We start from the raw sequence: 108,977 nt of genomic DNA, 5'->3' as shown, positions 1-108,977 counted from the left end.
CAGCTTCTGGATGAAGAATCGGGGCTGCACTACAACCGCTTCCGCTACTACGACCCGCAGGCCTGCTGTTACTTAAGTCCGGACCCGATAGGGCTGGCGGGGGGCGAGAATACTTACGGGTATGTGCATAACCCGCTGGGATGGATAGATCCCTTAGGGTTGGCAGCTTGTCCACTGGCAAACGCTGGTAAACTTAAACCACCGTTAGCGAAACCAGGCGAGGACTTATTTGTTGGCACATATAGCCAAGTCCGTGGAGCAAATATAAAGAGTGGTCTTAATCCAACCCATACACCGCATCATGCTATTCAGAATGCTGTTAGTCCGACGACACATGCTCGAGGAATAACGATAAACATGCGTAAAGATCTGCACGAATTAACATGGACATATAAAAAACCGTTTGTCCGAGGTTTAACAAATAGGCAATACCTAGCAAGAGACATTGTTGACCTGAGAACTATATTCCGTAATGCTGGATATAGTAAGGACGTTGTTAATAGGCAGTTGTCTGAGCTAATCAAACAAAACAAAGCATTATGGAAAGCTATGGAGCTATGAATATGAACAGAAATGAAGCGCTGTCTTTCTTACGTCATAATCAACCGATGCCGGATGATGACGTTTTAACACAAGAACTAATTAATAAATATGATGAGGCAAGAAAGTTTTTCATTGCTTATCCTGACAAAGAGGCAATCTCATTATTCCTTAACTCTTATGGTAATGGAGATGGGTGGGGAGTATATCAATTAGTAGAAGATTTTTTTTATAAATGCCATCGCGATGATGTAGTGTTGGAAATACAAAAAACATTAGAAAACCCATCTGTAACCGACAATGTAAGATACTGGGTTACCCAAGTATCAGCAGCATTCGCTGATGCCAAACTAAAAAAAGGCTTGGAAATATCGCTAAAATCGAAGAATGAAGATATCCGAGAGGCAGCACAGTTATCTCTTGATATGATTGATGACTAATATTAGAACGGGGAGATAATATTTGGATCTTTCCGGTTTTTTTATCTGTTGTTACGCTAATACATTATCCTGTTGCACCTGAATCACCACCTTGCCGGGCATCACGTTGATCGCCAGCGGTTGCTCGGTCAGGCCGCATTGCGTCAGCCAGTCCTCTGGCAGAGACAGATTGCCGTTATCCCGTATCTAGTTCACGCAGCCACAGCCAGCCAGAACCCGGTTTAAAATTCGCCGGCCAGCTTCTGGATGAAGAATCGGGGCTGCACTACAACCGCTTCCGCTACTACGACCCGCAGGCCTGCTGTTACTTAAGCCCGGACCCGATAGGGCTGGCGGGTGGGCATAACCCGTATGCGTATGTGCCAAACCCTCTATCTGCAATAGATCCTCTGGGTCTTGCTACATGTAAAGTATACAGACAAATAACGCCTGATGATTTGGCTAGACTGGAACAAGGATTGGGGATAAAACCAAAAGGAATTAGTGGGTCAATTGCAGATCATGTCAAAGGCCTTGATACTGAACATATCTCAGCATCTCTTACAAAAGAAGCAACAAACCGGTTTAGAAGTGGTAATGGATTAATAGAAATTGACGTAAAAAAAGCCATACAAGGTGGGGCGAAATTTATTGATCATAATAACGTTCTCCAAGCGGCTGAAAAATTTGGTTCACTTATTACTAGAAGAGATGCAAAAAGGGCTTTAGAAGTCTTGTTTAAAGGCGAAATTCCTTTTGATGCGATAAAAATCATTGGAAAATAAAGGAGTAAGAATATGCCTGCTTTGTCTGAGTATACAAATGTATATAATACTGCGTTGAATATTCTTGATAAGAAAGGGTTTAGCACTTGGTATGATGATGAGATAGATATGTTTTGCGCTGAGAAAGATGGATGGGATTTTATGGCGGAATCCCCCTGTGCTCTCCTCGGTGTTGTATCTATCTATGAATATAAAAAACCTAGTTCATATAGCGAGTATTGGTGGCGGTTAGAGGAGAAAGATCTTTTCCCTGATACACAAACGAAGAAACCATCTTATGTATCTGTTATAGAAAAGAAATAATAAAATAAACCGAGGAGATCCTATCTGGTTCTTCTCGGCTTTTTTATCTGTTGTTACGCTAATATATTACCCTGCTGAGTCCTAATCACCACCTTGCCAGGCATCACGCTGATCGCCAGCGGTTCCCGGTCAGGCCACACTACGTCAGCCAGTCCTCTGGCAGAGACAGATTGCCGTTATCCCGTATCTAGTTCACGTAACCACAGCCAGCCAGAACCCGGTTTAAAATTCGCCGGCCAGCTTCTGGATGAAGAATCGGGCCTGCACTACAACCGCTTCCGCTACTACGACCCGCAGGCCTGCTGTTACTTAAGCCCGGACCCGATAGGGCTGGCGGGGGGGCTGAACTTATATAGTTATGTTCCGAACCCACTGACATATATTGATCCGCTAGGTCTTTCATCTTGTAGTGCTGGTTCAGGGAAATATCAGGCCGAAAATGTTCTAGGGAGAAAAGTCTATAAGAATACTGTAGATATTAATCCCGGAGCTCCAAGTTCAGTTCATCCGAGTGTACATAAATCAGTTCGCCAAAAAGTTGCTGATGGATGGACTAACTTAGATTTAATGAATAATGGGTATGCTCCAATTGGACCTGATGGCAAACAAATTAACCTCCACCACATACTTGGTAAGGAGCCTGGACCTATGGTTGAGTTGGTATCATCGACACATAAACAATATCATAAGCAATTACACGGATTAATTGAAAATGGTAATAGCTTTAGACATAACGGAAGTCTTGCTTATCAATATGATACATTCAGAGCGGATTATTGGAAACTTCGTGCTTTAGACTTTATGTGAGGAATTAAGATGAAAGATATTGAAAGCTTAATTAGTAAACTATCTTCTACAACTAAGCATGAAGTTTTTTGGTTAGGTGCTGTAGATCAAGAGCAAATTACTAAATTAGAGAGTGCATTATCTTTTAGATTACCGGAAGACTTTAAATTTTTCTTGGAAAAAACCGGTGGTGGTGGAGTTGTTGAGCAAGAAATATCAGGGATTGAAGATAATGATGCGTTGGCTGAGTTCGGTGGTACAGTTTATTATGATACAATGTATTGCCGTAATGAATACTTTCTTCCTGATAATTTGGCAGTGATTTATTTTAAAGATGATGAAATTTGCTGGTGTTTAAATACATCACCAGATAATTTTGGGGAAGTGGTTAGTTATGATGTTTTCCTAAAGAGATATACACAGATAATGCATCGCTCATTTAAAGATTTTTTTGAAGAGTATGTTAATTTAAGATGTTAATAATTAAACAGGAAAGCCCCTCTTCGGAGCTTTCCTGTTTTTTGCCGCTATATCAGCATATTCCCCTGCTGCACCTGAATCACCACCTGACCGGGCATTACGCTGACTGATCGCTAGCGGTTGCTCGGTCAGGCCGCACTGCGTCAGCCAGTCCTCTGGCAGAGACAGATTGCCGTTATCCCGTATCTAGTTCACGTAACCACAGCCAGCCAGAACCCGGTTTAAAATTCGCCGGCCAGCTTCTGGATGAAGAATCGGGGCTGCACTACAACCGCTTCCGCTACTACGACCCGCAGGCCTGCTGTTACTAAGCCCGGACCTGATAGGGCTGGCGGGGGGCGAGAATACTTACGGGTATGTACATAATCCTCTGTCATGGGTCGACCCATTAGGCTTAGCAGGATGTTCTACCACACTTGGTAGGAACATGATGGAGGCGATGGGACTGCCGCGTTCTACGAAATGGACTGGGCATCAAGCCCACCATATAATCCCGAAAGAATTAGCTAACCATCCAGCATTAAAGAAGATCAAATATTATATTGACGATGCCGGAAACGGTATCTTCCTCAGAAGAGTCGATGATGGCACTAGTGCGATGGCAAGGCATCAGGGAAGTCATGATGGATATACACAAGCAGTTAAAAATGCTTTGGATAAAATAGATCTTAATCAATCTAAAGGCGCTATTTTGAATCAAGTGAAAGAAATCCAAGGAATTTCTCGGAAAGGGTTAGAGAATGGCTACCCAATCAGACCACTTGATATGGATAAAGCAGGTGGTGCATTAGGAAATGGAAAGGTTAATGCTGTCTGGACTAATATTTTCACTAAAGGTGGCTGGTAATGGATCAAAGATACATAATCGAACCTATTGAATTTGCATTTACAAATGCTCTCTTTAAAGGGTTGTCTGAAGCTATAAGCCAGAAGGTTATTGTTATTAATAATGTTGATGATGCTTATAAGTATGCGTTTGAGCAGAACCTCCCATCGGGTTATAAAGTTTGGAATGATACGATTGAACAATGTCGTAAATCTTTAAGGAAAAATAAGAAGTTCCAAGAGGCTTATGATTTTGTTAATGGTAATCTTGAAAGTTTACAGGTTAAAAATGCATCATCACTTATTGAGTTTAGAAAGAAGAGAATAAAGAAAACGAATACCGCTCATGATGACTTTATTTTCTCTGAAGCTAAAGAAGATGCGTTTTTTGTATTGTCTACAGTAGCGGTCAATAGATACTTAGATAACTTTATAAAAGACTCCTTTCTTGAAGATATATATGCACTTTACAAAGCAGGTGCGTGGCCGTGTGGTATGAAAGGAAGTGTCATCTTGGTTTTTGACCCAGCATCGCTTAGTTAATATTATTAACTCTTTAGATTAAATGTGTAAATAAAAGCCGGGAAGGGCCTCTTTGGGTCTTCCCGGCTATTTTTTTATCTGTTGTTACGTCACAGATTACCCTGCCGAACCCAAATCACCACCTGACCGGGCATTACGCTGATCGCCAGCGGTTGCCCGGTCAGGCCGCACTGTGTCAGCCAGTCCTCTGGCAGAGACAGATTGCCGTTATCCCGTATCTAGTTCACGTAACCACAGCCAGCCAGAACCCGGTTTAAAATTCGCCGGCCAGCTTCTGGATGAAGAATCGGGGCTGCACTACAACCGCTTCCGCTACTACGACCCGCAGGCCTGCTGTTACTTAAGCCCGGACCCGATAGGGCTGGCGGGGGGCGAGAGGCCCTATGGGTATGTTCATAATCCGACGGGATGGATAGATCCTTTAGGGTTATCTACCTGTCCCAATACCGTTAAAGAAATCCCACGAGGGGATAACCCTTATCAAACTCGAATAGATCCAGCGATACCAGGGAGGCCAGATCCTGCATTCTCAATTGACACTCGTACATTTAATAGTGGGGTTGCTACATCAAAAGGTGGTATTAGAAATAGTCAAGAATTTTGGCAACAATGGACGAAATTACAGCCTGACTCACTAAGCAAGAGTAATTTATATAGAATACAAGAGTTGGGACTTTCACCGAAGATCGATAACACATGGATAAAAGCCTTCCCTGAGCATGTAAACTATAAAGGGGATACTATAATTCATCACCATGTTGACTTTGGCCCTTATGCAATTCCAGTTCCAGGGAGCACTCACGTTGGTAGTGGTGGTGTCTGGCATACAAAATAGTAGAGGTTATTATGCTATTAACTATTGAAGAGATAGAGTCCCAATTAGATAAAAAATTCTCACCGTTCGATGGTGAGATGGATGATTTAATTTTGACAAAAAGAAAATTTCCTATTAGCAACTTAGAATCCTCTGAAAAAACTTTGGATATTACTTTTCCAAGTGATTTTGTATCTTTTTTAAAGAAGTATGATATTGATAATTTCTCTCTTGGTAATGTAGCTTTTGGTTCTGGTGGTGACTATCTTGAAAAAATTATAGCTCTTAATGATAAGGATAACTTTAGTCATTGGTGGGTTGGTAATACTAGACCTAGGGGAGTTATTGTTATAGCATTGTCAGATCCATATGCGATCTTATTAAATACAAATGACTGTAAAATTTATGCTATAACGAGTGAGGAGAGAGCAAGTGATCGGGAGCCTATAGCGATAGATTTTAACAAATTTATCCGTGGGGTAGGTTCAGTCTTCTTGAAAGCATGTTCACGTAATGAGATAGAAATTTTGGTCGGTTCAAAAAATAGTGAGTTTTGGACGGTGATTTAAATATTAGTTTTCAGCCGTAAAGTTCCTCTCTGGATCTTTACGGCTATTTTTATGTGTTGTTACGCCAACATATTACCCTGTTGCACCCGAATCACCACCTTACCGGGCATCACGCTGATAGCCAGCGGTTGCCCGGTCAGGCCGCACTGCGTCAGCCAGTTCTCTGGCAGAGACAGCTTGCCGTTATCCCGTATCTAGTTCACAGCAATATTATGATCTTCAATATGGTCAAGGTCGTAAAACTAGGCCAACTGATATCCAGTATGTATCAAAATGGAAATAAAACTCTTGATGATTTCTTTAGGAATATCTAATAGATAATTCAAATGTTGCAGTGGAAAAATTGATTCGTTTCTTTGATGAAATGAATAAATAGCAAATGAGATATCTCGTATCTTTACGAGAAGGTGATGAGAATGATGCTGTAAAAGCGAAAGAAGAGTGGGGGGTGTATGTTTTTTGTGCGATCTTGTTTTTTTGTTTACACTCTTAAATTCTATGTAATTACATCCATGAATTTAAATCCTAAAAGTGACATTTTCCAAGCTTTTAAAATTATTGTAATTAAATAACGTTGTTGTATTTTAAAAGTGAGTCTTTGATTTTTTAAATGTCTAAATTGGCAATGATGGTGTTGAATTTTTTATATTTTAAATCTAACTATTTCATAATTATATGCTGTTATTTTTTATTAAATAGCAAGTCATTTTTATCGCTAATGGTTTGATAGTGACGCGCTATTCATCTATATCATTAGAAAGAAATAAACCTTGAGGTCAGTTTGTTTAATAATAGAACCCGAGAAAGCAATACCGATGCAATAAAGACGGAGAATAGCAGTGTGAATCTTAGGGTGATGTCTGATAAATTATAGGCACTAGAGATAAAATAGAATATGCCATCGTGGAGAATATAAACTCCTATCATCGATGGGCTGATATAAGCTAGTGTCTTTCTTATCCATTCATATTTAGTATCAAAATTATCAAAGATAACAAACAGACATAGACTCAAAATGAGTACATGAAAGTTATCAAGAAAATAGCCAGCATTAACCGTTTTATACACGTGCAGAGACATAAAGCTCTCATAGAAATACATCGATATAGCTGTAGGGACGATCAATAGTTTAGCCGCTATTCTGACTTTTATGTTTTTAGTGATTTCTCTACCTTTGGTTGAACAGAGAAAACGTCCGACCATATAGTAAAATACCCATGTCCAAAGCCTGAAGTACTGGGGGAAATCGATTAAATAAGGTCTTTCGGTAAAAGTACTGATAATATCAATGGAAACTGAAAAGATTAATAATCCACCTAAGGTAAAGAAGGTTTGCCTGTTATTTTTAAGTATTTTAGATATTATCGGATTTATTACATAAATAAGCGCGATGCTAAATAACAGCCAGCTTTGCAGGAAATAACCTTTTTTAAATCCATCTTCATTGATGAAGTAAAATAAAACGTTCCAGAATATTATGATTGTTAAAATGGATTTGATCTTTCTTAATATATCCTGCCTTGTGATTTCTTCAATCGAGTCAATATAACCTATTATCATGAAAAACAGCGGTGTTGCTATAATAGATAAGAAATAGAGGATACTCATAACCTCACCGCTTAAAAAACAGCTGTCGGAACAGGTTTTACTAGCAGAGTAGAATGTGACCGCAGAAAAGCAGCTAAGGCTCTTTAGCGCATGGAGGCCGACATTTCTCATAATTGAATCGTCACAAAAGAGGGGAGTCCAGAGGGCAAAGCGATGCCCTTTATCATCTGACTTGGTGCAATTTTTTTTGGCTGACTGTGTCTGATCACATACCGCAGTTTGTTCATTGTCACACCTTGGGTTTGCAACAGAAAACTCGCTATCTCATCTATTCATTTTAAGATATCTTTGCACAAAACGAAATTTCTGTCACCGTTCATAGTGACTAACTGAAATTCATAACATCAGGTAGGAATTTTGCCATCACTCCCTCGTTTATTCCCCCTTTGTTCTTACCTTTTAACTCTATTTTGCCAATCCGTTAATTTTTATTGGTGTCAGAGTATTCCTACACAAAAGCGTCTCACTGTCCTATATAACCTAAAAATGCCCTGTGTTTTACTGATTGAACATAAAATCCGTCGGTAAGATAGCGGCCATAAATTAAAGAATCGCTTCTACAACCATAAGGAAGTTGATTGCTTAGGTTCTCAGCAAAAAAGATCGCGTATTGGCGTAAGTTTGCCTTGAACCCGGATTGGTGCTTTGCACGTTGATGTGGGGATAGGCAGTCCGTGGCCTGCATGGAGCCTGATATTACGGGTAAAGGCATGGATTATCTTTTTTGTTCGACGTCTTATTTTAGGATGTGAGTAAAATGATAAGTTGCATGGTGGTAGATAATGATAGATATCTGACCCTTGGGATCATATCTATGGTTAAAAAAATATTTACCGGAATGGGAAGCAAGGAAGATATTAAGTTTTATAAGCGTCCATTCCATCCAGTTGATGTTGTATTTATCGGCGTTGATGAATCCAACTTTTTTGAGGCGTTAGCCCGCCTAGAGAAAATAGCGCTGGATACTAAGGTTTTCCTGATTGCGGATTTAAGGTTAAGTAGTTTCTTTCAGGGAATCCCCGGATTCCATAATGTCACCATGATTTATCGTGAAGAAACTATAGACAGCCTAGAGTCCAAAATTACCGGCGTTATTAAACGAACATTCCGTATCCTCACTGAAGCTGCATCCGATCGTAAAGTAGATCAGCATGAAGTCGTTCAGAATGATGAGCAAAACTTTCTTACGCCAAGTGAAAATGCCGTTCTGGCGTTGTTCAATGAAGGCTTTTCCGGCGGTGATATCGCCAAAATCCTTAAGAAGAGTCAAAAGACTGTGAGCGGGCAAAAGCGCTCTGCGATGAGAAAGTTGGGTGTAAGAACTGATGTTGAATTGATTAAGATGTTTATGTTCAAGTAAAGAAGTTTAGATATACATGCGTCAACGTCTATTGTTGACTTAAACATCGGGCACTGAATTTGCCTTTTTGACACCGATGACACCACGGTGATTGCTAATTTTACCGTCAGGAGTTTAAGGGGTACTCAGTCCCCATCGATAGGGGACTGGTAGATAAGAGGGTTAAATATTTTTCAGCTTGGCTACAGTGCTATCAATATCGATTTCGTGATCGGAGAAGGTATAAGTCACGTTTTGATGAGTGGTTACCGATAGCATTTTCAGGGGAACCGTTTTTTCCGCAATGTTTTCTTCCTGCGGGCGAATTTTATTCATCAACAGTCCAACAGAAAGCACGGTATTAGCTTTATCCACCTCTGCCTGAGCCGGTACTTCTTTAGTAAATGTTTTGAAAGACTTAATGCTGGTAAGTTTGATTCTCTCATTGGCAATAAAAATGTATTTGCTCTCAATGGCAACTTTAACTGCAAAAGCTGATAAACCTTTGCTGTTGGTCGTTGGTTCAAAAGTCACTTCCGCATTTTTCTTAATCATCTCGGGATTAGCAACTTTAATAACGTGAAAATAACGGTTATCTCCGTTTTCATCGGTGATAAAACCAAAACCTTTATCTTCAAAAAAAGTTGTTATTCTACCGTTCATCATGTATCTCGTTTAAGCCAGTCTATTAGTTGCCTATGATACAGGGGAATGCTTTACAGATACAGCCTGAGACCTTTGCCACGTTTATTAGCATTGGGAATCACCATAGATTTGGTTGCAACTTAGGCAGAAATGCAAAGTATTCACACTGACAGTGTGGCAGAGATTGGTGATTCTATCTGTTTTTCTCTTTTTTGTGATCTACATTCTGGACAAAACATCGTTCAATTGCTGTACTGTAATTGACACGGTTGTTGTGTCCAACTATTCACGTAAAGGTATGTTTGATGTCTAAGATTAAAGGTAGCGTTAAGTGGTTCAATGAATCCAAAGGTTTCGGCTTCATTACCCCAGAAGATGGCAGTAAGGACGTTTTCGTTCATTTCTCTGCCATCGCTAGCAATGGTTTCAAAACTCTTGCTGAAGGCCAGCGTGTAGAATTTGAAATCACGAACGGTGCCAAAGGGCCATCTGCTGCTAATGTTATCGCTATCTAAGTAGCCAATATTCTTAAAAACCCGCCCTATGGGCGGGTTTTTTTATGGCTGAAAATAGAGCCAGAGCCCGTTTTCGATGATTACAGTATGAGATGACCGTCCGATAAAACCTGGGTCTGGTTGTTGAGATTCAGGCAGTGAGGCTACAGCTCATCTTAAACGTTATCTTGAAATACTAGAATAAATAAACCTTCAGGAATGCCAGCGAGATCAATACGCAAAGGCCAACCATCAGTAATTCTGTTAGTGTTTTAGGTGATCCAAACATGTTATTTATCCCGCGTTTCAGTGCATTAAGGTGAAACTGTTCTCAGGATACGGATTATCTAATTTGAAACTTAAGAAAACATTAAGGGGATAAATAGCGCACTTAAAAGTGAGAGGAGTCCCCGATTTTTGCTTTTTTACTGTGCGCTCCACATGTTCACTAACATAAAGGCCAGCATTGTCATAGCTAACGAACCCGCCAGATTGAATAATATAGTCAGCCCGGCCCAAATGAATTTACTGTCTTGTAGCAAGTACACCACTTCCAGCGAAAAAGTTGAGAATGTTGTCAGCCCGCCGCAAAAGCCAGTTGTTATTAGCATTTTCCAAACTGGATCAAGGTGCGTCATTCGATTGAATAAGGCTAATGTCAGGCCAATAATAAAAGCGCCAACCAGGTTAACAGTGAGAGTGCCAATAGGTACGTTGGGAGATAACCCGTTTAATTTCATGCTGATAAGCCAACGTAGCGTACTGCCAACGCCACCGCCGATAAAGACTGCCAGTAATGTGGGGAACATAAACACCTTTCTTGTTATCAGGGAGTTTGCAGAAAGGCTTAGGCGTAATTCTACGCACCTTTCTGAGAAGGTAACGTAGACATCATCAGCCTTGAGGGGCGGTTATGGAGGAATGTCATCTCCAGAGCTTTAATTGGATATTACACTGACTTTTTCTTATTTTAAACCCTGAAAGTTTGGTAGCCTATTCGCGATTACATCGTGATACTTAAATGACCAAGGAACAAGCGTGAAAATCCGAAAGGTGAAACCCGGTGACGAAGCTGCCATCTCTGAATTATTGATAGCATTAGATTATGCAGGAACAGATGGTTTTTTAAACCAGCGTTTGCTACAGCTTATTGGGCATCCCGATAGCGGTTTGCTGGCTGCGACTATCAATGATGTTGTTTGCGGTTTTATTTCATTGCATTTTATCCCGCAGATCGCGCTGGCCGGTGATTTCTGTCGGATCAGTTATTTATGTGTGAGTGAGAAGGTCAGGGGAGCAGGAATCGGTAAGCAACTTCTGGATGAAGCTGAAAAGATGGCGCGCGAACGTGGCTGTGATCGTATGGAATTACACAGTCATTCCCGTCGAGTGAAAGCTCATGCTTTTTATCTGCGGGAAGGCTATGCAGAATCACCGAAATATTTTACCAAGTGCTTAACTGAATAGGTATTTAGCTCGCTAGCTCAATACGGTCTCTGCCATTATCTTTAGCGTGATATAAAGCGGAGTCAGCGGCTTTTAACCACTGTTGATAATTGGTCATTTCTGGTTTGAATTCTGATACACCAGCGCTGACTTTGAGCTGCAGCCCCGGCGATTGATTAAAGACAATTCCAGCCAGTTTTTCCTGAATACGCCCTAATACCTCGCAGGCCTGTTCCGCCGAAGTATTAGGGAGGATAGCGCCAAATTCATCCCCGCCGTAGCGGCCGACGATATCTACGGCTCTTAGCCCCAATAATAGCTCCTCGGCAAGCGCCGTAATGGCATCATCACCAACCGCGTGACCAAAAGTATCATTGATGGTTTTAAATTTATCGATATCCAGCAGCACCAAGGACGCGCTGTGTTTATAGCGACGGCAGCTATCAAACTGATTATGAAGCTGATGTTCCCAGTGGCGTCGGTTATACAGCCCGGTTAATCCATCTCTCACGCTAATACGCAAAAGCTCCTCTTTGTTATCTGCCAGGCGTTTGGCTGTGCGATACGTCACCCAACCAAGTAACGATGGATAAATAAAAATCATCGGTAAACAGCTATATACCTGAATTGGTGTGGTTTGCGGCTGGAAAGGTAGTTGAAATATCCAGGCGACCAGTAAGCAACCTATTATCTGTAGGCCAAGGCCTTTAAGAAAAAAAGATTTTCCGCCTGATGCGATATTGTTCATGCTCATCATCGATAAGATGACCACGGAGGGCAGGGCATTAAACGACATTACCGCCACCCATACGCCGCCTGAAATAGAATCCAGGCTTAAATTCAGCATTTCCTGGCGATGCGGGGAATTGGCTCGAAGGGATAATTGATAGGCTAGGTGTGGCCAAATTAACCCGTTTATGACTAGCAGTGCCCACATCCACAACGGAGTTTGTCGGGTGATTAGCACTGATAAGACGCATAACATACCGATACCCAAGCCAAATATCCGGGGTAGGTAGATGCGGCGGGCAAAACTCAATCCGGCCTCGCGCGAATTTGCTCTGCTATATAAGGACAATTGACGCGCTCCGAATAAATCTGATTTTGGGGAATGTTAAAGAATCGACATTCAGCATGAGTCAGAATTTAATTAAGCAGACTCCTGCATAAATCATAGTTCAGGAACGAAATCTGTTACATATTACTGTTGTTTTATCCGGTATTTTATTCGTAAATAATCCACAATTAAGTTAATCCTATTTTGAGTCCTGAACGAATAAGAAGGTATGTATGGAAGGTATCAGTATTACCAAGCTCTTAGTGGTAGGTATATTGATTGTGCTGCTGTTCGGCACCAGTAAACTGCGCACTTTGGGGGCTGATTTAGGTGCGGCGCTGAAAGGCTTTAAAAAAGCAATGGGCGATGATAAAGCTCCGCCAGCCGATATCGCAGAAACTAAAGTTGTGCCGCCGGTAGAGCATAAAGACTAGTTCTAGTTTTATTTACTGCATGGAAATTGCAGATGGTCTGAATGAAAACGGATATCCAGGTGGAGATCCGTTTCAGGCTATTTGCGATTTGAGTTGTAATAAATTATGTCTATTTAACGCGGTTTTTCGCAACTAAAAACCAGCCCAGATATGAATTCAGGCTTATATGATTATTTGACTTCCTCGCCTTTGGCTTGCAAGTCCGCATGATAAGAAGAGCGGACGAAAGGACCACAGGCTGCGTGGGTAAAGCCCATAGCCATGGCTTCGGCTTTCATCTCATCAAACTCATCCGGGCTGACGTAGCGCTGAACCGGTAAATGATGGCGGCTAGGCTGCAAATACTGGCCCAAAGTCAGCATGGTCACGCCATGACGACGTAAATCGCGCATGACTTCAACGATTTCTGCGTTGGTTTCACCCAGACCCACCATCAGACCAGATTTGGTCGGAATATTTGGGTGCGCTTCTTTGAAACGTTCCAGCAGCTTCAATGACCATTCATAGTTAGCGCCTGGACGAACCTGACGATAGACCCGCGGCACGTTTTCCAGGTTATGGTTAAACACGTCAGGCGGCGTTGCAGTCAGAATATCTAATGCGCGATCCATACGGCCACGGAAATCTGGCACTAATGTTTCGATCTTGATCGTTGGGTTTTTGGCACGAATTGCCGCGATACAGTCAGCAAAGTGCTGAGCACCACCGTCGCGTAAATCATCGCGGTCAACGGATGTGATTACCACGTAACGCAACCCCATATCTTTAATGGTTTGCGCCAGCTTTTCTGGCTCGTTGGCGTCTGGCAGAGTTGGACGACCATGCGCTACGTCACAGAACGGGCAGCGACGAGTACAGATTGCGCCGAGGATCATAAAAGTCGCAGTGCCGTGATTGAAACACTCTGACAGGTTAGGGCAAGAGGCTTCTTCGCAAACCGAATGCAGGCCGTTTTTGCGCATCGCCGCTTTGATGCCTTGAATACGGCTGGAATCAGCAGGAAGCTTGATTTTCATCCACTCGGGTTTACGTAACAGCTCCTGGCGTTCAGTCACCACGGTTTTCACCGGGATTAACGCCATTTTATCTGCATCACGGTATTTTACGCCGCGTTCCATCTGAATCGGTTTACTCATAATCGTGCAGGTTCCAGTTCTGAATCTCTAATATGAGATTTTTCATTAAAATCAACGAAATGAGACATTCGTTAAAAATTATTTGAAAATTGTTTAAAAATTATATCATCTTTCCCCCGATTCGTTCAGCCCCCAATTTTGTATGAGTTTGTGCTTTCAGGTAGCAGAATCCTACGGGAGAAACCTTATAAAGGATGATAATCCTCTGCCTGCCAAGGCTGAAGAACGGCATCCACGTAGCCCAATTGGCGAATAAACTCTTGCACCAGAATGGGTTGCACATCGCTGAGCGTTGTTCCTGGCCGGTATGCACTCACTTGTGTCATCTCCATACCGGCGTAACCGCAAGGGTTTATGCGCTGAAACGGTGACAAATCCATATCGATATTCAGCGCTAGCCCGTGGAACGAGCAGCCTTGACGAATACGCAAACCCAAAGAGCAGACTTTCTTTTGCCCGATATAGACGCCGGGCGCATCTGGTCGGGCGTGGGCCTCAATACCAAAGTGAGCCAAAGTTTCTACCACGGTATTCTCAATCGCGGTAACCAACTGGCGAACGCCGATTTTTGCACGTTTCAAATTGATCAGAACATACATTACCTGCTGGCCGGGGCCATGGTAGGTAACCTGTCCGCCACGATCGCTTTGAATGACAGGGATATCTCCCGGCATCAGCAGGTGTTCGGCTTTCCCAGCTTGGCCTTGCGTAAATACCTGATGGTGTTCTACTAGCCAGATTTCATCTGGGGTAGTTTCATCGCGACATTCAGTGAAGGCGTGCATGGCTTGAGATACAGGTGCATAGGGTTGTAGCCCTAGCTGGCGCAAAATGATCTTGTGTTGTTGCAAGCGAGACATCATCTGGTTACAGAAAGGGTGGCGTCAGTATACCAGCACCACCGCAGGGAACCAGTGTTGACCGGTGAAAAAACGGAAGTGTGATAATAATTACGCATGAATCACGGATATATAGATAAAATAAGGCCCGAGTTAATTCGGGCCTCTATTCGTTTTTTACGCGGTGTTACAGCGCAAAAATCTATGGGTATTTATATTGAATCAAATAGATATGGTTTAAATTACAGAACCATACGAACCAGTTCAATTTTACCCAGTTCTTCATACAGGGTTTCTACCTGCTCAATGTGTTCTGCATTGATGGTGATAGAGACGGAGTGATAGTTGCCTTTGCTGCTCGGTTTTACCTCAGGGGTATAATCGCCCGGAGCATGGCGCTGTACCACTTCAACCACCTGGTCAACCAGCTGTGGTTCAGCAATGCCCATCACCTTGTAGGTAAAGGAACAAGGGAACTCTAGCAGTTCGTTCAGTTTAGTTTTCATGTGCGCTCCTGGGTTGCGACCGGACAGTTGATAAGGCGAAATGCAAATCACTTCCGGCATTAAAAATTATAACTCCCGCCGGAGCGGGAGCTTCATAATATTTATAATATGGGGGCAGTCTTCAGACTTTCAAGCCTGTGACCTTAGCCGAACCAATGGTGGAACATCAGTTTGATGTAATCCACCATGCGGCTGAAGAAACCACCTTCTTTCACTTCGTTCATCACCACCAGCGGGCGTTGTTCGATAGTTTTGCCGTCCAACTGGAAGTTGATGCTGCCAACTACCTGATTTTTTGCCAAAGGTGCGTGGATTTCTGGCGTGTTCAGCACGTAGCTGGCTTTAAGATCTTTCATACGACCGCGCGGAATAGTCAGATAAACGTCTTTATCAACGCCCAGCTGTACGCGATCGGTGTCCCCGAACCAGACTGGCTCAGAAGCGAACTCTTTACCGACTTTCAATGGCGCTACGGTTTCAAAGAAGCGGAAGCCCCATGTCAGCAGTTTTTTGCTTTCGGTTTCACGGCCTTTGTAGGTGTGACCACCCAGAACCGCGGAAATCAAACGCATCTGGCCTTCGGTAGCGGAGGCAACCAGATTGTAGCCAGCGGCTTCGGTATGGCCGGTTTTGATACCGTCAACGTTCAGACTGGTATCCCACAGTAAACCGTTACGGTTCATCTGACGGATATTGTTGAAGGTGAATTCTTTTTCTTTATAAATGGCGTATTCGTCTGGAACGTCGCGAATCAATGCCTGACCAATCAACGCCATATCACGAGCGGAGCTGTATTGACCTTCGGCATCCAGACCGTGAACAGTTTTGAAATGGGTATTTTTCAAGCCCAGCGCATTCACATAGTTGTTCATCAGATTCACGAAGGAATCCTGACTGCCAGCAACGTAATCAGCCATGGCCACGCAGGCATCGTTACCGGATTGCAGATTAATACCGCGAGTTAGTTTGGAGACCGGAACCTGATCCCCCGGTTTCAGGAACATCAATGACGAACCCTGGAATACCGGATTGCCGGTTGCCCAGGCGTCTTTGCCTACGGTAACCATGTCTTCGGGGCCGATTTTCCCAGATTTGATCGCCTGGCCGATAACATAGCTGGTCATCATTTTGGTCAGACTGGCAGGGTTACGGCGCGCATCGGCATTCATTTCTGCCAATACTTTTCCGGAGTTGTAGTCAATCAGTACATAAGCTTCCGCGTCGATTTGTGGCACGCCGGGAATCATGGTTTTCATATTGACGTCGTCGGCGTTAGCAACAGAAGCTGCGCTCATGACGATAACGGTGCCGAGCGTTATGCTCTTGATAAAACGAGAAGTAGTTACATATTTCATGATCAGGACAACAACATCCGTGGGGTAAGTTAAGAACGTGCCACACTATAGCAGATGAGGTCTTGGCAGACATCAGGCAATCCCCATCTCTTGCGGCGTTTACACATTTTTACGTGTGGGTGGCAACCCGACATTTTAAAGCCTAACCTTCTGTTTATACACAGATTAGGCTCTAATTTTTCTTGAAACAGCAAAATTGCTACAAGGCGTTTCCAAAAGAATCAGATAGCCAGTTATTATGGCTAACTACGGCCCAGTGATGATAAATGACTGCTGCTGCGCTTCTGAAGATAAACGCTGTTGCAGTTCTGCGGCCTGTTGGCGGCTGCTGAACGGGCCTAACTGTACCCGATGAACGTTTCCAGCGCTGGACACTTTACCCGGTACGCCAAAACGTTGGCTCAGAGCCTGCTGCCAGGTAGAGGCGCGCTGGGCATCGCTTAATGCCCCAACCTGCACGATGTAAGCACCGGAAGCTGAAGCGGATGATGCCGCAGGAGCTACCGAGGTTATCGGACCGGGAGGACTGACCACCGGCGGCGTTACCGGCTCGGCGCTTTCCAGCACGCCGGAAGGCAACGAGGACGGCGCACGTAGGAAACCGCTGCTTTGCGCGGCTACGGGCTGCGCGGCATCGGCACCGGATAAGTTGCTGTTTTCAATTGGACGAACTGGCGCGTCGTTGACGGGGGCGTCCTGCTGAATGGGGTTGCCCATCGCTCCAGACGTTAAATCCGGGCGGCTTGGCAGAGCGTAGCTTTGCTTGGCAATAGTGGTCCCAACCATACCTGGGCCGGAGAGGGAACCGTCAGGTGCAACATTGATAAAATCAATTTTCACCTTGGTATTGTTAGAGATATTCAAGCGATCTGCTGCAGCTTTGGATAAATCAATCACACGTCCCGGAGTATAAGGGCCACGGTCATTGACCCGCACCACGATTTGGCGGCCATTGCTCACGTTGGTGACCCGCACGTAGCTAGGAATAGGCAGGGTAGGGTGAGCGGCGGTTAGCGCATTAGGATCGAAAGTTTCGCCGGTGGCAGTCGTGTTGCCATTGGCTTCTTCACCATACCAGGCAGCCAGACCGGTCTGGCTGAAGTTTTGCGGATCTTTGATGACGCTATAGGATTTCCCGTTCACTTTGTAATCCTGATTAAAATTAGGATTAAAAGGTTCATAACGAGGTTCCGCTCCGCCGATCTCTTCAATCGGCCCATTATAAGTCTGCTGAGTTTGTTCTATAGGTGCTTGATTTTCCGTAGTACAAGCTGATAACAGCACGCTGACGACGCCGATCCAAAGCCATTCCTTACGCATTGCTCACCTCTATAAATTTTTAGATAACATTTTTCGATGAGTATGTATCGACATCACGATACCAAACCCGGCCATCAGGACTATCAGCGCCGAGCCACCGTAGCTGACCAAAGGCAAAGGTACGCCAACTACGGGTAGAATTCCACTGACCATACCAATGTTAACAAACACATACACAAACAGTATCAGCATCAGCCCACCGACCATCACTCGGCCAAAGGTGGTTTGCGCATGAGCGGCGATTACCAACCCACGCATAATAGTACAAAGATACAGACCCAGCAGAACCAATACGCCCACCAGACCTAATTCTTCTGCTAATACCGCAAAAATAAAGTCGGTATGGCGTTCTGGAAGGAATTCTAGCTGGGACTGAGTGCCCTGTAGCCAGCCTTTACCCACTAAACCGCCGGAGCCGATAGCGATTTTGGATTGAATAATATGGTAGCCCGCGCCCAATGGATCACTTTCCGGATCCAGCAGCATCATGACGCGGTCTTGTTGGTAACCGTGCATCAGGAAGAACCAAAGTATCGGGATAAAGCAGGCGACCAGTACGGCGGCGATGGCAATCAAACGCCAACTCATTCCGGCCAGGAACAGTACAAATAATCCGGACGCTGCGACCAGAATTGACGTCCCGAGGTCGGGCTGAGCAGCCACCAGCAGGGTTGGCATAAAGATCAGAATGAGTGCAATACCAGTATTTTTTAATGTTGGCGGACAAACGTCCCGGTTCATAAAGCGCGCCACCATCAGCGGGACGGCGATTTTGGCTATTTCCGACGGCTGGAAGCGCACAAAGCCGAGATCCAACCAGCGCTGTGCGCCTTTACTGATTTGGCCGAAGGCATCGACCAAAACCAATAAAATCACGCAAACAATATACAGATAAGGTGCCCAGCTTTCGTAGACGCGCGGAGGAATCTGCGCCATTACGATCATCACGCACAGGCCAATGGCGATTTGGCCGAGCTTGCGCTCCATCATGCCGACATCCTGTCCGCTGGCGCTCCACATCACGAAGGCACTGTAGGCCAGTAGCGAAAGAATGCAGATCAGAAACGGTAGATCGATATGCATTTTGGACCACAGAGATCCTTTTTGTTGGCGTTCAGTCATGATGTACCTTAATCACCTTCAGTGCCGGGAGGCGTCGGTGCCGCATCCGGTAATTCAGTATTATTATCACCTAACAGTATGTGATCGAGGATCTGGCGGGTAATAGTCCCCACAGCAGGACCCGCGCCGCCGTTTTCCAGAATAATCGCTACGGCTACCGTCGGGTTATCATAAGGGGCAAAGGCCGTCATCAGCTTATGGTCACGTAAATGCTCGGCCACTTTGTGCGCGTTATAGGTCTCATAGCTGTAAACCTGCGCAGTACCTGACTTGGCTGCCGCTTTATACGGTGTACCTTCGAAAAATTTACGGCCTGTGCCGTTCGGGCGGTTGGCTACGCCATACATACCGTCTTTCGCCAGTTCCCAAAAGCCTGAGTGAATATCGCCAATCTGGATCTGTTTTTCCTGACGATAAGGCACCAGCACGCCGTCTACTTTGGTATTTAGCAGCAAATGCGGATTTTTCACATCACCGTCATTGATTAATGTCATCAACGCTTTTGCCATTTGAATGGGTGTTGCCGTCCAGTAGCCTTGACCGATACCTACGGGAATAGTATCCCCTTGATACCAAGGTTTTTTATGGCGCTTTTGTTTCCATTCACGCGTTGGCATGATGCCCGCACGTTCTTCTGATAAATCAATGCCGGTATATTCGCCATAGCCGAATTTGCTCATCCATTCGGAAAGGCGATCAATCCCCATGTCATAAGCAACCTGATAGAAGAAGGTATCCGCTGATTCTTCAATGGCTTTGGTGACATTCAGGCGCCCGTGGCCCCATTTTTTCCAGTCGCGATAGCGTTTTTCTGAGCCAGGTAACTGCCACCAACCGGGATCGAATAGGCTGGTATTTTTATTGATCACGCCTGCGCTTAAAGCCGAAACGGCAATATAAGGTTTTACCGTAGAAGCCGGCGGGTAAACGCCTTGAGTCGCGCGGTTGATCAACGGGCGGTTCGGGTCATTGAGCAGACCCTGATAATCTTTGTTGGAAATACCGTCGACGAACAGGTTCGGATCATAGCTGGGGTTGGATACCAGCGCCAGAATTCCGCCGGTGCGCGGATCGGTGACCACAACCGCTGCGCGGCTACCGCTTAGCAGTTGTTCAATATAGGTTTGCAGATGCAGATCCAGCGTCAGGTAAATATCTTTACCTGCCTGCGGCGGTTGCTCATGCAGTTGACGAATAACCCTGCCACGGTTATTTACTTCTACCTCTTCATAACCGGTTTTACCGTGTAATACCGGTTCGTAATAGCGTTCTATACCCAGTTTGCCAATATCGTGGGTCGCGGCGTAATTGGCCAGAATGCCTTCTTTATCCAATCGCTCGACGTCTTTGTCGTTTATTTTGGATACGTAGCCAATAACGTGAGTGAGTGCGGAACCGTAAGGATAAAAGCGGCGTTGGTAGCCTTTGACTTCAATTCCGGGAAAGCGGAATTGGTTAACCGCAAAGCGGGCGACCTGAACTTCGGTCAACGGCGTTTTGACAGCAATAGAGGTAAAGCGTCGGGAACGTTTGCGTTCTTTTTCAAAGTTCGCAATATCTTCATCAGTCAGATCGACAATAGGACGTAATGCATCGAGAGTCGCTTTTAGATTCTCGATTTTCTCTGGCATTAATTCGAGCTGATAAATCGTGCGATTCATCGCCAAAGGAATGCCATTGCGGTCATATATCATGCCGCGACTAGGAGCAATAGGAACCAGTTTTATGCGGTTTTCATTAGAACGGGTGCGGTAATCTTCAAAGCGAACAATTTGTAAATTGTACAAATTGGCGATCAACACCCCGATAAGTAAAACAATACCTAGAAACGCCACGAGAGCGCGGCGCACAAACAGGGCTGATTCAGCCGTATAGTCGCGAAAAGGGTTACGTTCTTTTTTCATCCCGCTAAACACTTACTCTGGTCAAAGTCACCACGTTGCTCAGGCTGATCACCCGATTATTCCCGGTGGTAAGGATGATTGGTCGTAATACTCCAGGCACGATACAGGCTCTCTGCCACCAGTACGCGCACTAAAGGATGAGGTAGCGTCAGCGGAGAGAGCGACCAGCTCTGCTCTGCTGCGGCTTTACAGGCCGGAGCCAGTCCTTCCGGCCCGCCAATAAGTAGGCTGACGTTGCGGCCATCCTGCTTCCAGCGTTCCAGCTGATGGGCTAACTGAGGAGTTTCCCAGGGCGTGCCTGGGATATCCAAAGTGACAATGCGGTTGTTTTTACCGACCGCCGCCAGCATCAGTTCGCCTTCTTTTTCCAGAATACGTTTGATATCCGCATTCTTGCCCCGTTTTCCGGCCGGTATTTCTATCAGCTCAAAAGGCATGTCTTTAGGAAAACGGTGCAGATAATCCATAAAGCCGGTCTGCACCCAGTCCGGCATCTTAGTGCCGACGGCTACCAGTTGCAGTTTCACTCTTTAGCCCCAGAGTTTTTCAAGTTCATACAGGCGACGACTTTCTTCTTGCATCACATGTACGATAACGTCGCCCAGATCGACAACGATCCAGTCAGATACGCCTTGGCCTTCGATTCCTAATGGAATCATGCCTGCTTTACGGGATTCTTGTACCAAATTATCGGCCAAAGCCATAACGTGGCGGGTAGAAGTACCGGTACAGATAATCATGCAATCGGTAATGCTGGATTTACCTTTCACGTCGATAGAAAGAATGTCTTGGCCTTTCAAGTCATCGAGCTTGTCGATAACAAATTCTTGGAGCGCTTTACCTTGCAAAGGTTCCCCCTCAGGTGATTTATGTCCATAACCTTCGCTGATAATACGTTTCGCCGGAATTTCTTCTCAGCACGCAATCTGTTACGAGTGGTTATGATGTATTTATCGGCAGGATGCCGCTGAAAGCCAGCTGTTTACTGCAATTGCTACAGGGGTTTTCAGCGAATACCTAAAATTAAGCGGCGAAGTATATCATGGGACTAAGGCTCGCGATATAAACCCTGTAACTCGATGTATCGCTGAATTGCGCGCGGTAACAGGTCATCACAGCTTAGTCCTTCACGTCGCCGCCGGCGAATCTCCGTAGCGGATATATCCAAAAGTGGAGTATCTGCCAGATAGATAAAGCCATTGGGTTGCTGGCTGAGTTTTTCTGGTTGCGTAACCTGATGTTGTTCCAGCCAGTTTTGAAGCTCAGGTGTATCCAGCTTCTTGGCATAACCGGGACGAGCGCAGACCAGCAAATGGCAAACATCCAACAGCGATTGCCAGCGGTGCCATTTATGCAGAGATAATAATGAATCCTGACCAATGATAAAAGCCAGTGCTAGTTCGGGACCGCGTTCCGCACGTAGCGATTCCAGCGTATCTATGGTGTAAGACGGCGTGGTGCGCTGTAGCTCGCGATCGTCAACCTGAAATAGCGGGTTTCCCTCAATGGCGAGCTTTACCATTTCCAGCCGTTGTTGCGCAGAGGCTTCCGGCTGTGGCCGATGAGGCGGAACGTGATTAGGCAGCAAAATAACCTGCTGTAATCGGACTTGCTGCGCCAAAGCTTCCACCGGACGTAAATGGCCGTAATGGATGGGATCAAAGGTGCCACCAAACAGAGCGTGTAAGCTACGCTCTGGTTTAGCGCTATCAGCCTGCTTATCCAGCATCAAAGAAACTCTCAGGTAAGGTTTTGCCACAGATCAGCATGGAAAGTGACTCTAACTCAGGCCAGACAGACTGACCGTAGTCCTGCTTGAGGCGAATCTCCATTTGCGTTAGCAAATGCACACTGCGCTGTAATTGTTGCAACGTGAGACGCTGAAGCGCCTGTGTCATCAGATGACGGCGGTTTTGCCAGACTTTATGCTGATCGAATAGGGTTCTTAGCGGCGTCGTCGCCATTTGCCGTTTTAAGTTCAGCAGTAGCAACAGTTCACGCTGGATGGTGCGTAGCAAAATAATAGGTTCGCTATCTTCCAACCGCAGTTGCTGCAAAATATGCCAGGCCCGCTTACTTTTCCCCGCCAGCAATGCATCCAGCCAATGATAAGGTGTGAAATGCGCCGCATCATTGACAGCTTGTTCTACGCGCGGCAGGGTTAACTTGCCGTCGGGATAGAGCAGGGAGAGGCGTTCCAATGCCTGGGATAACGCCAGTAAATTACCTTCATAGCAATAACAAAGCAGTTGAATAGCTGCATCATCGACTTCGAGGTTGAGACTTTTGGCTCGGGTTTGAACCCAGCGAGGAAGCTGAGCCTGTTCCGGTGTCTGGCAGCTGATTAATGCGCCTTTTGGACTCAGAGCTTTAAACCAGGCGCTGTTTTCCTGCGCTTTGGTGAGTTTGTTGGCACGCAATATCAGAAGAATATCGGGGTGTAGCAGGCTTGTCAGTTTAGCTAACTGTTCGTTCATAGCGGCGGTTAAACCACTATCAGGGAATACCAGCAGCAGAGTTTGGCGGCTGGAGAACAGGCTTAGAGCCTGACAAATGCTGAAGATATTCTCCCATTCGGTATGGGTATCTAACGCTACGGTGTAATGTTCGGTAAAACCTTGCTGCGATGCAGCCTGACGGATGCGATCCTGACTTTCCTGTAACAGCAGCGGTTCGTTCCCACACAGCAGATAACAAGCGCGCAGCCCCTCTTGGAGCTGCGCGGCGAGTTGTTCAGGATAAATACGAATCATTGGGCAGAGGCAACTGGAGTCACTGTTTTGGCCGTAGCCGGCTTAGCGTCTTCTTCCTGTGCCTTTTTCACTTCTTCAGCGTGTACGGTCAGTAATTTCCGCACTAACTGTTGAGCGGCCTGCTCACGCATTTCCTGCGCAATGATGTCACTTTCTGCCGTTTTTGCTAACGCGGTTAACGGGTTATCAAAGAAGGAGCGGAAAACGGTCACATTCAACGGGTAAATATCGTGCCCAGGAATCAGCACCTGCGCCTGAACATTCAGTACCATTTGGTATTCTGCGGTCACGCCGTTCTGGAACACCGAAACGGTGTCCTGACTTTGCGACGATCCCAAAATACGCAGCGTCGGCAGATCCTTGCGCATCGCATCGTCAACAATGGAGACGTTGCTTAGACGCAGCTGTTGACGAATAGAACGCGTCAATGGCCCATAAGGATCGCTGCTTTGCAGCAACATTTTTTGCAGTTCCTGAGGCACTTGTGTAGTGCCCCGCAGATGAAAACCGCAGCCAGCGGTGACCAGCACCGCTAACCCCAGCAACAGCGTCAGAATACGATGTCGCACAACTCCTCCTTGTCTTAACCTACAACCAGGTTAAGCAGTTTGCCAGGGACATAGATCACTTTACGAATCGTAACCCCATCCAGATATTTTGCCACCAGACGCTCCTGACTTGCGCACTCGCGTACGTATTCTTCAGTTGCATCGGCTGGCACGGTGATCTTGCCGCGAACCTTGCCGTTTACCTGTACCACGACTAACTTGGAATCTTCAACCATGGCCTGCTCATCAGCCATTGGCCAAGGAGCGGTATCGATATCGCCTTCGCCGCCCAGTTCCTGCCACAGAGTGAAGCAGACGTGAGGGGTGAACGGATACAGCATACGTACCACGGCCAGCAGTGCTTCTTGCATGAAGGCTCGATCCTGCTCGGTTTCCTGCGGCGCGCGACCCAGTTTGTTCATCAGCTCCATCACGGCGGCAATCGCGGTGTTGAAGGTCTGACGGCGGCCTACGTCATCGGTCACTTTAGCAATGGTTTTGTGCAAATCGCGACGCAGTGATTTCAGATCTTCAGTCAGGCTGGCGATATCCAGCGGCTGTGTAGCCCCTTTGCTGGTGTGTTCAAACACCAAACGCCATACGCGCTTCAGGAAGCGGTTCGCCCCTTCAACGCCAGATTCCTGCCATTCCAGCGTCATTTCTGCCGGAGAAGCGAACATCATGAACAGACGAACGGTATCCGCGCCGTATTTTTCTACCATGACTTGCGGGTCGATACCGTTGTTCTTCGATTTCGACATTTTGCTCATACCGGCATAAACCAGTTCATGGCCTTCGCCATCAACGGCTTTAGTAATACGGCCTTTGTCATCACGTTCAACAATGGCGTCAACCGGAGATACCCAGATACGCTCGCCGTTGCTACCGGTGTAGTAGAAGGCATCGGCCAGAACCATGCCTTGACACAGCAGACGCTTGGCTGGTTCATCCGAATCCACCAAACCTGCATCGCGCATCAGCTTATGGAAGAAGCGGAAGTACATCAAATGCATGATGGCGTGTTCGATGCCGCCCACATACTGATCGACCGGCAGCCAGTAGTTAGCCGCAGCCGGGTCCAGCATGCCGTCGTCATATTGCGGGCAAGTGTAACGCGCGTAGTACCAGGATGATTCCATAAAGGTATCAAAAGTATCGGTTTCACGCAGACCCGGCAATCCGTTAACGGTGGTTTTTGCCCACTCGGCGTCGGCTTTGATTGGGCTGGTAATGCCGTCCATAACCACGTCTTCAGGCAGGATCACCGGCAGTTGATCTTCTGGTGTTGGAACCACGGTACCATCTTCCAGCGTGATCATCGGGATTGGCGCGCCCCAATAGCGTTGACGGGAGACACCCCAGTCACGCAGGCGGTAGTTCACTTTGCGTTGACCCACGCCAAGCGCGACCAGCTTATCGGCGATAGCATCGAAAGCAGCTTGATAATCCAGACCGTCGAATTCCCCTGAATTGAACAAAGTGCCTTTTTCGGTCAGTGGCGCAGCGCTCAAATCAGGCGCGGTGCCTTCGGCGGTCAGAATTACCGGCTGAATTGGCAGGTTGTATTTGGTCGCAAACTCCCAGTCGCGCTGATCGTGACCCGGAACGGCCATCACTGCGCCAGTGCCGTAATCCATCAATACAAAGTTAGCGACCCAGATCGCCACTTCTTCGCCAGTCAACGGATGGATAGCAGACAGGCCGGTGGCCATGCCTTTTTTCTCCATGGTTGCCATTTCGGCTTCGGCCACTTTGGTGTTACGGCATTCGTCAACGAACTCGGCCAGCGCCGGGTTGGTTTTGGCTGCTTCTAGCGCCAGCGGGTGACCGGCAGCAACGGCAACGTAGGTGACGCCAAAGAAGGTATCCGGGCGGGTGGTGTAAACAGTCAGTTTTTCCGCACTGTTAGCCACGTCAAAGGTGATTTCCACCCCTTCAGAACGGCCAATCCAGTTGCGCTGCATGGTTTTCACCTGCTCTGGCCAGCTTTCCAGCTTGTCCAGATCGTTCAGCAACTGATCGGCATAATCGGTGATTTTGATAAACCACTGCGGAATTTCTTTACGTTCGACTTTGGTATCGCAACGCCAGCAGCAGCCGTCGATAACCTGTTCGTTAGCCAGAACCGTCAGATCGTGAGGACACCAGTTCACCGCGGAGGTCTTTTTGTAGACCATGCCTTTTTCATACAGCTTGGTGAAGAACCACTGTTCCCAACGGTAATAGTCAGGTTTACAGGTGGCGATTTCGCGATCCCAGTCATAGCCGAAGCCCAGCAGTTTCAACTGGTTCTTCATATATTCGATATTGTCGTAAGTCCACGGAGCTGGCGCGGTGTTGTTTTTAACCGCTGCGCCTTCAGCTGGCAGACCAAATGCATCCCAGCCGATAGGCTGCAGGACGTTTTTACCCAGCATACGCTGGTAGCGCGAAATCACGTCACCAATGGTGTAGTTACGAACGTGACCCATATGTAGGCGGCCAGACGGATATGGCAGCATAGAGAGACAATAGTATTTCTCTTTGCTCGCGTCTTCAGTCACTTTGAAAGTTTGCTTCTTTTGCCAATGAAGCTGAACGTGCGATTCGATATCTTCCGGGCGGTATTGCTCTTGCATGGCAGCCAATGGTCCTATAGTGAAAACAGCTACACCTGTAGCATCATCTGTTTAATATCATAAAGTGAGATCCGCATAGCATAGCTGATAAGCGGCAGCCGCAACAACACTCTACGGGTCACTGTCGCGTTTTTCTGCGCGACCTATAGCATTTACGGGCAGAGTGAGGACGGTCACACCCTAATGATCGCGTGACATCAGGTATTTACGGCTAAAATAAATAGAGATACCTTTAATTATCAGGCGAAAGATAAGCTTTATCACAGGTTACTCGAGGAGACTGTATGAACAAGGTGGCTCAATATTACCGTGAATTAGTGGCATCGCTGACCGAGCGCTTGAAAAATGGAGAACGGGATATCGATCAACTGGTCGCCAGTGCGGAACAGCGGCTGAACACGGTAGAAGATTTAACGCGCAGCGAAGTCGATCAGATTACTCAGGCCGTTCGTCGGGATCTGGAGGAGTTTGCTCGTAGTTACGAAGAAAGTAAGGAAGAGTTTACCGATAGCGTTTTCATGCGGGTTATCAAAGAGAGTCTGTGGCAAGAATTAGCCGATATTACCGATAAAACCCAGCTTGAATGGCGCGAAGTGTTTAAGGATGTCAGCCACCACGGGGTTTATCACAGTGGGGAAGTGGTCGGGTTAGGTAATCTGGTTTGCGAAAAATGCCACCACCACTTAGCGTTCTATACTCCGGAAGTATTACCTCTTTGCCCAAAATGCGGTCACGATCAGTTCCACCGTCGCCCATTCCAGCCATAACCTTCACTTCTAGACACTCCGCCTGCGCGGAGTGTCATAAAACCATTATTTCCCGTAGCGAGACACGCGCTCAACCAGTAAATCAATAAAACCCTGCCGATCAATATCCATCAATATTTGCGTATTGGCCGGTTTTCCCGTCAATTGATAGAAATCCGTTACCGTCATGCCTTGCGTGTATTTGCCCTGAGTCTCTATTCCAACCCAACGGTCAACGCTTTGGAACAGCTCGGGAGCCAAGAGCCAGGCAATGGTGCAAGGATCGTGCAGTGGCGCACCTTTAAAGCCCCAGCGTTCCTGGCGATGATAAAGCATAAAGAAATCCAATAGACCGGCAACCACGTCGGCCACCGGATTGCCAAGCTGACGGAAACGCTCAATATCCTCGCTCATTACCTGCGCTTTATGGGTGACATCCAACCCGGCCATGGTCAGAGGAATGCCAGATTGGAATACCCGTTCGGCGGCCTCCGGGTCGACATAAATATTAAACTCTGCCGCTGGCGTCCAATTGCCCAACATCACCGAGCCGCCCATGATCACGATGCGTTCGATTTTGGGCGTCAGTTCGGTGTGACTGGCGAGGAATAAAGCGATATTGGTCAAAGGACCCGTGGCTACCAGCGTGACGGGACGCGGGCTGGCGCGCAGAACTCTGGCTATCAGTTCCACCGCATTTTCCGCTTGCGGCGCAAAATCTGGCTCAGGCAAAACCGGGCCATCCAGCCCACTTTCTCCGTGTACGTTATCGGCGATGATAAGTTCGCGAAGCAAAGGTTTTTGCGCCCCACCGGCCACGGGAATATCTCGACGTTTCAGCAAAGTCAAAATGCGCAGTGCATTACGCAGCGTTTTTTCCGGTGTTTGATTACCGGCGCTGGTGGTCACAGCTGCGATTTTCAGTTCGGGGGAGGCGAGAGCCAGAATCAGTGCCATGGCATCGTCATGGCCGGGATCACAATCGATAATAATAGAGCGGGACATAGGGTTTCCTCTTGTTGTTTCTATTTGTTGTCGACAATGGACAAAATAGTCAAAAGAGGCAATAAACGGCACTGAAAAACAAGAGGGGATATCCGAATCCTCCCCCGAAAGGGAGGATAATTATTGGCTAGGCCTTAGTGCAGAATCTTGGCGAGGAAGTCTTTCGCTCGCTCAGATTTAGGATTGTTGAAGAAATCGTCCTTATTACTGTCTTCGACAATTTTCCCTTCATCCATAAAGATCACCCGATGCGCCACTTTACGGGCAAAGCCCATTTCGTGAGTGACTACCATCATCGTCATGCCTTCGTGAGCCAGTTTGACCATGACGTCCAACACTTCATTGATCATTTCCGGATCGAGCGCCGAGGTCGGTTCGTCAAACAGCATGGCGATAGGGTCCATGCACAGCGCACGGGCGATGGCGACGCGTTGTTGCTGACCGCCGGAAAGTTGAGATGGGAATTTGTCGGCGTGAGTCGTTAACCCGACTCGTTCCAGCAGTTTTAGCCCTTTTTCCCGCGAGGCGGCTTTATCGCGTTTCAATACTTTTACCTGCGCCAGCGTCAGGTTTTCGATGATCGATAAATGAGGAAACAGTTCGAAATGTTGGAAAACCATGCCGACTTTGGAACGCAGCTGAGCCAGATTGGTGCCTTTATCATTCACGGCGATACCGTTAACTAAAATATTGCCTTGCTGAATAGGTTCCAGCCCGTTGACGGTTTTAATCAGGGTGGATTTGCCTGAGCCTGAAGGACCGCAGACTACCACGACCTCACCTTTTTTAACTTCGGTGGAGCAGTCGCTCAAAACCTGAAAGTGACCATACCACTTAGAAACATTTTTCAGGGAAATCATCAAACAGTCCTTTTCTTCAAATAGTTAACCAGCATCGACGCCGCAATACTGATAACAAAATAAACCAAACCGGCGAACAGAACCATTTCGACCTGAGTACCGTCACGCTCACCGATGGTGGTCGCGGTGCGGAAGAAATCGGCCAGACTAAGCACATACACCAGCGATGTATCCTGGAATAGCACGATGCCCTGAGTGAGCAAGAGCGGAACCATCGCCCTAAATGCCTGAGGTAAAATAACCAGACGCATCGATTGGCCTTGGGTCATCCCTAAAGCCAGGGCGGCGGATGATTGTCCGCGGGAAATGCTTTGAATTCCCGCTCGGATAATTTCCGAGTAATACGCCGCTTCAAACAGGGAAAAGGCTACCATGGCTGAGATCAGCCGAATATCGGTTTTTGGCGATAGCCCAAGCACATTTTGTAATAAGCTTGGAACCACTAGATAGAACCACAGCAATACCATGACTAAAGGCACTGAACGGAATAGATTGACGTAAAGGGTAGCAAACCAGCTGATCGCTTTGATCGACGACAAACGCATCACCGCCAGTATGGTGCCCCACAGAATGCCGAAAACGATAGCAATAACGGTAATTTTGGCCGTAACGGCCAGCCCTTGTAGCAAATAAGGCATGCTGGGCGCGATGGAACTCCAGTCAAATTCGTACATTATTTACTCCCCAAATTGCCGGGTAACTGCAATTTCTTTTCCACCAATCGCATAATCAGCATGATAACGGCGTTAATTAAGACATAAGCCAACGTGATAGCCGTGAAGGATTCATAGGCATGCGCGGAATAATCCAGCAGTTTACCGGCCTGCGCCGCCATATCCACCAAACCTATAGTTGATGCAATCGCCGAGTTTTTTACCAGATTCAGCATTTCGGAAGTCATCGGCGGAATGATGACGCGATAGGCATTGGGCAATAATACATAGCGATAGGTTTGCGGCAGAGTCAGGCCCATCGCCAGCCCGGCGGCCTTTTGGCCTCGCGGCAGGGATTGAATACCGGCTCTAACCTGCTCACAGACGCGAGCCGCGGTGAACAGCCCAAGGCATAGCATGGAAGAAAGGAAAAACTGTATATTCGGGTCTAGCTCAGTTTTAAACCACATGCCGATATGGGTCGGCAGCAGTTCGGGAACCACCAGATACCAGGTAAAGAATTGCACAATGAGCGGGACGTTACGGAATAACTCCACGTAACAGGTACCGATTGATGACAGAAGCCGATTGGGGACGGTTCGTAAAATACCGAACAGGGAACCGACGAAAAAGGCAATAACCCATGCGCTCAACGACAGCGCAACCGTGACCTGAAAACCAGACCAGATCCAGCCTAGGTAGGTGGTGTTACCGAATGGGGCGGGTTGAAGGAAAATCCCCCAGTTCCAGTCTATAGACATAGCTAACTCCCTTAAAAGGGTGGAGAAACCACCCTGAAGACTGATGATGAATAGCCGCACCGCGCTGACCAAAAGGAAACAAAAAAATGCGGAGTGGGGAACGGCCACCCCGCATCCTGTCTACCAAGCGGTCATCATCAATCACCAGGACAGCGTACTGCCCCGGATATTATTTTTAGTTCAATGCCTTGTCGTTAGGTTCTTTGAACAGCTTTTTCATGTCATCAGACAGAGAGAAATTCAGGTTCAGATTTTTCGGCGGGATAGGCTGCGTGAACCAGCGCTCAAAGGATTTGGTTGCTACGCCAGAAGTTTGCGCGTTGGCAATGGTTTCATCCATTAACGCTTTAAACTGCGGGTCATCTTTACGCAACATACACCCGTAGGCTTCCTGAGATTGCGGTGTACCTACAATCTCCCAATCCCCTGATTTCTTGGCTTTGGCGCGTTCACCGGCCAGCAGAGCGTCATCCATCATAAAGGCGACGGCGCGGCCGCTTTCCAGCGTACGGAAGGAATCACCGTGATCTTTGGCGCTGATAATGCGCATGTTCATTTTGTTTTCTTCGTTTAATTTGTTCAGCAGCACTTCAGAAGTGGTACCGGAAGTCACTACCACGGCTTTACCAGCCAAGTCTTTGAAATCTTTAACACCAGAGTCTTTTTTGGTCAGCAAACGGGTGCCAACCACGAAGATGGTATTGGAGAATGCGGCCTGTTTCTGGCGCTCGACATTATTGGTGGTGGAACCACACTCAAAATCAAAGGTGCCATTTTGCAGCAATGGAATACGATTTTGTGACGTCACGGGAATCAGCTTGACCTGTAAATCCGGCAGATTCAGTTTTTTCTTCACCGCATCGACGATCAGGTTGGAGTAGTCCTGTGAATAACCGACCACTTTCTGCTGATTATCGTAATAAGAGAAGGGAACGGAAGACTCACGATGGCCAACGACGATCACGCCGTTATCTTTGATTTTCTTCAGCGTGCCAGCCAGTTCTTCCGCATGGGCTACGCTACTTGCCATTCCAACTAACAGTAGCGATAACGCCAGTTTACGCATTTGCATGGTCCAACTCCTGTGATGTTATGGTGCTGCTTGATGTTGTGATGCTGAAATCGTCTTATCTGAATTGGGTATATGACGAAAAAATCATTACCGCTTTATTAACGAGCGATCTCTTCACTTACTTGTAACAGATTATCGCGATAAAAACGTATCTTGTTATATAAATGATATTAAAATGTTTGCTTTTTGAGACGGAAATCGCACCAAATAAAGGCAATTAAACAAAGATGCACCAAGTTCGTGCTGTAAATGCGCTAAATTTGTGCAATAAAACGGCCAGCCTTGGCTGAGAATAAGAAAACCGAGGAATAACGACCAGAATCATAAGGAATATTGCAAGGCGTGTGCCAATTGTGGCTCTCCCGCGGGAAACGGGAGAGAAAATGCGGGAAAAGGCGACTATTCGGTTGGAGTGATCCGTTGGGTAATAGCTAAATGGGCTTTAAACACCTCCAGCGCCGATGGGAGCTGTTCTTTTTTGAGCTGTTTTTCCGGGTTCCACAGCTCGGCAAAAGTAATGGCTCGGCCACAGTGAATAAAGACTTCGGTAACCTCGATCACCAGAACGCTGCGCGCGGGCTGCCCATTTTGTGCAAAGCGGTTGCACAGTTCTGGATCAACGCTGATCTTAGCGCGGCCATTTACTCGAAAACCTTCATTCCAGCCGGGAATCAGGAACAAAATACCGAGGAATGGGTTTTGCAGCAGATTACGGATGCCGTCCAGACGGTTATTTCCTGGGCGGTCCGGAAATAATAAGGTTTTATCGTCTTCAACATGCATAAAACCGGGTTCTCCTCCCTTAGGTGAACAGTCAACGCCGTTGGCACCAAAGGTACCTAAAATGGCGAAGGGAGAAGCAGCGATCAGCTTTCGGGCATAGCTATCGAGATGATCAATCTGCTTTTGCACCACGTTTTTATTAGGCGACGCATAATGCTGACTCAACTGATCTTCAGTTGTCAGGATAAATTCTGGATTCAGTTGCATACAGTCTCAGTTAATGATTATGCTAATTATTCGTATTGATGAGAACGATAACAGCCGCCATGCCAATGCGCAATATTAACGCAATACGGGTAATAAGGCCGCAATCCGCTTAAACAGCGCTATTTTGATACAAATTTAGCAAACATCTCGTGCCGTAATGGCGTTAGCTTGATGAAATTTTTGATGTTTGACGGGGAAATGAATCGCCGCAACGCAGAGATGCTGCGGCGATTTTTTACGTTGAATGAACCAAGGATGCGTTCGGATCGATTAATTCTTACCTGAACGCGCGACGAAACCCAGTGTGATCACACCGAAAATCAGCGTAATCACCCAGAGTGGCCAGCCGCCAAAACGGGCATAAGGCGTCAGACCGGTGGTTGGTGTCACTTTCACTTCCAGCACCTCGCGCGTGAACTGCGGGATCTGAGCCAATACGTTACCGTCAGCTCCCACCGCAGCGGTGACGCCGTTGTTGGTGCTACGCAGCAGAGGACGACCCAGCTCCAGCGCTCTCATGCGCGCCATCTGGAAATGCTGCCATGGGCCGATGGAATGGCCAAACCAGGCGTCATTGGAAATGGTTAGCAGGAAATCCGAATTCGCTTTGAAATTATCTCTCACCTGTTGGCCCAGAATAATTTCGTAACAAATCGCCGCCGTCATATCAAAACCGGCTACGGTGACCTGTGGTTGCACATAGCTACCGCGGCTAAATGAAGACATTGGCAGGTTGAATAAGGGTGCCAGTGGCCGCAGCAGGGCTTCCAGCGGGACATATTCACCGAAAGGCACCAGATGATGTTTGCTGTAGCGATTTAGCGTCGGATATTGGTAGGGCTCTTTATCGCCGAGCACAATCAGGCTGTTAAAGAAACGGTAGCCATCCGGCGTATTGCGAGCGTCAACAATACCGGTAATCAGGCTACTGTGATTGGCGCGCATCAAGCTGTCCATCATGGTCAGGAAGGCAGTTTGATCGGTTTCAATATCGGGAATAGCGGATTCAGGCCAGATAATAATCGGCGCTTTGCCCATATAAGGTTGGCTGGCATTCAAATACACTTGCAGGGTATCGATCAGTGCCTTCGGGTCCCACTTTAACGATTGAGCAATATTACCTTGCACCATCGCCACATTCACAGCGCGTTCCGGCTGAGGGGTAAACCAGTGCCATTGGCGCAGCGGCCAGGGCAGCAGCAGTAATGCCGTAGCAATAACCGCTGGCAGCCAGCGTCGCTGGTGGATCGCATAAGCCAGTAATCCACTGATGGCGACCAGAATAAAGGTAACGCCATCGACGCCTAAAATCGGCGCAATGCCCTTCAGCGGCCCGTTAATCTGGGTATAACCGAACTGTAGCCAAGGGAAACCGGTCAGCACCCAGCCGCGTAAAAACTCGCTCAGTTGCCATAAGACAGGCGCGGCAATGGCTAAGCGCCACCAGGTAGGTTTCGGGCACAGGCGGGTTAGCGCACCGGCAAACAGCATGGTGTAGAGCGACAAATAGGCCGCCAGTAACACTACCAGGAATAGGTTGACCATCGTCGGCATACCGCCAAATTCGGCGATAGTGACATAAACCCAGTTTACGCCAGTGCCAAATAGCCCCATTCCCCAGATAAAACCGATAAAGGCAGACTGTCGAGTACTGCGATTTAAAGTCAGACTGAGTAAACCAAACAGGGATACCAGCGAGGCTGGCCAGAAATCGAAGGGGGAAAATGCCAGCGTACCGCTGGCACCAAAAAACAGCGCCAGTAGGGCGCGAACCCACTGGCGATTGAATAACGAAGCGTTAGCCATCGAGAATTTATTCTTCCAATTTCGGTTGTGGTGCATCATCCGGGATTTTAACGTGAACCTGAATAATACGTCGGCTATCAGCCATGGCAACTTTGAATAAATAACCTTCAATTTCAATGGTTTCACCGCGCGCAGGCAGATGACCAAAGGCTTGCATGACTAAACCACCGATCGTGTCCACTTCATCATCGTTAAAATGGGTATTGAACACTTCGTTAAAATCTTCGATTTGAGTCAATGCCCTGATGGTGTAGGTATGACGACTGAGCTGACGAACGTCGCGATCTTCTTCGTCATCGTACTCATCTTCAATTTCGCCAACGATCAGTTCCAGAATGTCTTCAATGGTAACCAGCCCAGAAACACCGCCAAACTCATCAATGACAATCGCCATATGATAACGTTGGGAGCGGAATTCCTTTAGCATCCGGTCGACACGCTTGCTCTCCGGCACGACAACTGCCGTCCGTAACACTTTGTCGATGCTGAACGGTTCGGAATCTGTGCGCATAAACGGCAGCAAATCCTTGGCCATCAGGATGCCTTCAATGTGATCTTTATCTTCACTGATCACCGGGAAGCGGGAGTGGGCGGATTCAATAATCACATCCAGGCACTCATCCAGCGTTTGGTTACGCTTGAGTGTGACCATTTGAGAGCGAGGGATCATAATATCCCGCACGCGCTGCTCGGCGATGTCCATGACGCCTTCCAGCATGTCACGGGTATCGGGATCGATCAGATCGTTCTGTTCTGAGTCACGGATAAGCTCGACCAGATCGCCACGGTTTTTAGGTTCGCCGTGGAACAATTGGTTAAGGATAAGAGTAAAGAACCCTTTCTTGGGACTGGGGCTATCATTGTTTTGTGAATGGTCGTCGCTCATGGCGTTTTAGTTAAGTTTACTCATGTTAAGTATTGTCATTATCAGCAGCGTAAATAGCACGCTGCCAACGCATTATTCGGGGTCTTTTTCTGAAAGATACGGGTCCGGATAACCCAGACTCTGCATGATTTCAGTTTCAATCGACTCCATTTCTTCGGCTTCGTCATCGACGATGTGGTCATACCCTAGCAGATGAAGACTGCCGTGAACAACCATATGCGCCCAATGGGCCAATACGGCTTTATTCTGTTCAACGGCTTCCTGTTCAACCACTTGGCGGCAAATGATCAAATCGCCCAACAGCGGCAATTCTATTTCAGGCGGTGCTTCGAAGGGAAAGGATAGTACGTTGGTTGACTTATCTTTACCACGATAGGTCAAATTCAGTTCATGACTTTCCGCATCGTCAACCACTCGAATAGTGACTTCAGACTCTTCCTGAAACTGAGGCAATACGGCTTCCAGCCAGCGTTGGAAGTCGGCTTCAGTTGGCAAACCCTGACTGTTTTCACAGGCAATCTGTAAATCTAATATAACCTGGCTCACTGAGCCTCCTGCTCTGACGGGGTGTGGTTTTCACGCTTGCGTTGCTCGGCGCTGGCGTCTTTACGTTTTTGTTCTGCTGCTTCCCAGGCTTCATAGGCGATAACTACCCGAGCCACCACAGGATGCCGCACTACGTCTTCACTGTGGAAGAAGTTGAAGCTGAGTTCCTCTACGTCCGACAGTACTTCTATGGCATGGCGCAAACCCGATTTCTGATGGCGAGGTAAATCGATTTGGGTGATATCGCCAGTGATGACCGCTTTGGAGTTAAAACCTATTCGGGTGAGAAACATCTTCATCTGTTCGATAGTGGTGTTCTGGCTTTCATCCAGAATGATAAACGCATCATTGAGCGTTCGGCCGCGCATATAGGCCAGCGGCGCAACTTCAATCACATTGCGTTCAATCAGTTTTTCTACGCGCTCGAAACCCAGCATTTCAAACAGGGCGTCGTAAAGCGGCCGCAGATAGGGATCGACTTTCTGGCTGAGATCGCCGGGCAGAAAGCCCAGTTTTTCTCCGGCCTCAACCGCCGGACGAGTCAGCAGAATACGGCGCACGTTCTGTCGTTCCAGCGCATCTACCGCCGCCGCAACCGCCAAATAGGTTTTACCCGTACCGGCAGGGCCGATACCGAAAGTAATATCGTGGTCGAGAATATTGGCAATGTATTGCGCCTGATTTGGTGTACGAGGCTTCACCATGCCGCGCTTGGTGCGGATATTTACCGCTTTACCGTAATCGGGGACGCTTTCTGCCGTTTGCTCCAGCACCCGGCTTTCTTTCACTGCCAGGTGGATGTGTTCTGGATCGATATCAGGAACGACGCCGCGAATCGGTGCGGTGTCTACGTAGAGGTGGCGCAGGATTTCTGCTGCCGCATTGACGCAGATGTTCTTACCGACCAGCTTAAAACGGTTATCGCGGCGATTGATTTCAATGCCCAACCGGCGTTCAAGCTGTTTGATGTTGTCATCAAAAGGGCCGCACAGGCTCAGCAAACGCTGATTGTCGGTGGGCTCAAGCAGGATTTCTTGTGTCGTTACGTGCAAATTGTTTCTCTGAGTCACTGAGTTTCTCTAGGTCACGTCGGGCCGGTTGATATTGATTCACATAAGGCGAGTATTTCTTTTCCGTTATGCCTTATATCAATAATACATGTCATTCCGGAATTATTCATGGTGAGCGCAGTGGACGCAAGCCCACTGCTTGTCTATCTGTGCGATGGTGCGCAAAAATCACGCGTCCCACGGGCTGATGGCCTTCAATGATTCAGTTTGTGAATTTTTGAAAGAAAATCATCAAAAGTCATTGGGTCAGACTAAGGGTGGTATTGCACTACGCCAAGGTCATTTTCCTTGCGGGTACGGGCAATCACCGACTGCGGCGATTCTACGCTGCGTAAATCCATTTGATCTTCGGTCCGTACCACCACGCCGCGCAGAGAGTTGGTGTAGACATCAACAATGTCGACATCGACGAATTTACCGATCATCTCCGGCGAGCCTGCGAAATTCACAATGCGGTTATTCTCAGTGCGGCCAGCCAGTTCCATTACGTCTTTGCGTGAGGTGCCTTCCACCAATACCCGCTGGACGGTGCCAATCATCGCCTGGCTGAAATTCATAGCCTGCTGAGTAATACGATCTTGCAAAATATGCAGCCGCTGCTTTTTCTCTTCGTCGGAAACATCATCCGGCAAATCTGCCGCCGGCGTTCCGGGACGTGAAGAGTAGATAAAGCTGTAGCTCATATCAAAATTCACTTCCGCAACCAGCTTCATGGTTTGCTCAAAATCGGCCTGAGTTTCACCGGGGAAACCCACGATAAAATCGGAGCTGATATGAATATCCGGGCGAGCCTTGCGTAATTTCCGAATGATAGATTTGTATTCCAACGCGGTATGGGCGCGTTTCATCATGGTTAGAATACGATCCGAACCGCTTTGTACCGGCAAATGCAGGAAGCTAACCAATTCAGGCGTATCTTCATACACTGCGATAATATCATCGGTAAATTCGATAGGATGGCTGGTGGTGAAACGAATGCGATCTATACCATCAATCGCAGCTACCAGACGTAACAGTTCGGCAAAACTACAGATATTGCCGTCATAGGTAGCCCCGCGGTAGGCATTAACGTTCTGACCGAGCAGATTGACTTCCCGCACGCCTTGAGCCGCTAACTGAGCGATTTCAAACAGCACGTCATCACTTGGCCGGCTGACCTCTTCCCCTCGGGTGTAAGGTACTACGCAGAAGGTGCAGTACTTATTGCAGCCTTCCATGATGGAAACAAAGGCGGTAGGACCTTCGGCGCGAGGTTCCGGTAAACGGTCAAATTTTTCTATTTCAGGGAAACTGATATCAACAATCGGACTTCGGGTTCCCTGAACGTGGTTGAGCATTTCCGGCAGGCGATGCAAAGTTTGCGGCCCGAAAATAACGTCTACGCAAGGCGCACGCTGGCGAATATGTTCACCTTCCTGAGAGGCCACACAGCCACCCACGCCAATGATTAACTGCGGATTGGTTTCTTTCAACTGCTTCCAACGCCCCAGCAGCGCGAAGACTTTCTCCTGCGCCTTTTCGCGAATGGAGCAGGTATTGAGCAACAGTAAATCAGCTTCTTCAGGCACATCGGTTAACTCATAACCGTGCGTGCTGGCCAGGAGGTCTACCATTTTAGACGAATCATATTCGTTCATTTGGCAGCCCCAGGTTTTGATATGGAGTTTTTTTGTCATTGGGTTTTATTTTGCTCCGAGCGGTGTGAATAGCGCAAAGACTGAGTTCTTGTGGGGTATTGTAGTCATTTGGCCGGAGTGAAACCAGTGCGGGAAGTCTGAGTTAACCTGCAGTGTTAAGGAAAAATCCGGTACACTGACGTCAGAAAAAATGCCCAAAATGGTGGGCGTAACCTCAATTTTTTGAAGCGTAGCCGAAATGAAAAAATCTCAACAAAGTTACGATGTTGTCGTGGTAGGGGGCGGAATGGTCGGTGCAGCAGCGGCATTAGGGCTGGCGCAACGCGGCTGGTCGGTGGCGCTACTGGAGCATGAAGCACCGCCGGTATTTGATATCCAAAGCGCGCCGGATCTGCGGATTTCCGCCATTGGCTGTACCTCGGTAGGCTTGCTAAAGCAGCTGGGGGCCTGGCAACGAGTGCAGGAAATGCGTTATGCCCCTTATCGTCGCCTGGAAACTTGGGAAATGCCCGGCTCTAAAGTGGTATTCGATGCGGCATCTTTGTCACTGCCCGAACTGGGTTTTATGGTGGAAAATCGGGTTTTACAGTTGGCGCTGTGGCAACAGATCGATGAGTGCACAAATTTAACGCTACTGTGCCCGTCACGCTTACAAAGCATGGTAAGAGTGGAACAACATTGGCAGCTCACGTTAGACACACAGGAGCAGCTACAGGCGCGTTTGGTGGTAGGTGCCGATGGGGCGAATTCTCTGGTTCGCCGTTTAGCCGGTATTGGCACCAGCGGCTGGCAATATCGTCAGTCTTGTATGTTGATTACCGTAGATACCGGCGCGCCGGCGCAGGATGTAACCTGGCAGCAATTTTTTCCTTCCGGGCCGCGAGCGTTTTTGCCGTTGTTTGATAATTGGGCTTCGCTGGTGTGGTACGACAGTCCGCAACGCATCCGCCAGTTGCAAAGTCTGCCTCTGGCACAGTTGAATCAGGAAATTGCAGCCGCATTTCCTGAGCGTCTGGGGCGAGTGAATGCGATTGCCGCCGGTTCCTTCCCGTTAACCCGTCGTCATGCGCAACGCTATGTGCAATCAGGATTAGTGTTGTTGGGGGATGCGGCTCATACCATCAACCCGCTGGCCGGGCAGGGGGTTAATTTGGGCTATCGCGACGTGGATGCATTGCTGGATGTGATGAATGAGGCGCGAGAGTTGGCCGAGCCTTGGGATAGCGAAACCGTATTGCTGCGTTATCAACGTAAACGGCGTACCGACAATCTGATGATGCAAAGCGGAATGGATTTATTCTACACCGCGTTCAGCAATGATTTACCGCCGGTGAAAATGGTCCGTAATCTGGCATTGATTGCCGCCCAGCGAGCAGGAAAATTAAAAGAACATGCGTTGAAATACGCCCTGGGATTATAACAATCTCTTTCCGAGCGGCTTATCAACAACAGATAGGCCGCTGAACCCTCGAATATTTCCCGCTGGTTTCTCTAACTTGTTCGTTCTGCGAACCATCCAGTTTGGATAATTTATCAAAAACAGAAAAGCAAAAAGCCCGCCGAAGCGAGCTTTTCTAAATATGGCTGGGGTACCAGGATTCGAACCTGGGATGCTGGAATCAGAATCCAGTGCCTTACCGCTTGGCGATACCCCAAAAGATGGTGGCTACGACGGGAATCGAACCTGTGACCCCAGCATTATGAGTGCTGTGCTCTAACCAGCTGAGCTACGTAGCCATCTTTAAATCTTTTAAAACAAGAAATTGTATGGCTGGGATACCAGGATTCGAACCTGGGAATGCCAGGATCAAAACCTGGTGCCTTACCGCTTGGCGATATCCCAACTGATATACAATTCTTTTTAATCACAACTTAAGTTTGACAGTATTCCATTTCAGAGAAATGGCTGGGATACCAGGATTCGAACCTGGGAATGCCAGGATCAAAACCTGGTGCCTTACCGCTTGGCGATATCCCATCTACTGTGACAACCGATGAAAATGGTGCGGGAGGCGAGACTTGAACTCGCACACCTTGCGGCGCTAGAACCTAAATCTAGTGCGTCTACCAATTTCGCCACTCCCGCATACATGAAAAAAGATGGTGGCTACGACGGGAATCGAACCTGTGACCCCAGCATTATGAGTGCTGTGCTCTAACCAGCTGAGCTACGTAGCCATCTTTTTTTCTGCACAACCTTCATCGGCGTTGCGGGGCGCATTATGCGTATATGGCCGATTTGCGTCAACTAGTTTTTTCCCTAAAAAGCGCTGAAAGGGTTCGTTTGTTTGGCTTGTGAACAGTCTGGCGATAAATTAGGCAATTATAGAGATTCATTGTTGAATTTTACGACAAAATAAAAGGTTAAAAGCGGCAGGTCTATTGACTTGCGGGGGAATTAAGTAAGCGAATTTTCGGTGAAAGAAACAGGACGACCCAAAGGCCGCCCTGTTGAACGCTATTGACGAGGTTCGCTGCGCTGAATGAGGCAACAGAAACCGCAAACTATGACTTATATGCATCCTGATGCACGCCTACGGCACGGCCGGATGGGTCATCCATATTTTTAAAGGATTCATCCCACTCAATGGCTTTTGCTGATGAACAGGCCACTGATGGTCCGCCCGGCACGCATTCCGCTGCGCTTGGCAGTGGGAATAACTCTTCAAAGATCACGCGATACAAATAAGCTTCTTTCGAATTTGGCGTGTTGTAAGGGAAACGGAAATGAGCGGTTTCCAGTTGTTGATCGGTAACTTGCTCTGCCGCCATTGCTTTTAACGAGTCGATCCAGCTATAGCCGACTCCGTCGGAGAATTGCTCTTTCTGACGCCAGGCCACGCTGTGAGGCAGATCCGCAGAGAAACATTCGCGCAGAATATGTTTCTCCATTTTTCCATTTCCGCACATTTTATCCTGCGGATTAATACGCATCGCCACGTCGAGGAAGTTTTTATCCAGGAAGGGCACGCGAGCTTCTACGCCCCAGGCGGACATAGCTTTGTTGGCGCGAGCGCAGTCATACATATGCAGAGCCAGCAATTTACGTACGGTTTCTTCGTGCAACTCTTTGGCATTTGGCGCTTTATGGAAATAGAGATAGCCGCCGAAGACCTCATCGGAACCCTCGCCGGATAGAACCATCTTAATGCCCATTGCTTTGATTTTACGTGACATCAAATACATTGGCGTTGAGGCGCGAATGGTCGTTACGTCATAGGTTTCAATGTGATAAATCACATCGCGAATCGCATCCAGCCCTTCCTGCACGGTGAAATGAATTTCGTGATGCACGGTGCCTAAATGGTTCGCTACTTCCTGCGCGGCTTTCAGATCCGGCGATCCCACCAGACCGACGGCGAAGGAATGCAGCTGCGGCCACCAGGCTTCGCTACGCTCATCGTCTTCTACCCGACGGGCGGCAAATTTCTTGGTAATTGCCGAAATTACTGAGGAATCCAGCCCACCAGAAAGCAGAACGCCGTAAGGCACATCTGACATCAGGTGAGTTTTCACCGCTTCTTCCAGCGCATTGGCCAACTGATTTTTATCGGTAACGTTGTCTTTTACATTTTCGTAATCGAACCAGTCACGGTGGTAATACTCGCGAATTTCTCCGTCCTGACTCCATAAATAGCTACCGGCAGGGAATTCTTTAATCGTGCGGCATACCGGAACCAGCGCTTTCATTTCAGAAGCCACGAACATATTGCCGTGCTCATCATGGCCCATATACAGCGGAATAATCCCCATATGATCGCGGCCAATCAGGTACGCGTTTTTCTCGGCGTCATACAGGATAAAGGCAAACATTCCTTGCAGATCGTCAAGGAAATCAGGGCCTTTTTCCTGATACAGCGCCAGAATGACTTCGCAGTCTGAACCGGTCTGAAACTCAAAGTGGTCGCCATACTGTTGACGCAACGCCTGATGGTTATAAATCTCGCCGTTAACCGCCAGCACATGAGTACGCGCGGTGTTATACAGCGGCTGAGCACCTGCGTTAACGTCCACAATAGACAAACGCTCATGGGCTAAAATAGCGTTATCACCGGCATAAATCCCGGACCAATCCGGCCCGCGGTGGCGCATCAATCGCGACATTTCCAATGCAGTTTTGCGTAATTCGATTGGATCGGTTTTTAGATCGAGCACCCCGAAAATAGAACACATAATTATCTCCCTAACTTCTTTAGCCTGTGGCGGTGATGATGTTGATGTTGTGTTTGTCGTTACGCTTGGGTGGAACGACTCCATCCCCTTAATTTTTCACGCTGCAATATGAAATTTTTCAGGTATGTAACGACGAGTAATAAGAAAAATATGCAAAAAACACGCCAATATAGAAGGTTGTTGTTTTGTGAATTTTGGCGGTGTGGAAAATATGCATTACAAGAAAATGCGCCAAAAGGGGGAGTTAATGCAAGAACTTTGGTGCAACGCACCAAAAAAGGGAATCCCTGGCATTTTTCACGCCGCAGCGGCGTTGGCGCTTTCGCCCCCCTAATCACTTAGTAGGCTAATGGATTCATTTCATTGCCGCCTTGTTGCAACACGAAATCCATGGGGGAGTGGATGAATTTGAACTGTTGATAAAGCTAATGATTAGGGGGGATGGGATCGTAGTGGCGTGAGCCACCGGAGCCCCCTTGTTGCGGTAGGCCCAGGTAACTCGAACGGTTACATTGTTCAGATCACCGTGGCATTGAGTGCTTTCTTCAACCCGTCTTTGAACTGGAGTGAGCGTTCAGGAATTGAGAGTGATAGGCGATTAACGGGGCTGGTTTCTAGGCAAAATATGGCAATGGACTGTATTGCAATAACGAATAAAAGAAGTGGCGGCTGCTTTGCCGCCATCATCTTTAGGAATGCTTAGATAATATCTATATCTTCTACTGATGGATAAACGTAGCTTGGACGGAAAGGCATAGCCTCAATGTCGTCCAGCGTTGAAACACCGGACAAAACCAAAATCGTTTCCAAACCGGCCTGGAAGCCAGCCAGAATATCGGTACGCAGATTATCACCAATAATCACGGTATTTTCCGAATGACCCTGCATCTTATTCAGCGCAGCCCGGATAATCCACGGGCTAGGCTTGCCGACGTAAAACGGCTTACGGCCAGATATTTTCTCAATCGGCGCGCAAAGAGCGCCGCAGGCCGGTGCAAAGCCGCGCGCGTGGGTATCCGGATTGGTCGCGATAAAACGTGCGCCGTTGGCCACGAAGAACGCCGCCTTATGCATCATTTCCCAGTTGTAGGAGCGGGTTTCACCCACAATCACAAAGTCAGGATTGATATCGGTGATGGTAAATCCTGCTTTATATAGCTCGTGAATTAATGCGCCTTCGCCCACCACATAGGCTTTTTTACCTTCCTGACGTCGCAGAAAATCTGCAGTAGCCATTGCCGAGGTATAAAACGCGCTTTCCGGCACTTCCAGCCCTGCAGCCGCAAAGCGGTTAGCCAGATCCTGAGCGGTTTGCGAAGGGTAGTTAGTGAGGATCACCAGCGGCATTCCCTCATGCTGAATTCGAGCCAGAAAAGCGTCAGCACCGGGAACGGCGGTGTTGTCATGCAACAACACGCCGTCGATATCACAGATAACGTTTTTAATTGTCATTGTTTTCATTACTCATTAGCACGGCAAGGTGCCACTATAACATGCAGGCTAAAGGAATGAGCAGGCAGATAAACGGAAACTTTATGCCGTTCAGCTGCCGAAAAAGTGAGGAATCAGTTTTCGAGTAAACGCTGTAATAGAACGCCGTTCAGCATGGCGCGTTTGGCCAAGGCGAAAGCGCCGATAGCAGAGCCATGGTCTAACTGGGAAGTCACCACCGGCAGATTTTTGCGGAAATCTTTTAGCACCTGATTGTTGATGCAGCTTTGAATCGCCGGTAGCAACACTTTTTCGGCTTCGATTATCTCGCCGGCAATCACCACTTTCTGCGGATTAAACAGGTTGATCACCATAGAAATGGCTTTGCCGAGGTAACGACCTACGTGCTCCAGTACCTCACAGGCCAACAGATCACCGCGATTGCTCGCCTTACAAATGGCGCTGATATTGCAGTCTTCCAGCGTAAGTTTGCTCGCATATCCTTGAGTCAATAAGTGACGCACCCGATTTTCGATGGCGGCGTTGGACGCCACGGTTTCCAGACAGCCAAAATTACCGCAGTAGCAGCGTTCGCCTAAAGGATCGATTTGAATATGGCCGATTTCACCGACGTTTCCGTTGCTGCCGAGGAAAATCTGGCTGTTAACAATAATACCGGCACCGGTTCCGCGATGCAGACGCACCAATACGGAGTCTTCGCAGTCTTTGGTTGCGCCAAAGTAGTGTTCCGCCAAGGCCAAACTGCGGATATCGTGACCGACAAAACTGGGCACGTTGAAACGTTCTTGTAAATTGTCCACCAACGGCCAGTTATCAACACTGATATGCGGCATATAGCGCACCACGCCTGTATCAGGATCGACCAGACCCGGCAGAATGACCGCAATAGCAATCAGTTCACGCAGCTTGCGCTGAAATTGCTCAATAAACTGGCTGATGATATTAAACAGCGCGTGTTCCAGCGTTTCTTGGGTACGTTCCGGCAGTGGGTAATGTTCTTCACCGAGAGATTTTCCGCTCATATCATACAACGTGATAGTTGCGTCATGGCGGCCTAAACGGACGGCAATAGTATGGAACTGGCGGTTTTCCGTTACGATAGAAATTGCGCGGCGACCGCCGGTGGAGGCTTGCTGATCGACTTCTTTGATCAGCCCACGCTCCAACAGCTGGCGAGTAATTTTAGTGACGCTGGCAGGGGCGAGATGGCTGAGATCGGCTATTTGAATGCGCGATATCGGGCCTTGCTGGTCAATGAGCCGATAAACCACGGCGCCATTGAGTTGCTTCACAAGATCCACGTTGCCAATTTGTGCCTGTCCGCCGGTGCTCATCAATAAATTTACTCGCTTTGTGTCAAACTTCGTTGCCGTTAACGATAGTTTTGGTGATTTTATAATCGCGGGTAAAGGCAGTCAGGTTGGCCACTTTGCCGATTTCAATGCTCCCTAACTGCTTCTCCACGCCGATAGCGCGGGCCGCATACAGTGTTGCCATGCGCAGTGCTTCATCCAGTGGAATGCCTACATGCTCGACGCTATTTTGCACAGCTTCAATCATCGTTAGCGCGGAGCCACTCAGGGTTCCGTTTTCATCCACGCATAGTCCATCGCGATAGTATATTGTTTTGCCCGCAAAAATGAACTCTTCAATGTCAGCACCGGCTGGCGCTGTGGCGTCGGTCACTAGCACCAACTTCTCGCCTTTCAGCCGTTTCGCGTTGCGAATACTGGCCCAGGCAACGTGATGACCATCGGCGATCACGCCGGTATACACTTCTGGCGTGTCGAAGATCGCACCCATCAGACCCGGTTCGCGGCCAGTGATATATGGCATGGCATTATACAAGTGGGTCGCAAAACTGATACCCGCGCCAAAACCGACTCGCGCCTGCTGATAAGTGGCATTCGAGTGACCGGCAGAAACTATAATGCCAGCGTCTGCCAACTGACGGATATATTTGGCTTCCACCATTTCTGGCGCCAGCGTGACCTTGGTAATGACGTCCGCATTGGCACACAGATAATCGATCATTGCCGCATCAGGTTTACGAATAAATGCTGGGTTATGCGTTCCCTTTTTTAACGGGCTTAAATAAGGTCCTTCCAGATGCAGGCCGAGAGCCTGATTCTGATGTTTTTCCAGATAGGCACGCATCACATTGACGGCGTGCTTCATATAATCGTCGCTGCAGGTAATCAGCGTTGGCAGATAGCTGGTACAGCCGGATTTCTCATTGGCACGCTGCATGATTTCCAGCGTCTGTTCGGAGATAGCTTCAAGAGAATCGTTAAACTGCACGCCACCGCAACCATTCAATTGAACATCGATAAAACCGGGGGCTAGGATGGCGCCACCCAGATCGCGCTGTTCGATATCGGCAGGCACTTCAGCCAGCGGACAAATGCGTTCAATCAAACCGTCAGCCACGACTACAGCGTGATTATCCAGTATTTCATGGCCGGTACAAATGCGACCGTGTGTTAAAGCATACATCGGAGCCCCCTGAGACTATTAAAGATCTTTAACGTTTTCTGCTTCTAATTCAGTGAAGTATTTTACGGTTTTTACTTTCAATTCCATAGTAGAAGCTTCGTCGCACACCATCACGGCTTTGGCATGCAGTTGCAGGCAGCTAATGGTCCACATATGGTTGATATTGCCTTCTACCGCCGCTTGCAACGCCAGCGCTTTAGCGTGACCTGTCACCAGAATCATCACTTCTTCCGCGTCCAGCAAAGTTCCCACACCGACGGTCAGTGCGTATTTAGGCACGAGGCTTGCATCGCCACCGAAGAAGCGGGAATTCGCGATGCGAGTTTCCTGCGTCAGGGTTTTGATTCGGGTGCGGGAGGCCAGTGAAGAAGCCGGTTCGTTAAACGCGATATGACCGTCGTTACCTACGCCACCCATGAACAGGTTAATTTTACCGTAGGACTTAATTTTCTCTTCGTAACGACGACATTCTTCATCCACATCAGGGGCGTTGCCGTTAAGCAAGTTGATGTTTTCCTGTGGGATATCCACATGGTCAAAGAAATTCTGATACATGAAGGTGTGATAGCTTTCCGGATGATCGGTTGGCAAACCTACGTATTCATCCATGTTGAAAGTCACGACATGCTTGAAACTAACTTCACCAGCTTTATGCATTGCAATCAAATGCTTGTACGCTTCCAGCGGAGTGCCGCCGGTAGGCAGACCCAGCACAAAAGGACGCTCCGCGGTCGGTTTGAACGCATTGATGCGGCTAACGATATGTCGTGCTGCCCATTTGCCGACTTCTGCGGGAGTTTTCAGTGGGATAAGTCTCATCATGCACCTCATGGTTTAGTCAAAAATGTCTATACTGTACGCGGTTTGAATCGGTGATCTAAGGGTAACTCAGATTTTGATTCGCGCTTTGGTACAATGCTATGTTGATTTTTCGGATGATAAAATAAGTTTTGTGTCGTGGCTAGCAGATTGGTGTTTTTTGACTGGTTTTTGGTGACTGTTATCACAAAAAAGGAGGTTTTAATTTGCGATACGAAATAATTTTTTTACACTCCGCAATGAGTAATACGTGCCATGCGTTTTTTCTAAAAGGTAGTGAACAAAACAAATAAACTACTTAAAGGGTCCGATATCGGACGAATAGGGGGAAAGGTGAATATTCTTAGTTACTTGCAAAAAGTGGGGCGGGCTTTGATGGTCCCTGTGGCCACACTGCCCGCAGCCGCGATACTCATGGGTGTGGGTTACTGGATTGACCCAGTAGGCTGGGGGGGGGATAACGCATTAGCGGCGTTATTTATCAAATCCGGTTCTGCGATCATCGATAACATGTCTGTGCTGTTCGCCATTGGTGTGGCTTACGGTATGTCTAAAGACAAAGACGGTGCTGCTGCGCTGACCGGTTTTGTCGGCTTCCTGGTTCTGACTACTCTGTGTTCCCCGGCCGCTGTGTCGATGATTCAAAAGATTCCTGTGGATCAGGTTCCGGCTGCGTTCGGTAAAATCAACAACCAGTTCGTGGGTATCCTGGTGGGTATCATCTCGGCCGAGTTGTACAACCGCTTTAGCCATGTAGAGCTGCCAAAAGCGCTGTCCTTCTTCAGCGGCCGTCGTCTGGTGCCAATCCTGACTTCCTTCCTGATGATTGCCGTTGCCTTTGTTCTGATGTATCTCTGGCCGTTGATTTACAACGCGTTGGTGACTTTCGGTGAATACATCAAAGATATGGGCTCCGTTGGCGCAGGTATCTATGCCTTCTTCAACCGTTTACTGATTCCGGTCGGTTTGCATCACGCCCTGAACTCCGTGTTCTGGTTTGATGTTGCCGGTATTAACGATATTCCTAACTTCCTGGGTGGCCAACAGTCTATTGACGCCGGTAAAGCGGTTGTAGGTATCACCGGTCGTTATCAGGCGGGCTTCTTCCCAATCATGATGTTCGGTTTACCTGGCGCGGCGTTGGCGATTTATCACTGCGCACGTCCAGAAAACAAAGCCAAAGTGGCGGGTATCATGATGGCGGGTGCCTTTGCCGCCTTCTTCACCGGTATCACCGAACCTCTTGAATTCTCCTTCATGTTTGTTGCTCCGGTGCTGTACTTCATTCACGCCGTGCTGACCGGTATTTCCGTATTCATCGCTGCCAGCATGCATTGGATAGCTGGCTTCGGTTTCAGCGCCGGTCTGGTGGATATGGTGCTGTCTTCACGTAACCCGTTGGCCACTCATTGGTATATGCTGATTCCGCAGGGCCTGGTGTTCTTCGCCATCTACTATGTGGTATTCCGTTTCACTATCAACAAATTCAACCTGCTGACCCCTGGTCGTGAACTGGCGACTGCCGGTGACGAAACCGACGGCTACGATGTTGACGTGGATAATGCTAATCCAAATAACGAGAGCGAAATCAACGCACTGGCTCGCCGTTATGTGGGTGCCATCGGTGGTTCAGATAACCTGACCAACATTGATGCCTGTATTACTCGTCTGCGTTTGAACGTGAAAGATTCTGCGTTGGTTAACGATAGTCTGGCTAAACGCCTGGGCGCGTCGGGTATCATTCGCCTGAATAAACAAAGCGTACAAATCATCGTTGGTACTCGTGCAGAACTGATCGCTGGCGCAATGCGTACCGTACTGGCCAGTGGCCAGATTCCTGCGGCCAGCGCTTCAGCTGCGGCAGAAATTAAGCCTCAGGCGGTGATCAATACGCCTAAAGCCCCATCTTTGCTGCTGGTGGCACCGGTAACCGGTGACGTGGTTGCGTTGGAGCAGGTTCCAGACGAAGCCTTTGCCAGCAAAGCAGTCGGTGATGGCGTAGCCATTCGCCCAACGGATAAAACCGTGGTTTCGCCTGCTAGCGGCACTATTGTTAAGATCTTTAATACTGACCATGCTTTCTGTCTAGAAACCGACACTGGCGCTGAAATCGTTGTCCACATGGGCATAGATACGGTGAAACTGAACGGTCAGGGCTTTGCTCGTCTGGTGGAAGAGGGGGCAGTGGTAGAAGCGGGTCAACCGATTCTGGAACTGGATCTGGCCTACCTGAACGCCAACGCGCGCTCTATGATTAGCCCGGTAGTTGTTAGTAATATCGATGATTACGCCGGTATTACTCTGCTGGCTGGCGACACCGTGGTGGCAGGTCAGACCAAACTGTTTGAAATTCGCGGTAAATAAGGCGTTAACGCGCTAATTATCTGTTCCGAATAGCAAACATATCAACGGGAAGGGAGCGATCTCTTCCCGTTTTTTTATGCCAAAACGCCAATCCCCCCTTTTTACTGTAACAAACGGTTGTTTCCGGACCGGGCTTGTTGGATTATAGGCGGTTATGTGTTTGCGCTTTGCATTGAGGAATAAAGCAATGAGTGAGGCAGAAGCCCGCCCAAGTAATTTTATCCGTCAAATTATCGACGAAGATTTAGCCACCGGTAAGCATACATCGGTACATACTCGTTTTCCGCCTGAGCCAAATGGTTATCTGCACATTGGCCATGCGAAGTCTATTTGCCTGAACTTTGGTATTGCACAAGATTATCAGGGCCAGTGTAACCTGCGCTTTGATGACACCAATCCGGTAAAAGAAGACGTCGAATTTGTTGAGTCAATCAAGCAAGACGTGGAGTGGCTGGGCTTCGAATGGAGCGGTAAAATCCGCTATTCATCCGATTACTTCGATCAACTGCATCAGTATGCGATTGAGCTGATTAACAAAGGTCTGGCCTATGTTGATGAGTTGAGCGCAGAGCAGATGCGTGAATATCGTGGCACCCTGACAACTCCGGGTAAAAACAGCCCGTATCGCGATCGCAGCGTGGAAGAAAACCTGGCGCTGTTTGAAAAAATGCGTGCCGGTGAATTTGCCGAAGGCGCTGCCTGCCTGCGTGCCAAAATCGATATGGCTTCGCCATTTATTGTGATGCGCGATCCGGTGCTGTACCGCATTAAATTTGCGGAACATCATCAGTCTGGCAATAAGTGGTGCATCTACCCGATGTATGACTTTACCCACTGCATTTCCGATGCGTTGGAAGGGATTACCCATTCGCTCTGTACTTTGGAGTTCCAGGATAACCGCCGTCTGTACGATTGGGTGCTGGATAACATTTCTATCGATTGCCATCCACGTCAGTACGAGTTCTCTCGTCTGAATCTTGAGTACGCCATCATGTCTAAGCGCAAGCTGAACCTGTTGGTGACCGAGAAGCTGGTGGAAGGTTGGGATGACCCACGTATGCCTACTATCTCCGGCCTGCGTCGTCGTGGCTATACTGCAGCGTCTATCCGCGAGTTCTGCCGTCGTATCGGCGTAACCAAGCAGGATAACAACGTCGAAATGATGTCGCTGGAATCCTGTATCCGCGATGATCTGAATGAAAACGCACCGCGCGCCATGGCCGTGCTGGATCCAATCAAGGTCATTATTGAGAATCGCAAAGCGGGTGAAGAATGGCTGACAATGCCAAATCATCCGAATAAGCCGGAAATGGGAACCCGCCAAGTTCCGTTCGATAGCGAAATTTATATCGATCGCGCTGATTTCCGCGAAGAAGCCAATAAACAGTACAAACGTTTGGTATTGGGCAAAGAAGTTCGCCTGCGTAATGCCTATGTGATTAAAGCCGAGCGCGTTGAAAAAGACGCCGAAGGTAATGTCACTACGGTTTACTGTAGCTATGACGCGGAAACCCTGAACAAAGATCCGGCCGATGGCCGTAAAGTGAAAGGCGTTATTCACTGGGTTTCAGTTGCTCATGCGTTGCCTGCGGAAATTCGTTTGTACGATCGTTTGTTTAGCGTACCAAACCCCGCGGCGGCAGAAGACTTCCTGTCAACGGTGAACCCAGAGTCTCTGGTTATCCGTCAGGGCTTTGTTGAGCCAAGCCTGGTTGACGCTAAGCCGGAAAAAACCTACCAGTTCGAACGCGAAGGGTATTTCTGCGCTGATAGCCGTTACTCTAGCGCCGAGCATTTGGTATTTAACCGTACCGTTGGCCTGCGTGATACCTGGGCTGCTAAAGCAACTGCCTGATTAGGCTAGTGATTAGTCATATTGAAAAGCACCACCCCCCCACCCCCCACCCACTACTCCCCTCCTCCTCTATTCTTCTATTACTATCCTCCACTCAACCACTCAACCACTCAACCACTCAACCACTCAACCACTCAACCACTCAACCACTTAACCACTTAACCACTCAACGACTTAACCACTCAACGACTTAGTCATTCAGCCAACCATCTGTCGCTCGATTATTATGGGCCGCGTTGCGGTTTAATTTATTAAACCTGAACATCAGGTTGCTCCAATTGATGATGTCCCATTCTTTGCTTTTAGGGCTGTAAAGCTAACGCTCGAGTTAATACTGAATTTTGAGTGGAATAACGGCATCAAGAATATTCGCATTGCGAATTAATGGCGTTGATAAATGTTCATTAGAACAGATTTTTAATAGTTTGATTCGTCGCTGAAACCTTTCAATCATCCCTCGTTGACTTTTTATCGTTGTATTAATTAGGTTTTTAACCAGAAATTCAGATTTTGTGAAGTCAGTAATATTTTTTCATAGTTATGTGCACATTGTCATATTTTGGCTAAATACCTTTTTTTTCAATTGATAATTCGCGTCGCGAAAAATAGTCTGTGTTTAGCAAATAATGCTAACGAGGATTATCCCTCACTATTTCTTTACCCAGATGGGTTTTATTTCAGCGGAACCTGTGAGCAGTGGTGAACACAAGGCAACGCTATTTACTTGTGATGTCAAAGAGGAATTTTTTCATATGGTTACGCACTGTGCTAAACGTAAAACGTTAGCGCTCGCAGTCGCGGGCGCGGTGTTAGGGACTGGGTTCATGATAGCGCCGGAGGCGCAAGCTGAAGGTTTTATCGATGATTCATCACTTACTGGTGGTGTTTACTATTGGCAGCGCCAACGTGATCGTAAGGACCTAACGCCTGACAGTGCGGACTACGGCAAATATGTCGCCAACCTGCATCACTCGACTTTTAACGCCAATCTGGATTTCTCTTCTGGCTACGCCGCTGACATGTTCGGTATCGACCTGGCGGCCTTCGGTGCCGTAGAGATGACCAACAGCGGCCCGGCGGCACCAAACGAAATCGGCTTCAGTGATGCGAAAAGCCGTTGGGATGAAAAATGGACCGGTGACACCAGCGGTGTGAGCCTGTATAAAGCCGCCGCGAAATTCAAGTTTGGCGATTACTGGGCGCAGGGCGGTTACATTCAACCAAAAGGTCAAAGCTTACTGGCTCCGCACTGGAGCTTTATGCCGGGCACCTACCGTGGTGCTGAAGGTGGCGCGAAGTTTGATTTCGACACCGCCGGTGCGCTCTCCATGTCTTACATGTGGACCGACGAATACAAAGCGCCTTGGTATCGCAATATGTACAACTTCCGTCAGGCTGATGGCTTGACCGGCGTGAGCTACCTACACTCCTTCGGTGCTAAATACGACTTCAAAAACAAACTGGTTATGGAAGCGGCGTTTGGTCAAGCAAAAGACTACATGGATCAGTATTTTGCTAAAGCCTCTTATGCCTTCCCGGTTGCAGGTAACGATCTGCGAACGTCTTACCAGTTCTACGGGGCTAAAGACAAAGTTGACGGCGGCGCAAGCAACCCTAACGACGTTTACGACGGTCTGGCATGGTTGCAGGCGCTGACCTTCGGTTATACCACCGGGCCATTTGACCTGCGTCTGGAAGGTACCTGGGCCAAGGCTGAAGGCAATCAGGGCTACTTCCTGCAACGTATGACTCCGGGCTATGCCAGCTCCAATGGTCGTTTGGACGTGTGGTGGGATTCCCGCTCCGACTTTAACGCCAACGGCGAAAAAGCAGTATTTGCTGGCGTAATGTATGACCTGGTTAATTGGAATATGGCTGGTTGGTCTGTCGGTACCTCCTATGCTTACGGCTGGGATGCAAAACCAAGCTCTAACCCAGTGTTCGATCAGAATACTCGTTTAAAAGAGTCTGCATGGAACTTCGACGTGCTGTACACCTTGCAGGAAGGCCGAGCCAAAGGGACATTATTCAAACTGCATTACACCATGTATGACAACCACACCAATATCCCGAGCTACGGCGGTGGTTTTGGCAACATCTTCCAGGATGAGAAAGACATTAAATTTATCGTGATCGCGCCGTTCACCATCTTCTAACTGTCGGCCCCGGCGGAGTCGTCGGGGCGCATAACGGAGTCTGTGTCATGAAAAAACTGATAGGTGTGGTTGCCGTTGTTCTGGGATTGAGCGCCTGTGTTCAGCAAGCGCCGGTACAGCCGGAAGATTCGAAACTGAAACAAGCTTACAGTGCTTGTATCAATGCCAGTGAAGGGTCGCCAGAAAGGCTGATTCCTTGCAAAGCGGTGTTAAACGTATTGAAGCAGGAAAAAGCCCACCAGACCTTTGCTGAGAAAGAAAACGTTCGCGTATTGGATTACCAACGTTGTCTGGATGCCGAACAGACGGGCAACGGTCAGGCTTATGCCGCTCAGTGCGGAAAGCTATGGCAGGAAATACGTAACAATAATTAAGGATGGATGAGGTGAGTCATGAATAAATTCAAACTAAGTGCTTTGGCTGCGTTAACAGCAACTTTTGGTTTGATGGGGGCGGCGCAAGCCAGCCCCGCCGACCAACAGGTTGTCGACCAACTAAGCCAGCTTAAGGTTAATTTCAAAATAAAAGATAACCGAGCCGCAGATAATGGAACGGATTGTGCCGCGTTGGGAGCTGACTGGGCCTCTTGTAACAAAACACTGATTACTCTGACCAACGCCGGGGATGAGATTCAGGGTAAAGATTGGGCGCTGTATTTCCATAATGTGCGTCAGGTGCTGGCGGTGGGTAACGATCAGTTCAAAATTACCCATTTGACCGGCGATCTGCATAAAATCGAGCCAACCGATAAGTTCAGCGGTTTTCCGGCCAATAAAGCAGTGGAAATCCCGATCACAGGTGAATACTGGCAGCTATTCGAAACCGACTTTATGCCGCGCTGGTACGCCACTTCTGGCGATGTGCAGCCAAAAGTTCTGGCTAGTACTGACACCGAAGATATCGATCAATTCCTGACGCGCTTCACTGGGGATCAATGGAAGCGTACCAAGGACGATAATAACGTTCTGATGACGCCTGAATCCCGTTTTGTTAAGAACGAAAGTCTGAAAACCCTGCCGGCAGAAAGCCTGCGTGGGCAGATTATTCCAACGCCGATGAGCGTCAAAGTTCATAACGCTGATGTCGATCTGAGCAAAGGCGTGGCGCTGGAGTTGAGTGCTTTACCAAAACCTGCGGCAGACGCAGCGCAGCAACGCTTTGAAATGCTGGGTGTGAATGTTAATGCGGCGGGCTACCCGATAACGACTATGATTCAGCCGAGTGATTTTAAAGGCGATCTGGCCGTTGCTGGTGCTTATGAACTGAAGATTGGCGAGCAGGGCGCGCAGGTAATTGGTTTCGATCAAACCGGCGTGTTTTACGGTTTACAGTCAATCCTGTCGCTGATTCCGTCCGATGGCAGTAAGAAAATTGCTACTCTGGATGCCAAAGATGCACCGCGCTTTGAATATCGCGCGCTGTTCCTTGATGTCGGCCGTAACTTTAAAACCAAGGATGCGGTACTGCGTTTGTTGGACCAAATGTCCGCTTACAAGCTAAACAAATTCCACTTCCATCTTAGTGATGATGAAGGCTGGCGCATAGAAATTCCGGGCTTACCGGAGCTGACCGAAGTGGGAAGCAAGCGTTGCCACGATCTCAGCGAAAATGCCTGTTTATTGCCACAGTTAGGTTCAGGCCCGGATAGCAATAATCTGGGAAGCGGGCACTTTAGCCGTCAGGATTACATCGATATCCTGAAATATGCCAAAGCGCGCCAGATTGAAGTGATTCCCGAAATCGATATGCCGGCTCACGCCCGTGCTGCGGTCGTTTCGATGGAAGCTCGCTATAACAATCTGATGAAGCAGGGTAAAGAAGCAGAAGCCAATGAATTCCGCCTGCTGGACCCGACGGATGATTCCAATACGACTTCAGTTCAGTTCTATGAGCGTAAAAGCTACCTGAATCCCTGCCTGGATTCTTCCAAACGCTTTGTGGATAAAGTGATTGGCGAAATGGCTCAGATGCATAAAGAAGCGGGTATGCCGCTGCAAACCTGGCACTTTGGCGGAGATGAGGCGAAAAATATCCGTTTGGGCGCGGGTTTCCAGGATAAAAACGGCAAGATTGAGCCGGGCAAGGGCATTATCGATCAGAGCATCGAAGATAAACCTTGGGCGAAGTCTCAGGTTTGTCAGGACATGGTTAAGCAAGGAAAAATTGAGGACGTGGAACACCTCGCTAGCCACTTTGCGATAGAAGTGAGCAAGTTGGTTAATGCGCACGGTATTGAGAAAATGCAGGCCTGGCAGGATGGTTTGAAAAACGCCAAAGATGCCAAAGCTTTCGCTACCAAACGCGTAGGTGTGAACTTCTGGGATACCCTGTATTGGGGCGGAGCCGATTCGGTGAACGATTGGGCGAATAAAGGCTATGAAGTCATCGCTTCTAACCCAGACTATGTTTACTTCGATATGCCTTATGAAGTGAACCCGCGTGAGCGGGGCTATTACTGGGCAACTCGTTTTACCGATGAAGCTAAGGTATTCAGTTTTGCGCCAAATAACATGCCGCAGAACGCTGAAACCTCCGTTGACCGCGATGGTAACCATTTCAGCGCCAAGAGTGATAAGCCTTGGCCGGGTGTTCACGGTATTTCAGGTCAGTCGTGGAATGAAACTGTACGTACCGACGATCAAATGGAATACATGATGTTCCCACGAGCGCTGCCGTTGGCAGAACGTGCTTGGCATCGCGCACCTTGGGAGCAGGATTATAAAGCGGGCCGCGAGTACAAAGGTGGAGAAACCCATCATGTGGATACTCGGGCGTTAAGTGCCGATTGGCAGCGTTTTGCCAATATTATGGGTCAGCGCGAGTTGGCAAAACTGGATAAGGCCGGTATCTCGTATCGCCTGCCAGTGCCGGGAGCGCGTGTTCAGGGCGGCTTATTGGAGGCTAACGTTAGCCTGCCGGGGCTGACCATAGAATACTCCGTTGACGGTGGTCAGCAATGGCAGAAATACGATATCAAAAACCAGCCGAAGGTCAGTGGCGAAGTGATGATTCGTTCTGCCAGTCCGGACGGTAAGCGCAACAGTCGTGCTGAAGTCGTTAGCGCAACTTTGTAATTATCCGTCTAGTTGTAGTATCGGCCCTGAGCAATTGGGGCCAAATTAAGCTGTTGTTAAACTGAGTGTTATTAAGCTGTGTCTAGTTATCTCCTGTTTAAGTTGAGTTGATGGTAATTTCCCCGGTGCCCCCGGGGTTTTTTTTGCCTGTTATTTAGTGTAATTATTTGCGAACGTTTTTAGTCGCTGAGCCTTATTTTAGATAAAGATGACTTAGGCCCAAAATAATTGAAATTTAATCTGTTTATTTGAACGCTAAATAACAATAGGCGGAGAAGGAAAATAGATTTATGAGGAGTAAAAAAAAGACCACGCATTTTCCAAGTGTATTTTACGACTTAGAGAAGGGTGGTCTGATACTCGGATCTGATGAATCAGATCTTATTTTTTGTCGTGCAAAGTCTCATCTTCACGGCAATCGCCGCCTTCACAGTGACCGTATAAATACAGGCTGTGATTCGTCAGCTTGATACCGTGCTGAGTTGCGATTTCACGTTGGCGGACTTCAATGGATTCATCGCTGAACTCGATCACTTTGCCACAATCCAGGCAAATCAGGTGATCGTGATGATGCTGTTGGGTCAGTTCAAAGACAGACTTGCCACCTTCGAAATTATGGCGGGTGACAATACCGGCGTCGTCAAACTGGTTAAGTACGCGGTAAACCGTGGCCAGACCAATCTCTTCACCCATATCGATCAGCTTTTTATAAAGATCTTCCGCACTGACGTGATGGCAATCTGGCTTTTGCAGCACTTCCAAAATCTTCAGGCGCGGAAGCGTTACCTTAAGGCCAGCGTTCTTTAATGCTCTGTTGTTGTCAGTCATGCGGATTCAGTCCTGTTACTTTGTTATTCAAATTGAGGCTGTTCAGCCTATGACATCGGTAGGCACAAAAATATAATTGCGTCTCATTATAGAACCGGTAGCTCAAAATGAAAACCGTAGGTTATTAACAAAGATATAATTGCACACTTTGCAAGATTAATCATGCAGCGTATTGATGAACGGGGAGAACAGATAGCCCTAGTGTACAGTGATGGCGACGGAACTTACAAATTTAAAACTGTTTAGTTTCGTTAACGCCTTATTATCATCTATTTTTGTGGGGTTTTTGCCGCACATTTACGCACCAGAATGGAGAACCATGCCCTGATCGCAAACCAGGCAATTCAGGGCATGTTAGGCAGATTAACCCACGATATCTGACAGACTCAGTTCTTCGCTGATTTGTTTTACCCAAGCTTCAACGCGTTCGTTGGTCAGCTCTGGTTGACGGTCTTCATCGATAGCCAAGCCGATAAAGTGATCGTCATCCGCCAGACCTTTTGACGCTTCGAAATGGTAGCCTGCGGTTGGCCAATGACCGACAATGGCTGCGCCACGCGGTTCGATGATGTCACGTACTGTGCCCATGGCATCACAGAAATATTCCGCATAGTCTTCCTGATCGCCACAGCCAAACAGGGCAACCAGCTTGCCATTGAAATCGATCTCTTCCAGCGTTGGGAAGAAATCATCCCAATCACACTGTGCTTCGCCGTAGTACCAGGTTGGGATCCCGATCAGCAAAATATCGAATTGCTCTAAATCTTCTTTGCTGCTTTTGGCAATGTCGTGAACCTCTGCAACGTCTTTGCCCAGTAGCTTTTGGATCATCTTGGCAATGTTTTCGGTATTGCCTGTGTCGCTGCCAAAGAAAATGCCTACAGTTGCCATATGAAATTTATACCTTTGAATTCAATTAGTTACGTTAGTTGTGGAGCCTGCTGCTCCACAATATAACACATTTTTCATCGTGCTTGTGGAAAGCGCCTTTTTGCTGAGGCTGACTCATCTGATTTTATTAACAGGCTGATTGCTAAGCCATTGTTTCAAAAAAGAGTCATCAGGGACTACGCAGGTGACTAAATCCTTAATAGAAATAAGGAATTAAGTCCTCAGACTGACTATTTCCAATAGGCCGTCATCATGCCAGAAAACATCTCTCTGCTTATATCAAGTTTATGCGATATAAAATTTTCATCTACCGCTCAACCTTGGCAGACGATTGCCGATAACCGAATTGAAACCCGCGGGTTTCGATTGCGGTGCCAAGGAGGGCCTTGTCAAATCGATTTTTGATGAGGAAGGAGAAGTCGTTGGCTGTATGGAACGTCCTAAATCGCTTTTCGGTCATCAAACTCCACCAGAATTTTGTGGCAACAATCCGACAATAAATAGAAAAGGAACGAACATGCAGTTTTTGAAAAATATCACCATCAGGGCAGCGTTACTTTGGGTTCTCGGGGCATTTAGCTTGCTCTGGGGCGGAGTTTCAGCTTACACATTATTATCACTCAATGAGTTAACTCAAGCCTCAAACGCGAATAGCGTTTTGGTCGATAACATCAGCTTGGTCAATCAGGGAACCGATCAGTATTTCCGTATGGTGACCCGATTGAGTCGTTCAGTGGATTATCGTCTGGCAGGGAATAGCGCAGATGCCGATCGTGAGCTGAAATCCTCCAATCTGGCCTTGGATAGCCTGAAAAAGAACTTGGCACAGTTTAAATCTATCGATCATGCGCAGCTCAGCCCGGTATTGGTTGAGGATGTTATTTCTAACTGGAATGCCCTGATTGCCCAAGGGGTGGAACCACTGTATCAAGCGGCTATGGCCGGTGATAATACTGCTTACCAGCTGTTGTCCAAGCAAACGGTACCAGCCTTAAGCCGTCAGTATGGCGCGTCATCCGAGGCATTCAGTAAAACTGCATCGGCAGAAATCGGCGTGGTGAAGGAGCAATTTGCTCATCTTACCAAGGTAAGCAGCGTTACGCTGGTTTCGGCGCTGGTGATTGGTCTGTTGATTTTACTGGCGACGGATCGCTTTTTGGTGGCAAATCTGGTGCGTCCGCTCAATATGATGCGTGACCATTTCAAAGTGATTGCCTCCGGTCAGCTGGGACAACCCATTGTCGATTTTGGGCGCAACTGTGTCGGCCAGTTATTCCCACTATTGCGGGATGTGCAGACCAGTTTGGCCAATACCGTTAGCGCAATCCGTGACAGCACCGACAGTATTTATCATGGTGCATCTGAGATTTCTGCGGGTAATACCGATTTGTCTTCCCGTACCGAACAGCAGGCCGCGGCATTAGAAGAAACCGCAGCCAGTATGGAGCAGCTCACGGCGACGGTGAAACACAACGCAGATAATGCTCATCACGCCAGCCAATTGGCGGCGACGGCATCATCTACGGCGAAAAAGGGTGGCTCGCTGGTTTCTGACGTAGTGCATACTATGGCCGATATCTCTGCCAGTTCGAAGAAAATCGCCGAAATTACCACAGTGATTAACAGTATTGCTTTTCAAACCAATATTCTGGCTCTGAATGCGGCGGTTGAAGCGGCCAGAGCCGGTGAGCAAGGGCGCGGCTTTGCCGTGGTTGCCAGCGAAGTGCGCAATTTGGCACAGCGCAGTGCTCAGGCGGCGAAGGAAATCGAAGGGTTAATCACCGAATCGGTCAATCGTGTCACCAGCGGCTCTGCGCAGGTTGAAAGCGCTGGCAATACCATGGACGAAATTGTGCGCTCTATTACTAACGTTACGGATCTGATGGGCGAAATCGCGTCGGCTTCTGATGAGCAAAGTAAAGGAATCAGTCAGGTCGGTCAGGCCGTGGCCGAAATGGATAGCGTGACACAACAAAACGCCGCGTTGGTGCAGGAAGCATCACGGGCTGCCGCTTCACTGGAAGATCAGGCTGCTAAGTTGAATCAAGCGGTGGCGGTATTTAAATTGAAGGATGACAAGGTAACACCGGCGGCTAAAACCAGGGTAAACCCGGTGAAAGCGCCGACGACCCAGCGCGTGGACAATAACGCGAATTGGGAAACCTTTTAACTAACCAGTGCCATAACATTGAAAGAGTAAATATGGAGTGGCGTAATGAAACACGCCACTCCAGCGTAGTCACCGACGGCATTATAGCCCTGCCTGATCCTTAGCCAACTGGGCAAGCAGCATTTGCTCAATCAGTTCGCTACGGCTGATGTTACGTTGCTCTGCAAGGCTATTGAGAGCATCGACCGCATCTGCATTAATCTTCAGTTCCACGCGCCGTAAGCCACGTACTTTATCGCGCCGTAGTTGATTTCGCTTATTAATTCTAAGCTGTTCATCACGGGATAATGGGTTTGTTTTCGGGCGCCCCGGACGGCGTTCATCTGCGAACAGATCCAGCGTCGTGCGATCCGTTTGTTCTTTTGCCATAGGTAGCGGTACTACAAGGGATTCACATCAGAAAGCGTTTTAGCTTTTCCAGATGATTTGGTTAACACGTTTCAGACCAAAATAACCGGGCTGAATTTGCATTTGTCCCCCGGCACGGCCTGAGTATTACGGCTGAACGCGGCGGCAAAATTATAGCGCGCCATAATACCCTAGCCAATGAAGTGCCGACAATGACTAACTGCAATTAGATCAGGCTAATTCGTTATTTTTTGCACAATTTTTCCACAGGAAATTCATTTCTTTTCCCCAGGGTACAAATTTTAAACAACAGTATTAGCCTCGCACTTTATTCCGCGTCGAGAAAACGGTGGATAGCACGTAATACCGCCTGGGGTTTTTCCGCATGGACCCAATGCCCGCAGCCGGAAATAACATGAGCGCGAGCCTGCGGGAACTGACGGGCAATTTCATCTCGGTAACTGTCCTGAATATAAGGCGACAATTCGCCACGAATAAACAGAATAGGATGCGACCAAGGCGGAACAGGCTGCCAGCCGACAATATTTTCATATTGATTCCACAGCGCCTGTACGTCAAAACGCCATTCTCCAGCCTGAAATGATTTCAGCAGGAATTGAATCACACCTTCTTCTTTTATGATTTCCCGCATGATTTTTGCCGCATCCTGACGTTGGGTCACGCCGGCTTCGGTCACGGCGTTGAGCGCAGCGAAAATCTGATCGTGGCGTCGGGTTTGATAATCGATCGGTGCAATATCAATGGCGACCAGTTTATCAATGCGATCCGGCGCAAGAGCCGTTAGCGCCATTGCCACTTTTCCGCCCATGGAATGGCCGATAATAATGGCTTTTTCTATGGTTAAATGATCGAGTAATTCCAGAACGTCCTGCGCCATCGCCGGGTAGTTCATTTGCGGGGAACGAGGAGATAAACCGTGATCCCGCAGATCGATTTGCACTACGGTATGGGTCTGTTGCAGGTCGCGAGCCAGCACGCCGAGGTTATCAAGGTTGCCAAACAAGCCGTGGATCAGCAGGATAGGGAGATTATTAGTCGGAGAATGTGCGCTTTGTAAGCGAAAGTTCAATTTCATGGCGAAGTTCATACAGAGAGATATTGTGGTTAGGGTATCATGACTGGATGATGGTGTGCTGCTCCGGAATGACGCGGATTATCAGAACAAAGTTGAATAACGATCTATTCAGGCTTTTCATCGCCAGATCCGTTATGGCGCTATTCGCCAGCCAGCTTTGACTTTATAATCCTTGGATATGAATAAAGAAAGTAGAAAAACAGTACTGGATAAAGATGAAAACTATTGAAGTCGACGAAGAGCTTTATCGTTATATTGCCAGCCATACGCAGCATATCGGCGAGAGTGCGTCCGATATTTTACGGCGCATGTTGAAATTTACCGCTGGGCAACCGGTACGTACTGTTCCTGCGGGCGAAGTCGCCAAGACGCCGGTGGCGGTAGTGCCTGGTCCGCGAGATCGCGTGCGCGCGCTGCGAGAACTGCTGCTTTCCGATGAATATGCCGAGCAAAACAAAGCGGTTAACCGTTTTATGCTGGTGTTATCTACACTTTATACCTTGGATGCAGCGGAATTTGCGGCGGCAACGGAGTCACTGCACGGCCGGACCCGCACCTATTTTGCCGGTGATCAACAAACGCTGCTGCAAAATGGCACTCATACCAAGCCAAAACACGTTCCTGGAACGCCATATTGGGTGATTACCAATACCAATACCGAGCGTAAGCGCAGCATGGTTCAGCATATTATGCTGGCGATGCAGTTCCCGCCGGATTTGACCGAAAAAGTGTGTGGGACTATCTAATTCACATCTATTGCCTCTTTCCGTTGGCTACAGGCTGCGCGGAAGGAGTTTTTTAGCTAATTAGGAGTAGTGACAGTGGCTTATCATCCTCGTGCCGGGCAACCTACCCGCCAAAGCGATTTGATTAACGTTGCTCAACTGACGTCGCAATATTATGTGCTGCGCCCAGATGCTGAAAATCCGGCTCACGGGGTAAAATTTGGTACCTCTGGGCACCGTGGCAGTTCTTTGCGTCACAGTTTCAACGAAGACCATATTCTGGCTATTGCTCAGGCGATTGCCGAAGTGCGCCATCAACACGGCATTACCGGCCCGTGCTACGTAGGTAAAGATACCCACGCACTGTCAGAACCGGCAATTATTTCGGTGTTGGAAGTGCTAACCGCCAACGGCGTTGACGTGGTGGTTCAGACAGACAATGGCTTTACGCCGACTCCGGCTATTTCCCACGCCATTTTGACCTATAACCGTCAGAATAAAACGCTGGCAGACGGCATTGTCATTACGCCTTCTCATAATCCGCCGGAAGACGGTGGTATTAAATACAATCCGCCTAACGGTGGGCCTGCGGATACCAATCTGACTTCGGTGATTGAAAAGCGTGCCAACCAGTTACTGGCCGAAAAGCTGGCTGGAGTGAAGCGTCAATCGTTGGATAAAGCCTGGCGTGGCAATCGTCTGCGTCAGCAGGATTTGATTCAGCCTTACGTCGAAGGTTTGGTTGACGTGGTTGATATGCCAGCTATTCAGCGTGCCGGTTTGAAACTGGGCGTCGATCCGCTAGGCGGTTCAGGTATTGCTTACTGGCAGCGAATTGGCGAGCACTACAAGCTGGATTTAACGCTGGTTAATGATTCTATCGATCAGACTTTCCGCTTTATGCATTTGGATCACGATGGCGTAATTCGCATGGATTGTTCGTCAGAGTGCGCTATGGCAGGCTTGCTGGCGCTGCGCGACAAGTTCGATTTAGCCTTTGCCAACGACCCGGATTACGACCGTCACGGGATTGTCACTCCGTCAGGTTTGATGAATCCGAACCATTATCTGGCGGTGGCCATTAACTACCTGTTCCAGCATCGTCCGCGCTGGGGGGCAGAGGTCGCGGTAGGTAAAACGCTGGTTTCCAGCGCGATGATTGACCGCGTAGTGGCTGATTTAGGCCGCAAACTGGTGGAAGTGCCGGTGGGCTTTAAATGGTTCGTCGAAGGTTTGCATAACGGTAGCTTTGGTTTCGGTGGCGAAGAAAGCGCCGGTGCCTCTTTCCTGCGTTTCGATGGCACGCCGTGGTCTACGGACAAAGACGGTATTATCATGTGTCTGCTTGCTGCTGAAATTACCGCCGTGACCGGTGAGAACCCGCAGCACCATTATAACGATCTGGCTAAACGTTTCGGCGCGCCAAGTTACAATCGCATTCAGGCACCGGCGACTCAGGCAGAAAAAAATGCTTTATCCAAACTGTCGCCGGAAATGGTCACGGCCAGCACGCTGGCGGGTGATCCAATCACCGCACGTCTGACCGCAGCGCCGGGCAATGGGGCGTCTATCGGTGGCCTGAAAGTGATGACCGACAACGGCTGGTTTGCCGCTCGTCCATCTGGCACCGAAGAAGCTTACAAAATCTATTGTGAAAGTTTCCTGGGCGCAGAGCATCGCGAAAAAATTGAGAAAGAAGCCGTTGATATTGTGAGTGAAGTATTGGCTGGCGCGAAGAAATAGCTTTTAAGTTTCTCGCAAACTCATGAAATAACATGGCAGCTCCGCAAGGGACTGCCTTTTTTTCGCGATTAGCCCAAGGCAACCAGCAGCGCGCCTATGCTAATCAGGGCAACGCCAATACCGGCGATAAACGAAATCTTCTCGCCAAATAAAATCACAGCCAAAATCACCGCAAACACTACGCTGAGTTTATCAATGGGCGCAACCTGCGAAACGGTGCCGTTTTTGATAGCCATAAAGTAAAACAACCAGGACAGCGCCCCGGCCACGCCGCTTAGTACGATAAACAGCAAGGCTTTTTTATCGGTGAGTACGGTACCCACCAGATGATATTTCCCCTGAACCACCACTACGCCGACTAAAAACAGCGCCATCACCACGGCCCTCACGGCGGTGGCGGTATTGGCATCCAGATGTTGAAGACCGATTTTGCCAAATATGGCGACCAGCGAAGCGGTAAAGGCAGAGAGTAAAGCGTAGATTAACCAGGTACTCATAGCGAATAAGACCTATTTGCAACGAAAACTCCGATGCTACGCCTGCAAACTTTCCTTGCCTACCCTTAAAGGTAAATCTTAGCGCGGTAATGTATCAGCAATAAAACGATAGCCGACGCCAGTTTCGGTAATCAGATGTTTAGGGCGTGCGGGATCGGCCTCCAGCTTTTGCCGTAGGTGACCCATATAAATTCGCAGATAGTGATTGTGCTCGACGTAGTTTGGTCCCCACACCTGATTCAGCAGTTGGCGCTGGGTGATGACTTTTCCAGGGTTGGCCAGCAGGGCGGTTAGCAGGCGAAATTCCAACGGCGTTAGGTGGAGGTCTTCATCGCCGCGTTTGACCTGACGGTTGATCAGATCAACGCTCACATCGGCAAAACTGACGATGGGGCTTTCCTGCGCTCCAGATCCGTGACGACGTAGTGCCACTCGGACTCTGGCCAGTAATTCGCTGATACCAAAAGGTTTGCTCAGATAATCGTCTGCGCCGGCATCCAGCGCGGCCACTTTGTCTTCTTCGCTATTCCGGGCGGAGAGCACAATCACTGGGATAGCGCTCCATTGGCGCAAATCCTGAATATAATCCAGACCGTCGCCGTCCGGTAACCCGAGATCGAGGATGATTAAATCCGGTTTGCGGGTGCCAGCCTCGATCAAACCTCGCTGTAGGGTGTCGCTGTCAAATACCCGGCAGCCTTCGTTCTCCAACGCGGTACGGACAAAGCGGCGGATCTCTTTTTCATCTTCAACAATTAAAACGGTAGCTGGAGAGATAATCACATGTCCTCAGGATTAACGTTATCCATATCTGGTGGAACCTCCAATGGCAGGACAAAATGGAAAACAGCACCGCCGTTTTGGCCTTTCTCTGCCCAGATTCTCCCACCGTGAACATCAATAATGGCACGGCAAATGGCTAACCCCAAGCCCACGCCGGGAATGGCCGACTCTTTATTGCCACGGGAGAATTTATCAAAAATAAGCTGCTCTTGCCCACCGGTAATACCAGGCCCGTTATCCCAGACTTCCACATTCAGCCATTCTTCCTGAACTTTGGCGCGAATGCCTAGGGTTGCGCTCGGTCCGGCATATTTATGAGCATTTTCCAATAGGTTGATAAAGACCCGCTCCAGCAGACTGCCATCACAATTAATCAGTACCATTTCACTGGGTAAATCCAGCTCGATAAGATGAGAACTGAGCGTTGTTTCCAGCATGTGCAGCGCGCTGCCGACGATTTCTTCCAACGATTGCCATTCTTTCCGCAGGTTAAAACCGCCGGATTGAATCCGCGCCATATCCAGCAAATTATTAACCAATCGAGTGGTGCTAAGCACCTGTTGACGAATCTGGCTGGCCTGCGGCGCGTGGCGGGAACCTTCAGCCGCTAAGTCCAAGGTCAGGATTTCGGCCTGCCCGAATAATACGGTTAACGGAGTGCGTAAATCGTGGGAAAGCGCCGCCAGCAGGGAATTTCGCAGTTGTTCGCGCTCTGCGTCCAGTTTGGCGACTTCGGCGGTACGGGCCAGATGCAGACGCTCCAGCGCGTTGGCTATCAGGCTGGTAAAGGTTTGTAGCAAACGCTGCTGCTCTGGCACCATCAATTGCCGTAGGTTGGCCGGTTCAATCGCCAGCACGCCGAAGGTTTGTTTTGAGGTGGTCAGTGGCAACAGTTGATAAGGTACGCCGGGCAGGGTATCGGTACCTGCGCCTGCGGGAGCACCGTGATCGAAACTCCAGCGGGCAATGGCTTCATCCACCGAAAAAATATTGCCGTCTTCGGTGCCAATTTGGTGTAATCGCCCGTCTTCCTGCGGCAGCAACAGGCCAGTTTTGGCCTGAAAGCTGCTGGAAAGAAAGTGGCGGCTGGTTTTGGCAATGTCAACGCAGCTTAATGCGCGGCTCAGGCCGCGGGACATCTCATACAAATGTCTGGCTCGTTGCTCGCGATAACGGGCGATGCGCGCCTGATAGCGTACGCCGGCGGTTAGATTCCCCACGACGATGCCGACAATCAACATCACGCCAAAAGTGACCAGATATTGCACATCAGTCACCGCCAGCGACCAGTGGGGTTGGACAAAGAACAGATCGAAACTGGCGACGTTTAGTACGGCAGCCAGCACAGACGGCCAGCGCCCGTAAAACAGCGCAATGATCACCACGCCGAGCAGATAAACCATCACCAGATTCGCCTGATCAAATCCGGGGATCAGCCACTGAGATAAAATAGTGATCAGTGCACACAGCCCGATCGCGGCCGCGCAGCCTTGTAGCTGCATGCGCCATTTTTCGCTAAAACTGCGTGTATCATTTTCTTTGGCCGCCGCAGGTTGATGGTCATTTTCCAATGCGACAATCACCAAATCCAGATCCGGCCCCAGCTTGCCCAGTCGATCGCCAAAACTGCCGCGCAGTTTCCAGCGTTGCTCGCTGCGGCGACCAATAATGATTTTCCCCAGATTGTGATCGCGAGCGTAACGTAGAATCGCCCGTTCTTCACAAGGATCGGAAAGGGTAGCGGTTTCCGCGCCTAATTCTTGCGCCAGCTTCAAGGCGCGTAGGATGGCTCGGCGTTTCGCTTCCGGCAATGCGTGGAGACGTGGCGTCTCTACGTAGACCGCGTGCCAGATACAGCCGAGACGAGCCGCCAAACGCGCTGCGGTGCGCACCAGCTTCTCATTACCGACATTGTGGCCGATACACAGCAAAATCGCATCGCGGGTGTGCCAAACGCGCTCGCGGCCTTGGGTATCCCGAAAGGCGCGCATTTGGTCGTCCACCCGATCGGCGGTACGACGTAGCGCCAGCTCGCGCAGAGCGATCAGATTACCTTTGCGGAAAAAATGTTCGATGGCACGTTCGGCCTGACCGGAAATATACACTTTGCCTTCGTTCAGGCGGCGGCGTAGGTCATCCGGTGGCAGATCCACCAGTACGACTTCCGTGGCTTCATCGAACATATGATCGGGAATCGTTTCCCGCACGCGAATACCGGTCACGCCGCCTACGACGTCATTCAGGCTTTCCAGATGCTGTACATTGACGGTAGTCAGCACATCAATGCCTGAATCCAGCAATTCTTCCACATCCTGCCAGCGTTTGGGATGGCGCGAACCGTTGGCGTTACTGTGCGCCAGTTCATCCATCAGAATCAGCGCCGGATGACGCGCCAGCGCCGCATCCAGATCAAATTCGCGTACCTGGCGATTGCGATGAGCAATACGCTTGAGCGGTAGCTGATCTAACCCTTCCAGCAGCGCGGCGGTTTCACTGCGACCATGGGTTTCTACCACGCCAACCAGCACATCCAGCCCTTGAGCACGCAGGCGCTGCGCCTCTTGCAGCATGGCGTAGGTTTTCCCTACTCCGGCGCAGGCACCAAAGAAGACCTTGAGCTTGCCGCGTGGTTTTTCGTTCGCCACTGCCAGCAGACTATCGGGATCTGGACGGATTGGTTCGGCATCCACGGTGATTTTTCCTTATTGTTTTAGCGGTTTAACGTTATCCAGTGCCATATTCAGTATCAGCACGTTCACCACGCTTTCTCCGAGGAAGTTCGGAACCGATTTCTGCTCATTTTTTGCGATGAGATCCTGCACTTCGGATAATGTTAACTGGCGGGCTTTAGCCACGCGATTAGCCTGATAATAGGCGGCTTCCAGCGATATTTGCGGATCGAGACCGCTACCGGAGGCGGTAACCAAATCCACCGGAACCGGGCCGGTTTGATCTGGGTTAGCCAAACGCAGTGCTTTAATCCGTTCGTTAATCTCGGCATCCAGTGCTGGGTTGCTAATAGCTAAATTACTGCCGCCGGATGACAGAGCATTATAAGGTATATCCGATGTGGCCGATGGGCGACCACTAAAATATCCCGGTTGAGTAAACTGCTGACCAATCAGTGTCGAACCGACCGCTTCGCCGCCCAGCGTTGCCAGAGAACCATGGGCTTTATCGCTAAAAATAACCTGAGCCAAACCGGTAGTCAGTAATGGATAGGCGATACCGGTGATCAGGGTTAATAAAATCACTAAAATCAGTGACGGACGCAGATAAGACATCATAAAAACCTCGTTATTCACGCAGGCCGGACGCAGTGTCCGGCAGCCATTAAGCGCTCGTTCAACCCATATTCAGCGCGGTTAACACCAAATCGATCAGTTTGATCCCGACAAAAGGCACTAATAAACCGCCTAAGCCGTAGATCCATAAATTTCGACGCAACAAAGCCGCAGCGCTCATCGCTTTATAACTGACGCCTTTTAACGCCAGTGGAATCAGAAACACAATCACTAAGGCGTTGAAAATTACCGCCGATAGAATGGCGGAAGACGGGGAGTGCAATTGCATCACGTTTAACGCATTCAACTGCGGGTAAGTGGCAGCGAAAGCGGCCGGAATAATGGCAAAATATTTCGCTACATCGTTGGCAATACTAAAGGTCGTCAGGGAACCGCGAGTCATCAGCATTTGTTTACCGATGTGTACAACCTCAATCAGTTTGGTCGGATTGGAGTCTAAATCCACCATATTGCCCGCTTCTTTCGCTGCCTGCGTCCCTGAGTTCATCGCCACCGCGACATCGGCCTGTGCCAGCGCCGGCGCGTCATTGGTACCGTCGCCGGTCATCGCGACCAGACGACCTTCTCCCTGATATTGACGAATCAGCGCCAGCTTGGCTTCCGGCGTGGCTTCGGCCAGAAAATCATCTACCCCGGCTTCGGCGGCAATGGCTGCGGCGGTCAGACGGTTATCGCCGGTAATCATCACGGTTTTGATGCCCATTTTGCGTAATTCGGCAAAACGCTCTTTAATCCCGCCTTTAACGATATCTTTCAACGCGACGACACCCAAAACCCGAGCGCCCTCTGCGACGACCAACGGCGTGCCGCCGGTTTTCGCTACGCTTTCAACCAAATCGTCCACGGCGCGTGGGAAATGGCCATTATTCGACTCCACGTGGCGACGAATGGCATCTACCGCGCCTTTGCGAATCATTCTATCCTGCACGTTTACGCCGCTCATGCGGGTTTGGGCAGAGAAGGGGACAAAGGTTGCATTCAAGGCATGAATATCACGCTCCCGCAAATTAAAGCGCTGTTTCGCCAGCACGACGATACTGCGGCCTTCTGGCGTTTCATCGGCTAAAGAAGATAGCTGGGCGGCGTCTGCCAATTGCTGTTCGGTAACGCCGGGTGCAGGCAGGAATTCCGAAGCCTGACGGTTGCCCAATGTGATGGTGCCGGTTTTATCCAGCAACAGCACATCGACATCGCCAGCGGCTTCCACCGCGCGCCCGCTGGTGGCTATCACGTTGGCACCCAGCATCCGGCTCATGCCGGCTACCCCAATGGCTGATAACAGGCCGCCGATGGTGGTTGGAATCAAACACACCAGCAACGCTACCAGAACGGTAATGGTTACCGGACTGCCAGCCTGATTAGCTTCCACACTAAATAATGAGAAGGGAAACAGCGTAGCCGTTGCCAGCAAAAACACGATGGTTAAGGCCACCAGTAAAATGGTCAAAGCCACTTCATTTGGTGTTTTACGCCGTTTTGCTCCTTCCACCATCGCTATCATGCGATCGAGGAAAGTCTCGCCGGGATTGACGCTGCACTCGACTACCAACCAATCGGACAGCACGCGAGTCCCGCCGGTAACGGAGGAGAAATCGCCGCCGGATTCGCGAATAACCGGAGCAGATTCGCCGGTAATGGCGCTTTCATCCACCGATGCGCCACCTTCCAGCACTTCGCCATCGCAGGGGACGGTATCTCCGGCTTGTACTAGCACCAAATCGCCTTTTCGCAGGCTATCGGCGGATACTTTCTCCTGCGGCGCATCCGCGTGAGGAGCGCTAAGTTTTTTAGCCCAACTGGTTTTTTTTACCCCTCTCAGGCTTTCGGCCTGAGCCTTACTGCGGCCTTCTGCCAGCGCTTCGGCAAAGTTGGCAAACAGCACGGTAAACCAAAGCCAAAGGGCTACGTTACCGGTAAACATGGCGTTGCCGTCGGCTTGCCCGCTGAGAATCGCCAGCCAGATAGCGGTTGTCAACCAACTGCCTAGGTACACCACGAACATTACCGGGTTACGCCATTGGGTACGCGGGTCCAATTTTTTCACTGCATCAATCAGTGCGGTGCGAACCAGTGCGGGCTCAAAGAGTGCGCGTTGTTTGCGAGTCATATGTGTTCTCTCTCTACAACCGAATCGTTGTTAACATTATTTATTAATAATCAGCGTGTTAACCAAACTTTCAGATGTTCAGCGACCGGCCCTAATGCCAGTGCAGGAATAAAGGTCAGAGCGCCAACCAACATCACGGTACCGACCAACAGACCAACAAACAGCGGACCTGAAGTTGGTAACGTGCCGTTCCCCGCCGGTTGACGTTTTTTCGCCGCCAGCGATCCCGCGATAGCCAGAACCGGTAAAATGACGCCAAAGCGGCCGATGAACATCGCCAGCGCCAATAACAGGTTATAGAACGGGGTATTGACGCTCAGGCCAGCGAAGGCGCTGCCATTGTTGTTAGCCGCCGATGACAGGGCGTACAGCACTTCACTGAAACCATGAGCGCCCGGATTAAGAATTCCTGCTCGCCCGGCGTCGGTGCTCAGTGCCAGCGCGGTGCCTAGCAGTACCACGGTCGGCGTGACCAGAATGGCCAGTGCGGTCATTTTCATATCGAACACATCGATTTTTTTACCCAGATATTCCGGCGTGCGGCCAATCATCAGCCCGGCGATAAACACCGTCAGCAGCACAAACAGCAGCATCCCGTATAAGCCAGAGCCAACGCCGCCGAACACCACTTCGCCAATTTGCATCAGCCACATCGGCACCATGCCGCCCAGCGCGGTAAAGGAGTCATGCATAGCGTTAACCGCCCCACACGACGCGGCTGTGGTTACTACGGCGTACATACTGGACGACAGAATCCCGAAGCGGCTTTCTTTACCTTCCATATTGATATTGCTGTCAGCGCCGAGCAGGGTAAGGTGCGGGTTGCCTGTCAGTTCGGCGTACATCACTACAGCGACAGCAGTGATGAAAATCAGTGACATAGCCCAAATCAGCGCATGACCCTGGCGGTTATCTCCCACTACCTGACCAAAAGCAAAACACAGGGCACAGGGAATAAGGAAAATTGCCAGCATTTGCACAAAATTGCTGAAAGCGGTTGGGTTTTCAAACGGATGAGCGGAGTTGGCGCCAAAGAAACCGCCGCCGTTGGTGCCGAGCATTTTAATCGCTTCCTGTGAAGCCACTGGCCCCATCGGTAGGATCTGTTTTGCTCCCTCTAGCGTTGTAACGTGTTGGTAAGCATCAAAATTCTGTAAAACGCCTTGGCTGACAAAAATCAGCGCGATAATCAGAGAAAGGGGCAATAGCACGTATAGAGTAATGCGCAGAATATCAACCCAGGCATTACCTAGTGTGTTGGAAGAATGGCGGGCGAAGGCGCGAATCAACGCAAAAGCCACGGTGATACCCGTTGCGGCAGACAGGAAGTTTTGCACCGTCAAACCGGCCATTTGGCTGAGATAACTGAGCGTATTCTCTCCGCTGTAGGCCTGCCAGTTGGTATTCGTGACAAAACTGACGGTGGTATTTAACGCTAACTGCCAGGACATCCCCGGTAAATGTTGAGGATTTAGAGGCAGAGCGCCCTGAAACATTAATAATGTGAATAAAAATATTCCACCAATCAGATTAAAGAATAAAATAGCCAGCGCGTATTGCCAGGCATTCATTTCTTCATTTTTTACGCCGCTACAGCGCCAGATAGCGGCCTCCATACGCTGTAATCGCGGGAATGGTTCGCCTTCGATTAGCCGCGCCAAAAAACCACCCAGCGGGCGTGAAAGAACCAGTAGCACCAATAAGAAACTGGCGATAAGCAGGAAAGCTGACGCAGCCATTTAAAAGTCCTCCGCATTAAATAAGGCGTATACCAAATAGCCCAGAAGCAGCAGGACCAGCAACGCACCAACAACGATGCTGAAACTCACGGGACACCTCCACAGGTGATGTTTTTTGATAACAGCAGGTTACGGAGTCATAAATATAGTTACTGATAAAAAATCCGCATTGTGTGTAAAAAAAACGTAAAAATGGTCAAAAAAGGTTCATAAAGTGACGTTAATTTAGGCGGTGAGTTTGTGGTAGAGATACTTTGAGTTCGAAGAAAACAGGAATGCTAATTTCATGCTCATAATGTTATCAATCTCGCAACTAAAATAGCCACAAGATAACTAAAGGTTAGTTTTAAATTAACCTTAATGTAACAAAATTACGGAAGATGACGATAATTTGTGTTTTTCGTGCCTTTTAGTGGTCGGATGAGTGGTAAACTTTCATTCAATGCGGTAAAATTTTGTTCAGTTTCCAAATTCACTTGTTTATTTCTAGCGCCAAGCTGTAAAACTGACCCAGAGTTGATAGTGGTCTGCCTAACAGAACGGCGCTTTTAAAGGAGGATCGCTATGTCTATGTACAATGTATATCCATTGCATCAGGTTCTCCTGCGCCGCTGCGCAGTAATCCTGATGGGTGTTTTGGCTTTGCCAGTAATGTTATTCCGCCGTGACCGTGCTCGTTTTTACAGCTATTTGCACCGCGTTTGGGCGAAAACCAGCGATAAACCAGTATGGTTAGCGCAGTCTGAATTAGCCGCTCGGGATTTCTACTGAGTTAATTCGGTTAATTAGAATCCCGGTGTGAAATCGAATGCCAGTCAGTGCACGCTGACTGGCATTTGTTTTTTGGCTTCCCAATAATACGGTTCACGAGTGCCCGGCGGCGCTGGCTTTACTCACACACTCTCCCCTCATCAAGCCGATATTTACCTCGCCTTAGGGTTATTTCACGCAATAACAGTTATGCTTAAAATTCATAAGATTAAAAATTCTGATGCCAATGTGTATCATCGGGCCAGATAGCGTGATTTAACCAAACGTTTCTTGAATTTATTGAATGTCGGGAGTGAACTATGAGCGAAAAAATCCCCGTAGGTATCAGCGCCTGCCTGCTCGGCAGCAAGGTACGTTTTGACGGTGGGCATAAACGGCTGGACTTCGCTACAGAAGAACTGGCTCCCTACGTCGAATTTGAACCCATTTGCCCAGAAATGGCCATTGGTTTGCCTTCTCCGCGTCCCGCTCTACGCTTGGTTCGCCAGCAGGATGACGTCCTGATCCGTACCAGCAATGACGCCAATCAGGATGTTACCGCCGCCATGCGTCGTTTTGCCGAGGAAAAGGTATCTCATCTCAGCCATTTGTGCGGCTATATTTTGTGCGCAAAATCTCCCAGCTGCGGAATGGAGCGGGTGAGGGTATACAGCGAGAAAGGCGATTTTTCCAAGAAGGAGGGTACCGGAATTTTCGCTCAGGAATTGCTAAAACAGTTGCCCTGGCTACCGGTTGAGGAAGATGGTCGCCTGCACGATCCGCAACTGCGAGAGAATTTTGTCGAGCGTATCTACGCGCTGGCTGAGTTTAATTCGCTATGGAAGAAAGGGTTAACGCGCGGCAGCCTAATGGCATTTCATAGTCGTTATAAACTTTCACTGCTCGCGCATTCTCAGCCTGAATATCGCCAGATCGGTCCTTTTGTCGCCGCAATGGATCAATGGGAATCACTGGAAGATTTTGCTATTGAATATCGTAACCGTTTGATGCATTTGCTGGCACATAAAGCGACCCGCCGTAATCACACTAATGTCTTAATGCATGTACAAGGTTACTTCCGTCGACATTTAAATGCTGCTCAACGGCAAGAGTTGGCCCAGTTAATCGACCGCTACCGACAGGGTATGCAACCCTTATTAGCGCCAATAACTCTGTTAAAACATTATATGGCTGAGTACCCGGATGCCTATCTGGCGCAACAGCGGTATTTTGAACCGTATCCGGAGGCGTTGAGGTTGCGCTACGGACATTAAGCGGTTGGTGATCGGCTGCTGTGTCTGTCTATTTGATTTTTAGATAATTTTATAAAAAGGAATGCCATGACTACCCATTTGGTCTGGTTTCGCCACGATTTGCGCGTTACCGATAATTTGGCCCTGCACGCGGCCTGTGAAGACCCGCAGGCGCAGGTGCAGGCCGTATTTATCGCTACGCCGGGGCAGTGGGCATCTCACGATATGGCGCCGCGGCAGGCCGCATTTATTCATCAAAACCTACAATTACTTCGACAGCAACTCGCGCTGCGTGGTATCCCATTGCATTACCATCAATGCCATGATTTCGACGCTTCAGTAGACTGGTTAGCCAATCTTTGTATTGAACAACGCATTGATAAACTGCTTTATAATCATCAATATGAACTGAACGAACGACTGCGGGATACGCAGCTGGAAGAAAAGCTTCGTGGGCAAGTCATCTGTCAGGGTTTCCATGACAGCCTGTTATTGCCGCCGGGAAGCGTTCTGACCGGCAACGGCGAAATGTATAAGGTTTACACCCCATTTCGCCGTGCTTTTATCCAGCGCTTGTTGATGACTGACTGCAACTGCGTGCCAGCCCCACAACCGCGGCAGTCGCCAATGGATGACTCATCTGCGCTCGCACCTTTTAATTATCCTGCAGCAGAAGTGGACGCTGAGCTCTTTCCCGCGGGAGAAGAGGCCGCTTTACGCCGCCTTCGCCAATTTTGTCGCGAAACTGTGCAGGATTATCAGAAACAGCGAGATTTGCCGGCAGTTGACGGAACCAGCCAATTATCGCCTTATCTGGCTCTTGGCGTGCTGTCTCCGCGCCAATGTTTCAATCGACTGCGAGCAGAATGCCCCAACGTGCTGGACATGCCGGACGGTGGCGCATTCAATTGGCTTAATGAATTGATCTGGCGAGAATTTTATCGCCATCTATTGGTGGCTTATCCGCGATTATGCCGAAATCGTCCGTTTATTGACTGGACGGATGAGGTACGATGGAACCCTGCTGACGATAAGTTGCAAGCGTGGCAACAAGGCCTGACCGGCTATCCGATTGTGGATGCGGCGATGCGACAGCTAAATGCTACCGGGTGGATGCATAATCGCTTGCGTATGATTACCGCCAGCTTTTTGGTCAAAGACCTGCTGCTGGATTGGCGTTTAGGCGAGCGGTATTTTATGTCTCAGTTGTTGGATGGCGATCTGGCTGCCAATAACGGGGGCTGGCAATGGGCCGCGTCAACGGGGACAGATTCTGCCCCGTATTTTCGTATTTTCAACCCCACGACTCAAGGGGAACGGTTTGATAAACAAGGCACTTTTATCCGCCGTTGGCTACCGGAGTTAGCGGCGGTGCCGGAAAGTGATATTCACCAGCCTTGGCGTTGGGCGCAGTGGCAACAGCCGCTTGATTACCCGCAGCCGATCGTCGATCACAAACAAGCCAGATTGGACACGTTGGCCGCATTTGAGGCCGCCAGACGGGAACATTCCCGCACAACATAACAACAAGGAGCCAGTATGTTTAAAAAAGGGTTAGTCCTGATCTTCAGCCTCTATTCTTCATTGAGCTGGGGTGGATTTGAGGTGGTTGCCCTTGGCGTGGATGGTGGCGTCAGCGATGGCAATTTAACCTCGTATTTAATTCGCAGCGATACTAACCCTCTGTATCTTGGTCTGGACGCAGGATCTGTGCTTCCCGGTATAGCCAAAGGCTTGGACAAAGGGAACTTTGCCGATGTAACCGAGCAAAACGCGGCGCCTTTCACCCGTCAGGGCTATATTTTCCGTCAACGCATTAACAGCTACTTTATTAGTCACGCTCATCTGGATCACGTTGCAGGGCTGATTATTGGCTCTCCCGAAGACAGTAAGAAAACCATCTATGGCACCGCCGCTACGGTGGAAACCTTGAGAAACCACTATTTTAACTGGCGCGTGTGGCCGAACTTTACCGATTCTGGCAGTGGCACGCGCTTGGGCACTTATCGCCTGCAGGCTCCGCGTCCCGCTCAACGTTTCACTATAGGTTTAACCCGATTGATCGGTGAAATCTATCCTCTGAGCCATGACCAGTCACCTTCTTCGATGTTATTGATCGGTCAGGGCGATGAGTTCTTCGCCTATTTTGGTGATACCGGGCCTGACGCGGTGGAAAAATCAAAAAATCTGGATCAGATTTGGCGCATTTTGGGTGAAAAGGTCAAACAGAAGCAGCTAAAAGGCATGATTATCGAGGTGTCTTACCCAAACAGCGTGGCTGACGGCAAACTTTATGGTCATATGACACCCAAATGGTTGCTGGCAGAGCTGAAAAATCTGGCGAAATACAGCGGTGAAGGCGAGCAACCGCTGAAAGATTTACCGGTGGTGATTAGCCATATCAAGCCGTCGTTACAGCAGGGGCCAGATCCCCGGAAAGTCATTGTGGATGAACTGCAGCAGGCTAACGATCTGGGCGTTAAATTTATTCTGATGGAGCAGGGCGACAGTCAGCAATTCTGAGTGTCGCGGGTTTGCTTTCGCTAAAATCGGCGGGTATGTTAGCCCCAAAATCGCTAAAACGAGATGAAGATCATGCGTAACACCGAACTGGAAACCCTGATAAATACCGAATTGAATACCGCTGCTTTTCAGGATTATGCGCCGAATGGCCTACAGGTCGAAGGTCGCCCTGAGGTGCAACGAATTGTTACCGGCGTGACGGCCAGTCAGGCGTTGCTGGATGCGGCAGTGGAGCATCGGGCCGACGCGATTCTGGTTCACCACGGTTATTTTTGGAAGAATGAACCGGTGGTAGTTCGCGGTATGAAACGTAATCGCCTGAAAACCTTACTTACTGAAGATATCAATCTCTATGGATACCATCTGCCGCTGGATGCGCATCCAACGTTGGGCAATAACGCGCAGCTAGCCAGGCTACTTGATATTCATGTTATCGGTGAAATCGAGTCGTTGTTGCCTTATGGCGAGTTTGAAAAACCGATCAATAACCAGATACTGAAAGAGCGTCTGGAAAAACAGCTAGGCCGCCCGGTTCTGCACTGTGGCGATCACGCGCCTACGGATATTCGTCGCATTGCCTGGTGCACGGGCGGTGGGCAAGGTTATATTCAGCAGGCGGCTGATTTCGGGGTTGATGCCTTTGTTACCGGTGAGGTTTCCGAGCAGACGATTCATATTGCTCGTGAGATGGGGGTGAATTTTTATGCGGCGGGTCACCACGCGACCGAACGCGGCGGCATTAAGGCGCTGGGGGAGTGGCTGGCGAACCAACACGGGTTTGACGTGACTTTCATTGATATTCCTAACCCTGCTTAATGCTCTCTCAATCACGCCGCTCAATCAATTGGTGGCGTGAATTCTCTGCTCTAATCCTGACCAGAAAAGCACTATTCCTCGTAAAAACTGAGGGTTATTAGTTTACTCATCCTAATAAAACCCTATCTGACGAATATTAAGCGATAAAGGTTATATTTATCATAACTTTTAGGTATTCAATGCTGATTTTTAATAAGAAATAAATTAGTTAATTGCCAACATAGTGGTTTAAAACACGTTAAATATTGCTTTCATAGCGATTAATAATGGTGTTATCCGCTTATGTGGCAGTTAATCGCCTATCTCCCGTTGTTAAGCCCCTATTGACAGTTGCAATGCGCTAAAGCATAACTATGTGCTTATGGCTAATAATTATTAAGTTATAGAAACAGTCAAAGTCTTATAAAGAGCAGGGAGATAAGGATTGCAACGAGCACGATGTTACCTATTGGGAGAAAGCGCGGTGGTTCTGGAATTGGAGCCGCCGGTGACTCTGGCAAGCCAACAACGTATTTGGGGTCTGGCGGATCGCCTGATTCATCATCCTGATGTTCGCGAAGCCATTCCGGGCATGAATAACCTGACGCTGTTGCTGGAGAACCCGCAGCAAACGGCGTTGGATGCCATTGAGCGTTTACAGCGCTGGTGGGAAGAAAGTGAGTCCTTGGTACTCGAATCCCGAAACATTGATATTCCGGTGATCTACGGCGGAGAGTTCGGGCCGGATCTGGAAGACGTGGCTCGTCACACCGGTTTGTCACCGCGTCAGGTGGTGGAATGTCATTCTTCTGCGAGTTATATCGTCTATTTCCTCGGTTTTCAGCCGGGTTTCTCCTATTTAGGCGGTCTGCCGGAACAACTGGCAACGCCGCGTCGCGGGGAGCCTCGTCTGTCTGTTGCACCGGGTTCCGTTGGGATCGGCGGCAGCCAAACGGGTATTTATCCGTTAGCTACCCCCGGTGGTTGGCAATTGATAGGGCGTACTTCTCTGGCATTGTTTAACCCGTTGGAAATGCCGCCTACCTTGCTTCGCCCCGGTGATAATGTGCGCTTTGTACCACTCAAGGAGGGCGTATGTTAAAAATTATTCGCGCCGGTATTTACACCACTATTCAGGATGAAGGCCGTCCCGGTTTTCGCCGTTTGGGCATCAGTCAGGGCGGGGCACTGGATTTACCCGCGCTGAAAATGGCTAATATGTTGGTGGGGAATGCCCCCGCTGCCGCAGGATTGGAAATTACGCTGGGGCAGTTTTGTGCCGAATTTACTCAGACAGGCTGGATCGCACTAACTGGCGCGGGCTGTGATGCCAGGCTCGACGACCAATTACTGTGGACCGGCTGGCGTTATCCGGTGAAAGCGGGCCAGCGTATTCAACTTAATGTCCCATTGCGGGGAATGCGCAGTTATCTGGCGATCTCCGGCGGTATTGACGTGCCTGAAATGCTTGGCTCGCGCAGCACTGATCTGAAAGCCGGATTTGGCGGTCATCAAGGGCGGTTGATTAAAGAGGGCGACGAATTGCCGTTGGGCAAAGCGAGCCGTTTACCTAAGGAATCCGTTGGCATTAAACAATTACTGTTTGGTAATCGAGTGCGGGCGGTGCCGGGGCCGGAATATCACGAGTTTTCGTCCAGTGCGCAAGAGGCGTTTTGGCGCAGTGCGTGGCAGCTGAGCCCGCAAAGTAATCGGATGGGCTACCGTCTGACCGGCGGCGAGTTATCCCGCAATACCGCGCGGGAAATGTTATCCCACGGTTTACTGCCCGGAGTGGTGCAGGTGCCGCATAACGGCCAGCCAATTGTATTAATGGCAGATGCGCAAACTACGGGCGGTTATCCGCGAATTGCCTGCGTGATCGAAGCCGATCTCTTCCATTTGGCGCAAATTCGTTTGGGAGAACCGGTGCATTTTGTCAAATGTACGCTGGAGGACGCTTTGAAAGCCAAAGCCGAACAACAGCTGTATTTGCAACAGATTGAACGGGGTTTAGCCGCGGGTTTCCACCCGGTGGAGGCCAAATGAAAGTAGATTTAAACGCAGATTTGGGTGAAGGCTGCGCCAACGATCGTGAATTATTGCAGTTAGTCAGTTCCGCTAATATCGCCTGCGGTTTCCATGCGGGAGACGCTGAAATTATGCGCCAGTCGGTTCGTTGGGCGTTGGAGTTTCGCGTGGCTATTGGCGCTCATCCCAGCTTTCCCGATCGGGAGAACTTTGGCCGCACCGCGATGCAACTGCCGCCAGAAACCGTCTATGCGCAGGTGATTTATCAGCTCGGCGCGTTGGCGGCTATCGTGAAGGCGGAGGGCGGGCGTATGCAGCACGTAAAGCCCCACGGCATGCTGTATAACCAGGCGGCGAAAGATCCGCAGTTGGCAGACGCCATTGCTCAGGCGGTGAAAGCCGTCGATTCCAATTTGCGTTTGGTTGGATTGGCGGGTAGCGAATTAATTCTTGCTGGGCAGCGCGCGGGTTTATCTACCCGACAGGAAGTTTTTGCCGATCGTCGTTATCAGGCCGATGGTTCGCTGGTTCCGCGCAACGAGCCGGATGCGTTGATTGAAAGCGATGAACTGGCATTATCTCAAACGCTGGAAATGGTACAGCAGCGGCGGGTTCAGTCCCGTGACGGCATTTGGGTGCCGGTACAGGCAGATACCGTTTGTGTTCACGGTGATGGCGCGCACGCATTGGCTTTTGCTCGTCGCCTCTATGACAGTTTTATACAGAAAAATATCAGCATCAGTGCGAGCTGATAGGGCGTCAATAATCATAACCGCCTAGCCCGGGCGGAATAATAGTGAACACTTGATCAGAACCCAGGATAGGAGAATACATTTGGAACAGACCGTAAATCTCTGGCCGCTTATTGGTATTGCGGCAATTATCATCGGATTTTTAATGCGTATTAATGCCGTATTGGTGGTGATTACCGCTGGCATTATTACCGGCGTAGCGGCTTTGATGCCTATTGCCACCATATTAGAGAAACTGGGTGAAGGTTTTTTGAATACACGAAACCTGCCGCTGATTTTATTACTGCCGCTGGCGGTAATAGGTTTATTGGAGCGCCACGGCCTGAAAGAACGGGCGCAGGCGTGGATTTCAAAAATAAAAAGCGCCACCTCCGGTCGGCTGCTGATCGTGTACCTGTTTGTGCGTGAAGCCACAGCAGCGCTGGGGTTAACCAGTCTGGGCGGACATCCGCAAATGGTCCGTCCATTATTGGCTCCGATGGCCGAAGGTGCGGCGGAAACACGTTATGGCGAGTTACCGGAGAAAGTTCGCTACCGTTTGCGCGCTATGTCGGCGGCCACGGATAACGTGGGATTATTTTTTGGGGAAGATATATTCGTCGCTTTCGGTGCGATTATCTTTATGCATAACTTTATGTTGGAATCTGGCGGTATTCAAACCGAACCGCTGCATATTGCCCTGTGGGGTATTCCGACTGCGATTTGTGCATTTATCATTCACGCATATCGCTTGCAGCGTTTAGATAAACAATTGGCGGCAGAACTGACGGCGCTGAATCAGTCGGCATTAGCTGAGAAAGGGGCGTCGAAATGATTTTCCAACAACAATATCTCTATTGGCTGGCGGGCGTAGTGCTGCTGATTGTCGCCTTGATGTCATTTCGTGATAAAGCTAACCCGCGTCGAATTACCACCGGTTTGTTTTGGGGATTGTACGGACTGATTTTTCTGGTAGGAGACTGGACGTACCGTTTGGCCAATTCGCTGGGCGGCGACGGTCCGGATGAAAAACGCATTCTGAATATCACCGTGGGCGTGGTGGTGGTCATTATGGCGCTGATCGCCGGTTTTGGTGGCGTTCGATTGGGTAGCTATCATCAGCGCACGCCGGTGGAACGCGAAGTGAGCGCTAAGAAACTGGGGAACCGCCTGTTTATTCCAGCGCTGGCAATTCCAGTCGTGACGGTTATTGGCGTACTGTTATTCAACAACATTCCAGCGTTAGATTTGTGGGTGTTTGGTAGCGGTAACCATGCCACTTTGGTGACGCTGTTCTCTATGACTCTAGGCTGTGTGCTCGGCCTGATTATTGCCGTGGTGATGACGAAAGAAACCGCCGCGCAGCCGGTTCAGGAAGCGCGGCGTTTACTGGATTCCATCGGTTGGGCCTTTATTCTGCCGCAGATATTAGCCACTTTAGGCCTGTTATTCACCACCGCAGGCGTGGGAACGGCGATTGCTCATTTGACGCAAGAATATCTGGCTGTCGATCATCGCTTTATCGCCGTAGCCGTCTATGCTATCGGCATGGCGGTGCTCACCATGATTATGGGGAATGCGTTTGCGGCATTCCCCATTGTCACCGCTGGGATCGGGATCCCAATTCTGGTATTACAGCACGGCGGTAATCCGGCAGTTATGGCGGCTATCGGGATGTTTTCCGGCTATTGCGGCACGCTAATGACGCCAATGGCAGCTAACTTTAATATCGTTCCGGCAGCGTTACTGGAGTTGCCTGACAAGAATGCGGTGATTAAGGCGCAGATTCCAACCGGCGTAACTTTATTGATTGTTAACGTATTCTTACTGTATTTCCTGATGTTCCTGTAGGAGAAGTGATGAAAAACGTATTAATTACCGGTTTTGAGCCTTTTGGCGGCGAGCGGGTCAATCCGTCGTGGGAAGTGGTCAAGCAATTGAATGATTTGCAGCTTTCCGGCGTTCGGGTGGTGGCTCATCAGCTGCCCTGCGCTTTTGGCGAAGCCTTAACATCGCTGAATGCGGCCATTGATGCCACTCAGCCGGTATTGGTTCTGGCTATTGGACAGGCCGGTGGTCGTGCAGATATCACCATTGAACGCGTCGCGATCAATGTGGATGATGCGCGTATTGCGGATAATCTGGGACAACAGCCGGTAGACCAGCCGATTGTGCCTGATGGCCCGGTGGCGTACTTTACCCGTTTGCCCATCAAAGCCATGGTGCAGGGAATCCGCGAGGCGGGAATACCGGCGTCGGTTTCCCAAACGGCTGGAACCTACGTGTGTAACCATGTGATGTACGGTCTACTGCATCGTTTACATCAACAGGACAACGAGGTGAAAGGGGGATTTATTCATATCCCTTATTTGCCGGAGCAGGCGGTAAACCACCCCGGTTCGCCAAGTATGTCGGCTCAGTCCGTCCTGATCGCGCTGGAAGTTGCTATTTCTGTGGCGTTGCAAATTGAACATGATTTGCACATATCCGGCGGCGCGACACACTGATCCCTATTGGAATAATCAATAAAAAAGCGGAGGGCGACTTCCGCTTTGTCGTTTTAAGGAGGAGCAGAATGCCGGAAGGCCCGGAAATTCGTCGCGCTGCGGATAAACTTGCCGAGGCGGTGATAGGCAAGCCGTTGAAACAGGTGTGGTTTGCTTTTCCTCAGCTCAAGCCTTATCAATCTTTGCTGCTTAATCAGCAGGTCAATGAAATACAAACTCGGGGCAAAGCATTGTTGACGCATTTCTCCGATGGATTGACGCTGTATAGCCATAATCAGCTGTACGGAGTCTGGCGAGTGGTTAAAGCGGGAGAAACGCCACAGACTAAGCGAGATCTGCGAATACGACTGGAAACGGCCGACCAGGCCATTTTGCTCTACAGCGCCTCTGATATAGAGATTGGGCCGCGTGAAGTGATTGAACAGCATCCCTTTTTGCAGCGTATTGGCCCAGATGTGCTGGATATGGCGCTCACGGAAAATGACGTGATTGCGCGGTTATTGTCGCCGCAGTTTTGCCGTCGGCAATTGGGCGGAATGCTATTGGATCAGGCATTTTTGGCGGGATTAGGCAATTATTTACGCGCAGAAATTCTGTGGCTGGCGGCGTTGGCACCAACGCATAAACCGCAGGATCTCACCCCAGAGGCATTGCAGGCGTTGGCTTCGGCCTTATTGGCGGTGCCACGCCTTTCCTACGCGACGCGCGGCGTAGTGGATGAAAATCATCATCACGGCGCATTATTCCGTTTCAAGGTCTTCAATCGTACCGGCCAGCCTTGCGCGCGCTGCGGTGAGCCGATTGAAAAAATTGCTATTTCTTCGCGTCCTTTCTATTGGTGTCCGGCCTGTCAGCATTAATTATCAATGATAAAACGCGTTTTTCAGCCATAAAAAACGCCACTGAAAAGTGGCGTTTGATGATCGGGTCGCGCCTAGATTCAGTGCGCGACGGGAGTCAATTTACTTCTTGATTTGGCTAGTGAAATCGCGTTCTGCGTAGCCGGTGTACAGCTGGCGAGGACGAGCGATTTTCAGGCCTTCATCATGCATTTCGTTCCAGTGAGCAATCCAGCCTATGGTACGGGCGATAGCAAAGATCACGGTAAACATGGAGGAAGGAATACCCAGCGCTTTCAGGATGATACCTGAGTAGAAATCTACGTTCGGGTACAGTTTCTTCTCGATGAAGTACGGGTCATTCAGGGCGATACGTTCCAGCTCCATCGCCACTTCCAGCAGGTTGTCATTCAGGTTGAGTTCTTTCAACACTTCATGGCAAGTCTCACGCATCACGGTAGCGCGTGGATCGTGGTTTTTATACACCCGATGACCGAAGCCCATCAGACGGAAGGAGTCATTTTTGTCTTTGGCGCGACGGATAAATTCAGGAATGTGCTCAACGGTTTTGATTTCTTCCAGCATCTTCAGGCAGGCTTCGTTCGCGCCACCGTGAGCCGGTCCCCACAGGGACGCAATCCCGGCAGCAATACAGGCAAACGGGTTAGCGCCGGAAGAACCGGCGGTACGCACGGTAGATGTGGAGGCGTTTTGTTCATGGTCAGCGTGCAGGATGAAGATGCGATCCATTGCGCGTTCCAATACCGGATTCACTTTGTATTCTTCACATGGAGTAGAGAACATCATGTGCAGGAAGTTACCGGCGTAGGACAGATCGTTACGTGGATAAACGAAAGGCTGGCCTAGGGAATATTTGTAACACATTGCGGCAACCGTTGGCATTTTGGACAGCAAACGGAAAGCGGTAATTTCGCGGTGACGCTCGTTGTTAACATCCAGTGCATCGTGGTAGAAGGCAGCCAGTGCGCCTGTCACGCCGCAAAGTACGGCCATTGGATGAGAGTCACGGCGGAAGCCTTGCAGCAGTCGGGTAATCTGCTCATGGATCATGGTGTGACGGGTCACGGTAGTTTTAAACGTGGCGTATTCTTCCGGCGTTGGCGTTTCGCCGTACAGCAAGATATAGCACACTTCCAGATAGGTAGATTCTTTCGCTAACTGATCGATTGGGAAGCCACGGTGCAGCAAAATACCGTTATCACCGTCGATGTAGGTGATTTTTGATTCGCAGGACGCAGTGGAGGTAAAACCGGGATCAAAGGTGAAATAGCCTTTGGAACCTAAGGTTCGTACGTCGATAACATCGGTACCCAAAGTCGGGGATAGTACGCCCAGTTCAATCGTAGCTTCGCCAGTCAAAGTTAGCGTCGCTTTCTTGTCAGCCATTTACAGTCTCCTTAGCGCTATATTTTAAAATCCTTAACAACCGTAATGTCTTTTGTGCCTGCGGCATGCCTTATCGGTTATCAGCAGCACCCTGTTTTATTCATCGTTCAAGTCGCGATTTAGGGTACAGAGCATGTTGCTAATAGAACCAACAATCCGGCACGTTGGAGTGTCAGGCGACGTTACGTGATTGTTAACGATTTGTCGGATACTTATATTTTTCTAATCATTGCCTACGAGATTATTAGGGGTATTTACTTACACACTGTTGCACAACTTATGTCCATAAGGAAGTGTATCCGTAGACCTTTCGTGCATCATAGGGCTTATTTATCCCTTAGTTGTAATGGAAATGTTTATTCTTTGTCAAATCAGATAATTAATTTTATTTAAATTGTGTAAATCGTGATCCTAATCACTGTTCAAGGCAAATGTTATCAATCAGTTTGTGTGGGAATTGTAATAAGAATGTGAACCCCCTATACTGCCGCCAGGTCTCCGGATTACCCTGAAGTAGGAGCACCCAGCGTTATACAGAGCACACATTTTTTGACACTCAGGACGTAATGTGAAATTTGTGATGTGAAGGGTTACGACTCATAACGCTGTCTGATCCCCGCCCAGGCCGGAGGAAGGAAAATAATAAGAGCTGTGTGGGCAAAACCGTGAAAAAACAAAGACCTGTTAACTTGGATCTGCAAACCATCCGATTTCCTGTTACTGCGATAGCGTCCATCTTACATCGAGTCTCTGGCGTCATTACCTTCGTTGCTGTGGGTATCCTCCTCTGGCTACTGGGTCTGTCTCTCTCGTCCTACGAGGGATTCCTGCAGGCCTCCGCCATCATGAATAGCTTTATTGTTAAATTCATCTTCTGGGGAATTCTCACTGCGCTGGCCTATCACATTGTCGTGGGCATCCGCCACGTATTAATGGATTTTGGCTATCTCGAAGAAAGTTTAGCGGCGGGTACCCGTTCTGCCCAAGTGGCGATGGGCATCACCCTGGTGCTGTCAGTTCTGGCTGGAGTCCTGGTATGGTAAGCAATGCTTCTGCGTTAGGGCGTAATGGTGTACACGACTGGCTGCTTCTGCGCGCGTCTGCGATCGTCATTACCCTATATGTACTCTACATCCTGGGCTTTGTTGCCATTGCCCCGGACATCACCTACGAAATCTGGCGTGGCTTCTTCGCCTCTTCCATCACCAAAGTCTTTACCTTGCTGACGCTGCTGTCGATTCTTGCTCACGCGTGGATCGGGCTGTGGCAGGTATTAACGGACTATATAAAGCCATTAGCGTTGCGTCTGGTCTTACAGCTGGTCGTGGTGATTACGTTATTGGTTTACTTACTGTACGGAACTATTGTGGTGTGGGGAGCTTAAATGAAACTGCCAGTCAGAGAGTTTGACGCTGTTGTTATTGGTGCAGGTGGCGCAGGTATGCGCGCAGCCTTGCAGATTTCTCAAATGGGGTTGTCTTGCGCCCTGATTTCCAAAGTTTTCCCAACCCGTTCTCATACGGTATCTGCGCAGGGCGGTATTACCGTTGCGCTGGGTAACACCCACGAAGATAACTGGGAATGGCATATGTACGACACGGTGAAAGGCTCCGATTATATCGGTGACCAGGACGCCATTGAATATATGTGTAAAACCGGCCCGGAAGCGGTGCTGGAACTCGAACACATGGGGCTGCCGTTCTCTCGTCTGGAAGATGGCTCCATTTATCAGCGCCCGTTTGGTGGCCAATCACTGAACTTCGGCGGCGGTCAGGCGGCACGTACCGCTGCGGCGGCTGACCGTACCGGCCATGCGCTGTTGCACACCCTTTATCAACAAAACCTGAAAAACCATACCACTATCTTCTCCGAGTGGTATGCGCTGGATTTGGTGAAGAATCAGGATGGCGCCTTTGTCGGCTGTACCGCAATCTGTATCGAAACCGGCGAAGTGGTTTATTTCAAAGCTCGCGCGACGGTATTGGCTACCGGCGGAGCAGGGCGTATTTACCAGTCCACAACCAATGCTCACATTAATACCGGCGACGGCGTCGGCATGGCTCTGCGTGCCGGCGTTCCGGTGCAGGACATGGAAATGTGGCAATTCCACCCTACGGGCATCGCGGGTGCTGGCGTACTGGTGACCGAAGGCTGTCGTGGTGAAGGCGGTTATCTGCTGAACAAACACGGTGAACGCTTTATGGAACGCTATGCGCCAAACGCTAAAGATTTGGCCGGTCGCGACGTAGTAGCCCGTTCCATCATGATCGAAATTCGTGAAGGTCGTGGCTGTGACGGTCCTTGGGGCCCACACGCCAAGCTGAAACTGGATCATTTGGGTAAAGATGTTCTGGAGTCCCGTCTGCCGGGCATTCTGGAATTATCCCGCACCTTTGCTCACGTTGATCCGGTTAAAGAGCCGATTCCGGTTATTCCTACCTGCCACTATATGATGGGCGGTATTCCGACCAAAGTGACCGGTCAGGCGATTACCGTGAATGAAAAAGGCGAAGACGTCGTGATTCCGGGTCTGTTTGCCGTCGGTGAGATTGCCTGCGTATCCGTCCATGGTGCAAACCGTCTGGGCGGCAACTCGCTGCTGGATCTGGTGGTATTTGGTCGAGCCGCCGGAATGCACTTGCAGGAATCCTTAATGGAGCAAGGGCCAAGCCGTGATGCCAGCGATTCGGATATTGAAGCCTCGTTGGATCGTATGAACCGTTGGAATAACACGCCAAGCGGTGAAGATCCGGTGGAAATCCGTAAAGCCTTACAATCTTGTATGCAGCATAACTTCTCGGTATTCCGTGAAGGTGATGCCATGGCAAAAGGGTTGGAAGAACTGAAAGTGATTCGTGAACGCCTGAAAAATGCGCGTCTGGACGACACTTCCAGCGAATTTAACACCCAGCGTATCGAATGTCTGGAACTGGAAAACTTGATGGAAACAGCGTTTTCCACAGCGGTGTCCGCAAACTTCCGAACCGAAAGTCGCGGTGCTCATAGCCGTTTCGACTTCCCGGAGCGTGACGATGCGAACTGGCTGTGCCACTCGTTGTATCTACCGCAAACCGAGAGCATGACCCGCCGTGAGGTGAACATGCAGCCGAAGCTACGCGCGGCGTTCCCGCCGAAAGTGCGTTCTTACTAACGCGTTTGCCGAGTTAACCCGTTGCGGAGGAGTGAGTCATGAAACTCGAATTTTCGATTTATCGTTATAACCCGGACGTTGATGATGCGCCGCATATGCAGGATTACAGCCTGGAAGCGGAAGAAGGCCGGGATATGATGCTGCTGGATGCGCTAATTCAGCTGAAAGAACAAGATCCTACCCTGTCTTTCCGTCGCTCCTGTCGTGAGGGCGTGTGCGGCTCAGACGGATTGAACATGAACGGTAAAAACGGCCTGGCCTGTATTACGCCGGTTTCGGCGTTAACCAATGGTCGTAAGAAGATTGTTATTCGCCCGTTGCCGGGTTTGCCTGTGGTGCGTGATTTAGTGGTCGATATGGGCCAGTTCTACACCCAATACGAAAAAATTAAGCCTTACCTGCTTAATGACGGCAAAAACCCACCGGCGCGTGAGCATCTGCAATCTCCGGAAGAGCGGGCAAAACTGGATGGTCTGTACGAATGTATCCTGTGCGCCTGCTGCTCAACCTCTTGCCCGTCGTTCTGGTGGAACCCGGATAAGTTCGTTGGACCTGCTGGTTTACTCGCTGCTTATCGCTTCCTGATCGACAGCCGTGATACTGAAACGCAGTCGCGTTTAGACGACCTTAACGATGCTTTCAGTGTCTTCCGTTGTCACAGTATTATGAATTGTGTGAGTGTTTGCCCAAAAGGCCTTAATCCTACTCGCGCAATAGGCCATATTAAGTCTATGTTGTTGCAACGAAGTGCATGATGTGAGTTTATAAACCCGGGGAATAATTTTCCCGGGTGATAATAAAGGTAGGGAATCTCTAAAAGCCGACGCTGTTGTCTGTTTCTAGAGGTTCCTTGAAAGGGACCGATAAGGTCCATAGCAGAACGTGCATTGAGCACGTCGAGTGAACCGTTTTTACGGCAAACCGTTTACTTCACGGTATATATGTTAACCACGGCGAAAACTGAAGCTTCAAAGCTTAAGGGATCATGATGCAGAACGGCGCAATGAAGGCCTGGCTGGATTCCTCCTATCTGGCGGGCGCGAACCAGTCCTACATAGAGCAGCTCTATGAAGATTATTTGACAGATCCTGGTTCCGTTGATGATAGTTGGCGTTCGATTTTTCAACAACTACCTTCTACGGGTGTAAAACCTGATCAATTCCACTCTCAAACGCGTGAGTACTTCCGTCGACTAGCGAAAGATACCACCCGTTATAACTCCGCGATCAACGATCCTGATACTGATGCCAAGCAAGTTAAGGTGTTGCAGTTAATCAACGCCTTCCGCTTCCGCGGCCATCAGCATGCTAATCTCGATCCCCTCGGTTTATGGAAACAGGAAGAGGTGCCAGATCTCGATCCTGCTTACCACAACCTGACTGAAGCAGACTTCCAGAACACCTTCAACGTGGGTTCTTTTGCCATCGGCAAGGAAACCATGAAGTTGGCCGATCTGTATGCCGCACTGAAACAGACCTATTGCGGGTCTATCGGTGCCGAGTACATGCATATCACCAACACAGAAGAGAAACGCTGGATTCAGCAACGTATCGAATCTGTCGTAGGGAAACCAACGTTCAGTGATGAAGAGAAACGTCGTTTCCTGAGCGAACTGACCGCTGCGGAAGGGTTGGAGCGTTATCTGGGAGCCAAATTCCCTGGTGCCAAACGATTCTCGCTGGAAGGCGGCGATTCGCTGGTGACCATGTTGAAAGAGATGATCCGTCACGCAGGTAAAAACGGGACTCGCGAAGTCGTACTGGGGATGGCGCACCGTGGCCGCCTGAACGTCCTGATTAACGTGCTGGGTAAAAAACCGGAAGATTTGTTCGATGAATTTGCCGGTAAACATAAAGAACATCTGGGTACGGGTGACGTTAAATATCACCAGGGTTTCTCCTCCGATGTAGAAACTGAAGGCGGCCTGGTTCATCTGGCGCTGGCCTTTAACCCGTCTCATTTGGAAATCGTTAGCCCGGTTGTCATCGGTTCCGTTCGCGCCCGCCGCGATCGTCTGGATAAAGCTCGCAGCAATATGGTTCTGCCAATCACCATTCATGGTGATGCGGCGATTACCGGTCAGGGCGTGGTTCAGGAAACTCTGAACATGTCGCAGGCTCGTGGTTATGAAGTTGGCGGCACCGTTCGCATCGTCATCAACAACCAGATTGGTTTCACTACTTCCAATCCGCAAGATGCCCGTTCGACGCAGTACTGTACCGATATCGCGAAAATGGTGCAGGCGCCGATTTTCCACGTCAATGCTGATGATCCGGAAGCCGTGGCGTTTGTAACCCGTCTGGCGTTGGATTTCCGTAACACCTTTAAACGTGACGTGATGATCGATCTGGTCTGCTATCGCCGCCACGGCCATAACGAAGCCGATGAGCCAAGCGCAACTCAGCCAGTGATGTATCAGAAGATCAAAAAACACCCGACGCCGCGCAAAATCTATGCTGACAAGCTGACTGAGCAAAAAATTGCCAGCCTGGAAGATGCCACGGAAATGGTCAACCTGTATCGCGATGCGTTGGATCACGGAGATTGCGTGGTTGAAGAATGGCGTCCGATGAACCTGCAATCCTTCACTTGGTCACCGTATCTGAACCACGAGTGGGATGAAGAATATCCGAGCAAAGTTGAGATGAAACGCCTGCAAGAGCTGGCGCGTCGTATCAGCCAGGCGCCGGACGCTATCGAAATGCAGTCTCGCGTAGCGAAAATCTACGGTGACCGCGCTGAAATGGCCGCAGGCAACAAACCGTTCGATTGGGGCGCTGCTGAAACTCTGGCCTACGCCACGCTGGTAGATGAAGGTATTCCGATTCGTCTTTCCGGTGAAGATGCGGGGCGCGGTACCTTCTTCCACCGTCACGCAGTGATTCATAACCAGAAAAACGGCTCGGTGTATGTGCCTTTGGCAAATATTCACAGCGGTCAGGGTGATTTCACCGTTTGGGATTCCGTTCTATCAGAAGAAGCGGTACTGGCCTTCGAATACGGTTACGCTACCGCAGAACCGCGTACCCTGACTATCTGGGAAGCGCAGTTCGGTGACTTTGCCAACGGTGCTCAGGTGGTTATCGATCAGTTCATCAGTTCCGGCGAGCAGAAATGGGGCCGTATGTGTGGTCTGGTTATGCTGTTGCCGCATGGTTACGAAGGTCAGGGTCCGGAGCACTCCTCCGCCCGTCTGGAACGCTATCTGCAACTGTGTGCCGAACAAAATATGCAGGTGTGCATTCCTTCTACGCCAGCTCAGGTTTACCACATGCTGCGCCGTCAGGCTCTGCGTGGGATGCGCCGTCCGCTGGTCGTCATGTCACCGAAATCCTTACTGCGCCATCCGTTGGCTGTGTCTTCTCTGGATGAACTGGCTAACGGTACTTTCCTGCCGGCAATCGGTGAAATCGACGAATTGGATCCGAAAGCGGTGAAACGCGTAGTGATGTGCTCTGGCAAGGTCTACTACGATCTGCTGGAACAGCGTCGCAAGAACGATCAGAAAGATGTCGCTATTGTACGTATCGAGCAGCTTTATCCATTCCCGCATCAGGCAGTTCAAGCGGTTCTGGAACAGTATGCCCACGTTCATGACTTTGTCTGGTGTCAGGAAGAGCCTCTGAACCAGGGTGCCTGGTATTGCAGCCAACATAACTTCCGTGAAGTGATTCCTTTTGGTTCCTCTTTACGCTATGCCGGCCGTCCGGCCTCTGCCTCTCCGGCGGTAGGTTATATGTCTGTACACCAGAAACAACAGCAAAGTTTGGTTAATGACGCGTTGAACGTCGAATAGCTAATTGTTTAAAACACAAGGGATAGATAATGAGTAGCGTAGATATTCTGGTTCCTGACCTACCTGAATCCGTCGCGGATGCGACAGTGGCCACCTGGCATAAAAAACCGGGCGACAGCGTTCAACGTGACGAAGTCCTGGTAGAAATCGAAACTGACAAAGTTGTGCTTGAAGTTCCCGCCAGCGAAGCAGGGATTCTGGACTCTATTCTGGAAGACGAAGGCGCAACCGTGCTTTCTCGCCAGATTCTGGGTCGAATCCGTCCGGGCGATAGCTCAGGTAAACCGACAGAAGAGAAGAGCCAGAGCAAAGAATCCACCCCTGCTCAACGTCAAACCGCCAGTTTGGAAGAAGAGAGCAATGACGCCCTCAGCCCGGCGATTCGCCGCCTGATTGCAGAACATTCTCTTGATGCCAGCGCTATTAAAGGCAGCGGTGTCGGTGGTCGTATTACCCGTGAAGACGTGGAACAACACCTGGCGAACAAACCGGCAGCGCCGAAAGCCGCCGAAGCCAAAGTGGAAGTTGCCGCACCTGCATTGGGCAGCCGCAGTGAAAAACGTGTACCAATGACCCGCTTGCGTAAACGCGTGGCCGAGCGTCTGCTGGAAGCGAAAAACAGCACTGCCATGTTGACGACTTTCAACGAAATCAACATGCAGCCGATCATGGATCTGCGCAAGCAGTACGGTGAGGCTTTCGAAAAACGTCACGGTGTACGTTTGGGCTTTATGTCCTTCTACATCAAAGCGGTAGTTGAAGCCCTGAAACGTTATCCAGAAGTGAACGCTTCTATCGATGGCGAAGACGTGGTTTATCACAACTACTTCGACGTTAGCATCGCTGTTTCTACTCCACGTGGCCTGGTTACACCGGTTCTGCGTGATGTAGACACACTGGGCATGGCTGATATCGAGAAGAAAATCAAAGAACTGGCTGTTAAAGGCCGCGATGGCAAACTGAAAGTGGAAGAACTGACCGGCGGTAACTTCACTATTACCAACGGCGGCGTGTTCGGCTCCTTGATGTCGACTCCGATCATTAACCCACCACAAAGCGCGATCCTTGGTATGCATGCCATTAAAGATCGTCCAATGGCGGTAAATGGTCAGGTAGTGATCTTGCCAATGATGTACCTGGCGCTCTCTTACGATCACCGTTTGATCGATGGCCGTGAATCTGTCGGCTATTTGGTTACGGTGAAAGAGATGCTGGAAGACCCAGCACGCCTGTTGCTCGACGTATAAAAAAGATAACGGTTAAAGGCTGCCTGACGGTTGGGGAATATCCCGATCTGTCAGGCTCCTGACGCCATAAATCTAGTGTTAAAAAACCTATGTGTTAACAAAAACCTATGTGCTAATTGCGGTCGATCCCAGGGTCGGCATTATCCAGACACTGCGGGGCTCGTCCCGTCTACAGACTTAAATGGATAGAACATCATGAATTTACACGAATATCAGGCCAAACAACTGTTTGCTCGGTATGGTCTGCCGGCTCCAACCGGTTACGCCTGTACCACACCCCGTGAAGCAGAAGAAGCCGCATCAAAAATCGGCAGCGCACCTTGGGTGGTAAAATGTCAGGTTCATGCTGGCGGTCGCGGTAAAGCGGGCGGCGTGAAGCTGGTTAATAGCAAAGAAGAAATTCGTGCTTTTGCGGAACACTGGTTAGGCAAGCAGTTGGTCACTTACCAAACTGACGCCCACGGCCAGCCGGTACACCAGATTCTGGTAGAAGCCGCGACCGATATTGATAAAGAACTGTATCTGGGCGCTGTAGTCGATCGCGGTTCTCGTCGTGTGATCTTCATGGCTTCAACCGAAGGCGGTGTTGAAATCGAGAAAGTTGCGGAAGAAACGCCGGAACTGATCCACAAAATTGCTCTGGATCCACTGGCGGGTCCGCAGCCATACCAAGGCCGTGAGTTAGCCTTCAAACTGGGTCTAACCGGTAAACAAGTCAGCCAGTTCACCAAGATCTTTATGGGTCTGGCAGCGCTGTTCCTGGAACGCGATCTGGCGATGGTTGAGATCAACCCGCTGGTGATCACCAAACAAGGTGATTTGGTGTGTCTGGATGGCAAACTGGGTGCGGACGGTAATGCCCTGTTCCGTCAACCAGAGCTGCGCGAAATGCGTGACCAGACTCAGGAAGACGCCCGTGAAGCTCAGGCTGCGCAGTGGGAACTGAACTACGTCGCGCTGGATGGCAACATCGGCTGCATGGTCAACGGCGCAGGTCTGGCGATGGGTACTATGGACATCGTGAAACTGCACGGCGGCGAACCGGCTAACTTCCTCGACGTTGGCGGCGGCGCAACCAAAGAACGCGTAACCGAAGCCTTTAAAATCATTCTGTCCGACGACAAAGTGAAAGCGGTGCTGGTCAATATCTTTGGCGGTATCGTACGTTGCGATCTGATTGCTGACGGCATCATTGGTGCGGTAGCAGAAGTGGGTGTTAACGTACCGGTTGTTGTTCGTCTGGAAGGGAATAACGCTGAGTTGGGTGCCAAAAAGCTGGCAGACAGCGGCTTGAATATTATTGCTGCGACCAGCCTGACAGATGCGGCTCAGCAAGTTGTTGCGGCAGTGGGGAGTAAATAATGTCTATTTTAATCAATAAAAACACCAAAGTTATTTGCCAGGGTTTCACCGGCGGCCAAGGGACTTTCCACTCCGAACAGGCGATTGCTTACGGCACTAAAATGGTTGGTGGTGTAACGCCAGGCAAAGGCGGCACTCAGCATCTGGGTCTGCCGGTATTTAATACCGTGCGTGAAGCCGTGGAAGCAACCGGTGCGACCGCTTCGGTTATCTACGTGCCGGCTCCGTTCTGTAAAGATTCCATCCTGGAGGCGATTGACGCAGGCATTCAGCTGATTATCTGTATCACTGAAGGTATCCCGACGCTGGATATGCTGGTTATCAAAGTGAAACTGGAAGAAAGCGGCGTGCGCATGATCGGTCCTAACTGTCCGGGTGTGATCACCCCGGGTGAATGTAAAATCGGCATCATGCCAGGCCATATTCATCTGCCAGGCAAAGTGGGCATCGTTTCTCGTTCGGGTACCCTGACTTATGAAGCGGTTAAGCAGACGACTGATATTGGCTTCGGTCAATCAAGCTGCGTCGGTATTGGTGGCGATCCGATCCCAGGCTCTAACTTTATCGATATCCTGAAACTGTTCCAGGAAGATCCGCAAACCGAAGTGATTGTGATGATCGGTGAGATCGGCGGGACCGCGGAAGAAGAAGCCGCAGCCTACATCAAAGATCACGTCACCAAACCTGTTGTGGGTTATATCGCCGGTGTGACTGCGCCTAAAGGCAAACGTATGGGCCATGCTGGCGCCATCATTGCCGGTGGTAAAGGTACGGCTGAAGACAAGTTTGCGGCTCTGGAAGCGGCAGGCGTGAAAACAGTTCGTAGCCTGGCCGATATCGGTGACGCGGTGAAAGAAGTTTTACCTCAGTAAGCTGACTTAAGTCATTCGAGCGGCGGCAAGAGGGTAGACAGGTGAACCCGATGAGTTTAGGCGACTAAGTGATTTGGGCGATCGGGTTAAGCCAACGCAGAGGCAGCTTGAGGCATACAGGTCTAGATATAGATAAAAATAACGATTAGCTCGACATATATTGGCCACCTTCCGGTGGCCTTTTTTTTATAAAGAAACCGCGTGAACCTTCCGATATCGCAGAATTCCCCTCCGTTAGAGAGGGGAGGGCATCAGAAATTATTCAGGGCGGTAATCAGTATCATATCCGTTTGTGCCTGCTGCTTAGCTTGCTCGCTTTTAGCGTTGCCAAGCTGCTGCTGAAGTGACGCCAGCGCTGCGTTATAGCTGGCTTTATCGCTAAACAGCTTATCCTTAACGTTAATCGATGCGATATTGGTAAAACGTCCGTCTTCGGTGGTAGGAACCGCTATTTTCCCTTCATTGATTAGCTTTTTCACCACTTCTCGCTGCGGTTCATAACCTTCCAATCCAACCAGCTTCCAACGTTGCTCGGTTTTTCCTTGGTATTGACCGTGTTTGACCTCGGTTAGATAACGGATGGTCAGATTACGAATGGTGCCGTCCTCTTCGCCATATTCTGCCTTAGTATCGGAAAGTACCGGGAACTGCTGACCCGCCAGTACACCACCTTTCTGAGTCAAATGTCCCATTCGATAGCTGTTCATTCCTAAGCGAATTGGCGTGCTATCGGTAACGGCTTCGCCATGGTTAAAACGTAAATTGGTGATACGTGAACCCGCAGGTTGGCGTAGGTCGATGGTGTAGGTGACGCCATCAAAGAAATCATTGGTGGAATATTTAGACGCGCGACGTTGCGGATTAAAACTGTAGGTGACATCGCCCGGTTTAACCTGATTGAAATAATCGGCTGACCACTCCATATATTTTTTCAGTTCTTTACCCGTAAGCTGATAAACCGTTATTTCCCCGCCGGCGTATTGATAGTTAAAAGCAATATCTTTAGCTTTTATCTTACCTAAATCTAATTTAGCTCGGTCATTATCGATCTGTAAGGCAATAACTTGCGCTTTAGGCGCATAGTGGCGTGCGGCTTCCTGGAACAGAGCACTGATACCGGTATCCTGAATATGTACTTGCGGAATGCCTTTTATCTCATCTTTAGGCACTAAGTCTACTCCGCTTAGGGTCGCAATAACCCGATTTGCATTGGCGCGCAAAATACTGTGATAAGGCTGATAAATAGCTTCAAGTTCTTTATCAGAATGAATTCCTTTGATGGGGTAGGTATAACTGTCTTTATTGATTAAATGATATTTTCCATCCCGCTGTTCAAATTGCAAATCGATACGGGAAAGGGCGCGGCCATATTTATCCGGTTCAGTAATAATAACGCCGTTCACTACGGCCTTATCAATTTTGACGTGCATATGGCCCGCGACTATGGCCGCTAGCTCCGGGTTGGCTTTGGCAATGTCCCCCACGCCAGTACCGGGACGCTGGTTCTCGTTATCAATCCCCATATGGGCAACCAGCACGATAGCGTCGACCTGCGGCTGAATTTGTTGAATCACCTTCTTAACTTCTTGCACAGGATCGGTAAAATTCAGCCCCTTGATACGATCGGTACCTTGGGCAAATTCCGCTGTCATTGGCGTATCCATACCGATGATGCCGATTTTGACGCCCTGGCGTTCGATAATCTTATAAGAGGGCAGGTAAGGCTTGCCGCTGTCCCAGAAGATATTCCCCGCCAGAGCGGTACCTTTAAACTGGTTTAAAGAGGTGGATAGAACCTTCAGACCGAAATCGAATTCGTGATTACCTAGCACCCAAGCATCGTAATTCAGGGCGTTGAAACCGAGCATCATCGGGCTGACGGCCTCGTTTTTAAAGGTTTCCACGAAGTTGCCCTGAATGGTATCACCGGCGTCAACCAAAATGATATTGGGCTGTTCGGCGCGGATTTTTTTCACCTGCGTGGCGATTTGGCTCAGGCTGCCGGCCAGATTTTCACTGTCGCTGGCATAGTCCCAGGGAACGAAGGTGCCGTGCAGATCGGAGGTACCTAAAATCGTCAGGTTGACAGTTTCAGCGGCGAAGGAGGAAGAGGTGCTGATACAAAGTAAGGAGGCTAGCGCTATTTTTTTCATTTTAATCTTCTTGAAGGGGCCAATGTTTCATCATGTAACCGAATTTTATGATGCAACAAAATAGCAACACAAGCGAACGCTTCCCCAAGAATCGATTAATATATTCATATAAATTGTTAAGTTGTGATTCAACTCACCATGAAGATTATAAATTAAAAAAGTTAATCTTGATCGCGGAAAAATGAAAAAATAAATCATTACTTAAACCATTAAATCACATTTATTTAACACTGGAGGTTTATATAAAAATATTTGAACGATTAATTAACACCTCCAGAAGAAAATTGTTCTAAATCAAGTTTTCAATATGGCAATAATGTTCATATGAGCTTAAATTGTTCTGGATCAATTTGTCCTGCTATCGATAATTAGTTGGTTTGTTGACCTGTATCCAGAACTCAAAGCCAGGTCACGTAAAATCCTATTTATTGTATGGGATTAGAAGCGTACTATTATCGCGGTGTAATACTGGGTAGTTGATATTGTTATTTTTGTTGTGTTTTTTTGGGCATTCACTGCTGGTAGTTATGAGACTTCCAATTATAGCGGAGGTCGCGTTGCCGCAAGTCGGAGTCTTCCTGCGAGGAGCAAGGAGTCAAGATGTTTGATATTGTCGAACTGTCACGGTTACAGTTTGCCTTAACGGCTATGTACCATTTCCTATTTGTCCCGCTAACGCTGGGTATGGCGTTTATGCTGGCAATTATGGAAACGGTTTACGTACTGTCTGGCAAACAAATCTATAAAGATATGACCAAATTCTGGGGCAAGTTATTTGCTATTAACTTTGCTCTGGGGGTCGCTACGGGTCTGACTATGGAGTTCCAGTTCGGGACTAACTGGTCATATTTCTCTCATTACGTCGGTGATATCTTCGGTGCCCCTCTGGCAATCGAAGGTCTGATGGCGTTCTTCCTGGAATCTACTTTTGTTGGTCTCTTCTTCTTCGGTTGGGATCGGTTAAGTAAACATCAGCATCTGGCCGTTACTTGGCTGGTTGCATTGGGGTCTAACTTCTCTGCCCTGTGGATTCTGGTTGCCAACGGTTGGATGCAAAACCCAATTGCGGCGGATTTCAACTTCGAAACCATGCGTATGGAAATGCTAAGTTTCTCTGAGCTGGTTCTGAACCCGGTTGCTCAGGTTAAATTCGTGCATACCGTTGCTGCTGGTTATGTTACCGGTGCGATGTTTGTTCTGGGTATCAGCTCGTACTATCTGTTGAAAGGCCGTGATATTCCGTTTGCCAAACGTTCCTTTGCTATCGCTGCCAGCTTTGGTTTAGCCGCGACGCTGTCCGTTATTGTTCTGGGTGATGAATCCGGTTACGAAATGGGTGACGTACAAAAAACCAAACTTGCTGCAATTGAAGCCGAATGGGAAACCCAGCCGCCTCCGGCAGCCTTTACGCTGTTTGCTATTCCTAATCAGGAAAAAATGGAGAACTCGTTCGCCATTCAAATTCCTTATGCATTAGGCTTGATTGCCACTCGTTCATTGGATACTCCGGTGACCGGCCTGCGCGATCTGATGTCACAGCACGAAGTCCGTATCCGTAATGGTATTCAGGCTTATCGTTTGCTGGAAGAACTGCGTGCGGGTAACACCGATCCGGCTGTTCGTGCCGAGTTCAACAAAACCAAGCAAGATCTGGGTTATGGCCTGTTGCTGAAGCGTTACACGCCGAACGTAACTGACGCTACCGAAGCGCAGATTCAACTGGCAGCTAAAGACTCTATTCCTAAAGTTCTGCCGCTGTACTTCGCGTTCCGCATCATGGTGGTCTGTGGCTTCCTGCTGTTGCTGATTATCGGTCTCTCGTTCTACAACGTATGCCGTGGTCGTATCGGTGAGAAAAAATGGCTGCATCGTCTGGCGCTGTGGGGTATTCCATTACCTTGGATCGCGATCGAGTCTGGCTGGTTTGTGGCTGAGTATGGCCGTCAACCTTGGGCAATCGGTGAGGTTCTGCCCACTGCCATTGCCAACTCTTCGGTGACAGCAGGGGATATTCTGTTCTCCATGGCGCTGATTTGCGGTCTGTATACGCTGTTCCTGGTCGCAGAAATGTACCTGATGTTCAAATTTGCGCGCCTTGGGCCTAGTAGCCTGAAAACTGGCCGCTATCACTTTGAACAGCCGACTGCGCCTGCGCAAGAAGCACGGTAAACGGGAGTCCACTTATGTTTGATTATGAAGTATTACGATTTATCTGGTGGCTACTGATTGGTGTGCTACTGATAGGTTTCGCCGTCACCGATGGTTTTGATATGGGCGTAGGTATCCTGCTACGCATTATCGGTAAAACCGATACTGAACGCCGTGTCATGATTAACTCGATTGCTCCCCATTGGGATGGCAACCAGGTTTGGTTGATTACCGCCGGTGGTGCGCTGTTTGCCGCGTGGCCAATGGTGTACGCCGCTGCCTTCTCCGGTTTCTATATTGCGATGATTCTGGTGTTGGCTGCGTTGTTCTTCCGTCCGGTCGGTTTTGACTACCGCTCGAAGTTGGAAAGCAGCCGCTGGCGCAATATGTGGGACTGGGGCATCTTCATCGGTAGCTTCGTTCCTGCTGTAGTGTTCGGCGTCGCCTTTGGTAACCTGCTGCAAGGTGTTCCATTCCATATGGATACCTACATGCGCTTGTTCTACACCGGCAACTTCTTCCAACTGCTGAACCCGTTCGGCCTGTTGGCGGGCGTAGTCAGTCTGGCCATGTTGGTGACTCAGGGTGCTACCTACCTGCAAATGCGTACCCGCGGTGAAATTCATCTACGTTCCCGCGCTGCCGCACAGATTTGTGCGTTAGTGATGGGCGTAGCCTTCCTGCTGGCGGGTATCTGGGTAGTGAAAGGTATCGACGGTTTTGTGATTACTTCAGCGCTGAACACCGCTGCGGAATCCAACCCGATGCGTAAAGAAGTGGCACATCAGGCGGGCGCCTGGTTGATTAACTTCAACAAGTACCCAAGCCTGTGGGCGCTGCCAGCGTTAGGGATAATCCTGCCGCTGTTCACCATCCTGTTCTCGCGTATGGAAAAATGCGCGTTGGCGTTTATCTCCTCGTCACTGACGATTGCCTGTGTGATTTTGACTGCCGGGGTTACCATGTTCCCGTTCGTTATGCCGTCAAGTACCATGCCGAACGTTAGCCTGACAATGTGGGATGCGACATCAAGCCTGCTGACGCTGAAAGTGATGACCATTGTTGCGATTATCTTTGTGCCGCTCATCCTGCTCTACACCAGCTGGTGTTACTACAAGATGTTCGGTCGTATCGATAAAGAATATATCGAAAACAACAAGCACTCACTGTACTAAGGAGCATAAAGCATGTGGTATTTTGCCTGGATTCTCGGAACACTTCTGGCCTGCTCCTTCGGTATCATTACTGCTCTGGCGCTAGAGCAGAGTGAGGCCAATGCGGCGGAGAAGAAAGCCGCTAAAAACGGCAGCGAAGATGTTGTCCGATAAGTTGTACGCTTTAATGGATAAGGGCCCGCTGCGGGCCCTTTCACTTATTCTCGCCTTCACGCTGGCTTTCTGTATTTTCTGGGACCCGACGCGCTTTGCCGCCGCCACCAGTTCGTTAGAAGTCTGGCAAGAGGTGTTTTTAGTGTGGGCTGTCTGTACTGGGGTCATCCATGGCGTAGGTTTTCGACCGCAGCGGGTATGGCTGAGAGCTTTTTTCTCGCCTCTTCCTGCAATTGTGATCTTAGGCGCGGGAATTTTCCATTTTTTCGCCTAATCTTGCAGCTAATCATCCCTATGGGCCGTTCGGCCCATAATTATTTTCGTTCTCACCTTGCAAGTCATTCCAAACCGAATCGCTCTTCAGTATAGTGTGTCCGTTAATTGCATTACTGGGAAGTAGAGTGAGTAATACGTTATTTCGATGGCCGGTTCGTGTCTACTATGAAGACACCGACGCTGGTGGCGTGGTTTACCATGCGCGCTACGTAGCCTTTTACGAAAGGGCGCGCACAGAAATGCTGCGCCAACGCAATTTTCACCAGCAGCAATTGTTCAGTGAGCATATTGCTTTCGCTGTCCGACGCATGACGGTAGAGTATCTTTCTCCAGCACGTCTTGATGATATGCTAGAGGTGGAGAGCGAAATTACTGAAATGCGGGGGGCCTCTCTCTCGTTTGCTCAACGAATTTTCGATTCCCATGGCAATCTTCTGAGTAGTGCAGAAGTATTGGTCGCATGTATCGATCTACACAAAATGAAGCCAAAAGCGCTTCCCAAGTCTATTGTCGCGGAGTTTAAGTAGTGGCTGACATGAACATTCTGGATTTATTCCTGCAGGCGAGCCTATTCGTTAAGCTTATCATGCTGGTACTGATGGGCTTTTCCATTGCGTCTTGGGCAATTATCATTCAGCGAACGCGCGTTCTGAATGCTGCCACACGTGATGCCGAAGCCTTTGAAGACAAGTTCTGGTCCGGCATTGAGCTTTCCCGTTTATATCAGGAAAGTCAGGCGCGCCGCGATAGTCTGGGTGGCTCAGAGCAAATTTTCCACTCTGGTTTTAAAGAGTTTGCTCGTTTGCATCGCGCAAACAGCCATGCGCCGGAAGCCGTTATCGACGGCGCCTCCCGTGCTATGCGCATCTCGATGAACCGCGAGCTGGAAGCGTTGGAAAACCATATCCCGTTCCTGGGCACCGTCGGTTCTATCAGCCCGTATATCGGTCTGTTTGGTACCGTATGGGGGATTATGCACGCCTTTATCTCCTTGGGCGCAGTGAAACAAGCAACTTTGCAAATGGTTGCACCGGGTATTGCTGAGGCACTGATTGCTACGGCGATTGGTCTGTTTGCGGCAATCCCTGCGGTAATGGCGTATAACCGCCTGAATCTGCACGTCAGCAAGCTTGAGCAGAACTATGACAACTTTATGGAAGAGTTCATTGCTATTCTGCATCGCCAGGCTTTCGCCAGCACCGAGAGCAAATAAGTAGGGGGTTGTATGGCGCGAGTACGTGGTCGTAGACGTCGCGAGCTTAAGTCTGAAATTAACATTGTGCCCTTGCTCGACGTATTGCTGGTATTGCTGCTGATCTTTATGGCCACAGCGCCCATCATTACACAAAGCGTTGAGGTTGATTTGCCTGACGCTACGGATTCGAAAACGGTATCCAGCGATGATAATCCGCCGGTGATTGTGGAAGTTTCTGGTGTTGGTCAATATACGGTGGTGGTCGATCATCAACGGATGGAGCAGTTGCCAGAGCAGCAGGTTGTTGCGGAAGCTCAGGCGCGTCTAAAAGCCAATCCGAAAACCGTGTTTTTGATCGGTGGTGCTAAAGAAGTTCCTTATGATGAAATCATCAAGGCGCTGAATATGCTCCATCAGGCTGGCGTTACTTCGGTTGGGCTGATGACTCAGCCGATCTAAGTCTGTGTTGATGTCGATTAAGCGCGAAATATCGCTGTATCGGCATTGACCCTGTTTTTGAATATCGAGTGTGGAAATCGAGCGTGGGAAAGGCAACCGAGCAAAACGATAAGTTGAATCGCGCCGTTATTGTTTCGGTCGTTCTGCACATTATATTAATTGGCCTGCTAATTTGGGGCTCGTTGACGCAGAAGACTGAAATGGGCGGCGGCGGAGCTGGCGGCGAAGTGATTGACGCCGTGATGGTCGATCCCGGTGCGATAACACAGCAATATAATCGCCAGCAGTCACAGCAGGCTGACGCGAAGCGCGCTGAAGAACAGCGCAAGAAAAAAGCCGAACAACAGGCAGAAGAATTACAACAGCAGCAGGCCGCAGAGCAGCAGCGCCTGAAAGAGCTGGAAAAAGAGCGGCTACAGGCACAGGAACAGGCCAAGCAGTCGGCGGAAGAACAGAAAAAAGCGGCGGCTGAGCAACAAAAACAGGCCGCCGAACAGCAAAAACAAGCGGCAGAGGCAGCAGCCAAAGCCAAAGAAGAACAGAAGCAGGCCGAAGCTGCGGCTGCTAAAGCGAAAGCTGAAGCCGAGCAGGTAGTGAAAGCCGCCGCCGACGCGAAGAAAAAAGCCGAAGCAGATGCGAAGAAAGAGGCTGCCGTAGCGGCGGCAGCGAAGAAGCAGGCAGAGGCTGACGCCAAGAAAGCGGCAGAAGATGCGAAGAAGGCCGCAGAAAAAGCCGCTACAGAAGCTAAACAGCAGGCCGCTGAAGCCGCAGAGAAGAAAGCTGCCGCCGACGCTGAGAAAAAGGCTGCTGCTGATGCCAAGAAAGCCGCAGCAGATGCGAAAAAAGCGGCTGACGCCAAGAAGAAGGCGGCAGCAGAAGCAGCGAGTGCTACGGATGTTGACGATCTCTTTGGTGGCCTGGCGTCATCCAAGAATGCGCCAAAAAGTGGTACTGGCGCAGGTGAAGCCGCAGCAGGTAAAGGCGGTGGCAAGAAAAGCGGTGCGTCGGGTGCAGAAATCAGCGGCTATTTAGGCCAGATTACTGCGGCGATTCAGAGTAAGTTTTATGATGCAGACTTGTACAAAGGCCGCACGTGCGATCTCCGGATTAAACTGGCACCGGACGGTCTGTTGATAGACGTAAAAGCGGAAGGTGGCGACCCTGCATTGTGTCAGGCCGCGATAGCCGCAGCGAAACAGGCTAAGATTCCTAAACCACCGAGTAAAGATGTTTACGAAGTATTTAAGAATGCGCCGGTTTCCTTTAAGCCACAATAAGTGTTGATTAACGGGGTATAAGTTTGTTAATCAACCACGGATTATGTAGTTTTGTTTGCGTTGGTTTGTTAAAATTCTGCTAATTATCGCGGGCATTCCGCTCGGATAAGGGAGACAAGATGAAGCAGGCATTTCGAGTAGCACTAGGCTTTTTAGTTTTATGGGCATCTGTGTTACACGCAGAGGTTCGCATTGAGATAACCCAAGGGGTGGACTCTGCTCGTCCGATCGGCGTAGTTCCGTTCAAATGGATGGGGCCGGGTACGCCTCCTGAAGATATCGGCGCTATCGTGGGTGCAGACTTACGCAACAGCGGCAAATTCAACCCGATTGACGTGGCGCGTATGCCGCAGCAGCCGTCTACCGCAGCGGAAGTGACGCCTGCGGCATGGACTGCATTAGGCATTGATGCCGTGGTTGTGGGTCAGGTACAGCCGGGCGCTGATGGCAGCTATTTGGTTTCTTACCAATTAGTTGATACAGCAGGTGCAGCGGGAAGTATTTTGGCGCAGAATCAGTATAAAATAACCAAGCAATGGTTACGTTATTCTGCCCATACCGCCAGTGATGAAGTATTTGAAAAACTGACCGGTATTAAAGGGGCGTTCCGTACGCGTATTGCCTATGTAGTGCAAACTAACGGTGGCAAATTCCCGCATGAATTACGTGTTTCAGACTACGATGGCTACAATCAGTTTGTAGTACACCGTTCTCCTGAGCCACTGATGTCACCGGCCTGGTCGGCGGATGGCAGCAAAATTGCTTATGTAACATTTGAGAGTGGCAAGTCTGCACTGGTTATTCAAACGTTGGCGAACGGCGCAATCAAACAGGTTGCTTCTTTCCCTCGTCATAACGGTGCACCAGCATTCTCACCTGACGGTACCAAACTGGCGTTCGCTTTGTCTAAAAGCGGTAGCCTGAATCTCTACGTGATGAACCTGGCGTCTGGCCAGATCAGTCAGGTAACGGATGGCCGTAGCAACAATACGGAGCCAAGTTGGTTCCCGGACAGCCAGAATCTGGCTTACACCTCAGATCAGGGTGGCCGTCCGCAGGTGTATAAAGTGAATATAAACGGCGGTGCGCCGCAGCGTATCACGTGGGAAGGTTCTCAGAACCAGAACGCGGACGTTAGCGCTGATGGTAAGTTCCTGGCACTGGTTAGCTCCAGCAGTGGAACCCAGCACATCGCCAAACAGGATCTAGAAACGGGAGCCGTTCAAGTGTTAACGGACACGTTCCTGGATGAAACGCCTAGTATCGCGCCTAACGGCACCATGGTTATCTATAGCTCGACTCAAGGGCTAGGTTCCGTGTTACAGCTGGTCTCGACTGATGGGCGTTTCAAAGCGCGTCTTCCGGCAACTGATGGACAGGTAAAATTCCCTGCCTGGTCGCCGTATCTGTGATGCATGTGTAAATACGTATGTATGGCAAACTATAAAAAAGGATCAAAGAGATGCAACTGAACAAAGTGCTGAAAGGGCTGATGTTGGCATTGCCAGTTCTGGCTATCGCTGCTTGTAGTTCTAACAAAAGCGCAAACAATGACCAATCTGGCATGGGCGCTGGCACTGGTACAGAAAGCAGCAACCTGTCTTCAGAAGAGCAAGCTCGTCTGCAGATGCAGGAACTGCAAAAGAACAATATCGTTTACTTCGGCTTCGATAAATACGATATCGCTTCTGACTTCGCTCAAATGCTGGATGCACATGCTGCATTCCTGCGTAGCAACCCGTCTTACAAAGTTGTTGTTGAAGGCCACGCGGATGAACGCGGCACGCCAGAATACAACATCGCTTTGGGCGAGCGTCGTGCTAACGCAGTGAAAATGTATCTGCAAGGCAAAGGCGTTTCTGCTGACCAAATCTCTATCGTATCTTACGGTAAAGAAAAACCAGCGGTACTGGGCCACGACGAAGCAGCATTCGCTAAAAACCGTCGTGCAGTTCTGGTTTACTAAGAGAATCGCATGAACAGTAACTTCAGACGTCACCTGTTGAGTCTGTCGTTACTGGTTGGCGTAGCGGTCCCATGGGCCGCTACTGCCCAAGCGCCAATCAGTAATGTCGGCTCCGGCTCGGTAGAAGATCGAGTCACATCTTTAGAGCGTATTTCTAACGCTCACAGCCAGCTATTGACTCAACTCCAACAACAACTGTCCGATTCGCAGCGCGATATCGATAGTTTGCGTGGTCAGATCCAAGAAAACCAATATCAGCTAAATCAAATTGTCGAACGGCAAAAACAGATCTACCAGCAAATGGATAGTCTGGGCGGTCAGGGTGCGCAAAATTCTGCGTCTGCTGCAGCTGGCGCGTCGACAGAGAGTGCGGCGACAGGTGGTGGTTCTGATTCTGCGGCGGGTGCAGCGGCTAATACAGCCGCACCGGCAAGCAGTGGTGATGAGAATAGCGACTACAACACGGCAGTTTCACTGGCTCTTGAGAAGAAGCAGTACGATCAGGCGATCGTTGCTTTTCAACACTTTGTGAAACAGTACCCAAAATCGACTTACCAGCCTAACGCCAACTACTGGTTAGGGCAGTTGTATTACAACAAGGGTAAGAAAGATGATGCTGCGTATTACTACGCTGTTGTTGTAAAAAATTATCCAAAGTCTCCGAAAAGTGCAGATGCAATGTATAAAGTTGGGGTGATCATGCAGGAAAAAGGCCAGGGCGATAAAGCCAAGGCGGTTTACCAGCAAGTGATCAAGCAATTCCCTAACACTGATACGGCGAAACAAGCGCAGAAGCGTTTATCTGCTCTTTAGTCTTTTTAAGCCCAGTAATTGGTCTGATCGGCTAATTTCTGGGCTTGATCGTGTGAAGAACAAGCAGTTAAACGATTGATTCGAAATTTAAGTTGCGCTGCGAAGAAAAATTAGTAATATATGCCGCCGTTGCCAAGACAACTTGCAAAACGTTAAAGCGACGAAAAAATAGCTTCATATAATGGGTCGTTAGCTCAGTTGGTAGAGCAGTTGACTTTTAATCAATTGGTCGCAGGTTCGAATCCCGCACGACCCACCAT

101 protein-coding genes, 7 tRNA genes, 3 pseudogenes and 1 riboswitch are annotated in these 108,977 nt (G+C 49.1%); of the genes and pseudogenes, 57 read left to right on the top strand and 54 right to left on the bottom strand.

The genetic code is table 11. The features are described 5' to 3' along the window. Together DBA33_RS12500 and DBA33_RS12495 are read left to right on the top strand one after the other, a co-directional pair. A partial coding sequence (locus DBA33_RS12500) for an RHS repeat-associated core domain-containing protein (protein WP_162975201.1) occupies positions 1-561 on the top strand: 561 nt, incomplete at its 5' end. A 2-nt stretch (positions 562-563) separates the two neighbouring features. Then, positions 564-980 carry a hypothetical protein gene (locus tag DBA33_RS12495; protein WP_162975200.1) on the top strand — a complete coding sequence of 139 codons (417 nt, stop codon included), beginning with the start codon at positions 564-566 and terminating at the stop codon, positions 978-980. Positions 981-1,031: 51 nt separating this feature from the next. On the opposite strand, the gene DBA33_RS20970 is transcribed toward DBA33_RS12495, so the two are convergent. Continuing rightward, positions 1,032-1,148 (bottom strand): type I toxin-antitoxin system SymE family toxin, encoded by a 117-nt coding sequence (locus DBA33_RS20970; RefSeq protein ID WP_256966743.1) that lies wholly within the window; start codon positions 1,146-1,148, stop codon positions 1,032-1,034. A 38-nt stretch (positions 1,149-1,186) separates the two neighbouring features. Between DBA33_RS20970 and DBA33_RS20965 the strand changes: the two are divergent. The 7 genes and pseudogenes from DBA33_RS20965 to DBA33_RS12455 all read left to right on the top strand — a co-directional run. Further along, positions 1,187-1,387: pseudogene (locus tag DBA33_RS20965) on the top strand (RHS repeat-associated core domain-containing protein); the annotation flags it as partial. A gap of 369 nt (positions 1,388-1,756) precedes the next feature. Further along, positions 1,757-2,047 (top strand): hypothetical protein, encoded by a 291-nt coding sequence (locus DBA33_RS12480; RefSeq protein ID WP_120806568.1) that lies wholly within the window; start codon positions 1,757-1,759, stop codon positions 2,045-2,047. A gap of 207 nt (positions 2,048-2,254) precedes the next feature. Next, positions 2,255-2,458, top strand: a pseudogene (locus tag DBA33_RS20960) (RHS repeat-associated core domain-containing protein); the annotation flags it as partial. A gap of 66 nt (positions 2,459-2,524) precedes the next feature. Next, positions 2,525-2,854, top strand: a complete 330-nt coding sequence (locus tag DBA33_RS20955; RefSeq protein ID WP_276148118.1) for an HNH/ENDO VII family nuclease — start codon at positions 2,525-2,527, stop codon at positions 2,852-2,854. 9 nt (positions 2,855-2,863) lie between these two features. Then, on the top strand, positions 2,864-3,313 hold the full coding sequence (locus DBA33_RS12470) for an SMI1/KNR4 family protein (protein WP_120806566.1): 450 nt from the start codon (positions 2,864-2,866) through the stop codon (positions 3,311-3,313). Positions 3,314-3,534: 221 nt separating this feature from the next. Then, positions 3,535-4,160, top strand: a pseudogene (locus tag DBA33_RS12460) (AHH domain-containing protein); the annotation flags it as partial. Beyond that, positions 4,160-4,681, top strand: a complete 522-nt coding sequence (locus tag DBA33_RS12455; RefSeq protein WP_064512417.1) for a hypothetical protein — start codon at positions 4,160-4,162, stop codon at positions 4,679-4,681. The pseudogene DBA33_RS12460 and the gene DBA33_RS12455, both read left to right, overlap by 1 nt. A gap of 89 nt (positions 4,682-4,770) precedes the next feature. Here the strand turns inward: DBA33_RS12455 and DBA33_RS12450 are convergent, their stop codons facing one another. Next, positions 4,771-4,860 carry a SymE family type I addiction module toxin gene (locus DBA33_RS12450; protein WP_240442703.1) on the bottom strand — a complete coding sequence of 30 codons (90 nt, stop codon included), beginning with the start codon at positions 4,858-4,860 and terminating at the stop codon, positions 4,771-4,773. Between DBA33_RS12450 and DBA33_RS21165 the strand changes: the two genes are divergently transcribed. Continuing rightward, on the top strand, positions 4,854-5,516 hold the full coding sequence (locus DBA33_RS21165; protein WP_205582775.1) for an RHS repeat-associated core domain-containing protein: 663 nt from the start codon (positions 4,854-4,856) through the stop codon (positions 5,514-5,516). The genes DBA33_RS12450 and DBA33_RS21165 overlap by 7 nt on opposite strands. Before the next feature lie 11 nt (positions 5,517-5,527). Then, positions 5,528-6,064, top strand: a complete 537-nt coding sequence (locus tag DBA33_RS12440; RefSeq protein ID WP_120806565.1) for an SMI1/KNR4 family protein — start codon at positions 5,528-5,530, stop codon at positions 6,062-6,064. A 59-nt stretch (positions 6,065-6,123) separates the two neighbouring features. Here the strand turns inward: DBA33_RS12440 and DBA33_RS20940 are convergent, their stop codons facing one another. Together DBA33_RS20940 and DBA33_RS12430 are read right to left on the bottom strand one after the other, a co-directional pair. Further along, positions 6,124-6,240, bottom strand: a complete 117-nt coding sequence (locus DBA33_RS20940; RefSeq protein WP_276148117.1) for a SymE family type I addiction module toxin — start codon at positions 6,238-6,240, stop codon at positions 6,124-6,126. A 577-nt stretch (positions 6,241-6,817) separates the two neighbouring features. After that, positions 6,818-7,783, bottom strand: a complete 966-nt coding sequence (locus DBA33_RS12430; RefSeq protein WP_064512419.1) for an acyltransferase family protein — start codon at positions 7,781-7,783, stop codon at positions 6,818-6,820. Between the two features lie 658 nt (positions 7,784-8,441). On the opposite strand from DBA33_RS12430, the gene DBA33_RS12425 reads away from it, so the two are divergent. Beyond that, positions 8,442-9,032: a LuxR C-terminal-related transcriptional regulator gene (locus DBA33_RS12425; RefSeq protein ID WP_064512421.1), complete on the top strand. Its 591-nt coding sequence runs from the start codon at positions 8,442-8,444 to the stop codon at positions 9,030-9,032. A 162-nt stretch (positions 9,033-9,194) separates the two neighbouring features. Here the strand turns inward: DBA33_RS12425 and DBA33_RS12420 are convergent, their stop codons facing one another. After that, a complete protein-coding gene (locus DBA33_RS12420) occupies positions 9,195-9,674 on the bottom strand; it encodes a cold shock domain-containing protein (RefSeq protein ID WP_049596799.1) in 480 nt (159 codons plus the stop codon). Between the two features lie 287 nt (positions 9,675-9,961). Here DBA33_RS12420 and cspE point away from each other — a divergent pair, with 287 nt between their 5' ends. After that, positions 9,962-10,171: a transcription antiterminator/RNA stability regulator CspE gene (gene cspE / locus DBA33_RS12415; protein WP_002210315.1), complete on the top strand. Its 210-nt coding sequence runs from the start codon at positions 9,962-9,964 to the stop codon at positions 10,169-10,171. A gap of 404 nt (positions 10,172-10,575) precedes the next feature. Here the strand turns inward: cspE and crcB are convergent, their stop codons facing one another. Then, entirely contained in the window at positions 10,576-10,959 is a 384-nt protein-coding gene (crcB, locus tag DBA33_RS12410; RefSeq protein ID WP_049596798.1) for a fluoride efflux transporter CrcB, read from the bottom strand. A 69-nt stretch (positions 10,960-11,028) separates the two neighbouring features. Further along, positions 11,029-11,091: riboswitch (Fluoride riboswitch) on the bottom strand. A gap of 97 nt (positions 11,092-11,188) precedes the next feature. Here crcB and DBA33_RS12405 point away from each other — a divergent pair. After that, positions 11,189-11,617, top strand: coding sequence for a GNAT family N-acetyltransferase (locus tag DBA33_RS12405; RefSeq protein WP_064512423.1), 429 nt, complete (start codon positions 11,189-11,191; stop codon positions 11,615-11,617). 4 nt (positions 11,618-11,621) lie between these two features. On the opposite strand, the gene DBA33_RS12400 is transcribed toward DBA33_RS12405, so the two are convergent. After that, the gene (locus DBA33_RS12400) at positions 11,622-12,674 is read right to left on the bottom strand and encodes a diguanylate cyclase (RefSeq protein ID WP_071889703.1); all 1,053 of its coding nucleotides are present in this window, start codon (positions 12,672-12,674) and stop codon (positions 11,622-11,624) included. Between the two features lie 212 nt (positions 12,675-12,886). Between DBA33_RS12400 and tatA the strand changes: the two genes are divergently transcribed. Further along, on the top strand, positions 12,887-13,087 hold the full coding sequence (gene tatA / locus DBA33_RS12395) for a Sec-independent protein translocase subunit TatA (protein ID WP_049596796.1): 201 nt from the start codon (positions 12,887-12,889) through the stop codon (positions 13,085-13,087). Positions 13,088-13,257: 170 nt separating this feature from the next. Here the strand turns inward: tatA and lipA are convergent, their stop codons facing one another. From lipA to leuS, 13 genes are all read right to left on the bottom strand, one after another. Then, positions 13,258-14,223, bottom strand: coding sequence for a lipoyl synthase (gene lipA, locus DBA33_RS12390; protein ID WP_049596795.1), 966 nt, complete (start codon positions 14,221-14,223; stop codon positions 13,258-13,260). A 185-nt stretch (positions 14,224-14,408) separates the two neighbouring features. Beyond that, positions 14,409-15,086, bottom strand: coding sequence for a lipoyl(octanoyl) transferase LipB (gene lipB / locus DBA33_RS12385; protein WP_162975199.1), 678 nt, complete (start codon positions 15,084-15,086; stop codon positions 14,409-14,411). Between the two features lie 218 nt (positions 15,087-15,304). Then, positions 15,305-15,568 (bottom strand): DUF493 family protein YbeD, encoded by a 264-nt coding sequence (gene ybeD / locus DBA33_RS12380; protein WP_064512426.1) that lies wholly within the window; start codon positions 15,566-15,568, stop codon positions 15,305-15,307. Between the two features lie 143 nt (positions 15,569-15,711). After that, entirely contained in the window at positions 15,712-16,923 is a 1,212-nt protein-coding gene (gene dacA / locus DBA33_RS12375; protein ID WP_049596793.1) for a D-alanyl-D-alanine carboxypeptidase DacA, read from the bottom strand. A 246-nt stretch (positions 16,924-17,169) separates the two neighbouring features. Then, positions 17,170-18,243 (bottom strand): endolytic peptidoglycan transglycosylase RlpA, encoded by a 1,074-nt coding sequence (gene rlpA / locus DBA33_RS12370; protein ID WP_120806564.1) that lies wholly within the window; start codon positions 18,241-18,243, stop codon positions 17,170-17,172. 9 nt (positions 18,244-18,252) lie between these two features. Then, positions 18,253-19,365, bottom strand: coding sequence for a peptidoglycan glycosyltransferase MrdB (mrdB, locus tag DBA33_RS12365; protein WP_049596791.1), 1,113 nt, complete (start codon positions 19,363-19,365; stop codon positions 18,253-18,255). 8 nt (positions 19,366-19,373) lie between these two features. Further along, positions 19,374-21,269, bottom strand: coding sequence for a peptidoglycan DD-transpeptidase MrdA (gene mrdA, locus DBA33_RS12360; protein WP_064512429.1), 1,896 nt, complete (start codon positions 21,267-21,269; stop codon positions 19,374-19,376). Between the two features lie 56 nt (positions 21,270-21,325). Next, positions 21,326-21,796: a 23S rRNA (pseudouridine(1915)-N(3))-methyltransferase RlmH gene (gene rlmH / locus DBA33_RS12355; protein WP_064512431.1), complete on the bottom strand. Its 471-nt coding sequence runs from the start codon at positions 21,794-21,796 to the stop codon at positions 21,326-21,328. Positions 21,797-21,799: 3 nt separating this feature from the next. Further along, positions 21,800-22,117, bottom strand: coding sequence for a ribosome silencing factor (gene rsfS, locus DBA33_RS12350; RefSeq protein ID WP_049596788.1), 318 nt, complete (start codon positions 22,115-22,117; stop codon positions 21,800-21,802). A 200-nt stretch (positions 22,118-22,317) separates the two neighbouring features. Further along, on the bottom strand, positions 22,318-22,998 hold the full coding sequence (gene nadD, locus DBA33_RS12345) for a nicotinate-nucleotide adenylyltransferase (RefSeq protein WP_064512433.1): 681 nt from the start codon (positions 22,996-22,998) through the stop codon (positions 22,318-22,320). Beyond that, the gene (gene holA, locus DBA33_RS12340; RefSeq protein ID WP_064512436.1) at positions 22,988-24,022 is read right to left on the bottom strand and encodes a DNA polymerase III subunit delta; all 1,035 of its coding nucleotides are present in this window, start codon (positions 24,020-24,022) and stop codon (positions 22,988-22,990) included. Before holA ends, nadD begins: the two co-directional genes overlap by 11 nt. Further along, a complete protein-coding gene (gene lptE, locus DBA33_RS12335; RefSeq protein WP_064512438.1) occupies positions 24,019-24,591 on the bottom strand; it encodes an LPS assembly lipoprotein LptE in 573 nt (190 codons plus the stop codon). Before lptE ends, holA begins: the two co-directional genes overlap by 4 nt. A gap of 14 nt (positions 24,592-24,605) precedes the next feature. Continuing rightward, positions 24,606-27,188 (bottom strand): leucine--tRNA ligase, encoded by a 2,583-nt coding sequence (gene leuS, locus DBA33_RS12330; RefSeq protein ID WP_120806563.1) that lies wholly within the window; start codon positions 27,186-27,188, stop codon positions 24,606-24,608. 284 nt (positions 27,189-27,472) lie between these two features. Between leuS and DBA33_RS12325 the strand changes: the two genes are divergently transcribed. Next, positions 27,473-27,955 (top strand): zinc ribbon-containing protein, encoded by a 483-nt coding sequence (locus DBA33_RS12325; protein ID WP_064512441.1) that lies wholly within the window; start codon positions 27,473-27,475, stop codon positions 27,953-27,955. A gap of 45 nt (positions 27,956-28,000) precedes the next feature. On the opposite strand, the gene rihA is transcribed toward DBA33_RS12325, so the two are convergent. The 11 genes from rihA to miaB form a co-directional block, all read right to left on the bottom strand. Continuing rightward, entirely contained in the window at positions 28,001-28,939 is a 939-nt protein-coding gene (gene rihA / locus DBA33_RS12320) for a pyrimidine-specific ribonucleoside hydrolase RihA (protein ID WP_064512444.1), read from the bottom strand. A gap of 134 nt (positions 28,940-29,073) precedes the next feature. Then, complete coding sequence (locus DBA33_RS12315) at positions 29,074-29,799, bottom strand: amino acid ABC transporter ATP-binding protein (RefSeq protein ID WP_064512446.1); 726 nt, start codon at positions 29,797-29,799, stop codon at positions 29,074-29,076. Continuing rightward, a complete protein-coding gene (gltK, locus tag DBA33_RS12310; protein ID WP_064512449.1) occupies positions 29,799-30,473 on the bottom strand; it encodes a glutamate/aspartate ABC transporter permease GltK in 675 nt (224 codons plus the stop codon). Before gltK ends, DBA33_RS12315 begins: the two co-directional genes overlap by 1 nt. After that, positions 30,473-31,213, bottom strand: a complete 741-nt coding sequence (locus tag DBA33_RS12305) for an amino acid ABC transporter permease (RefSeq protein WP_120806562.1) — start codon at positions 31,211-31,213, stop codon at positions 30,473-30,475. Before DBA33_RS12305 ends, gltK begins: the two co-directional genes overlap by 1 nt. 175 nt (positions 31,214-31,388) lie before the next feature. Continuing rightward, positions 31,389-32,285, bottom strand: a complete 897-nt coding sequence (locus DBA33_RS12300) for an amino acid ABC transporter substrate-binding protein (protein WP_064512450.1) — start codon at positions 32,283-32,285, stop codon at positions 31,389-31,391. 399 nt (positions 32,286-32,684) lie between these two features. Further along, positions 32,685-33,275: an MSMEG_1061 family FMN-dependent PPOX-type flavoprotein gene (locus DBA33_RS12295; RefSeq protein WP_120806561.1), complete on the bottom strand. Its 591-nt coding sequence runs from the start codon at positions 33,273-33,275 to the stop codon at positions 32,685-32,687. 270 nt (positions 33,276-33,545) lie between these two features. Next, positions 33,546-35,081 carry an apolipoprotein N-acyltransferase gene (gene lnt, locus DBA33_RS12290; protein ID WP_064512452.1) on the bottom strand — a complete coding sequence of 512 codons (1,536 nt, stop codon included), beginning with the start codon at positions 35,079-35,081 and terminating at the stop codon, positions 33,546-33,548. 7 nt (positions 35,082-35,088) lie between these two features. Beyond that, entirely contained in the window at positions 35,089-35,967 is an 879-nt protein-coding gene (gene corC / locus DBA33_RS12285; RefSeq protein ID WP_049596774.1) for a CNNM family magnesium/cobalt transport protein CorC, read from the bottom strand. Positions 35,968-36,039: 72 nt separating this feature from the next. Continuing rightward, positions 36,040-36,513 carry an rRNA maturation RNase YbeY gene (ybeY, locus tag DBA33_RS12280; protein WP_049596773.1) on the bottom strand — a complete coding sequence of 158 codons (474 nt, stop codon included), beginning with the start codon at positions 36,511-36,513 and terminating at the stop codon, positions 36,040-36,042. Continuing rightward, positions 36,510-37,583, bottom strand: a complete 1,074-nt coding sequence (locus tag DBA33_RS12275; protein ID WP_179207957.1) for a PhoH family protein — start codon at positions 37,581-37,583, stop codon at positions 36,510-36,512. The genes ybeY and DBA33_RS12275 overlap by 4 nt, the downstream gene beginning before the upstream one ends. A 251-nt stretch (positions 37,584-37,834) precedes the next feature. Beyond that, positions 37,835-39,259, bottom strand: coding sequence for a tRNA (N6-isopentenyl adenosine(37)-C2)-methylthiotransferase MiaB (gene miaB / locus DBA33_RS12270; RefSeq protein ID WP_064512456.1), 1,425 nt, complete (start codon positions 39,257-39,259; stop codon positions 37,835-37,837). A gap of 199 nt (positions 39,260-39,458) precedes the next feature. On the opposite strand from miaB, the gene ubiF reads away from it, so the two are divergent. Continuing rightward, on the top strand, positions 39,459-40,640 hold the full coding sequence (gene ubiF, locus DBA33_RS12265; RefSeq protein WP_120806560.1) for a 3-demethoxyubiquinol 3-hydroxylase: 1,182 nt from the start codon (positions 39,459-39,461) through the stop codon (positions 40,638-40,640). A 161-nt stretch (positions 40,641-40,801) separates the two neighbouring features. Here the strand turns inward: ubiF and DBA33_RS12260 are convergent. The 11 genes from DBA33_RS12260 to nagB form a co-directional block, all read right to left on the bottom strand. Further along, a tRNA-Gln gene (locus DBA33_RS12260) sits at positions 40,802-40,875 on the bottom strand. A 5-nt stretch (positions 40,876-40,880) separates the two neighbouring features. Further along, positions 40,881-40,957: transfer RNA gene (locus DBA33_RS12255), tRNA-Met, on the bottom strand. A gap of 31 nt (positions 40,958-40,988) precedes the next feature. Continuing rightward, a tRNA-Gln gene (locus DBA33_RS12250) sits at positions 40,989-41,063 on the bottom strand. Between the two features lie 60 nt (positions 41,064-41,123). Then, positions 41,124-41,198 (bottom strand) — tRNA-Gln (locus DBA33_RS12245). 23 nt (positions 41,199-41,221) lie between these two features. Continuing rightward, positions 41,222-41,306, bottom strand: a tRNA-Leu gene (locus DBA33_RS12240). A gap of 15 nt (positions 41,307-41,321) precedes the next feature. Continuing rightward, positions 41,322-41,398: transfer RNA gene (locus tag DBA33_RS12235), tRNA-Met, on the bottom strand. A 327-nt stretch (positions 41,399-41,725) separates the two neighbouring features. Further along, a complete protein-coding gene (gene asnB / locus DBA33_RS12230; RefSeq protein ID WP_064512460.1) occupies positions 41,726-43,393 on the bottom strand; it encodes an asparagine synthase B in 1,668 nt (555 codons plus the stop codon). 699 nt (positions 43,394-44,092) lie between these two features. After that, positions 44,093-44,845 (bottom strand): HAD-IIA family hydrolase, encoded by a 753-nt coding sequence (locus DBA33_RS12225; protein ID WP_064512462.1) that lies wholly within the window; start codon positions 44,843-44,845, stop codon positions 44,093-44,095. Positions 44,846-44,958: 113 nt separating this feature from the next. Next, positions 44,959-46,179 (bottom strand): N-acetylglucosamine repressor, encoded by a 1,221-nt coding sequence (locus DBA33_RS12220; RefSeq protein WP_064512464.1) that lies wholly within the window; start codon positions 46,177-46,179, stop codon positions 44,959-44,961. A 22-nt stretch (positions 46,180-46,201) separates the two neighbouring features. Then, on the bottom strand, positions 46,202-47,341 hold the full coding sequence (nagA, locus tag DBA33_RS12215; protein WP_120806558.1) for an N-acetylglucosamine-6-phosphate deacetylase: 1,140 nt from the start codon (positions 47,339-47,341) through the stop codon (positions 46,202-46,204). Positions 47,342-47,359: 18 nt separating this feature from the next. Beyond that, the gene (gene nagB / locus DBA33_RS12210; protein ID WP_064512466.1) at positions 47,360-48,160 is read right to left on the bottom strand and encodes a glucosamine-6-phosphate deaminase; all 801 of its coding nucleotides are present in this window, start codon (positions 48,158-48,160) and stop codon (positions 47,360-47,362) included. 333 nt (positions 48,161-48,493) lie between these two features. Here nagB and nagE point away from each other — a divergent pair, with 333 nt between their 5' ends. From nagE to DBA33_RS12185, 5 genes are all read left to right on the top strand, one after another. Further along, entirely contained in the window at positions 48,494-50,524 is a 2,031-nt protein-coding gene (gene nagE, locus DBA33_RS12205) for an N-acetylglucosamine-specific PTS transporter subunit IIBC (RefSeq protein ID WP_120806557.1), read from the top strand. Positions 50,525-50,711: 187 nt separating this feature from the next. Continuing rightward, complete coding sequence (gene glnS, locus DBA33_RS12200; protein ID WP_064512472.1) at positions 50,712-52,379, top strand: glutamine--tRNA ligase; 1,668 nt, start codon at positions 50,712-50,714, stop codon at positions 52,377-52,379. A gap of 752 nt (positions 52,380-53,131) precedes the next feature. Continuing rightward, entirely contained in the window at positions 53,132-54,535 is a 1,404-nt protein-coding gene (locus DBA33_RS12195) for an OprD family outer membrane porin (RefSeq protein ID WP_064518193.1), read from the top strand. Between the two features lie 47 nt (positions 54,536-54,582). Further along, positions 54,583-54,909 carry a ChiQ/YbfN family lipoprotein gene (gene chiQ, locus DBA33_RS12190; protein ID WP_064512473.1) on the top strand — a complete coding sequence of 109 codons (327 nt, stop codon included), beginning with the start codon at positions 54,583-54,585 and terminating at the stop codon, positions 54,907-54,909. Positions 54,910-54,927: 18 nt separating this feature from the next. Then, a complete protein-coding gene (locus tag DBA33_RS12185) occupies positions 54,928-57,609 on the top strand; it encodes a beta-N-acetylhexosaminidase (protein WP_120806556.1) in 2,682 nt (893 codons plus the stop codon). Positions 57,610-57,990: 381 nt separating this feature from the next. Here the strand turns inward: DBA33_RS12185 and fur are convergent, their stop codons facing one another. Together fur and fldA are read right to left on the bottom strand one after the other, a co-directional pair. After that, positions 57,991-58,437: a ferric iron uptake transcriptional regulator gene (fur, locus tag DBA33_RS12180; RefSeq protein WP_049596760.1), complete on the bottom strand. Its 447-nt coding sequence runs from the start codon at positions 58,435-58,437 to the stop codon at positions 57,991-57,993. Positions 58,438-58,800: 363 nt separating this feature from the next. After that, entirely contained in the window at positions 58,801-59,328 is a 528-nt protein-coding gene (gene fldA, locus DBA33_RS12175) for a flavodoxin FldA (RefSeq protein WP_064512477.1), read from the bottom strand. A 517-nt stretch (positions 59,329-59,845) separates the two neighbouring features. Here fldA and DBA33_RS12170 point away from each other — a divergent pair. Continuing rightward, the gene (locus DBA33_RS12170; protein ID WP_064512479.1) at positions 59,846-61,498 is read left to right on the top strand and encodes a methyl-accepting chemotaxis protein; all 1,653 of its coding nucleotides are present in this window, start codon (positions 59,846-59,848) and stop codon (positions 61,496-61,498) included. Positions 61,499-61,579: 81 nt separating this feature from the next. Here the strand turns inward: DBA33_RS12170 and ybfE are convergent, their stop codons facing one another. Together ybfE and ybfF are read right to left on the bottom strand one after the other, a co-directional pair. Next, on the bottom strand, positions 61,580-61,867 hold the full coding sequence (gene ybfE, locus DBA33_RS12165; protein ID WP_049596757.1) for a LexA regulated protein: 288 nt from the start codon (positions 61,865-61,867) through the stop codon (positions 61,580-61,582). Between the two features lie 307 nt (positions 61,868-62,174). Next, on the bottom strand, positions 62,175-62,942 hold the full coding sequence (gene ybfF, locus DBA33_RS12160; RefSeq protein WP_064512481.1) for an esterase: 768 nt from the start codon (positions 62,940-62,942) through the stop codon (positions 62,175-62,177). A 215-nt stretch (positions 62,943-63,157) separates the two neighbouring features. On the opposite strand from ybfF, the gene seqA reads away from it, so the two are divergent. Both seqA and pgm read left to right on the top strand, forming a co-directional pair. Beyond that, positions 63,158-63,688 (top strand): replication initiation negative regulator SeqA, encoded by a 531-nt coding sequence (gene seqA / locus DBA33_RS12155; protein ID WP_064512482.1) that lies wholly within the window; start codon positions 63,158-63,160, stop codon positions 63,686-63,688. Between the two features lie 75 nt (positions 63,689-63,763). Then, positions 63,764-65,410, top strand: coding sequence for a phosphoglucomutase (alpha-D-glucose-1,6-bisphosphate-dependent) (gene pgm / locus DBA33_RS12150; RefSeq protein WP_064512483.1), 1,647 nt, complete (start codon positions 63,764-63,766; stop codon positions 65,408-65,410). 68 nt (positions 65,411-65,478) lie between these two features. Here the strand turns inward: pgm and DBA33_RS12145 are convergent, their stop codons facing one another. The 6 genes from DBA33_RS12145 to kdpA all read right to left on the bottom strand — a co-directional run bounded on the left by DBA33_RS12145 (position 65,479) and on the right by kdpA (position 73,841). Next, positions 65,479-65,907, bottom strand: coding sequence for an EamA family transporter (locus DBA33_RS12145; protein WP_064512485.1), 429 nt, complete (start codon positions 65,905-65,907; stop codon positions 65,479-65,481). A 78-nt stretch (positions 65,908-65,985) separates the two neighbouring features. Then, complete coding sequence (gene kdpE, locus DBA33_RS12140) at positions 65,986-66,690, bottom strand: two-component system response regulator KdpE (RefSeq protein WP_064512487.1); 705 nt, start codon at positions 66,688-66,690, stop codon at positions 65,986-65,988. Next, positions 66,687-69,380 carry a two-component system sensor histidine kinase KdpD gene (gene kdpD / locus DBA33_RS12135; RefSeq protein ID WP_064512489.1) on the bottom strand — a complete coding sequence of 898 codons (2,694 nt, stop codon included), beginning with the start codon at positions 69,378-69,380 and terminating at the stop codon, positions 66,687-66,689. The genes kdpE and kdpD overlap by 4 nt, the downstream gene beginning before the upstream one ends. 12 nt (positions 69,381-69,392) lie before the next feature. Continuing rightward, complete coding sequence (gene kdpC / locus DBA33_RS12130) at positions 69,393-69,974, bottom strand: potassium-transporting ATPase subunit KdpC (RefSeq protein WP_064518195.1); 582 nt, start codon at positions 69,972-69,974, stop codon at positions 69,393-69,395. 61 nt (positions 69,975-70,035) lie between these two features. Then, the gene (kdpB, locus tag DBA33_RS12125) at positions 70,036-72,102 is read right to left on the bottom strand and encodes a potassium-transporting ATPase subunit KdpB (protein ID WP_064512490.1); all 2,067 of its coding nucleotides are present in this window, start codon (positions 72,100-72,102) and stop codon (positions 70,036-70,038) included. Positions 72,103-72,152: 50 nt separating this feature from the next. Further along, positions 72,153-73,841 (bottom strand): potassium-transporting ATPase subunit KdpA, encoded by a 1,689-nt coding sequence (gene kdpA, locus DBA33_RS12120; protein ID WP_120806555.1) that lies wholly within the window; start codon positions 73,839-73,841, stop codon positions 72,153-72,155. A gap of 564 nt (positions 73,842-74,405) precedes the next feature. On the opposite strand from kdpA, the gene DBA33_RS12110 reads away from it, so the two are divergent. The 12 genes from DBA33_RS12110 to nei all read left to right on the top strand — a co-directional run bounded on the left by DBA33_RS12110 (position 74,406) and on the right by nei (position 85,288). Next, the gene (locus DBA33_RS12110; RefSeq protein WP_049596747.1) at positions 74,406-74,612 is read left to right on the top strand and encodes a YbfA family protein; all 207 of its coding nucleotides are present in this window, start codon (positions 74,406-74,408) and stop codon (positions 74,610-74,612) included. Positions 74,613-74,911: 299 nt separating this feature from the next. Next, positions 74,912-75,865 (top strand): 2-thiouracil desulfurase family protein, encoded by a 954-nt coding sequence (locus tag DBA33_RS12105; RefSeq protein ID WP_120806554.1) that lies wholly within the window; start codon positions 74,912-74,914, stop codon positions 75,863-75,865. Between the two features lie 66 nt (positions 75,866-75,931). After that, positions 75,932-77,368: a deoxyribodipyrimidine photo-lyase gene (gene phrB / locus DBA33_RS12100; protein WP_064512497.1), complete on the top strand. Its 1,437-nt coding sequence runs from the start codon at positions 75,932-75,934 to the stop codon at positions 77,366-77,368. Positions 77,369-77,383: 15 nt separating this feature from the next. Next, the gene (locus DBA33_RS12095) at positions 77,384-78,367 is read left to right on the top strand and encodes an MBL fold metallo-hydrolase (RefSeq protein WP_064512499.1); all 984 of its coding nucleotides are present in this window, start codon (positions 77,384-77,386) and stop codon (positions 78,365-78,367) included. 72 nt (positions 78,368-78,439) lie between these two features. Further along, complete coding sequence (locus DBA33_RS12090; protein ID WP_064512500.1) at positions 78,440-79,183, top strand: type 2 GTP cyclohydrolase I; 744 nt, start codon at positions 78,440-78,442, stop codon at positions 79,181-79,183. 424 nt (positions 79,184-79,607) lie between these two features. Beyond that, complete coding sequence (gene pxpB, locus DBA33_RS12085) at positions 79,608-80,264, top strand: 5-oxoprolinase subunit PxpB (protein ID WP_064512502.1); 657 nt, start codon at positions 79,608-79,610, stop codon at positions 80,262-80,264. Continuing rightward, positions 80,258-81,208 (top strand): 5-oxoprolinase subunit PxpC, encoded by a 951-nt coding sequence (gene pxpC / locus DBA33_RS12080; protein ID WP_064512504.1) that lies wholly within the window; start codon positions 80,258-80,260, stop codon positions 81,206-81,208. Before pxpB ends, pxpC begins: the two co-directional genes overlap by 7 nt. Further along, complete coding sequence (gene pxpA, locus DBA33_RS12075) at positions 81,205-81,942, top strand: 5-oxoprolinase subunit PxpA (RefSeq protein ID WP_120806553.1); 738 nt, start codon at positions 81,205-81,207, stop codon at positions 81,940-81,942. The genes pxpC and pxpA overlap by 4 nt, the downstream gene beginning before the upstream one ends. An 82-nt stretch (positions 81,943-82,024) precedes the next feature. Then, a complete protein-coding gene (locus DBA33_RS12070) occupies positions 82,025-82,756 on the top strand; it encodes a DUF969 domain-containing protein (RefSeq protein WP_120806552.1) in 732 nt (243 codons plus the stop codon). Continuing rightward, positions 82,753-83,772, top strand: a complete 1,020-nt coding sequence (locus tag DBA33_RS12065) for a DUF979 domain-containing protein (protein WP_120806551.1) — start codon at positions 82,753-82,755, stop codon at positions 83,770-83,772. The genes DBA33_RS12070 and DBA33_RS12065 overlap by 4 nt, the downstream gene beginning before the upstream one ends. Before the next feature lie 8 nt (positions 83,773-83,780). After that, a complete protein-coding gene (gene pcp / locus DBA33_RS12060; RefSeq protein WP_064512509.1) occupies positions 83,781-84,428 on the top strand; it encodes a pyroglutamyl-peptidase I in 648 nt (215 codons plus the stop codon). Positions 84,429-84,496: 68 nt separating this feature from the next. After that, positions 84,497-85,288 (top strand): endonuclease VIII, encoded by a 792-nt coding sequence (nei, locus tag DBA33_RS12055; protein WP_120806550.1) that lies wholly within the window; start codon positions 84,497-84,499, stop codon positions 85,286-85,288. A gap of 102 nt (positions 85,289-85,390) precedes the next feature. Here nei and DBA33_RS12050 read toward each other — a convergent pair whose 3' ends face one another. Beyond that, positions 85,391-86,674 (bottom strand): citrate synthase, encoded by a 1,284-nt coding sequence (locus DBA33_RS12050; protein ID WP_064512513.1) that lies wholly within the window; start codon positions 86,672-86,674, stop codon positions 85,391-85,393. A 653-nt stretch (positions 86,675-87,327) separates the two neighbouring features. Between DBA33_RS12050 and sdhC the strand changes: the two genes are divergently transcribed. From sdhC to sucD, 8 genes are all read left to right on the top strand, one after another. Then, complete coding sequence (gene sdhC / locus DBA33_RS12045; RefSeq protein WP_064512515.1) at positions 87,328-87,717, top strand: succinate dehydrogenase cytochrome b556 subunit; 390 nt, start codon at positions 87,328-87,330, stop codon at positions 87,715-87,717. Further along, positions 87,711-88,058, top strand: coding sequence for a succinate dehydrogenase membrane anchor subunit (gene sdhD / locus DBA33_RS12040; protein ID WP_064512517.1), 348 nt, complete (start codon positions 87,711-87,713; stop codon positions 88,056-88,058). The genes sdhC and sdhD overlap by 7 nt, the downstream gene beginning before the upstream one ends. Further along, positions 88,059-89,825 (top strand): succinate dehydrogenase flavoprotein subunit, encoded by a 1,767-nt coding sequence (gene sdhA / locus DBA33_RS12035; RefSeq protein WP_064512519.1) that lies wholly within the window; start codon positions 88,059-88,061, stop codon positions 89,823-89,825. Between the two features lie 38 nt (positions 89,826-89,863). Further along, complete coding sequence (locus DBA33_RS12030; RefSeq protein ID WP_049596731.1) at positions 89,864-90,580, top strand: succinate dehydrogenase iron-sulfur subunit; 717 nt, start codon at positions 89,864-89,866, stop codon at positions 90,578-90,580. A gap of 233 nt (positions 90,581-90,813) precedes the next feature. Beyond that, complete coding sequence (gene sucA, locus DBA33_RS12025) at positions 90,814-93,621, top strand: 2-oxoglutarate dehydrogenase E1 component (protein WP_064512521.1); 2,808 nt, start codon at positions 90,814-90,816, stop codon at positions 93,619-93,621. A 29-nt stretch (positions 93,622-93,650) separates the two neighbouring features. Beyond that, positions 93,651-94,868, top strand: coding sequence for a 2-oxoglutarate dehydrogenase complex dihydrolipoyllysine-residue succinyltransferase (gene odhB / locus DBA33_RS12020; protein ID WP_120806549.1), 1,218 nt, complete (start codon positions 93,651-93,653; stop codon positions 94,866-94,868). A 195-nt stretch (positions 94,869-95,063) separates the two neighbouring features. Beyond that, the gene (sucC, locus tag DBA33_RS12015; protein WP_064512525.1) at positions 95,064-96,230 is read left to right on the top strand and encodes an ADP-forming succinate--CoA ligase subunit beta; all 1,167 of its coding nucleotides are present in this window, start codon (positions 95,064-95,066) and stop codon (positions 96,228-96,230) included. After that, positions 96,230-97,102, top strand: a complete 873-nt coding sequence (sucD, locus tag DBA33_RS12010; RefSeq protein WP_064512527.1) for a succinate--CoA ligase subunit alpha — start codon at positions 96,230-96,232, stop codon at positions 97,100-97,102. The genes sucC and sucD overlap by 1 nt, the downstream gene beginning before the upstream one ends. Positions 97,103-97,353: 251 nt before the next feature. On the opposite strand, the gene DBA33_RS12005 is transcribed toward sucD, so the two are convergent. Continuing rightward, the gene (locus tag DBA33_RS12005; protein WP_120806548.1) at positions 97,354-99,255 is read right to left on the bottom strand and encodes a 5'-nucleotidase C-terminal domain-containing protein; all 1,902 of its coding nucleotides are present in this window, start codon (positions 99,253-99,255) and stop codon (positions 97,354-97,356) included. Between the two features lie 600 nt (positions 99,256-99,855). Here DBA33_RS12005 and cydA point away from each other — a divergent pair. From cydA to DBA33_RS11945, 12 genes are all read left to right on the top strand, one after another. Next, the gene (cydA, locus tag DBA33_RS12000) at positions 99,856-101,424 is read left to right on the top strand and encodes a cytochrome ubiquinol oxidase subunit I (protein ID WP_049596725.1); all 1,569 of its coding nucleotides are present in this window, start codon (positions 99,856-99,858) and stop codon (positions 101,422-101,424) included. A gap of 14 nt (positions 101,425-101,438) precedes the next feature. Next, positions 101,439-102,578, top strand: a complete 1,140-nt coding sequence (gene cydB / locus DBA33_RS11995; protein ID WP_120806547.1) for a cytochrome d ubiquinol oxidase subunit II — start codon at positions 101,439-101,441, stop codon at positions 102,576-102,578. A 12-nt stretch (positions 102,579-102,590) separates the two neighbouring features. Beyond that, positions 102,591-102,731 carry a cytochrome bd-I oxidase subunit CydX gene (cydX, locus tag DBA33_RS11990; protein WP_049596723.1) on the top strand — a complete coding sequence of 47 codons (141 nt, stop codon included), beginning with the start codon at positions 102,591-102,593 and terminating at the stop codon, positions 102,729-102,731. Further along, entirely contained in the window at positions 102,718-103,005 is a 288-nt protein-coding gene (gene ybgE, locus DBA33_RS11985) for a cyd operon protein YbgE (RefSeq protein WP_049596722.1), read from the top strand. Before cydX ends, ybgE begins: the two co-directional genes overlap by 14 nt. Before the next feature lie 127 nt (positions 103,006-103,132). Beyond that, positions 103,133-103,534, top strand: a complete 402-nt coding sequence (ybgC, locus tag DBA33_RS11980) for a tol-pal system-associated acyl-CoA thioesterase (protein ID WP_064512534.1) — start codon at positions 103,133-103,135, stop codon at positions 103,532-103,534. Next, on the top strand, positions 103,534-104,220 hold the full coding sequence (gene tolQ, locus DBA33_RS11975; protein WP_049596720.1) for a Tol-Pal system protein TolQ: 687 nt from the start codon (positions 103,534-103,536) through the stop codon (positions 104,218-104,220). The genes ybgC and tolQ overlap by 1 nt, the downstream gene beginning before the upstream one ends. Before the next feature lie 12 nt (positions 104,221-104,232). Beyond that, positions 104,233-104,661 (top strand): colicin uptake protein TolR, encoded by a 429-nt coding sequence (gene tolR / locus DBA33_RS11970; protein ID WP_049596719.1) that lies wholly within the window; start codon positions 104,233-104,235, stop codon positions 104,659-104,661. An 83-nt stretch (positions 104,662-104,744) separates the two neighbouring features. Continuing rightward, on the top strand, positions 104,745-105,938 hold the full coding sequence (gene tolA / locus DBA33_RS11965; protein WP_064512535.1) for a cell envelope integrity protein TolA: 1,194 nt from the start codon (positions 104,745-104,747) through the stop codon (positions 105,936-105,938). Positions 105,939-106,057: 119 nt separating this feature from the next. Continuing rightward, positions 106,058-107,350, top strand: coding sequence for a Tol-Pal system beta propeller repeat protein TolB (gene tolB / locus DBA33_RS11960; RefSeq protein ID WP_049596717.1), 1,293 nt, complete (start codon positions 106,058-106,060; stop codon positions 107,348-107,350). Positions 107,351-107,400: 50 nt separating this feature from the next. After that, positions 107,401-107,904, top strand: coding sequence for a peptidoglycan-associated lipoprotein Pal (pal, locus tag DBA33_RS11955; RefSeq protein WP_004722151.1), 504 nt, complete (start codon positions 107,401-107,403; stop codon positions 107,902-107,904). Positions 107,905-107,913: 9 nt separating this feature from the next. Further along, positions 107,914-108,717 (top strand): cell division protein CpoB, encoded by an 804-nt coding sequence (cpoB, locus tag DBA33_RS11950; protein ID WP_120806545.1) that lies wholly within the window; start codon positions 107,914-107,916, stop codon positions 108,715-108,717. Positions 108,718-108,900: 183 nt separating this feature from the next. Next, a tRNA-Lys gene (locus DBA33_RS11945) sits at positions 108,901-108,976 on the top strand. Position 108,977: the final 1 nt, after the last annotated feature.

The sequence above is a fragment of the Yersinia sp. IP36721 genome (assembly GCF_003634395.1).
GTDB classification, from domain to species: Bacteria; Pseudomonadota; Gammaproteobacteria; order Enterobacterales; family Enterobacteriaceae; genus Yersinia; species Yersinia entomophaga.
This window is presented reverse-complemented; position numbering and strand designations above follow the sequence as displayed.

Excerpts from the sequence above, each read along its gene's own strand:
- DBA33_RS12495 (WP_162975200.1), top strand. The coding sequence starts at position 564 with ATGAACAGAAATGAAGCGCTGTCTTTCTTACGTCATAATCAACCGATG.
- DBA33_RS12480 (WP_120806568.1), top strand. The coding sequence starts at position 1,757 with ATGCCTGCTTTGTCTGAGTATACAAATGTATATAATACTGCGTTGAAT.
- DBA33_RS12470 (WP_120806566.1), top strand. The coding sequence starts at position 2,864 with ATGAAAGATATTGAAAGCTTAATTAGTAAACTATCTTCTACAACTAAG.
- DBA33_RS12455 (WP_064512417.1), top strand. The coding sequence starts at position 4,160 with ATGGATCAAAGATACATAATCGAACCTATTGAATTTGCATTTACAAAT.
- DBA33_RS12440 (WP_120806565.1), top strand. The coding sequence starts at position 5,528 with ATGCTATTAACTATTGAAGAGATAGAGTCCCAATTAGATAAAAAATTC.
- DBA33_RS12430 (WP_064512419.1), bottom strand. The coding sequence starts at position 7,783 with ATGAGAAATGTCGGCCTCCATGCGCTAAAGAGCCTTAGCTGCTTTTCT.
- DBA33_RS12425 (WP_064512421.1), top strand. The coding sequence starts at position 8,442 with ATGGTGGTAGATAATGATAGATATCTGACCCTTGGGATCATATCTATG.
- DBA33_RS12420 (WP_049596799.1), bottom strand. The coding sequence starts at position 9,674 with ATGAACGGTAGAATAACAACTTTTTTTGAAGATAAAGGTTTTGGTTTT.
- cspE (WP_002210315.1), top strand. The coding sequence starts at position 9,962 with ATGTCTAAGATTAAAGGTAGCGTTAAGTGGTTCAATGAATCCAAAGGT.
- crcB (WP_049596798.1), bottom strand. The coding sequence starts at position 10,959 with ATGTTCCCCACATTACTGGCAGTCTTTATCGGCGGTGGCGTTGGCAGT.
- tatA (WP_049596796.1), top strand. The coding sequence starts at position 12,887 with ATGGAAGGTATCAGTATTACCAAGCTCTTAGTGGTAGGTATATTGATT.
- lipA (WP_049596795.1), bottom strand. The coding sequence starts at position 14,223 with ATGAGTAAACCGATTCAGATGGAACGCGGCGTAAAATACCGTGATGCA.
- lipB (WP_162975199.1), bottom strand. The coding sequence starts at position 15,086 with ATGATGTCTCGCTTGCAACAACACAAGATCATTTTGCGCCAGCTAGGG.
- ybeD (WP_064512426.1), bottom strand. The coding sequence starts at position 15,568 with ATGAAAACTAAACTGAACGAACTGCTAGAGTTCCCTTGTTCCTTTACC.
- dacA (WP_049596793.1), bottom strand. The coding sequence starts at position 16,923 with ATGAAATATGTAACTACTTCTCGTTTTATCAAGAGCATAACGCTCGGC.
- rlpA (WP_120806564.1), bottom strand. The coding sequence starts at position 18,243 with ATGCGTAAGGAATGGCTTTGGATCGGCGTCGTCAGCGTGCTGTTATCA.
- mrdB (WP_049596791.1), bottom strand. The coding sequence starts at position 19,365 with ATGACTGAACGCCAACAAAAAGGATCTCTGTGGTCCAAAATGCATATC.
- mrdA (WP_064512429.1), bottom strand. The coding sequence starts at position 21,269 with ATGAAAAAAGAACGTAACCCTTTTCGCGACTATACGGCTGAATCAGCC.
- nadD (WP_064512433.1), bottom strand. The coding sequence starts at position 22,998 with ATGCTGGATAAGCAGGCTGATAGCGCTAAACCAGAGCGTAGCTTACAC.
- holA (WP_064512436.1), bottom strand. The coding sequence starts at position 24,022 with ATGATTCGTATTTATCCTGAACAACTCGCCGCGCAGCTCCAAGAGGGG.
- leuS (WP_120806563.1), bottom strand. The coding sequence starts at position 27,188 with ATGCAAGAGCAATACCGCCCGGAAGATATCGAATCGCACGTTCAGCTT.
- DBA33_RS12325 (WP_064512441.1), top strand. The coding sequence starts at position 27,473 with ATGAACAAGGTGGCTCAATATTACCGTGAATTAGTGGCATCGCTGACC.
- rihA (WP_064512444.1), bottom strand. The coding sequence starts at position 28,939 with ATGTCCCGCTCTATTATTATCGATTGTGATCCCGGCCATGACGATGCC.
- DBA33_RS12315 (WP_064512446.1), bottom strand. The coding sequence starts at position 29,799 with ATGATTTCCCTGAAAAATGTTTCTAAGTGGTATGGTCACTTTCAGGTT.
- gltK (WP_064512449.1), bottom strand. The coding sequence starts at position 30,473 with ATGTACGAATTTGACTGGAGTTCCATCGCGCCCAGCATGCCTTATTTG.
- DBA33_RS12305 (WP_120806562.1), bottom strand. The coding sequence starts at position 31,213 with ATGTCTATAGACTGGAACTGGGGGATTTTCCTTCAACCCGCCCCATTC.
- DBA33_RS12300 (WP_064512450.1), bottom strand. The coding sequence starts at position 32,285 with ATGCAAATGCGTAAACTGGCGTTATCGCTACTGTTAGTTGGAATGGCA.
- DBA33_RS12295 (WP_120806561.1), bottom strand. The coding sequence starts at position 33,275 with ATGCAACTGAATCCAGAATTTATCCTGACAACTGAAGATCAGTTGAGT.
- lnt (WP_064512452.1), bottom strand. The coding sequence starts at position 35,081 with ATGGCTAACGCTTCGTTATTCAATCGCCAGTGGGTTCGCGCCCTACTG.
- corC (WP_049596774.1), bottom strand. The coding sequence starts at position 35,967 with ATGAGCGACGACCATTCACAAAACAATGATAGCCCCAGTCCCAAGAAA.
- miaB (WP_064512456.1), bottom strand. The coding sequence starts at position 39,259 with ATGACAAAAAAACTCCATATCAAAACCTGGGGCTGCCAAATGAACGAA.
- ubiF (WP_120806560.1), top strand. The coding sequence starts at position 39,459 with ATGAAAAAATCTCAACAAAGTTACGATGTTGTCGTGGTAGGGGGCGGA.
- asnB (WP_064512460.1), bottom strand. The coding sequence starts at position 43,393 with ATGTGTTCTATTTTCGGGGTGCTCGATCTAAAAACCGATCCAATCGAA.
- DBA33_RS12225 (WP_064512462.1), bottom strand. The coding sequence starts at position 44,845 with ATGACAATTAAAAACGTTATCTGTGATATCGACGGCGTGTTGTTGCAT.
- DBA33_RS12220 (WP_064512464.1), bottom strand. The coding sequence starts at position 46,179 with ATGAGCACCGGCGGACAGGCACAAATTGGCAACGTGGATCTTGTGAAG.
- nagA (WP_120806558.1), bottom strand. The coding sequence starts at position 47,341 with ATGTATGCTTTAACACACGGTCGCATTTGTACCGGCCATGAAATACTG.
- nagB (WP_064512466.1), bottom strand. The coding sequence starts at position 48,160 with ATGAGACTTATCCCACTGAAAACTCCCGCAGAAGTCGGCAAATGGGCA.
- glnS (WP_064512472.1), top strand. The coding sequence starts at position 50,712 with ATGAGTGAGGCAGAAGCCCGCCCAAGTAATTTTATCCGTCAAATTATC.
- DBA33_RS12195 (WP_064518193.1), top strand. The coding sequence starts at position 53,132 with ATGGTTACGCACTGTGCTAAACGTAAAACGTTAGCGCTCGCAGTCGCG.
- chiQ (WP_064512473.1), top strand. The coding sequence starts at position 54,583 with ATGAAAAAACTGATAGGTGTGGTTGCCGTTGTTCTGGGATTGAGCGCC.
- DBA33_RS12185 (WP_120806556.1), top strand. The coding sequence starts at position 54,928 with ATGAATAAATTCAAACTAAGTGCTTTGGCTGCGTTAACAGCAACTTTT.
- fur (WP_049596760.1), bottom strand. The coding sequence starts at position 58,437 with ATGACTGACAACAACAGAGCATTAAAGAACGCTGGCCTTAAGGTAACG.
- fldA (WP_064512477.1), bottom strand. The coding sequence starts at position 59,328 with ATGGCAACTGTAGGCATTTTCTTTGGCAGCGACACAGGCAATACCGAA.
- DBA33_RS12170 (WP_064512479.1), top strand. The coding sequence starts at position 59,846 with ATGCAGTTTTTGAAAAATATCACCATCAGGGCAGCGTTACTTTGGGTT.
- ybfE (WP_049596757.1), bottom strand. The coding sequence starts at position 61,867 with ATGGCAAAAGAACAAACGGATCGCACGACGCTGGATCTGTTCGCAGAT.
- ybfF (WP_064512481.1), bottom strand. The coding sequence starts at position 62,942 with ATGAAATTGAACTTTCGCTTACAAAGCGCACATTCTCCGACTAATAAT.
- seqA (WP_064512482.1), top strand. The coding sequence starts at position 63,158 with ATGAAAACTATTGAAGTCGACGAAGAGCTTTATCGTTATATTGCCAGC.
- DBA33_RS12145 (WP_064512485.1), bottom strand. The coding sequence starts at position 65,907 with ATGAGTACCTGGTTAATCTACGCTTTACTCTCTGCCTTTACCGCTTCG.
- kdpC (WP_064518195.1), bottom strand. The coding sequence starts at position 69,974 with ATGTCTTATCTGCGTCCGTCACTGATTTTAGTGATTTTATTAACCCTG.
- kdpB (WP_064512490.1), bottom strand. The coding sequence starts at position 72,102 with ATGACTCGCAAACAACGCGCACTCTTTGAGCCCGCACTGGTTCGCACC.
- kdpA (WP_120806555.1), bottom strand. The coding sequence starts at position 73,841 with ATGGCTGCGTCAGCTTTCCTGCTTATCGCCAGTTTCTTATTGGTGCTA.
- DBA33_RS12110 (WP_049596747.1), top strand. The coding sequence starts at position 74,406 with ATGTCTATGTACAATGTATATCCATTGCATCAGGTTCTCCTGCGCCGC.
- DBA33_RS12105 (WP_120806554.1), top strand. The coding sequence starts at position 74,912 with ATGAGCGAAAAAATCCCCGTAGGTATCAGCGCCTGCCTGCTCGGCAGC.
- phrB (WP_064512497.1), top strand. The coding sequence starts at position 75,932 with ATGACTACCCATTTGGTCTGGTTTCGCCACGATTTGCGCGTTACCGAT.
- DBA33_RS12095 (WP_064512499.1), top strand. The coding sequence starts at position 77,384 with ATGTTTAAAAAAGGGTTAGTCCTGATCTTCAGCCTCTATTCTTCATTG.
- DBA33_RS12090 (WP_064512500.1), top strand. The coding sequence starts at position 78,440 with ATGCGTAACACCGAACTGGAAACCCTGATAAATACCGAATTGAATACC.
- pxpC (WP_064512504.1), top strand. The coding sequence starts at position 80,258 with ATGTTAAAAATTATTCGCGCCGGTATTTACACCACTATTCAGGATGAA.
- pxpA (WP_120806553.1), top strand. The coding sequence starts at position 81,205 with ATGAAAGTAGATTTAAACGCAGATTTGGGTGAAGGCTGCGCCAACGAT.
- DBA33_RS12065 (WP_120806551.1), top strand. The coding sequence starts at position 82,753 with ATGATTTTCCAACAACAATATCTCTATTGGCTGGCGGGCGTAGTGCTG.
- pcp (WP_064512509.1), top strand. The coding sequence starts at position 83,781 with ATGAAAAACGTATTAATTACCGGTTTTGAGCCTTTTGGCGGCGAGCGG.
- nei (WP_120806550.1), top strand. The coding sequence starts at position 84,497 with ATGCCGGAAGGCCCGGAAATTCGTCGCGCTGCGGATAAACTTGCCGAG.
- DBA33_RS12050 (WP_064512513.1), bottom strand. The coding sequence starts at position 86,674 with ATGGCTGACAAGAAAGCGACGCTAACTTTGACTGGCGAAGCTACGATT.
- sdhD (WP_064512517.1), top strand. The coding sequence starts at position 87,711 with ATGGTAAGCAATGCTTCTGCGTTAGGGCGTAATGGTGTACACGACTGG.
- sdhA (WP_064512519.1), top strand. The coding sequence starts at position 88,059 with ATGAAACTGCCAGTCAGAGAGTTTGACGCTGTTGTTATTGGTGCAGGT.
- DBA33_RS12030 (WP_049596731.1), top strand. The coding sequence starts at position 89,864 with ATGAAACTCGAATTTTCGATTTATCGTTATAACCCGGACGTTGATGAT.
- sucA (WP_064512521.1), top strand. The coding sequence starts at position 90,814 with ATGCAGAACGGCGCAATGAAGGCCTGGCTGGATTCCTCCTATCTGGCG.
- odhB (WP_120806549.1), top strand. The coding sequence starts at position 93,651 with ATGAGTAGCGTAGATATTCTGGTTCCTGACCTACCTGAATCCGTCGCG.
- sucC (WP_064512525.1), top strand. The coding sequence starts at position 95,064 with ATGAATTTACACGAATATCAGGCCAAACAACTGTTTGCTCGGTATGGT.
- sucD (WP_064512527.1), top strand. The coding sequence starts at position 96,230 with ATGTCTATTTTAATCAATAAAAACACCAAAGTTATTTGCCAGGGTTTC.
- DBA33_RS12005 (WP_120806548.1), bottom strand. The coding sequence starts at position 99,255 with ATGAAAAAAATAGCGCTAGCCTCCTTACTTTGTATCAGCACCTCTTCC.
- cydA (WP_049596725.1), top strand. The coding sequence starts at position 99,856 with ATGTTTGATATTGTCGAACTGTCACGGTTACAGTTTGCCTTAACGGCT.
- cydB (WP_120806547.1), top strand. The coding sequence starts at position 101,439 with ATGTTTGATTATGAAGTATTACGATTTATCTGGTGGCTACTGATTGGT.
- cydX (WP_049596723.1), top strand. The coding sequence starts at position 102,591 with ATGTGGTATTTTGCCTGGATTCTCGGAACACTTCTGGCCTGCTCCTTC.
- ybgE (WP_049596722.1), top strand. The coding sequence starts at position 102,718 with ATGTTGTCCGATAAGTTGTACGCTTTAATGGATAAGGGCCCGCTGCGG.
- tolR (WP_049596719.1), top strand. The coding sequence starts at position 104,233 with ATGGCGCGAGTACGTGGTCGTAGACGTCGCGAGCTTAAGTCTGAAATT.
- tolB (WP_049596717.1), top strand. The coding sequence starts at position 106,058 with ATGAAGCAGGCATTTCGAGTAGCACTAGGCTTTTTAGTTTTATGGGCA.
- pal (WP_004722151.1), top strand. The coding sequence starts at position 107,401 with ATGCAACTGAACAAAGTGCTGAAAGGGCTGATGTTGGCATTGCCAGTT.
- cpoB (WP_120806545.1), top strand. The coding sequence starts at position 107,914 with ATGAACAGTAACTTCAGACGTCACCTGTTGAGTCTGTCGTTACTGGTT.